This is a genomic window from Streptomyces sp. NPDC057950 (assembly GCF_042887295.1).
In the GTDB taxonomy this organism is placed as follows: Bacteria; Actinomycetota; Actinomycetes; order Streptomycetales; family Streptomycetaceae; genus Streptomyces; species Streptomyces kaempferi.
Genome location: NZ_JBHVPP010000006.1, coordinates 55,818 through 171,160, shown reverse-complemented (window position 1 = coordinate 171,160; position 115,343 = coordinate 55,818). Strand labels below are relative to the sequence as shown.

Below are 115,343 nucleotides of genomic sequence, written 5' to 3'. Positions count from 1 at the left end.
ACGCGGCCGCGGTCACCGCGTCCGGCGCGATGCCGGTGATCCCGCACTCGTCGCGTTCGGCGCCGATGACCCCGATGACCGCGGTGCCGTGGTTGCGCCAGGCGAGGTCCGACAGCGGGGTGCCGACGACGACACCGGTGAGCTTCGCCGCCAGGTCCTCGTGGCCGAGCTGCCAGGCCCCCTCCACGTCGATCACCGTCACGCCCCGGCCCGTGCCGCCCGGCCGCTGCCAGGCCCAGTACGCGTCGATGCCCTCGGGCGCCGGTCGGAGATAGCCCTGGCGGCTGGTGAAGTCCGGCGTGACCGGCGCGCCCTCCTTCACCCGCCGGCCGCCGTCGGCACCCTCCGCGGTGTGTCCGGCGGGCCCCGCCGAGGCGGGAACGGCGCCGGGCTTCACGTACGCCGTGTCGATCCCGGGCAGCGCGGCGATCCGTGAGCGCAGTTCCTGGGCGCGGTTACCGCCGCCGCGCAGCCGGTGGAAGAGCGTGAGGTCGGGGCTGATGTCGCCGCCCGCCGCGGCGGCCTGCCGTAGTCGCTCCTCGCTGCCGAACAGCGGCTCCAGTGCGAGGTGTTCGTCGCTGAGGAACATGTTGACGGCCGAGACGTCCGCGCCCACCGCCGAGTGGACGCCCTCGGGGCGGGCGCGCAGCCGTGCCTCGGGGCGGGCGACGACGATCAGCTCCTCTTCCGCCCCTCGATAGGTGAATCCCGCTCCGTCCGGCCCTGGCCCGGTCGTTCCCGGGCCCTTCGCCGGCTCTCCCTGGTCGGTCATCGCGTGCCGCTCCCTTCGGTCCCCGCGGGCGCGCTGTCGGGTGTCCGCGGTGGTGCCGCTCGGTCCGTGCGGGTGCTGTGTCGCGGGACGACGCGGTGTCACTCCCCGTCCCGGGGCCACGCCTTCGGGGCACAACCTGGCACGCCCACGGCGACTCGTCCACCCCGCCTTCGCGAACCACGTTTGAAAACAAGTTGAATGGGGAAACCTGTGCAATCCGTCCTGAAAGAGATGTCACGCAGGAATCAGGCCAAAGGCTGCGGAGAGTGGGTCATGGGGCGGGCGGGCAGGGGTGGTTGGCGCCGAACGGCGTGACCACCACCGCGCCACCCGGACGGGACCCGCGTGCCGTGCGGCGCGTCGCACGCCCTCCTCGGCACGGTGCCGGACGTGCGGCGGGGCGGCGCGCCGTGTGCGCACCGCCCCGCCCGCGTGAATCGCCCGTCCGAACCGCCCGCTCGACCCGGCCGCCCGCTCAGTCCTCCGACGAGTCCTCGTCCTCGGCGCCGCTGCCGCTGCCGGTGTCCGGCTTCGGGGGCTTGGGCGGCTTCGGGCGCGCGCCCGGGTTGTCCCGCAGATAGGACGGGCTGTCACTGCCGTCGGCCGTGGCGTGGCCGCCGGGAGCCGGGCCCGCCGGACCCCCGCCGTCCCGTCGCCGCAGATACCGCTCGAACTCGCGAGCGATGGCCTCGCCCGACGCCTCCGGCAGTTCGGCGGTGTCCCGGGCCTCCTCCAGTGTCTGCACGTACTCGGCGACCTCGCTGTCCTCGGCGGCCAGCTGGTCGACGCCCAGTTGCCAGGCCCGCGCGTCCTCGGGCAGCTCACCCAGCGGAATCCGCAGGTCGATGAGGTCCTCCAGGCGGTTGAGGAGGGCGAGCGTCGCCTTCGGGTTCGGCGGCTGCGAGACGTAGTGCGGTACGGCCGCCCACAGCGACACCGCCGGTACACCCGCGTGCGTGCACGCCTCCTGGAGGATGCCGACGATGCCCGTGGGGCCCTCGTACTTCGTCTCCTCCAGGTCCATCGTGCGGGCCAGGTCGGAATCGGAGGTGACCCCGCTGACCGGCACCGGACGGGTGTGCGGGGTGTCGCCGAGCAGCGCGCCCAGGATCACCACCAGCTCCACACCCAGCTCGTGCGCGAAGCCGAGCAGCTCGTTGCAGAACGAGCGCCACCGCATCGACGGCTCGATGCCCCTCACCAGCACGAGATCGCGCGGCTTCTCGCCGCCGACCCGGACCACCGACAGACGCGTGGTCGGCCAGGTGATCTTGCGCACGCCGCCGTCCAGCCACACCGTGGGGCGGTTCACCTGGAAGTCGTAGTAGTCCTCGGCGTCGAGTGCCGCGAAGACCTCGCCCTTCCACTCCCTGTCCAGGTGCGCGACCGCGGCGGAGGCGGCGTCGCCGGCATCGTTCCAGCCTTCGAACGCGGCCACCATGACTGGGTCGATCAGCTCGGGAACCCCCTCCAGCTCGATCACCCAGCGCCTCCTTCCGACGTGCCCTCGCGTACGTCCCAACCTTACGGCGTGCCGAGGGTGCCTCCGCAGCCCCCTTGCACAGGGGAGTGAACGGATCACTGCCCCGTTCCTCCCCCTGAAACACCCTCCAGTCATCCGAGCTGTTCTTGGTCAACCTCACCGGCGACCTGGGGGCATCGCCCCGTGGGCGGGTGATACGTCCGATGACCGCGGGAGTGGTGTGTACGACGCCCGGACGCTGTCCGCCGGCTGCCGGACCCGTACGCCCCGGACCTGTGGAAAAGGGCGCCCGGGGCCCGCGGGACGTCGGCGCCCGGGGCCTGCGGGAAAGGACGGGCAGGGATGCGCCCCCGCCGCCGGCCGGTCCGGCGGCGGACTCCGCGTGGCGGCGGACTCCGCGCGGCGGACGGTCAGAGTGTGCTGCGCAGCCACTGCTCCACGCTCGCGATGTGCACCGTCGCCCAGGAGCGGGCCGCCTCCGCGTCACGGTCGCGCAGCGCGGTCAGGATGGCCCGGTGCTCGTGGAGGGTGCGGCTGACCGCGTCCTCCTGGGTCAGACCGCGCCAGACCCGCGCCCGGGTGGTGGGCCCGGAGAGGCCGTCCAGCAGGGAGCACAGGACCGAGTTCCCGGAGGTCTGCACGATTCCCCGGTGGAACTCGAGGTCGCAGGCGACGAGTTCCTCCACCGAGGGCGCGGTGCCGAGCGCGTCCAGTTGGGAGGCCAGCGCGTCCAGTTGCCGTTCGCTGATCCTGGAGGCGGCCATCGCGGTCGCCGCGGGCTCCAGGATGCGGCGCACGGCGAGGAATTCCAGCACCGTGTCGTCACGGTGGAAGTCGACGACGAAACTCAGCGCCTCGAGGAGGAGCTGGGGATCCAGGCTGGTCACGTACGTGCCGTCGCCCTGGCGCACGTCCAGGATGCGGATCAGCGAGAGCGCCCGCACCGCCTCCCGCAGGGAGTTGCGGGAGAGCCCGAGATCCGCGGCGAGCTCGCTCTCCTTGGGAAGCCGGTCGCCGGGGCCCAGCGTGCCGGAGACGATCATGCCCTTGATCTTCTCGATCGCCTCGTCGGTGACTGCCATGGCGGACCCCCCTGTCGCTCCGGATGTCTCTCAGACCTCCGATGTCTCAGGCCATTATGTGGGGTCGGAGCGTGGTCCGGACACGGAATCCCTGGCCGGATCGGGCGAGCGCCCCCGGATCGAGGGCCCCGAGGACGGCGGTGCGACCCCTCATGCCTGTGAACGTGGGCGGGGCACCGGGGGGCTGACGGCGGTTCACCCGTGATCAGGCCCACAGTGGAGTGGCACTCCGTGCCGTGGCCCGCGGAGGGGGCGGCTCCCCCCGTGGGAGCCGCCCCCTCCGCGTGGTGCGAACCTCTGGTCCAACCGCTGGTGCTGTGCGTGGGACCGGTGTGTCCGGTCTACTTCTTGTCGAGCACGTCCTGCACCTTGGCGCGGACCTCGTCCGTGGCGAGACCGCGGATCGTCAGCGTCGTACGGCGGCGCAGCACGTCGTCCGCCGTCTCGGCCCACTCGTGGTCCCGGGCCCACACGACCTGCGCCCAGATCTCGGGGGCGTCCGGGTGGACGCGCTCGCCGAGTGCCGCGTCCTCGTTCGCCAGGCGCGCGATGTCGAAGGCCAGCGAGCCGTAGTGCGTCGCGAGGTGCCGGGCGGTGTCGGCGCCCATGCGCGGGCCGGGTGCCGGGCCGTCGACGAGCAGCCGGTGGGCGACCGCGCGCGGGTTGGCGACACCGGGCAGCGGCAGCTTCTTCGGCAGCGCGGAGATCGGCTCGAAGTCCTCGCCCAGCGGGTGGCCCGGCAGCGACTCCAGCTTCTTCATGACCGTACGGCCGATGTGCCGGAACGTGGTCCACTTGCCGCCCGCGACCGAGAGCATGCCGGCACGGCCTTCGGTGACGACCGTCTCGCGCTTCGCCTTCGAGGTGTCGCCGGGGCCGCCGGGCAGCACCCGCAGACCGGCGAAGGAGTACGTGATCAGATCGCGGGAGAGCTGCTGGTCGCGGATGGAGAACGCCGCCTCGTCGAGGATCTGGGCTATGTCCTTCTCGTTGACCGCGACCTCGCCCGGGTCCCCCTCGTACTCCTCGTCGGTGGTGCCGAGCAGCAGCATGTCCTCCCAGGGGAGGGCGAAGGTGATGCGGTACTTGTCGATCGGGGTCGCGAGCGCGGCCTTCCAGGGGGAGGTGCGCTTGAGGACCAGGTGCGCGCCCTTGGACAGGCGGATGGACGGTGCGGCGTGCGCGTCCTCCATCCGGCGCAGGTGGTCGACCCAGGGGCCGGTGGCGTTGAGGACGAGGCGCGCGTCGACGCCGAACTCGGCACCGTCCGTGCGGTCCTTCAGCTCCGCTCCCGTGACCCGGCCCCGGGTGAAGCGCAGAGCGGTCACCTCGGCGTGGTTGAGGACGACCGCGCCCGACTCGACGGCGGCGCGGACGGTCATCAGGGCCATCCGGGAGTCGTTCATCTGGTCGTCGCCGTACACCGCGACGGCCTTCAGGTTGTCCGTGCGCAGCTCCGGCACGTCCTGCGCCGCCTTCGACGGGCTGAGCAGGTGCCCCACGCCGTCACCGAACGCGGAGAGCGCCGAGTACGCGAACACACCGGCTCCGAGCTTCGCCGCGCCGTGCGGCCCGCCCTTGTACACGGGGAGGTAGAACGTGAGCGGGTTCGCCAGGTGGGGGGCCACCTGGCGGGAGACCGCACGGCGCTCGAAGTGGTTCTCCGCCACCAGCTTCACCGCGCCGGTCTGCAGGTAGCGCAGACCGCCGTGGAGAAGCTTGGAGGAGGCGGAGGAGGTGGCGCCGGCGAAGTCACCGGCGTCGACCAGGGCCACCCGCAGACCGGACTGCGCGGCGTGCCAGGCGGTGGAGATGCCCAGGATGCCGCCGCCGATCACGAGAAGGTCGTACGTCGCCTTGGAGAGTTGCTCCCGGGTCTCGGCCCGGCTCGGGTTCGAGCCGGAGGACGGGTGCGTACCGAGGGCAGGCACGGACTGCAGGGTGGACTGGCTGGTCATTGCGGGTTCTTACTCCTCGTCAGTTCTCGTCTTCGATCCAGCCCATGGTCCGCTCGACGGCCTTGAGCCAGCTCTTGTACTCACGGTCGCGGATGTCCGCGTCCATGTTGGGGGTCCACTCCGCGGCCCGGCGCCAGTTGGCGCGCAGGTCCTCGGTGTTGGACCAGAAGCCGACGGCGAGGCCGGCGGCGTAGGCGGCACCGAGGCAGGTGGTCTCGGCGACCATCGGGCGCACCACGGGGGCGTCCAGGAAGTCGGCGAGGGTCTGCATCAGCAGGTTGTTGGAGGTCATGCCGCCGTCGACCTTGAGGGCCGTGAGCTCGACGCCGGAGTCCTTGGTCATGGCGTCGGTGATCTCGCGGGTCTGCCAGGCGGTGGCCTCCAGGACGGCGCGCGCGATGTGCGCCTTGGTGACGTACCGGGTCAGGCCGGCGATCACACCGCGGGCGTCGGAGCGCCAGTAGGGGGCGAACAGACCGGAGAAGGCCGGTACGAAGTAGGCGCCGCCGTTGTCCTCGACCGACGACGCGAGGGTCTCGATCTCGGCGGCGGACTTGATCAGGCCCATCTGGTCGCGCATCCACTGCACCAGCGAACCGGTGACGGCGATGGAGCCCTCGAGGGCGTACACCGGAGCCTGGTCACCGATGCGGTAGCCGACGGTGGTCAGCAGACCCGAGTACGAGTTGATGATCTTGTCGCCGGTGTTCATCAGCATGAACGTGCCGGTGCCGTAGGTGGACTTGGCCTCACCCTCGGAGAAGCAGGTCTGGCCGAACAGGGCCGCCTGCTGGTCGCCGAGCGCGGAGGCGACCGGGATGCCGCCGAGCAGCTCGCCGAGCGGGCCTCCGGTGACCTCGCCGTAGACCTCGGCGGAGGAGCGGATCTCGGGGAGCATCGCCAGCGGGACGCCGATGGACTCGGCGATCTTCTCGTCCCACTCCAGGGTGTGCAGGTTCATCAGCATGGTGCGGGAGGCGTTGGTGACGTCGGTCACGTGGCGGCCGCCGTCGACACCGCCCGTCAGGTTCCAGATGACCCAGGTGTCCATCGTGCCGAAGAGGATGTCTCCGGCCTCGGCGCGCTCGCGCAGGCCCTCGACGTTGTCGAGCAGCCAGCGGGCCTTGGGGCCGGCGAAGTACGACGCGAGCGGCAGGCCGGTCTCGCGGCGGAAGCGGTCCTGGCCGACGTTGCGGCCGAGCTCCCTGCAGAGCGCGTCGGTGCGGGTGTCCTGCCAGACGATGGCGTTGTGGACGGGCTCACCGGTGTTCTTGTCCCACAGCAGCGTGGTCTCACGCTGGTTGGTGATGCCGATCGCCTTGATGTCGTCGCGGGTGATGCCGGCCTTCTCGATGGCCCCGGCGACGACCTCCTGGACGTTGGTCCAGATCTCGGTGGCGTCGTGCTCGACCCAGCCCGGCTTCGGGAAGATCTGCTCGTGCTCCTTCTGGTCGACGGAGACGATGCGGCCGTCGCGGTCGAAGACGATGCAGCGGGACGAGGTGGTGCCCTGGTCGATCGCGGCGATGAAGGGGCCGGCGGTGTGTGCGTCGGTCACGGTGTGCTCCTGAAGGTTCCGAATGGAAGGGCGGTGTCTACGTGTTTACGTCGCGCGGCTCTGGAGGTGCGGTAAGCGGTGCTTCGGGCGTGCCTCGAGGTGTTCGGCTCTTCGGCGGTGCTCCTGGGCGGTGTTCCCGAGCGGTGCTTCGGCGATGCTCCTAAGCGAAGGCGACGTTGTAGAGGCCTGCGGCGATCGCGCCGCCGATCAGCGGACCGACGACCGGGACCCAGGCGTAGCTCCAGTCGGAACCACCCTTGTTCGGCAGGGGGAGCAGGGCGTGCACGATGCGCGGACCGAGGTCACGGGCCGGGTTGATCGCGTAGCCGGTGGGGCCACCGAGGGAGAGACCGATCGACACGACCACGAGGGCGGTGATCAGCGCGCCCAGGGGGCCGAGGCCGTTGCCCTTGTCGTTCAGACCCTGGGTGAGGACCGCCAGCACCAGCACGACGGTGCCGATGATCTCCGTGGCGAGGTTCTGCACCGCGTTGCGGATCTCGGGGCCGGTGGAGAAGATGCCGAGCACCGGGCCGGCGGCCGGCTCCTCGGCCTCGACGGCCTTGGTGGCACGCTGCTCGTCGGTGCCGACGATCTCGGGGTCGGTCAGGTGAACCCGGAACTGCCCGTAGTACACGACCCAGACCAGCGTGGCACCGATCATGGCGCCCAGCAACTGGCCGCCCCAGTACACCGGCAGGTTGTTCCAGCCGCCGTCCTTGATGGTGAGCGCCAGCGTCACGGCCGGGTTCAGGTGCGCGCCGGACAGCGGCGCGGAGGTGTAGACGGCCGTGAGGACCGCGAAACCCCACCCGAAGGCGATGGCGAGCCAGCCGGCGTTACGGGCCTTCGAGGCCTTCAGCGTGACGGCGGCGCAGACGCCACCACCGAGCAGGATGAGTATGGCGGTACCTATGGTCTCGCCGATGAAGATGTCGGAGCTGGACACCCGCGACTCCTTTGTCCTTCGTCCAGGAAGCCGAACCCCGGGTCCCTCCGGTGGTTCGCGCCCTCGGGGGTGAGGGCGATGACGGCCGCTGGCACTGCCACACCCTAACGCTTTTGCCGTCAGGTGTTCGACAATGTCGACCGATGGACGGGAGTCTTGCTCCGGTGTTACCAGCTCGTCAAGGGTTCCGTTATCGAAAACACGATCGTTATTGATTGCTGTGAGCTATCGATCTTCTGGCGGGAGCGCATCGCACGCGAACGGGTACGTCGTGTGTGCGCCGGGCGTGTTCAGCGGGGGTGCGGGGCGTGATCCGCGGGGATGCCGGGCGTGTTCCGCAGGGGGGCGGGGGTGCGTTCCCCGTGCGGCCGGGCACGGGGAACGCGGGGACGCGCGCGAACACGCGAAAGGCCGGTACGTCGGCGACGTACCGGCCTGATGAGGGGGGATCGCGCGGGCAGGCCGCGGGCGCGCGCCCCCGGACACGCGAGCCGGCCGCGCGCGGGCGTCCGCGCGCCGCCGCCCGCGGGCGTCAGAACCGCCCGGCTCCCAGGTCCCGCGACACCGCGCGGGCGCAGTCCCGCACCGCCGCGATCAGCTCGGGGCGCAGCTCCCCGTCCTTGCAGACCCGTTCCACGGCCCCGGTGATGCCCACCGCGCCGACCGGCATGCTCCGCCGGTTGTGGATCGGGGCCGCGACCGAGGCGACGCCCGTCCAGGTCTCCTCGACGTCGTCCGCGTACCCGCGGGCCCGGGTCAGGTCGAGAACCCCCTCGAACTGCTCCAGCGCGCTGACCGTCCGGGCCGTGAACTCGTTGCGCTCGGCCTCCAGGACCTCGCTGTGCGCCACCGGGTCGTACGCCGACAGGACCTTGCCCAGCGCCGTGGAGTGCAGCGGCTGCATGGCCCCGACCTCCAGCACCTGGCGGCTGTCGTCGGGCCGGAACACGTGGTGCACGATCAGCACCCCCTGTTGGTGCAGGACCCCCAGGTAGACGCTCTCCCCGCTGGAACGGGCCAGGTCGTCGGTCCACACCAGCGCCCGCGCCCGCAGTTCGTGCACGTCCAGATAGGTGGTCCCGAGGCGCAGCAGTTCGGCGCCGAGCTGGTAGCGCCCGGACACGGTGTCCTGTTCGACGAAGCCCTCCTGCTGGAGGGTGCGCAGTATGCCGTGAGCCGTGCCTTTGGCCAGGCCCAGCGACGAGGCGATGTCGGACAGGCCGAGCTGTCGCTCGCCGCCCGCGAGCAGGCGCAGCATCGCCGCCGCCCGTTCGAGCGACTGGATGTTCCGTGCCATCGCCGTGCTGCCTCCGTTCCCCTTGGGCCGTTGGCGGGCCCCTGCGCTGCCGCCGTTCGGCAATGTCGAACACTACCGTTCGCCGACGAGCTCTCGCTAATAGGTGGTCGCAAGATGTCCCGTCTGTCTTAACACCCCCGTCGCCTCCGCCACGCGCGTCCGTCCTCTGGACGCCGCCGACCCTCCGGTGGTGCTCCGGGCTACCCTGACGGCGTGCGCCTTCCATGGGAAGCGCAAAGCCGACAGCCGTCGCACTCCAGGGAGCACCTTCATGGCTTCGTTGCCGAACCCGTCCCCTTCGTCCGAGCTCGCCGAGAACCGGACCCGTATCGCCGCACTGCGCGAGGCCCTCGCAGGCCGTGTCGTGGTGGCCGACGGCGCGATGGGCACGATGCTGCAGGCGCAGGATCCGACGCTGGAGGACTTCGAGAACCTCGAAGGCTGCAACGAGATCCTGAACCTCACCCGGCCCGACATCGTCCGTTCGGTCCACGAGGCCTATTTCGATGTGGGCGTCGACTGCGTCGAGACGAACACCTTCGGGGCGAACCACTCGGCCATGGCCGAGTACGACATCGCCGACCGTGTCCTCGAACTGTCCGAGGCGGGAGCCCGGATCGCCCGCGAGGTCGCGGACGACTTCACCTCCCGTGACGGCCGCCGGCGCTGGGTCCTCGGCTCCATCGGCCCCGGCACCAAGCTGCCGACCCTCGGTCACGTCGCCTACGGCACACTGCGCGACGGCTTCCAGGCCAACGCCGAGGGACTGATCGCCGGCGGCGCCGACGCCCTGATCGTCGAGACCACCCAGGACCTGCTGCAGACCAAGGCATCCCTGCTGGGCGCCCGCCGCGCCATGGAGGCACTCGGACTCGACCTCCCGCTGCTGTGCTCGATGGCGTTCGAGACGACCGGCACCATGCTGCTGGGCTCCGAGATCGGCGCCGCGCTCACCGCGCTGGAGCCGCTCGGCATCGACATGATCGGCCTGAACTGCTCGACCGGCCCCGCCGAGATGAGCGAACACCTGCGTTATCTCACCCGGCACTCCCGCATCCCGCTGCTCTGTATGCCGAACGCGGGCCTGCCGGTCCTGACCAAGGACGGCGCGCACTTCCCGCTCGGCCCCGAGGGCCTCGTCGACGCGCAGGAGAACTTCGTCCGCGACTACGGCCTGTCCCTGGTCGGCGGCTGCTGCGGTACGACGCCCGAGCACCTGCGCCGGCTCGTCGAGCGGGTACGGGGGGTCGAGCCCACCGAACGTCACCCGCAGCCCGAACCCGGCGCCGCGTCGCTCTACCAGACCGTGCCGTTCCGCCAGGACACTGCGTACATGGCGATCGGCGAGCGCACCAACGCCAACGGTTCGAAGAAGTTCCGTGAGGCGATGCTGGCGGCCCGCTGGGACGACTGCGTGGAGATGGCCCGCGACCAGATCCGCGAGGGCGCCCACATGCTCGACCTCTGCGTCGACTACGTCGGCCGGGACGGCGTCGCGGACATGGAGGAGCTCGCCGGACGCTTCGCCACCGCCTCGACGCTGCCCATCGTCCTCGACTCGACCGAGGTCGAGGTCATCCGCGCGGGCCTGGAGAAGCTCGGCGGCCGGGCCGTCATCAACTCCGTCAACTACGAGGACGGCGACGGCCCCGAGTCGCGCTTCGCGAAGGTGACCGGGCTGGCCCGGGAGCACGGCGCCGCGCTGATCGCGCTGACCATCGACGAGGAGGGCCAGGCCCGCACCGTCGAGACCAAGGTCGCCATCGCCGAACGGCTGATCGAGGACCTGACGGCGAACTGGGGCATCCACGAGTCGGACATCCTCATCGACACCCTGACCTTCACCATCTGCACCGGTCAGGAGGAGTCCCGGAAGGACGGCATCGCGACGATCGAGGCGATCCGCGAGCTGAAGCGGCGCCGCCCGGACGTCCAGACCACGCTGGGCCTGTCGAACATCTCCTTCGGCCTCAACCCGGCGGCCCGCGTCCTGCTCAACTCGGTCTTCCTCGACGAGTGCGTCAAGGCCGGCCTCGACTCCGCGATCGTGCACGCGAGCAAGATCCTGCCCATCGCGCGTTTCGACGAGGAGCAGGTCACCACGGCTCTCGACCTCATTTACGACCGGCGCGCCGAGGGATACGACCCGCTGCAGAAGCTGATGGCGCTGTTCGAGGGCGCCACCACCAAGTCGCTGAAGGCGGGCAGGGCCGAGGAACTCGCCGCGCTGCCCCTGGACGAACGGCTCAAGCGGCGCATCATCGACGGCGAGAAGAACGGCCTGGAGGACGACCTCGCCGAGGCGCTCCAGGACCGCCCCGCCCTCGACATCGTCAACGAGACGCTCCTCGACGGCATGAAGGTGGTCGGCGAACTGTTCGGCTCCGGCCAGATGCAGCTGCCGTTCGTGCTCCAGTCCGCCGAGGTCATGAAGGCCGCGGTGGCCTACCTCGAACCGCACATGGAGAAGTCGGACTCCGAGGGCAAGGGCACCATCGTCCTGGCCACCGTGCGCGGAGACGTCCACGACATCGGCAAGAACCTCGTCGACATCATCCTGTCCAACAACGGCTACAACGTCGTCAACCTCGGCATCAAGCAGCCGGTCTCCGCGATCCTGGACGCCGCCGAGGAGCACCGGGCCGACGTGATCGGGATGTCCGGCCTGCTGGTCAAGTCCACGGTGATCATGAAGGAGAACCTGGAGGAGCTCAACCAGCGCGGGCTGTCCGCCGACTACCCGGTCATCCTCGGCGGCGCGGCCCTGACCAGGGCGTACGTCGAACAGGACCTGTACGAGATCTACGAGGGTGAGGTCCGCTACGCCCGCGACGCGTTCGAGGGCCTGCGCCTGATGGACGCGCTGATCGGGGTCAAGCGGGGCGTGCCCGGGGCCGTGCTGCCCGAACTGAAGCAGCGCCGGGTGCGGGCGGCCGCCGCGCAGACCGTGGTCGAGGAGCGCCCGGAGGAGGGGCACATCCGCTCCGACGTCGCCGTCGACAACCCCGTGCCCACTCCGCCGTTCTGGGGCACCCGCGTCATCAAGGGAATCCAGCTCAAGGAGTACGCGTCCTGGCTGGACGAGGGCGCGCTGTTCAAGGGCCAGTGGGGTCTGAAGCAGGCCCGTACGGGCGAGGGACCGACGTACGAGGACCTCGTCGAGACGGAGGGCCGGCCGCGGCTGCGCGGTCTGCTGGACAAGCTGCAGACCGACAACCTGCTCGAAGCGGCCGTCGTCTACGGCTACTTCCCGTGCGTGTCCAAGGACGACGACCTGATCCTGCTGGACGAGCAGGGCAACGAGCGCACCCGGTTCACCTTCCCGCGCCAGCGCCGCGGACGGCGGCTGTGCCTGGCCGACTTCTTCCGGCCCGAGGAGTCCGGTGAGACGGATGTCGTCGGCCTCCAGGTCGTCACCGTCGGCTCCAGGATCGGCGAGGAGACCGCCAAGCTCTTCGAGTCCAACTCCTACCGCGACTACCTCGAACTGCACGGCCTGTCCGTGCAGTTGGCTGAGGCGCTCGCCGAGTACTGGCACGCCCGCGTCCGTTCGGAGCTCGGCTTCGCGGGGGAGGACCCGGCGGTCGTCGAGGACATGTTCGCCCTCAAGTACCGGGGCGCCCGCTTCTCCCTCGGCTACGGCGCCTGCCCCGACCTGGAGGACCGCGCGAAGATCGCCGAACTCCTGGAGCCCGAGCGCATCGGCGTACACCTCTCGGAGGAGTTCCAGCTGCACCCCGAGCAGTCCACGGACGCCATCGTGATCCACCACCCGGAGGCGAAGTACTTCAACGCGCGCTGAGGCGTGTTGCGTGATTCCCGCCCGCCCCGTGCCGCGACAGGCGGCGTCCGCCCCGGTCGCGCGAACGCCCCCGCCGCGGCACCAGGGGTCCCTTCGTGCCCTCCCGTCCGGAGGTGATCGCCGGACGGCCCAGGGCCGTGTCACGCGTCGCGCGGGTGTCGAGAGGCACTCTGGCCACGGGAGACGTACACTGGTCGGTCCACCGCAGGCCGGTCGCCCCTCGCTCTCCGAAGGGTGACCGGCCTGATCGTCCCCCCAAGGAGGTGCGCCAGGATGACCAGCACGGTCCCCGCGCTCGGTACCCGTACGGCCGAAGGCTCCGCACTGCAAGCCGTACTCCTCGACATGGACGGCACCCTGGTGGACACCGAGGGCTTCTGGTGGGACGTCGAGGTCGAGATCTTCAGGACCCTCGGGCACGCCCTCGACGAATCCTGGCGCCAGGTGGTCGTCGGCGGCCCCATGACCCGCAGCGCCAACTTCCTGATCGAGGCCACCGGCGCCGACATCACCTTCGACGAGCTCTCGGTGCTGCTGAACGACGGCTTCGAGCGCCGTATCGGCGTGGCCCTGCCGCTGATGCCGGGCGCGACCCGGCTCCTCGCGGAGCTCGCGGCGCACGAGGTTCCCACCGCACTGGTCTCCGCCTCGCACCGGCGCATCATCGACCGGATCCTGGCCTCGCTCGGACCCCAGTACTTCGCGCTGACCGTCGCGGGCGACGAGGTGGAGCGGACGAAGCCGTTCCCCGACCCGTATCTGCTGGCCGCCGCCGGTCTCGGCGTGGATCCGGCCAGATGCGCGGTCATCGAGGACACCGCCACCGGCGTCGCGGCCGCCGAGGCCGCGGGCTGCCAGGTGGTCGCCGTACCCTCGGTCGCGCCCATCGCCCCCGCCGCCCGCCGCACGGTCGTGACCTCGCTGGAAGAGGTCGACCTGGCCTTTCTGCGCGGCCTGATGACGGAAATGCGCTAGCCGTTCACCCAGCGTGCGTATCCGAAAGATCGGATTGCCGTGGCGTATCCAGGGGTAGGCGGAACGGAGCCGTCGCGGGTAATTCGACCCATGGGCGGATGGCCGAATTCCGGTACGTCCGGGCCAAGTTGACCATGTGATGTTCGTCACGTGGCAGAGGGTCGACAGAGCGCTCGCTGTGTGCCGTTGTCCCCTTTTCGGGGGTGATCGGGACGTCCTTGTGTCCCGATTGGTGGAACGCTGCACGAATCCTTCCGCTGTCGGGTTATCGGTGCGTCCACGCCCGGTTTCGCAGCGTGATGGGAACTCAACTCCGGTCTCTGTGAGCTGCCCTGGCGGTGCGGACTAATGTCATCGCGAGAACCTCGCCATAACCCCCGTGACTCGCCCGCACCACCCCTGTATGGCGTGTACATGGACACGACAGCTCTGGAGAAACTCGAGCATGAACCGCAAGACTTTGGTGCTGCCGGCCGTTGTGGGTCTGCTCGCCCCGGTGCTCGCCGCGTGTGGCGGTTCCGACAGCGGGGGCAACAGCGGTGATGTGATCGTCATCGGCACCACGGACGGGTTCACCGCATCGAAGGATGCCCCGGCTCCTTTTGACCCGGCGTACGCGTACGACGTCGGTACCTGGAACGTCCTGCGTCAGACGGTGCAGACGCTGATGGTCCAGCCCCGCGGTGACGGCGATCCCCAGCCCGAGGCTGCCGAGAGCTGCGGTTTCACCGACTCCGGCAACGAGCGCTACGCGTGCAAGCTGCGTGAGGGCCTGAAGTTCGCGAGCGGTGACCCGATCACCGCCAAGGACGTGAAGTTCTCGATCGACCGCGCGATGGCGATCAAGGCCGACAGCGGTGTGTTCGCGCTGCTGTCCACCGTCGACACGGTCGAGGCGCAGGGCGACCGCGAGGTGATCTTCCACCTCAAGAGCGCGGACGCGACCTTCCCGTTCAAGCTGTCGACCCCGGTCGCCGGCATCGTGAACCCCAAGGACTACGACAAGGGCAAGCTGCGCGACGGGTTCCAGGTCGACGGCTCCGGCCCGTACACCCTTGAGGCCGATGTCAAGAACGACGCGGCGGTCAAGATGGTCTTCACCAAGAACCCGAACTACAAGGGTCTGCTGAAGCCGAAGAACGACAAGGTCGAGATGCGGTCCTTCGCCAGCGCGGACGCCATGGGCGCCGCCCTCGGCAAGGGCGACATCGACCTGATGACCCGTTCGATGTCGCCGGAGCAGATCAAGAAGCTCGGCAACCTCGGCACGGACGGCAACATCGACCTCGTCGAGATGCCCGGTCTCGAGATCCGCTACCTCGGCTTCAACACCGACGACCCGTCGGTGAAGAACAAGGCCGTCCGCCAGGCGATGGCCGAGGTCATCAACCGCGGCGATCTGGTCTCCAAGGTGTACGGCTCGCAGGCCGAGCCGCTGTACTCGCTCGTCCCGGCCACCATCACCGGCCACTCGAACTCGTTCTTCAACAAGTACGGCGACCCGAGCGTGGCCAGGGCCACCACGACGCTGTCCAAGGCGGCCATCACCACGCCGGTGAAGCTCACCCTGCACTACACGACCGACCACTACGGTACGGCCACCAAGCAGGAGTTCGAGGTGCTGAAGCAGCAGCTCAACGCCTCCGGCCTGTTCCAGGTCGACGTCAAGGGCACGCCCTGGGAGACGTTCCGCCCGGCCGAGCAGAAGGGCAAGTACCAGGTCTACGGCATGGGCTGGTTCCCCGACTTCCCGGACGCCGACAACTACCTGGCGCCGTTCCTCGACAAGGACAACACCCTCGGTTCCCCGTACGTGAACACCAGGATCCGCGGCACGCTGATCCCGGACTCGCGTCGCGAGGCCGACCGTCTCACCGCGTCGAAGAGCCTTACGGAGATACAGAACATAGTGGCCGATGAGGTGCCGATCCTGCCGCTGTGGCAGGGTAAGCAGTACATCGCCGCGCGGGACGACATCACGGGTGCCGAATGGGCCCTCAACTCCTCCTCGACGCTCCAGCTGTGGGAGCTCGGTCGCGGCGTGGGCGGCTGACCGGTCCTCCAGGAGCGTCCGGCCGCCCCGGACCGGCGTCCGCCGGACCGGCGCTCCAGAGAACCAATGACAAGGCACCTCCTCGTGAACATGCGCAACCAATGGCCAGTCCTGTCCGTCGCGACGGGGCTGGCCATCGGCCTGCTCGCAGGCTGCGGCTCGGAAACGGGCGGCACCGGGAGCACCGGCTCCTCCGTCGTGATCGGGATGTCCGACGACGTCCTGGCCACCGACCCGGCGTCCGGGTACGACTCCGGGTCCTGGCTGTTGTTCAACAACGTCTTCCAGTCGCTGCTGAGCTTCTCCAACGGCGCCACGGAGCCGTCGCCCGAAGCCGCCAAGGAGTGCTCGTTCTCGGGCACCGGGACCACGGTCTACACCTGCACCCTCAGGGACGGCCTGAAGTTCAGCAACGGCGACCCGCTCACCTCGAAGGACGTCAAGTTCTCCTTCGACCGCATGCTGAACATCGCGGACCCCGCCGGTCCCGCGGTCATGTTCCCCATGCTCGACTCCGTGCGGGCCCCGGACGCCAGGACGGTGGTCTTCAAGCTCAAGTACGCCGACGCCACCTTCCCTAGCAAGATAGCCTCCGGCGCCGGCTCGATCGTCGACCACCGGCAGTACGCCGGGAACGGGCTGCGCGCGGACCACCAGGCGGTCGGCTCGGGCCCGTACAAGCTGGACTCCTTCGACAAGGACCAGGCCGTCTTCTCGGTCAACGACAGCTACCGGGGCACCGCCAAGGTGAAGAACTCCGGTGTCACGCTGAGGTTCTTCCACGGCGCCCAGAACGCCCTGCGGACAGCGGTGCTCGACCACCGGGTCGACGTCGCCTACCGGGGTCTGGCCGCCGACAGCATCGCGGACATCACCAACGACACCTCCACCGGCAGCGGCGTCAGCGTCGTCGAGGGCAACAGCGCCGAGGTGCAGCACCTGGTCTTCAACATGCACGACCCGGTGGCCGGCAAGCTCGGCGTGCGCAAGGCCATCGCCTATCTGCTCGACCGGGTGGCCCTCGTCGACGAGGTCTACCAGGGCACGGCGACACCGCTCTACTCGATCATCCCGGCCGGGATCACGGGCCACGACACGGCCTTCTTCGACACCTACGGTGGCCGCCCGTCGAAGGAGAAGGCCGCGGCGGCGCTCAAGGACGAGGGCATCACCGGCAAGGTCGCCCTGACGCTCTGGTCGACCCCGTCGCGCTACGGCCCCGCCACCGACCAGGAGTTCAGGGCGATCGCCCAGCAGCTCAACGCCAGCGGGCTGTTCCACGCGACCGTGAAGTCCGTCGCCTACGGCCGGTACGAGAAGGACGTCGCCCGCGGCAAGTACGGCGTCTACGTGAAGGGCTGGGTGCCCGACTACCCGGACCCCGACAACTTCACGGCCCCCTTCTTCGGCAAGGGCAACGTGCTGCAGAACAACTACACCAACAGCACCGTCACCGGTCGTCTCATCCCGAAGACGGCCGCCCAGAGCAACCGCTCCTCCACCGATGCCGAGTACGGCAAGATCCAGGACATCGTGGCCGAGCAGCTCCCGGTCATCCCCGTCTGGCAGGCCAAGCAGTACGCGGTCGTGCGGGACAACGTCTACGGCGTGGAGAACTGCCTCGACAGCTCTACCGTGTTCCGGTTCTGGGAGATCAGCAAGGACTGAGCACGCCCGTGCACACTCGCCCGTACACGACCGTGGGCGCCTTCCTCCAGGACGTACTGGGAGGAAGGCGCCCACGGTCGTGCCACCGGCGGGGTCACTGCGCGCCGGGTCGCACCAACCCGCTCTCGTACGCGTACACCGCGGCCTGCACCCGGTCGCGCAGACCCAGCTTGGTGAGGACGTGGCCCACATGCGTCTTGACGGTGGTCTCGCTGACGAACAGGTCGGCGGCGATCTCCGCGTTCGACAGACCGCGCGCCACCAGCTTCAGCACCTCCACCTCGCGCTCGGTGAGGGTGTGCAGGGTGTCGGGCACCGGCTCGTCGCCGGACGGCAGATGACCCGCGTACTTGTCCAGGAGCCGGCGTGTGATGCTCGGGGCGAGCATCGCCTCGCCCGCGGCGACCACCCTGATCGCCTGCACCAGCTCGTTGGCCGGAGCGTCCTTCAGGAGGAAACCACTGGCGCCGGCCCGCAGCGCCTCCACCACGTACTCGTCGAGGTCGAAGGTCGTCAGGACGAGCACCTTGGCCGGGCCGTCCCGCCCCGGGCCGGTGATCTGCCGGGTCGCCTCCACCCCGTCCATCCGTGGCATGCGGATGTCCATCAGAACCACATCGGGCTGCAGGGCACGCACCTGATCCAGTGCCTGGAGACCGTCACCGGCCTCGCCGACGACCGCCAGATCCTGCTCGGCCTCCAGAATCATCCGGAAGCCGGTGCGCAGCAGCGGCTGGTCGTCGACCAGTAGGACGCGGATGGCCACGTAAGTCTCCTTCGCTAGTCCGGCCCCATTCTGCCCTGCTCGGTACCGCCCGACTCGGGCGCCCTGACCGGGAGTGGATACGGCGGGGGAGTACCGCCGAATTCCGGACACACCGCCTGGTGGTCGCACCAGCCGCAGAGTTTGGTGGGACGCGGCCGCCAGTCACCCGTCTCGGTGGCCTCACGGATCGCCTCCCACAGCGCGAGCAGCTTGCGCTCGACCCGCTCCAGGTCCGCGATCGCCGGGTCGTACGTCAGTACGTCGCCGCTGCCGAGGTAGACGAGCTGGAGACGGCGCGGGACCACTTGCTTCAGCCGCCACACCACCAGGGCGTAGAACTTCATCTGGAACAGCGCGCCCTCGGCGTACTCGGGCCGGGGGGCCTTGCCCGTCTTGTAGTCGACGATCCTGACCTCGCCCGTCGGCGCCACGTCGACGCGGTCGATGATGCCGCGCAGCTTCAGCCCCGAGTCGAGCCGGGCCTCGATGAACAGCTCGCGCTCGGCGGGCTCGAGCCGGGTCGGGTCCTCCAGGCTGAACCAGCGCTCCACCAGCCGTTCCGCCTCGCCGAGCCAACGCGTCAGCCGCTCACCCTCTGGGTCGTCGGCGAACAGCTCCACGACCTCGGGCCGGGTCTCGCGCAGCCGGTCCCACTGGCCGGGGATGAGGGACTTGGCACGCGGGGCCGTCCGCTCCGTCGCCGGGGAGTCGAAGAGCCGCTCCAGCACCGCGTGCACCAGCGTGCCCCGGGTGGCCGCCTCGCTCGGCTTCTCGGGGAGCTTGTCGATCACCCGGAACCGGTAGAGCAGCGGGCACTGCATGAAGTCGCTGGCGCGCGAGGGCGACAGCGACGCCGGCGGCACGGCCGTGACAGCCGCGGTCGGCTCGGGCGGGACGGCGCCCTCGGTGCTGGTCTCCATGTCCCAAGACCTTACGGCCCGCCACTGACAGTGAGTGCACGCGAGGGACTGGTGCGACGGCACGGAAAACAGAGGGGGTGCCGGGGCGGAACGTGTCGCGACCGACGCATACCATCGACCACAGACCCTGCTTCGCATGATCGGGAGCGGGAGACGCTTCGAACGAGGGGACATCGTGGACGAGAGCGGCGGGAGCGGGCAGCCGCGATCCGGCACCGACGAAGCGACCGAGCGCCACGAGGGGTCCCAGACCCCCGCCGGGCCGGCCGCGGACGCCACGCGACCCGGACCGGACCGGGACGAGCGCCCCACGGGGCAGCCGCCCGCCGACCCGAACACCCCCGCCCCCGACCCGACCCGCGCGCACCCTGGGCCCACCGGCGGACCCGGGCCGCACGGCACCTCCGACTACGGGCCCGGGGCGCAGGACTCCTCCACGAGCCGGCCCGAGCCGCACGAGACCTCCGCGAACGGATCCGGGACCGAGGGTGACGCGCCTGACGCGACCACATCCCCCACCGCTCCCTCCACCGCTCCCGCTCCCCCCACCGCTCCCGCTCCCTCCACCGCTCCCGCTCCCTCCACCGCTCCCGCTCCCTCCACCGCTTCCCCCACCGCTCCCGCTCCCGCGACGCACCACGGCCCCGCGGGCGAGGCGGACCCCGCGGCCGCGTCCCCGCCCCCGGCGTCCCACGAACCCGACCGGCCCACCGGCACGGACACCACCGCACACCACCGCACCCTCGCCCAGTCCGGTACCGGGACCGGTACCGGTACGGACGCCGACGGTGGTCGCGGGCAGAAGCCCCCGCGCCGCCGCAGGGAGCCCGGTGGCGGACTGCTGATGGGACGTCCGTTCGGCGTACCTGTCTACGTGGCGCCCAGCTGGTTCCTCGTCGCCGCGCTGATCACCTGGGTGTTCGGCGGCCAGCTCGACCGCGTGCTGCCCGAACTCGGCGCCCTGCGCTACCTCGTCTCCCTCTTCTTCGCGGTCGCCTTCTACGCCTCCGTGCTGGTCCACGAGCTGGCCCACACGGTCGCCGCCCTGCGCTTCAAACTGCCGGTGCGCCGGATCCAGCTGCAGTTCTTCGGCGGGGTGTCCGAGATCGAGAAGGAGGCCGAGACCCCGGGCCGGGAGTTCGTGCTGTCCTTCGTCGGACCGCTGCTCTCGCTGGTCCTCTCCGGCCTCTTCTACCTCGCCATGCTCGCCGTCGAGCCCGGCACGGTCCCCGGTGTCCTGCTCGCCGGCCTGATGATCTCCAACCTGATCGTGGCCGCCTTCAACCTGCTCCCCGGCCTTCCCCTGGACGGCGGCCGGATGCTCCGCGCCGTCGTCTGGAAGATCACCGGCAGGCCGATGAGCGGCACCGTCGCGGCGGCCTGGGTCGGCCGCGCGCTCGCCGTCTCCGTCCTGATCGGCCTGCCCCTGCTCACCCAGTCCGGAGCGCTCGGCGAAACCCAGGACAACATCGGCGGCATGGACACGGTCACCGACGCCCTGCTGGCCGCGATCCTCGCCGCCATCATCTGGACCGGCGCCGGCAACAGCCTGCGCATGGCCCGTCTGCGCGAACACCTGCCCGAACTGCGGGCCCGCTCGCTCACCCGGCGAGCGGTCCCGGTCGAGACCAGCACCCCTCTCTCCGAGGCGCTGCGCCGCGCCAACGACGCGGGCGCCCGCGCCCTGGTCGTCGTCGACGCCAACGGCGAGCCCCTCTCCCTGGTGCGCGAGGCCGCCATCGTCGGCGTACCGGAGCACCGCCGCCCCTGGGTGGCCGTCAGCGGCCTGGCCCAGGACATCACCGACGGCATGCGCGTCTCCGCGGAGCTCGCGGGCGAGCCACTCCTCGACGTCCTGCGCGCGAACCCCGCGACCGAGTACCTGGTGGTGGAGGACTCGGGCGAGATCTACGGGGTCCTCTCGGCGGCGGACGTCGAGCGCGCCTTCGTCAAGGCGATGGCCAGGCCCTCCTGAACGGGCCCCATCGGCCATGGTCGGCGCCCCGCGCGGGGACCGGTAGGCTGTTCACATGTCCGAACCGACCGGTGCCGCCCGCAGGCGCGGGCCCTTCAAGGTCGGGGACCAGGTTCAGCTGACCGACCCCAAGGGCCGCCACTACACGTTCACGCTCGAGGCCGGGAAGAATTTCCACACCCACAAGGGTTCCTTCCCGCACGACGAGCTGATCGGTGCTCCCGAGGGCAGCGTTGTCCGCACCACGGGGAACGTCGCCTATCTCGCGCTGCGCCCCCTGCTCCCCGACTACGTCCTGTCCATGCCCCGCGGTGCCGCCGTGGTCTACCCCAAGGACGCGGGGCAGATCCTGGCCTTCGCGGACATCTTCCCCGGCGCACGCGTCGTGGAGGCGGGCGTCGGCTCCGGCTCGCTCAGCAGCTTCCTGCTGCGTGCCATCGGCGACCAGGGCATGCTGCACTCCTACGAGCGCCGCGAGGACTTCGCCGAGATCGCCCAGCAGAACGTGGAGCGCTATTTCGGCGGCCCGCACCCCGCCTGGCAGCTCACCGTGGGCGACCTCCAGGACAACCTGAGCGACACCGAGGTCGACCGCGTCATCCTCGACATGCTCGCCCCCTGGGAGTGCCTGGAGGCCGTCTCCAAGGCGCTCGTCCCCGGCGGCATCCTGTGCTGCTACGTGGCGACGACCACCCAGCTCGCGCGGACCGTCGAGTCCATCCGCGAGATCGGCTCCTTCAACGAGCCGACCGCCTGGGAGTCGATGATCCGCAACTGGCACATCGAGGGACTCGCCGTCCGCCCGGACCACCGGATGATCGGTCACACCGGCTTCCTGCTCACCGCCCGCCGCCTCGCGGACGGCGTCGAGCCGCCCATGCGCCGGCGCCGCCCCGCCAAGGGCGCCTACGGCGAGGACTACTCCGGTCCCAACGCCGACGGCGGCGCCGCCCGCTGATCCGGCCGGCGTCCCCGCCGCGCGCGTACCCAACGCTGCACCCCTGTGGCCGAGTTCCCGGAGACACCCGGGGACCCGGCCACAGGGCTTTTCGCAACTGGGGCAGGGCGCGATTCTGTTGACGCGCCGCCAGAAGTCCGGACCCCGCCGTTCCGCCCGACTGTGACGTGTGGCACCATGCTGGCCACTCCACCCCCACACCGGCACAGCCCTCCCAGGAGACGCTCCCAGTGCAGCAATCCGTCGTCCCGGAACTGGCACACACGCACACCCGTCCCATCCACTGGCTGGCGACGGCCACCGCCGTGGCCGGCGTCGTCGCCCTGTCCTCGGTCGTCCAGCCCGGATCGGCCACGGCGGCCCAGCCCGGCCCGGGGGCGAAGGCCGCTCCGGCCGCGATCGCGCCCCCGGACCCCGCGGCCGTCACCTTCCCGGTCGATTGCGGGCCCACCGAGGTCGTCGTGCAGAAGAAGGCTTCGGGAGACCTCGACGGCGACGGCAGCCCGGAGACGGTCGCCGTGGTCCGCTGCGACGCGGGCTCCGGCACCCCGCCCAACGGTGTCTATGTCCTCACCCAGGGCGGGGCGGCGAAGAAACCCCGGATCGTCGCCACCCTGGTCGACCCGAAGGACCGGCTGAGCGTCACGGGCTTCGCCGTACGTGACGGCGCCGTCACCGCGACCCTGCTCGGCTACTCGTCGGCCGACGTGCCGAGTTGCTGTCCGGACGTGAAGGACCGGGCCAAGTGGCAGTGGAAGAACGGAGCGTTCATCCGCTCGACGCCTTCCGACGCCCAGAGCATATGAGAAGAATGTGAGAAAAGAGACAATCCGTCACGTGGAGTGGCTTCCGGATCACTCCGCGTCGGGTCCGTAGACCTCGACCCTGTCCGAAACCCGACGTACGTGGATGCAGTCGCCCGGGCACTCCTTGGCCGAGTCGGTCACGTCACGCAGAAGCGTCAGCGGTACGGGCGTTGTCGCCCCCGGGGCCTGCAGCAGCTCGTCGTCGGCGCTCTTCACGTAGGCCAGGCCGTCGATGTCCAGCTCGAAGACCTCCGGCGCGTACTGGGCGCAGATCCCGTCTCCGGTGCAGAGATCCTGGTCGATCCATACCTCGAGCGCCTCGCCGTGTGTTCCGGCCTCCTGCTGCACGGTCATTTCTCCTGCCGTTTCCTGCGTCGGGCGGTCCGAAGACTGGGGAATCGGGCCAGCTCTGACGGGTGTTGAACACTTTGAGCCTACCTCCGTCGGCTTCCCAATCATGTTGGGTGGGTATTCCCCTGGCGTGAGGGAGAGCGCAAGGGTGAAGATCGGACACACCTCGACAGTCTTTGTGATCTAGGGGTTTCAATCGACACCCACCCAGGTAGGGTCTGGAAGCGTCCAGCTCCCCTTGGAGGAGGTGAGGACCGTGGCAGCCCACGACGACGACATGAACCGCGGCATCCGCCCGGGACGAGGGTCCGATGACCCTGCCGGGCAGGTTGCCTACCTTGAGCAGGAGATCGCCGTCCTGCGACGCAAGCTCGCCGACTCTCCGCGGCACACGAGGATTCTCGAAGAGCGGATCGTAGAGCTGCAGACCAACCTGGCCGGCGTGTCCGCGCAGAACGAGCGGCTCGCCAACACGCTCCGTGAGGCCCGCGACCAGATCGTGGCCCTCAAGGAAGAGGTCGACCGGCTCGCGCAGCCGCCGGCGGGCTTCGGTGTCTTCCTCGTGGCGAACGAGGACGGCACGGCGGACATCTTCACCGGGGGCCGCAAGCTCCGGGTGAACGTCAGCCCCAGCGTGGAGCTCGAAGAGCTCAGGCGCGGCCAGGAAGTGATGCTCAACGAAGCCCTCAACGTGGTCGAGGCCATGGAGTACGAGAGCGTCGGCGACATCGTCACCCTCAAGGAGATCCTGGAGGACGGCGAGCGCGCCCTCGTGGTGGGGCACACCGACGAGGAACGGGTGGTACGGCTCGCCGAGCCGCTGCTGGACGTCACCATCCGTCCCGGCGACGCCCTGCTTCTCGAACCCCGTTCCGGCTATGTCTACGAGGTCGTTCCCAAGAGCGAGGTCGAGGAGCTCGTCCTCGAAGAGGTCCCGGACATCGGCTACGAGCAGATCGGCGGCCTGGGGAACCAGATCGAAATGATCCGCGACGCGGTCGAGCTCCCGTACCTCTACCCCGACCTCTTCAAGGAGCACGAACTGCGGCCGCCCAAGGGTGTGCTGCTCTACGGGCCCCCCGGATGCGGCAAGACGCTCATCGCCAAGGCCGTCGCCAACTCGCTGGCCAAGAAGGTCGCCGAGGTCACCGGCCAGGCCACCGGCAAGAGCTTCTTCCTCAACATCAAGGGCCCCGAGCTCCTGAACAAGTACGTCGGCGAGACCGAGCGGCAGATCCGGCTCGTCTTCCAGCGTGCTCGTGAGAAGGCCAGCGAGGGCACCCCCGTCATCGTCTTCTTCGACGAGATGGAGTCCCTCTTCCGCACCCGTGGATCGGGCGTCAGCTCGGACGTGGAGAACACCATCGTCCCCCAGCTGCTCGCCGAGATCGACGGCGTGGAGGGCCTGGAGAACGTGGTCGTGATCGGTGCCTCGAACCGTGAGGACATGATCGACCCCGCGATCCTGCGCCCCGGGCGACTCGACGTGAAGATCAAGATCGAGCGCCCGGACGCCGAGGCCGCCAAGGACATCTTCGCGAAGTACCTCACCCAGCGCCTTCCGCTGCACTCCGACGACCTCGGAGAGCACGGCGGGGACCGGGCGGCCACCGTCCACGGAATGATCCAGACCGCCGTGGAGCAGATGTACGCCGAATCCGAGGAGAACCGCTTCCTCGAGGTCACCTACGCCAACGGCGACAAGGAAGTCCTGTACTTCAAGGACTTCAATTCCGGCGCCATGATCGAGAACATCGTGGGCCGCGCCAAGAAGGCGGCCATCAAGGCATTCCTCGAACAGAACCAGAAGGGTCTGCGGGTCTCCCACCTCCTCCAGGCGTGCGTGGACGAGTTCAAGGAGAACGAGGACCTGCCGAACACCACGAACCCGGACGACTGGGCCCGGATCTCCGGAAAGAAGGGCGAGCGGATCGTTTACATCCGTACGCTCGTCACCGGAAAGCAGGGCGCGGACACCGGACGCTCCATCGACACGGTGGCCAACACCGGTCAGTACCTGTAAAAGCCAGGGCGGCTGCGGGTGCCCTCCACGGGTACCCGCAGCCGACTGCTTTCCCGGGCGTGGCTGGAGCACAGCAATGACGCAAATGATCTCCCCACCAGCGCAGAGGCGTTCTAGGCTCTTTCGTACCGCCGAGTCGCGCGTTGCGGGGACGGGCACCGCACACGCACCGGAGCACCAGCGGTACTTGAGCAGCGCCCCCGACCGAGGGCGCTGCCGGGCAAGGAGGGCCGCATGACCGTACGGCGAGTAATGGGCATCGAGACGGAGTACGGGATCTCCGTCGCCGGCCACCCCAACGCCAATGCCATGCTCACCTCGTCCCAGATCGTCAACGCGTACGCGGCGGCGATGCACCGGGCGCGCCGCGCCCGCTGGGACTTCGAGGAGGAGAACCCGCTGCGGGACGCGCGAGGCTTCGACCTCGCCCGCGAGGCCGCCGACTCCAGCCAGCTCACCGACGAGGACATCGGCCTGGCCAATGTCATCCTCACCAACGGCGCACGGCTGTACGTGGACCACGCGCACCCGGAGTACAGCTCTCCCGAGGTCACCAACCCGTGGGACGCGGTCCTGTGGGACAAGGCCGGCGAGCGCATCATGGCGGAGGCCGCGGAACGGGCGGCCCAGCTCCCCGGCGCCCAGCCGATCCACCTCTACAAGAACAACACCGACAACAAGGGCGCCTCGTACGGCACGCACGAGAACTACCTGATGAAGCGGGAGACCCCCTTCTCGGACATCGTGCGCCACCTCACGCCGTTCTTCGTGTCCCGTCAGGTCGTCACCGGAGCGGGCCGCGTAGGCATCGGCCAGGACGGCCACGAGCACGGCTTCCAGCTCAGTCAGCGGGCCGACTACTTCGAGGTCGAGGTGGGCCTGGAGACCACGCTGAAGCGCCCCATCATCAACACCCGTGACGAGCCGCACGCGGACGCCGAGAAGTACCGCAGGCTGCACGTGATCATCGGCGACGCGAACCTGTCGGAGATCTCGACCTATCTGAAGCTGGGCACGACCGCGCTGGTCCTGTCCATGATCGAGGACGGTTTCATCGCCGTCGACCTGGCGGTGGACCAGCCGGTGCGCACGCTGCACCAGGTCTCGCACGACCCGACCCTGAAGCGGCTCGTCACGCTGCGCAGCGGACGCACGCTGACCGCGGTACAGCTCCAGATGGAGTACTTCGAGCTGTCGCGCAAATACGTGGAGGAGCGGTTGGGGGCGGACGCCGACGACCAGACCAAGGACGTACTGGTCCGCTGGGAGGACACCCTGAACCGTCTGGAGAACGATCCGATGAGCCTGGCCGGCGAGCTCGACTGGGTCGCCAAGCGGGAGCTCATGGAGGGCTACCGGCGCCGGGACGACCTCGACTGGGACGCCGCCCGGCTGCACCTGGTCGACCTCCAGTACGCCGACGTACGCGCCGAGAAGGGCCTCTACAACCGTCTGGCCGCCCGCGGCAAGATGAAGCGCCTGCTGGACGAGTCGGACGTCGAGCGGGCCCGGACGAAGCCGCCGGAGGACACCCGCGCGTACTTCCGCGGCCGGTGTCTCGAACAGTACGCGGACGACGTGGCGGCGGCCTCCTGGGACTCGGTGATCTTCGATCTGCCCGGCAGGGACTCGCTGCAGCGCGTTCCAACCCTGGAGCCGCTTCGCGGAACGCGTAATCACGTCAAGGAGCTCCTCGATCGCTGTCGCACGGCGGAAGACCTGGTCAAGGTCCTCTCGGGCGGCTGAGCGCGCCGTACGGGGTCCTGGGGGCCCGTACGGCGCATCGGGGTGGAAAAGGGCGACGCCCGGGAATCATGGAGGTGGCCCCCGGACGTTGTGGCAACTGCGGGGCCGATGTCGGACCCTGCTTGTAGGGTCTGATCAAGAACGTCGAACCGAGCGGGGTGAGGGTTATGGCGACCAAGGACACCGGCGGCGGACAGCAGAAGGCGACGCATTCCACCGAGGAGGTCGAGGAGCAGGCGCAGGACGCGCAGGCGACGGACGACCTCAAGGAACGCCAGGAGAAGCTGTCGGACGACGTCGACTCCGTACTGGACGAGATCGACGATGTCCTCGAGGAGAACGCGGAGGACTTCGTGCGAAGTTTCGTCCAGAAGGGCGGCGAGTAACCTTCGGATCGAAGGTTACGGGGGCTTTCGGCTCGGCGAACGAAGACGATGTGAAGTGCTGCGTGCGGTGCGGCGAGCACAAGCCGTACGCAGCCTTCGTTCGCAGGCGGTCCGGTCCGGGCGGTCGAGCCGTGTACCGGGTGGCACCTCAGAGCGACGGCCTCGCACGGGCTGTCCACGCGACGCAGGACGTGTCGAGCCGCTGAGGGGCGCGCAGGCCTCCCGCGGTGCCGGCACGGCATGACCGAAGCCGCGCGTGACGAGATGGTGGCCCCTCAAAAGGGGCCCCGCGTGATCTGTTCGAAAGCTCCCGCAGTTCACGTGGATCACTGCCACGAGACGGGTAGGGTCCGTGGCGTACTGTGCTTCAACTGCAATTCGGCCATCGGCAAGTTGGGAGATGATCCCGACGCTGTTCGTCGGGCTGCCGCCTACTTGGAAGGATCCCCGTGGAAGCCAACACTCGTAGCACCGGGCGTCTACCGGCTGCCTTCCTGACGCCCGGGTCGTCGTCCTTCATGGACTTCCTGTCCGAGCACCAGCCGGAGATGCTCCCGGGCAGGCGGCAGCTGCCGCCCGTACAGGGCGTGATCGAGGCGCCGCACGGCACGACCATCGTGGCCGTCACCTTTCCCGGCGGGGTCGTCCTCGCCGGCGACCGGCGGGCCACCATGGGCAACATGATCGCCCAGCGCGACATCGAGAAGGTCTTCCCGGCCGACGAGTACTCGGCGGTGGGCATCGCCGGTACGGCGGGCCTGGCCGTCGAGATGGTCAAGCTGTTCCAGCTGGAGCTTGAGCACTTCGAGAAGGTCGAGGGTGCCACGCTCTCCCTGGAGGGCAAGGCCAACCGCCTCTCCACCATGATCCGTTCCAACCTCGGCATGGCCATGCAGGGCCTCGCCGTGGTCCCCCTCTTCGCGGGCTACGACGTGGACCGCGAGAAGGGCCGCATCTTCTCCTACGACGTCACCGGCGGCCGCTCCGAGGAGCACGGTTACGCCGCCACCGGCTCCGGCTCGATCTTCGCGCGCGGTGCCATGAAGAAGCTCTACAGCAAGGACCTGACCGAACAGCAGGCCACCACCCTGGTCATCCAGGCGCTGTACGACGCGGCCGACGACGACTCGGCGACGGGCGGTCCCGACGTCGCCCGCCGGATCTACCCGATCGTCACCGTGATCACCGAAGAGGGATTCCGCCGTCTCACCGAGGAGGAGTCCTCGGAGATCGCCCGCGCGATCCTCGAGCGGCGCCTGGAGCAGCCGGACGGCCCGCGGGCCGCGCTGCTCTGAGTCCGGCCTCTTTACCCAGGTGACCCTGTGACTTCGACAGAAAGGGACGGATAACCGGTGTCGACGCCGTTCTATGTCTCACCCCAGCAGGCCATGGCCGACCGTGCGGAGTACGCCCGCAAGGGCATCGCCCGCGGTCGCAGCCTCGTCGTGCTGCAGTACGCCGACGGCATCGTGTTCGTCGGCGAGAACCCGTCCCGCGCGCTGCACAAGTTCAGCGAGATCTACGACCGGATCGGCTTCGCGGCCGCCGGCAAGTACAACGAGTACGAGAACCTGCGGATCGGCGGTGTGCGCTACGCCGATCTGCGCGGTTACACGTACGACCGTGACGACGTGACCGCGCGCGGTCTGGCCAACGTGTACGCCCAGACGTTGGGCACGATCTTCTCCAGCGCGGCCGAGAAGCCGTACGAGGTGGAGCTCGTGGTCGCCGAGGTGGGGGAGACCCCCGACGGGGACCAGATCTACCGGCTGCCGCACGACGGATCGATCGTGGACGAGCACGGGTCGGTCGCGGTCGGCGGCAACGCGGAGCAGATCAGCAGCTATCTGGACCAGCGCCACCAGGACGGCATGTCGCTCGCCGAGGCGCTGAAGCTGGCCGTGCAGTCGCTCTCGCGTGAGCCGAACGGCGGCGAGCGGGAGATTCCCGCCGAGCGCCTGGAGGTGGCGATCCTGGACCGCACGCGCCCGCAGCAGCGCAAGTTCAAGCGCATCGTCGGGCGCCAGCTGGCCCGCCTGCTGGAGGAGGGTGGCGCCTCCACCGCCACCGAGGCCGAGGATCCCGAAGACGACGAGTGACCCCGCTCGCGCCCCGCGCACCGGTCGTCCGGTGGGCGGGGCGCAGCCGTGTCCGGGCGGCCTCGGGCCGTCGAAGGGGCCTTCCACGGTGCCGCGGAGCGCGTCGGACCACCGGGATCGCCCAGAACCCGGACACCCCCCCCGTGAACGGGTGATTCGCAGCCGGGCGGCGCACCCGGCCGGAGGCCCGCGGGGGCCCTGCGCGAAGGGCGGAGACGGCCTAGCGGGGCGGCGCCGTGGAGCCCCGTACGACCAGTTGGACCGGGATGTCCCCCTCCGGCGGTGTGCGGCCGTCCAGGACGGCGAGGAGGGCCTCCATGCCCCGTTCCCCGAACAGCTCGGCGTCCAGGTGGACCGTGGTCAGCTCGGGGTCGATGGCACGGGCGAGGGCCAGGTCGTCGAGACCCGTGACGGAGAGGTCGTCGGGGACCCGCAGGCCGAGGCGGCGAGCCGCCTTGTAGGCGCCGGCCGCGAGGTTGTCGTCGTCGCAGACCAGGGCCGTGGGCCGGGGCCCTGGCGCGGACAGGGCCGTCTCGGCGGCGGCACGGGAGGACTCGATGGAGATCGGGGCGCGGGCCGTGCGCAGCCGCGTACCCGGGACGCCGTCCAGCCGGGCGGCCAGTTCGCGGGCGCGCACCTCGAAGGTCCAGGAGGCGATGTCCGCCCCCAGGTGCAGGAAGTGACGGTGCCCGAGGGCCAGGAGGTGGTCCGCCACCTGGCGCACGCCGTCCCTGATGTCGAGGTTGACGGTGGCCGCGCCCAGGCTGCCCGCCGGGTCGCTGTCCAGCATCACGAGGGGCAGCTGATCGCCCCGGATCGCCGTGAGGGCGTCCGCGGCCATGGAGGAGGCGATGACGCCGTCCAGGGCCGCCCGTGCGGAGCCGAACGGGTCACGGGCGGGGCCGATGCCCTCGGGCGAGGGATAGAGGACCACACCGAAGCCATGGGCGGAGGCCACCCGCGCCGCGCCGGTGTAGACGCCCGCGAAGAACTCCGTGGTGAGCGCCGGGACCACCAGGAGGACCGTGCGGGTGCGGCCGAGGCGGAGGTTGCGGGCGGCCAGGTTCGGGCGGTAGCCGAGCTCCCGGGCGGCCTCCCGGACGCGGTCCGCCGTCGCCTCGGAGACCCGGCCGCGCCACTTCTCGCCCAGCACGAGGGAGACCGCGGCCTGGGAGACCCCCGCGGCCTGGGCGACGTCCCGGCTCGTGGGGCGCGTGCTGGCTCGTGCCACCGGCGACCTGCTCCTTCGTCTGGACTCGCGGCCTGGGCACATGGTACGTATGAAGGGGGAAGTTATACGTAACACTGACAGCTTGGGGTCGCCTCGGGCGCTCGGCGGAGAAGGCGGGAACATGGCCGCGGGATACCTGGAGATCCTCAGGGCGAGGCATGCCGCCCGGCTGCTGGCCGGCACGCTCACCGGGCGGCTGCCGAACGCGACCGCCGCCATCGCGGTCGTCCTGTTCATCCGGGCCGAGGGCGGCACGTACGGTCTGGCCGGGGCGCTCGCCGCCGTGTACGGGGTGGCCAACGCCGTGGGGCAGCCGCTGCTCGGGCGGCTCGTGGACCTCTACGGGCAGCCGCGCGTCCAGTTGCCCGCCGCGCTGGTCTCGGCCCTCGGCATGGCCGTCTTCGCCCTCTCGGGCACCGACCCGCTGCCCGTCGCCTACGCCGCCATGGTGGTCGCCGGACTCTTCACGCCGCCCCTGGAAGGCGGCCTGCGAGCCCTGTGGCCGTCCGTGCTGCGCCGTGAGGACCAGGTGCACACCGCGTACGCGATGGACGCCGTGGCCCAGGAAGTCATGTTCACCGTCGGACCCCTGCTGGTGACGCTGTTCGTGTCGCTCTGGTCCGCGCAGGCCGCGCTGCTGATCCTGAACGGCATCGGGGTGCTGGGCGCCCTCTGGGTGGTCGTCTCGCCGCCCTCGCGCGCGTGGCGCTCGGCGCCGCGCGAGGCGCACTGGCTCGGCGCGCTGCGCTCACCGGGGCTGCTGGCCCTGCTCGGCGCGTTCCTGTTCGTGGGGAACGCGCTCGGCTCGATCACGGTCGCCGCCGTGTCGTACGCCGACGACCACGGCGGGGACGCGGTGTACGGCTGGCTGATGGCGGCCCTCGGCCTCGGCGCGCTCGTCGGCGGCACGGTGTACGGGGCGCGGCAGTGGAGCGGCACGCCCGAGCGGCGACTGCGCGTGCTGGTGGCGTTCTTGGCGGTGTGTTACCTGCCGCTCCTCCTGATGCCGGGAGCGGTCGCCATGACGGCCCTCACAGCCCTCGCCGGTGTGTTCCTGGCACCCTGCATCGCCTGCGCGTTCATCATCGTGGACCGGCATGCGCCGAAGGGCACCGTCACCGAGGCGTTCTCCTGGCTTGTGACCACGTTCACCGTGGGCGCGTCGGTCGGGACGGGCCTCGCGGGCCCGGTCGTGGAGTGGGGCGGGGCCGTGTGGGGCTTCGCCGTTCCGGGCGCCGCGGGAGCCGCCGCGCTGGTGGTTCTGCTGGCCACGGGGCGGGTCCTCGCAGCTACCGGGGACGGTGCGGTAGTTGCGGTCTCATCGGAAAATGATCCAAACCGTGCCGTCGAACCCCGTTTCAGCTCGGGGGATCGGGCGTAATGTTCAGTCATGGACCGCCGCATTTTCGGGCTGGAGAACGAGTACGGCGTCACGTGTACGTTCAGGGGACAGCGGCGCCTGTCTCCCGACGAGGTGGCGCGGTACCTCTTCCGCCGTGTCGTGTCATGGGGCCGCAGCAGCAATGTCTTTCTGCGGAACGGTGCCCGCCTCTATCTCGACGTGGGATCACATCCGGAATACGCGACACCCGAATGTGACAACGTGACGGAACTCGTCACCCACGACAAAGCCGGCGAGCGCATTCTCGAAGGACTCCTGGTGGACGCAGAACGACGCCTGCACGAGGAAGGAATCGCGGGCGACGTCTACCTGTTCAAGAACAACACCGACTCGGCCGGCAACTCGTACGGGTGCCACGAGAACTACCTGGTGGCTCGCCACGGGGAGTTCTCCCGACTCGCGGACATCCTCATCCCGTTCCTGGTCACGCGGCAGCTGCTGTGCGGCGCCGGCAAGGTGCTGCAGACCCCGCGCGGCGCCGTGTACTGCGTCAGCCAGCGTGCCGAGCACATCTGGGAGGGCGTCAGCTCCGCGACGACCCGCTCCCGGCCCATCATCAACACCCGCGACGAACCGCACGCCGACGCCGAGCGCTACCGCCGGCTGCACGTCATCGTCGGGGACTCGAACATGTCCGAGACGACCATGCTCCTGAAGGTCGGCGCCACCGACCTGGTACTGCGCATGATCGAGGCCGGCACGGTGATGCGCGACCTCACCCTGGAGAACCCGATCCGGGCGATCCGCGAGGTGAGCCACGACATCACGGGCCGCCGCAAGGTGCGGCTGGCCAGTGGCCGTGAGGCATCCGCCCTCGAGGTGCAGCGCGAGTACTACGAGAAGGCCGTGGACTTCTGCGAGCGCCGCGGCATCCGCACAGGGACCGTCGAACAGGTCCTCGAACTGTGGGGCCGTGTGCTCGACTCGATCGAGGCGGAGGACCTCGACCGGATCGGTACCGAGATCGACTGGGTAATGAAGTACAAGCTCATCGAGCGGTACCGGGCCAAGCACAACATGACGATGTCGCACCCGAGGGTCGCTCAGATAGACCTCGCCTACCACGACATCCACCGTCGTCGTGGCCTGTACTACCTGCTGGAGAGGAAGGGACAAGCCACCAGGATCTGCAATGACTTGAAGATCTTCGAGGGCAAGTCCGTGCCGCCCCAGACCACTCGGGCGCGGCTGCGCGGTGACTTCATCCGGCGTGCACAGGAGCAGCGCCGCGATTTCACCGTCGACTGGGTCCACCTCAAGCTCAACGACCAGGCACAGCGCACCGTGTTGTGCAAGGACCCGTTCCGTTCGGTCGACGACCGGGTGGAGAAGCTGATCGCCGGAATGTGAGCCGGGTGTTCCGCGAGTGACGCGGAACGCAACGCGGGGCGCCGTACGTTTTCCGTACGGCGCCCTTCTCACGTCGTAGAGTTGCGCGCACGCCATCAACCAAGATCGATCGATACGAGGCCCCCACCGTGCGCCGACGCTCACTTCTCCTCGCCGTACCCGCAGGACTGGTCACTCTCGCCGGATGCGGTGACGACAACAAGTCGGAGAAGGCCAAGTCCAGCAGCAGCCCGTCGCCTTCGGCGTCCGCCTCGTCGGCGCCGCCGCCGAAGATCGTCGACGGTCCGCTGCCCGCCATCACGGCCGGGACGAAGTTCGGTGAGAAGCCGACCGTGGCCAAGGGGAGCGGCGCCCCGTCGAAGGACCTGGCGGTCAGGACGGTCATCGCGGGCAACGGCGCGACGGTCGCGGAGAACGACTACATCCAGGCCAGCTACCTCGGCCAGGTCTGGGACACCGCGAAGGTCTTCGACAACTCCTACGACCGCAAGACGTCGCTGGTCATCCAGCTCGCGCAGGGCGGCATCATCGACGGCTGGCGCTACGGCCTGGTGGGCAAGAAGGTCGGCAGCCGCGTCGAGATGGCCATCCCGCCGACCTGGGGCTACGGCACGCGCGGCAACACGCAGGCGGGCATCAAGGGCACCGACACGCTGGTGTTCGTCGTCGACATCGAGAACACCTTCAACGCGAAGAGCTCCGCCAAGGGCAAGGACGTCGCGCAGAACGACAAGGCGCTCCCGAAGGTCGGCACGAACACCGACGGCAAGGCCCCCTCCATCGACGTGCCGAAGGCGAAGGCCCCCACGAAGCTCGTGGCGGACTACGTCATCGAGGGCGACGGCGAGGAGGTCAAGGCGGACAGCAGCGTCCTGGTGCAGTACAAGGGCGTCCTGTGGGACGGCGGCAAGGAGTTCGACTCCACGTACAGCCGCGGTCAGCTGACGTCGTTCTCGCTCCAGCAGGTCGTCAAGGGGTGGGGTCAGGGCCTGACGGGCAAGAAGGTCGGCAGCCGTGTCCTCATCGTCGTCCCGCCGGCCCTGGGCTACGGCGACAACCCGCCGAGCGGCAGCGGCATCAACAAGGACTCCACGCTGGTCTTCACGGTCGACATCCTGGCGAAGATGTGAGGCCGTCAGGGATGTGAGACTGTCGGTGGTGCCTCAAGGGCACCACGCGAACCCACGCGAACAAGCAGGAGCGAGAGACGTGAGCATCGAGAAGCCCGAGATCGACTTCCCGGGTGGCGAGCCCCCGGCGGACCTCGAGATCAAGGAGATCTGGGAGGGCGACGGCCAGGTCGCCAAGGCCGGAGACTTCGTCAAGGTCCACTATGTGGGCGTGGCCTTCTCCACCGGCGAGGAGTTCGACGCCTCCTGGAACCGCGGCAACCCGCTGGAGTTCCAGCTCGGCGTCGGCCAGGTCATCAGCGGCTGGGACCAGGGCGTGCAGGGCATGAAGGTCGGCGGCCGCCGCCAGCTGACCATCCCGGCGCACCTCGCTTACGGGGACCGCGGCGCCGGTGGCCGGATCGCCCCCGGCGAGACGCTGATCTTCGTCTGCGACCTGGTCGCGGTCTGACCTCGGTCCGGGGGGCCCACGGCTCCCCGGTTCCCGGGACCGGTCGTCCGGTCCCGCGGGAGCGCCACGGGACCGGACGATCGCGGAGCGCTGTTCCCGGTTCGGCGACCGGGAAATCGGCGACTCCGGTCCGATCATCGGGAAGGTCGCACCCTGGTCCGATCTTCGTACACCGCGTGATCGGGATTCGACCGGATTCGATCACCTGGGGCCCATGCCTGTCCGGGCATGGGCCCTCGGCTTTTGCCACGACACTTCGGAGCGGTACGGTCATCGGTCGGAAGCACCATAGGGAAGGGCGTCGATGGCCATTGCCAAGGCCGAGCGGCTGATGAACCTGGCGCTGTGTCTGCTCGGGACACGGCGGCCGCTCAGCAAGCGCGAACTGCGCGATTCCATCGAGGCCTATGTGGAGGCGTTCAGGCCGGGCAGGGGGGCCGCCTCGTCCGACGACTCCTTCAACCGGATGTTCGAACGCGACAAGGACGACCTGCGCGAGCTCGGCCTGGTCATCGAGACAGTGGAGAACCTGGACGGCGAGGTGGGCTACCTCGCCCGCCGCGACAGCAACCGCCTGCCGGCCATCACCCTCGACGCCGAGGAGGCCGCCGCCCTCGGTCTCGCCGCCAAGGTCTGGCAGCAGGCGCGACTGGCCGGCGCGGCGAGCGGCGCCCTGCAGAAACTGCGTGCCGCGGGCCTGCCCGAGGACGTGGACCCGTACGAGGCCCACGGCGCCCTGGAACCGCACATCCCCGTGCACGAGGCCGCCTTCGAGCCGCTGATGCTGGCCTGCCGCGACCGCCGCCCGGTCGTCTTCGACTACCGCAAGGCGACGGCCGCGCACCCCGAGACCCGGCAGGTCGAGCCCTGGGCCCTGGAGTGCTGGCGCGGCCACTGGTACCTGGCGGGATGGGACCGCGACCGCGGGGCCGAGCGCGTCTTCCGGCTCTCACGGATCACCGGCAAGGTCCGCGCGCGGGCCGGCCGGTACACGGCCGAGGTGCCCGACGTCGTCACCGTGCGGGAGACGGTCGCGGGCTGGGCGGGCGAGATCGCCGACCGCTCCGCGCGGATCCGGCTGCGCAGCGGCTCCGGCTACCCGCTGCGGGCCAAGGCCGTCTCGGTCCGGGAGCGGGGAGACGGCTGGGACGAGCTGGAGATTCCGTACGGGCACGGCCTGGAGGCGTGGCTCGTCGAGTTCGGGCCCGATGTCGTGGTCCTGGAACCCGCCGAGCTGCGGGCCGACGTGGTGGACCGGCTGCGCGCCGTGGCCAAGGGCTGAGGGGGAACGTAGGAAAGTGGCAGGAAAACCGGCCAGGCCCACGAACGCGATCGACCAGACCCGGCGGATGCTCTCCCTGGTGACCTATCTGCGGGAGCGCCCCGGCGCGCGCGTCGGTGACGTCGCACGGGCCTTCGGGATCACCGAGGACGAGCTGATCTCCGACCTCGACGTGCTCCCGCTGTGCGGGACGAGTTTCCGCGGCGGCGACCTGCTCGACATCGACACCGACGGCGACCGCATCTGGTGGCACAACCCGGACGACGTCGCGGCGCCGCTCCGTATCGCCGCCGACGAGGCGACCGCGCTGCTGGTGGCCGCCCGCGCGGTCTCCACGCTGCCCGGATTGCGGGAGGGTGACCGGCAGGCGCTGCTGCGCGCCACCGCGAAGGTGGAGGCCGCCTCCGGAGAGGCGGCGGGCGCCAGCTCCCGGCTCTCGGTGACCTTCGAGTCCGAGGGCGGGGTCTTCGCGGACGTCGACCGGGCGATCTCCGAGCGTCGGCGGCTGTGGATCCGCTACTACTCGCCCTCGCGCGACGAGCTCACCGAGCGCGAGATCGACCCGATCCGCCTGGTCAGCGTCGGGCACACCTACGTGGAGGCATGGTGCCGCCGCTCCGAGGCGCGCCGCACCTTCCGGCTCGACCGGGTCGCCGAGATCCGCATCCTCGACGAGCCGTCCGCGCCGCCGGAGGTCGAGCTGAGGGACCTGTCCGAGGGGCTGGTGCAGCCCGCCGCAGAGGATCCCGAGGTGGTGATCGAGGTCGGACCGGGCGGGCGCTGGGTCGCGGAGTACTACCCGCACGACAGCGCGGATGAACTGCCGGACGGCGGGCTGCGTATCACTCTGCGGACCCCCGACCCCACGTCGCTGCGGCGGCTGGCTCTGCGCCTCGGCCGTGACGGCCGGATCGTGTCGCCGCCGGAGCTGGCGGACAGCGCGCGACAGGCGGCCCGTGAGGCCCTGGCGGCCTACGACGGGTTCGACGGCGGCGGTGACGGAGTCCAGGACCGACCGTTCGACAGGCAGGAGCAGGGGCTTTGACCACGTCGGCGATGTCTGGTGGGTCGGAGAAGGCCGGTGTCACGGAGCGGGCCGGGAGGCCCGAGAGAGCCGGGGGAGCGGTGAAGGCCGGTGCGTCCCCCGGCGCCGCCGAGATGACGGTGGTCGGCGCGTTCGCCGGGATGCGCAGAGTGGCCGACGTGCTGTTCAGGGCCGGCTGCCCCGACTGCCGGGCCCGGCTGGAGCTCCGGGCGAACGCCCTGATGCTGGCGATCGGCGCCTCGAGCCGGACCACCTTCTACTCCTTCACCTGCACCGAGTGCGGCGCCGCCGTCCGCAAGCCCGCGGGCGAGCGGATCGTCGAGCTCCTCACCGGAGGCGGGGTGCGGACGCTGCGCCTGCACTCGACGCTCTAGGCTCGCCCCATGTTCTGGCCGATGTGTGCGATCGCTGTGGGATTTCTGGGAATGGCCGTTCTCGGCGTACTCGCCGTCCGGGTCTTCCTGGAGGCGGAGCGCCTGGGACGGCAGGTGACGGACTCCGCACGCCGAATCAACAGGGCGGCCGACGACCTGGAGCGGGCGACGGTCGGGGCCGCGCGCTCCGTGGACGGCCTGTGACCTCGCCGGAGTCCTGGTAAGAGTCGTCCCAGGGTTGCGCAATGCGTCACTCCGGCCTGTCAACTTGCCAGTGCGGGCAGGTACGCTTCTGATCGCGGCCCGAAGAACGAGGCGCGGGTCGCGACCGGGAGTACGCACAGGGATTGCCGCGCGTTCACCCCTGAGCGTTACGATCGCTGTCAACACGACGACCGGACACATGTCCGACCGATCGGGCAGTACCCCGCCCCTGCAGCCTCGGTGAGAAGGTAAAGACTTATGTTCGGAAGGCTCGGAGCTCCCGAGATCATTCTCATCCTCGTCGTCATCATCCTGCTGTTCGGCGCGAAGAAGCTTCCGGACATGGCGCGCTCCCTCGGCAAGTCCGCTCGCATTCTGAAGAGCGAGGCCAAGGCCATGAAGGACGAGGGCAGCAACCCCGCCCCGGCCGGCCCGCCCAGCACCGACGAGCAGACCCCGGCCCAGCGCACCATCCAGGCCGCGCCCGGCGACGTGACCAGCGCCCGTCCGGTCAGCGAGCCCACGGACACGACCAAGCGCTGATGCAGGGCCGGACCTCTCCGGCCCGCCGCACGAGATGAGGACGTGGGTTGCTCAACTCTGCCCGCAAGAAGGAGAAGGACCCCGAGGGACGGATGCCCCTCGCGGAGCACCTTCGTGAGCTCCGCAACCGGCTCGCGAAGGCCGTTCTGGCCATCGTCGTCGTCACCGTCGTGGCCGCCTTCTACTACAAGAACATCATCGAGTTCTTCACGAACCCGATTCTGGACGCGGTGGGCTGCCAGTCCACCCTGTCGGAGCTCGCGCAGCAGCGGAGCGGCACCTGCGCCCGCATCGTGCTGAACGGCCTGCTGACGCCGTTCACGCTCGCGCTCAAGGTCTCGCTGATGGCCGGTGTGATCTTCGCGTCGCCGATCTGGCTCTACCAGCTGTGGGCCTTCATCGTTCCCGGCCTGCACCGGCACGAGAAGAAGTACGCGCTGGCGTTCGTGGGCACGGGCGTCCCGCTGTTCCTGGGCGGCGCCTTCTTCGCGTACAAGACGCTGCCGACGATGGCGACGGTCCTCCTCGGCTTCTCGCCCGCGGACCTCGACAACCAGCTGCCACTGGACGACCTGCTCGACCTCATCGTCCGGATGGTGCTCGTCTTCGGGCTCTCCTTCGAGCTTCCCCTGCTGCTGGTCATGCTGAACCTGACGGGAGTGCTCACCGGTCGGCGCATGCTCGGCTGGTGGCGCGGCATGATCATGGGCATCACGGTCTTCGCGGCCGTGGCCACGCCCAGCACCGACCCGCTGACCATGCTGGCGCTGGCCGGGCCGATCTGGGTGCTGTACTTCATGGCGACCGCCTTCTCGCTGCTGAACGACCGGCGCAAGCGCCGCCGCGAGGCCGAGGGCCCCGACGACGACGAGGCTTCCGAGCTGGACCTCACGCCCGAGGACATCGGGGAGGTCGAGACGGTGTCGGCAGGCGGGGCGCTGCCCGGGCAGACGACCCCGGACCGGGTCAACGGTTATGACGACGTGACCTGACAAGGAGCGAAGATCTCGTAGGGTCAGGGCCGTGACCAGCGAGATCACCCTCTTCGTCAACCCCACCGCAGGGCGCGGCCGGGGCGCCCGCGCGGCGCAGCCGGCCGCTTCCGCTCTGCGGGCGGCGGGATTCTCCGTACGGACGGTTCTCGGCGAGAACGCCGCCGACGCCCTGAGCCGCGCGCGCGAGGCGGTCAAGGGCGGCACGGGCGCCCTGATAGCCGTCGGCGGCGACGGCATGGCACATCTGGCCCTGCAGGCCGTCGCCGGGACCCGCACCCCGCTCGGCCTGGTCGCCGCCGGCACCGGGAACGACTTCGCGCGCGCCCTGGGCCTGCCCCTCGGTGATCCGGCGGCCGCGGGGCGTCAGATCGCCGAGTCCCTCAAGGGCGCCCGGCTGCGGGACGTGGACCTGGGCCGGGTGAACGGCACCTGGTTCGGCACCGTCCTCGCCTCCGGCTTCGACTCCCGGGTCAACGACCGCGGCAACCGCATGCGCCGGCCCTCCGGACGCGTCAAGTACGACCTGGCGATGCTCGCCGAGCTGGCGGCCTTCCGGCCGGTCCGGTACCGGATGACCCTGGACGACGGCGGGACCCGCGAGATCGAGGCGACTCTCGTCGCGGTCGGCAACGGCTCGTCGTACGGCGGCGGCATGAAGATCTGCGCGGACGCCGACCTCGGCGACGGACTGTTCGACATCACGGTCGTCGGGCCGTGCACCCGCAGGACGCTGCTCAGGGTGTTCCCGAAGGTGTACCGGGGCACCCATCTCTCCCATCCCGTGGTGAGCGTGCACCGGGCGGCCCGGATCGAGCTCGTCGCCGACGGCCTCACCGGGTACGCGGACGGCGAGCCGCTGGGGCCGCTGCCGCTCACGGCGCGGTGCGTGCCGGGTGCGGTGCGGGTGGCGATTCCCTGAGCTGCGGGGATCCAGGGCCTCACCGGTACGGATCCGGATATTGATCGTCCTGTTGTCAGTGGCTGCCGGTAGTCTCGGAAGCACGATGACAGAGGACCTCTCACCGGCCGAGCGGTACGCGGCAGCACGGAAGCGCGCTGTCGAGCAGGCCACCGCGCTCGCCTCCTTCCGCGAGATGTACGACTTCGGCCTCGACCCCTTCCAGATCGAGGCATGCAAGGCGCTCGAGGCGGGCAAGGGTGTGCTCGTGGCCGCGCCCACCGGCTCGGGCAAGACGATCGTCGGCGAGTTCGCCGTCCACCTGGCCCTCCAGCAGGGCAAGAAGTGCTTCTACACCACGCCGATCAAGGCGCTGTCGAACCAGAAGTACGCCGACCTCTCCCGCCGTTACGGCGCGGACAAGGTCGGTCTCCTCACCGGGGACAACAGCGTCAACTCCGACGCCCCGGTGGTCGTCATGACCACCGAGGTGCTGCGCAACATGCTGTACGCGGGTTCGCAGACCCTTCTCGGCCTCGGCCACGTGGTGATGGACGAGGTGCATTACCTCTCCGACCGCTTCCGCGGCGCCGTGTGGGAAGAAGTGATCATCCATCTTCCCGAGTCGGTCACCCTCGTCTCGCTCTCGGCGACCGTGTCGAACGCGGAGGAGTTCGGGGACTGGCTGGACACCGTGCGCGGTGACACCGAGGTGATCGTCTCCGAGCACCGGCCGGTACCGCTGTTCCAGCACGTGCTCGCCGGACGCCGGATGTACGACCTCTTCGAGGAGGGTGAGGGCCACAAGAAGGCGGTCAACCCCGACCTCACGCGGCTGGCCCGCATGGAGGCGAGCCGTCCGTCGTACCAGGACCGTCGGCGCGGGCGCGCCATGCGCGAGGCCGACCGGGAGCGCGAGCGCCGGCAGCGCTCGCGGATCTGGACGCCGGGCCGCCCCGAGGTCATCGAACGGCTCGACGCCGAGGGCCTGCTGCCCGCCATCACCTTCATCTTCAGCCGCGCCGCCTGCGAGGCCGCCGTCCAGCAGTGCATGTACGCGGGACTCCGCCTCAACGACGAGGAGGCGCGGGTGAAGGTGCGCGAGATCGTCGAGAGGCGCACCGATTCCATCCCGCCCGAGGACCTGCACGTCCTCGGTTACTACGAGTGGCTGGAAGGTCTCGAGCGGGGCATCGCGGCCCACCACGCCGGCATGCTGCCGACGTTCAAGGAGGTCGTCGAGGAGCTCTTCGTACGCGGCCTGGTGAAGGCCGTGTTCGCCACCGAGACCCTCGCGCTCGGTATCAACATGCCCGCCCGCTCGGTGGTGCTGGAGAAGCTCGTCAAGTGGAACGGCGAACAGCACGCCGACATCACTCCCGGTGAGTACACCCAGCTGACCGGCCGGGCGGGGCGCCGCGGCATCGACGTCGAGGGCCATGCCGTCGTGCTGTGGCAGCGCGGCTTCAGCCCCGACCACCTGGCCGGACTCGCGGGCACCCGCACCTACCCGCTGCGTTCCAGCTTCAAGCCGTCGTACAACATGGCGGTGAACCTGGTCGAGCAGTTCGGGCGGCACCGCTCGCGCGAACTGTTGGAGACCTCCTTCGCGCAGTTCCAGGCCGACAAGTCGGTCGTCGGCATCTCCCGCCAGGTGCAGCGCAACGAGGAGGGACTCGAGGGTTACAAGGAGTCCATGACCTGCCACCTCGGGGACTTCGAGGAGTACGCGGGGCTGCGGCGCGAGCTCAAGGACCGCGAGACCGACCTCGCCAAGCAGGGCGTGGCGCAGCGTCGCGCGGAGGCGGCCGTCGCACTGGAGAAGCTCAAGCCGGGGGACATCATCCACGTCCCGACCGGCAAGTTCGCCGGTCTGGCGCTGGTGCTGGACCCCGGTCTGCCCGCGGGCCGGTCCAACGGACACCGCGGTTTCGAGCAGCACGACGGCCCCCGTCCGCTGGTGCTCACCGCCGAGCGCCAGGTCAAGCGGCTGGCCTCGATGGACTTCCCGGTGCCGGTGGAGGCGCTGGAGCGGATGCGCATCCCGAAGTCCTTCAACCCGCGTTCCCCGCAGTCCCGTCGCGACCTCGCGTCCGCCCTGCGCACCAAGGCCGGGCACATCGTCCCCGACCGGCTGCGCAAGAAGCGTTCCGAGGCCGCCGACGACCGCGAGATCGCCCGGCTGCGCACGGCGATCCGCGCCCACCCCTGCCATGGGTGCAACGACCGCGAGGACCACGCCCGTTGGGCCGAGCGCTACCACCGGCTGCTGCGCGACACCTCGCAGCTGGAGCGCCGCATCGAAGGCCGGACGAACACCATCGCCCGCACTTTCGACCGCATCGTCGCCCTGCTCACCGAGCTGGACTACCTGCGCGGCGACGAGGCCACCGAACACGGCAGGCGGCTGGCCCGCCTGTACGGCGAACTCGACCTGCTGGCCAGCGAATGTCTGCGGGCCGGTGTCTGGGAGGGGTTGAACCCGGCCGAACTCGCCGCGTGTGTCTCGGCGTTGGTCTACGAGTCGCGGGTCGGGGACGACGCGATGGCGCCGAAGCTGCCCTCCGGCAAGGCCAAGGCCGCGCTGGGCGAGATGGTCCGCATCTGGGGCCGTCTGGACGCCCTCGAGGAGGACTTCCGGATCACCCAGTCCGAGGGCGTGGGCCAGCGCGAGCCGGATCTCGGCTTCGCCTGGGCGGCCTACGAGTGGGCTTCCGGCAAGGGCCTCGACGAGGTGCTGCGCGAGGCGGAGATGCCGGCCGGCGACTTCGTCCGCTGGTGCAAGCAGGTCATCGACGTGCTGGGCCAGATCTCGGCCGCCGCGCCCGTCTCCGGCGGAGAGGGCTCGACGGTCGCGAAGAACGCGCGCAAGGCGGTCGACGGGCTGCTGCGCGGGGTGGTCGCCTACTCGTCGGTGGGCTGAGCCGGCCCGTTCCCTCGTGGTGCGCCGTCCCGACGCAGGGGCGGCGCACCTCCGCACTCCGGCACTCCGGTGCGGCACTCACTCCGGTGCGTCGCCGGTGTCCTTCCGGTACGCGGATGCGCGGGTACGCCGGTCACCCGGACCGCGGTGTCAGCGGCTCAGCCGCGCGCCCGCAGGTAGCCGCGCCAGCCGCCGTACTCCGTGATGTCCTCGGCGCCCTCGAGCGCGCGGGGCTCGCACAGGAAGCCGGGCACGTGGGTGCCGTCGGCCAGTTCGACCCGGCCGAGCGCCATCGGACTGGGCAGTTCGGCGAGCAGGCGACCGAGGCCCTCGGCGGGAAGCCGCCACACCTCCGCCTCGACGGCGGCCCCGCCCGCGCCGGTGCGGACCAGACCCGGCTTGGGAGGTGTGGTGGTCAGGGCGTACAGCCGGTAGGCGGCCGCCGTCGCCGTCGTACGCTCCCACTCGGCGCCCAGGGCGAGGAGCTGCGGGTTCAGGGGCTGGTCCGACAGGTGCGCGCCGACCACGGCGACCCGTGTCCGAGGCCGGAGCAGGGCGGCGATCCGGGCCAGGCGCTCGTCGGTGAACGCGGGGCCGATCAGCATGACGCCGAAGGGCAGCCCGTCCACGGTGCCCGCCGGGACGGCGACCGCGGCGAGGTCGAAGAGGTTCGTGGAGTTGGTGAAACGCCCCAGGCGGGCGTTGGCGCCCAGCGGGTCGGTCGCGACCTCCGCGAGCGTGGGGTGACCCGGCGCGGTCGGCAGCAGCAGGGCGTCCGCGTCGCCGAGCCCGGCGAGGGCCCGCGTACGCAGTGCGTCCAGCCGTTCTTGGTCGGCGAAGAGACGGTGGGCCGGGATGTCCCGGGCGCGCGTGATGATCCCCGCGACGGTCGGGTCGAGACCCGCGCCCCCCTCGCTGAGCACCTTGTCGACGAAGCTTCCCACCGCGGTGTAGCGCTCGGCGACGAACGCGCCCTCGTAGAGCATCGCCCCCGCCTCGGTGAACGGGGTGAGATCGAGTGGTCGCAGCTCGGCCCCCGCCGCGACGAGCTGCGCCACGGCGGCCTCGTACGCCCGCGCCCAGCCCGCGTCCAGTTCGCCGAGCTGTGCCGTCGGGGGGACGGCGACTCGCCAGGGACCGGGGGCGCGCTGGGGGAGCGCCGGCAGCGCGCGTCCGGACGGGCGGGTCAGGTGCGCGAGGGCCTGTTCGGCCTCCGGGAGGGTACGGGCGAAGACGGTCACGCAGTCCAGGGAGGCGCACGCCGGGACGACGCCGGTGGTCGGGACCAGGCCGCGGGTCGGCTTGAGGCCCACGATGCCGTTGAAGGCGGCGGGAACACGGCCGGAACCGGCCGTGTCGGTGCCGAGGGCGAGGTCGACCAGGCCCAGAGCCACCGCCACGGCCGATCCGGAGCTGGAGCCACCACTGGCGCGGGCCGGGTCGAGGGCCCCGCGCACCGCGCCGTACGGGGAACGGGTACCGACCAGGCCGGTCGCGAACTGATCCAGGTTCGTGCTGCCCAGGACGAGCGCGCCGGCCGCTCGCAGGCGGGCGACCGCGGGGGCGTCCTCCTCCGGGGTGTACGCGTACGCCGGGCAGCCCGCGGTGGTCGGCAGGCCCGCCACGTCGATGTTGCCCTTCACGGCGAGGAGCCGGCCGGCGAGGGGGAGGTGTTCGCCCGCGGCGACGCGGGCGTCGAGAGCCGCGGCTTCCTTCTCGACCGCTGCTCTGGGGCGCAGGTCGATCCAGATCTCGGGGCGGTCGACCGCGTCGACGCGGGCGTAGGCCGACTGCACTCGGGCGAGGGCGGTCATGGAGTGCTCCTTGTTCGTCTGGAGTCAGCCGGATTTCAGCGGGGTGGGGAGAAGTTCACCAGGCTTCGCAGGGCGCGATCCGATGGGTGAGGGGTGACGGGTGGCGGGTGGCGGGTGCCCACCGGATCGCCCCCGGGCCTCACCCGTGCGGTCAGGTGGCGGGCGCCAGGACCACCAGTGGCGTGCCCGCTTCCACCTGGGCGCCCGGCCTGGCGAGGACCTGCCGCACGACTCCGTCCGCCGGGGCGGCCACCCTGGACTCCATCTTCATCGCCTCCAGCGCCAGCAGGGGCTGGCCGGCGGTGACACGGTCGCCCGGCTCGACGTTCACCTGCCACACGGACGCGGCGAACTCGGCCTCGACGAGCCGGCCGCCGGCCGGGACGGTCACCTCGACGGCTGCGGGCGCGGGCGCGGTTGCGGCGTCCGCGCGGGCGAACTCGCCCGCCGCCTCCCAGGCGTCCCGCTCCGCGCCGAACGCGACGCCCTGCCGCGCCCGGAACCGCGCGATCGACTCGGCGTGACCGTCGAGGAACTCCTGGTAGGCCGCGAGGGAGAACTCGCCCTCCTCCATCCGGGGCACGAACCGACCCGAGACGATGTCGGCGCGCAGACCGAGGAGTTCGTCGGGCTCCACGGCGTACCACTTGATGCGGTCGAAGAAGCGCAGCAGCCAGGGTGAGCCCGGCTCGAAGGCACCGCGCTGCTGCCACCCCGACCACACCTGGGTGGTCCGGCCCACGAACTGGTAGCCGCCGGGGCCCTCCATGCCGTAGACGCAGAGGTAGGCGCCGCCGATGCCGACGGAGTTCTCGGCGGTCCAGGTGCGGGCCGGGTTGTACTTGGTGGTGACCAGTCGGTGACGGGGGTCCAGCGGAGTCGCGACCGGCGCGCCCAGGTACACGTCGCCCAGGCCCAGTACGAGGTATTCGGCGTCGAAGACGGTGCGGTACACGTCGTCCACCGAGTCCAGGCCGTTCACCCGGCGGATGAACTCGATGTTCCACGGGCACCAGGGCGCGTCGTCGCGGACCCCCGCCATGTACCGGTCGATGGCCTCGCGGGTCGCCGGGTCGTCCCAGGACAGCGGGAGGTGCACGGTACGGGAGGGGACCACGAGCCGGTCGGTGGGCGGGAGCGCGCGGACCGTCTCCCGCACGGCGGCGAGCAGGGCGCGCTGCGGGAGTCTGCGTGGATCCGTCTGGATCTGAAGGGAGCGGATACCGGGGGTGAGGTCGGTGACGCCGTCGAGGTCCGCCGCGGCCACCGCCTCCATCAGCGCGTGGACCCGCATGCGCAGCGCCAGGTCCAGCTGCATGGGCCCGAACTCGACCAGCAGGTTGTCGTCGCCGCTGCGACGGAACGTCACGTCGCCGTCCCTGGCCAGGACCCCGCCGTCCACGACGGCGGCCCGCGCCGAGCCGTCGTCGGCGAGCGGCGCGAAGCGCACGGTGTCGCCGGGGCGGAGCTGGCCGAGCTTCCAGCGCTCCGCGCTGACGACCGTCGCGGGACAGACGAAGCCGCCGAGCGAGGGGCCGTCCGGGCCGAGCAGCACCGGCATGTCGCCGGTGTAGTCGACGGCACCCACCGAGTACGGCGTGTCGTGGATGTTGGAGGGGTGCAGGCCCGCCTCGCCGCCGTCGGTACGCGCCCAGCGGGGCTTGGGGCCGACCAGCCGTACGCCGGTGCGCGCCGAGTTGAAGTGGACCTTCCAGTCGGCCGCGTAGAAGGCGTGGACGTCGTCCTCGGTGAAGAACTCCGGTGCGGCGTGCGGGCCTTCGAGCGCGCCGACCCGCCAGGCGGACGTGAACACGGGCCGGGCGGCGGGCGGTACGGGTGCCGACGCGGCGGTGACCGATCCGCCGTGCAGCACGTCCCCCGTGCGCAGTGCCCGGCCGCCGTGCCCGCCGAACCTGCCCAGGGTGAAGGTGGCGGCGCTGCCGAGGAACGCGGGGACGTCCAGGCCCCCGCCGGCGAACAGGACGTAGGTGCGCAGGCCGTGTCCGCCGGGTGCGCCGACGTCCAGCACCCCTCCCGCGGGCACCGTCACCGGCTCCCACTGGGCGATCGCCGTGCCGTCCACGGTGACCGGCGCCGGGGCGCCGGTGACGCAGACCGTGACGGCGTGCGTGAAGCGCAGGGCCGGCCCCCGCAGGGTGCACTCCAGACCGGGCGCGCCCTCCTCGTTGCCGAGGGCGCGGTTGCCCAGCCGGAAGGACAGGTCGTCCATCGGTCCGCACGGCGGCACGCCCACCTGCCAGTAGCCGGTGCGGCCCGGCCAGTCCTGGACCGTGGTGAGCGTGCCGCCGGAGACCACTTCGACGCGGGCCGTGGGATCGGTGACCCCGGCCAGCGTCGCCGTCGAGTGCGCGGCCCGCCGGAAGGACGGGTCGGCGAGCGCGGCCCGCACCAGCCCCAGGTTCGTCTCGACGCCGTCGACCCGGGTCCTGGCCAGCGCCTCGTCCAGCCGCTCCAGGGCGTGCGCGCGGTCCGGGCCGTACGCGACGATCTTCGCGAGCATGGGGTCGTACGCGGTGGTCACCTCGGTGCCCGTCTCCACCCAGCCGTCCACCCGGACGCCGCCGGGGAATTCGACCCTTGTCAGCAGTCCCGCGCTCGGCCGGTGCTCGCGCGAGGGGTCCTCGGCGTACAGCCGGGCCTCCACGGCGTGACCGCGCGGCGCCCCCGGGTCCCGCACGACCTCCGACTCACCGCGCGCGAGCCGCAGCATCCAGGCGACGAGGTCGACCCCGTAGATCTCCTCGGTGACCGGATGCTCCACCTGGAGACGGGTGTTGACCTCCAGGAAGTACGCCTCCTCGCGCGCGGCGTCGTACACGAACTCGACCGTGCCGGCCGAGCGGTACCCGACACTCGCGCACAGGTCACGTGCGCGGGAGGCGAGACGGGCCCGCACGTGCGCCGGGAGCCCGGGGGCCGGGGCCTCCTCCACGACCTTCTGGTTGCGGCGCTGGAGGGAGCAGTCCCGGTCGCCGAAGGTGACGACGCGGCCCCGGCCGTCGCCGAAGACCTGCACCTCGACATGGCGGGCGTGCTCCACCAGGCGCTCCAGGAAGACCCCGGCGGAGGCGAAGGACGTGGCGGCGACGCGCTGCACGCGCTCCCACGCCTCGGCCAGTTCACCCGCGGAGCGGCAGGCGGCCATACCGATGCCGCCCCCGCCGCCGGTGGCCTTGAGCATCACGGGGTAGCCGATGCCCTCGGCCGCCTCCAGAGCCTCCGGGAGGCCGGGCAGCAGCTCCGTGCCCGGGGCCGGCGGCACACCGGCCGCGCGGGCCGCCGCCCGCGCGGTGTGCTTCGCCCCGAACAGCTCCAGCTGCCGGGGCGTCGGTCCCACGAAGACGATCCCGGCGTCCTCGCAGCGCCGTGCGAAGGCCGCGTCCTCGGAAAGGAAGCCGTAGCCGGGGTGGATCGCCCCGGCGCCGGTGTCCTTGGCCGCCTTCAGGACCAGGTCGGCGTCGAGGTACGAGTCCTTCGCGGGGGCCGGGCCCAGCCGGACGGCCTCGTCGGCGAGCCGGACGTGCGCTGCCGAGCGGTCGGGGTCGGAGTACACCGCGACCGTGCGGAGGCCGAGTTCGCGCGCGGTGCGCATGATCCGGACCGCGATCTCACCCCGGTTGGCGACCAGCAGCGTGTCGAAGCTCATTGCGCCGTCCCTACGCTCATCCGCACGGCGGTCGGTTCGAAGCCGTTGCAGGGGTTGTTGATCTGGGGGCAGTTGGAGACCAGGACGAGGACATCGCGTGCGGCGCGCAGGGTCAGGGCGAGGCCCGGGGATGAGAGGCCGTCGACGATGCCGAGCGTGCCGTCCTTCTCGACCGGCACGTTCATGTACCAGTTGATGTTCGAGACGAGGTCGCGCTTGTCGAGGCCGTGCCGGGCGCCCCGCGCGAGGAAGTTGTCCACGCAGGCGTGCTGCGACCAGGTGTGGTGGCCGTACCGCAGTGTGTTCGACTCCTTCGAGCACGCGCCGCCGACCGTGTCGTGCCGGCCGACGTCGTCGGACACCACGGTCATCAGGGGCGTGTGCTCGTTGGACATCAGCACGCTGCCGGCCGTCAGGAAGATGTTGCCCCGCGCCTGGATCGTGTCGGGCGCGCTGTAGCGGACGGACGGGTCGTGGGCGTCGTACGCGAGGAAGTCGACGGCCTGGTTGCCGTGGAGGTCGGTGATGGTGAGTGTGCCGCCCGCGCGGATGACGGACGACCAGGCGGCGCGTGCGGGAACCACCGTCGTGGCGGCGCTCGTGCCCGTGGTCATGCGAGCCCCCTCGCGGCCAGGAACTCGACGGTGTTCAGGAAGGCGCGGCGGCCCTCGGGCGTCGCCTCCCACAACGGGTCGCCCGGCTTCGTCGCCACCGACCGCCAGGCGAGCACCTCGAGGGCGGTGCTGGTGTAGGCGGGGCGCGGGTCGACCGGGTGCGGCACGTTCACGAGCAGGACGGTGACGTCCTGCTCGGCGCGCAACGTCACACTGCCGCCAGGACCCGCCGAACCGGTGAAGTCCAGGGAGCCGTCGTCGCCTATCACCACGCCCTGGAAGAAGGAGAGCGAGGGCGGCAGATCACGTGGTCCGAGGCCGTTCTTGGCGGCGGCCAGCTTGAACAGCTCGCGTCCCGCGGGGGAGGCGGACTGCGGCGCGCCGTCCCCGTAGCGCTGTGTGTTGCGTACGAGCGTGGAGGTGCCGCACAGCGCGTCGTGCCGCCCGGAGGTGTCGGCGGTGAGCGAGGCGAGCACGCGGCCCTGGTCGGAGAGGAGCAACCGCCCCTCGCCCAGGTACGCGTTCCACTGGACCTTGACCGTGTCGGCCACGTTCAGGCGTTCCCAGGGGCGGTCGGCGGCGTACAGGAGGAGGTGGGCGCAGGCGTCGCCGCTCAGGTCGGTCAGCCTGAGTTCCGTGCCGCGGGCCAGCACCCGGTGCGTGTAGTTGCCGCCCGCCACGGTCTCCGCCCACACCAGGTGGCCCGCCTCGCAGGGGGGCGCGGGCCAGGAGCTCGCCGGAACGACGGGCATGGCCTCGGCGCGGGTGCCCTCCTGGGCGTGGGCGTGATCGCGTGCTCCGTGCGTGGTCGCTGTAGCCATCGCGGTTCCTCCGGCTCCGGGTGATTTCTGTCGCCCGACAGAAATTAGGAGCGCCGGGGTTCGACGCCGTGTCCCGCGCGTTGCCGTCCGGTTACCGATCCCTCACCCGTGCCCGCGGCGCGGCAGAGGCCGGTGCCGACGCGGCTGGTCACGCTGCTTCGAGGACTCCTCCGGGGCGCGATCGGCCACCTGCGTCGTGTGCGAGGATCGAACGCATGGGAGCCGGTGGCGGACGACGGGTGGGCCGGCCGCGTGCGACGCGGCGGCCGGACAGCGGCCTGTCGCCGCGCGAGGAACTGCTCGACGCGGCGGCCGAGTTGTTCACGACACGCGGGTACGCGGCGACGACCACCCGGGCCGTCGCCGAGCGGGCGGGGATGCGCCAGGCGTCCATGTACCACTACGTCTCCGGCAAGGAGGAGCTGCTCGCCGAGCTCCTGGAGTCCACGGTCACACCCTCGCTGGCCTTCGCCCGGCAGCTCCTGGCGGACGACGCGGCCGCGCCCGAGGGCCGGTTGTGGGAGCTCTGCCGGACCGACGTGGAACTGCTCTGCGCCGGCCCGCACAACCTCGGCGGGCTGTACCTGCTGCCCGAGGTACGCGCCGAGCGCTTCGCGGGCTTCCATGCCGTGCGGGCGGAACTCAAGGACACCTACCGGCAGTTGCTGGCAGCGACGGCCGCGGGCGGGGCTCTCGCCAAGAGTGAGCTCGATCTGCGGACGGATCTCTTGTTCGGCCTCATCGAAGGGGTGATCCTCGTGCACCGCTCCGAGCCGGACCGGCCCGTGTCCGCGTTCGCCGAGGCCACCGCCGACGCGGCGCTGCGGATCGCCGGAATCTGACGAACCGCCCGGTGGGGGAGGGGTTTCCGGCTGCCCGTGCCCTGTTGCTCAGAGTGTTCGAGTGAAGCCTGAGCGTACAAAAAAGCTGAGGGTACTCCTGTCGCGCGGGCGATTTCAGGCGCTTGCCGAATATGACACGGCGATGATCCGGTCGGACTAAGCTCGCCCGCAGCGCACCGAGTTGAGATGTAATCGTGCGCTTGTTCCCAAAAGTTCCGAAGATTCAGTTTGACCACGCAGTTTCCCCCACGAACTCCCCCCGACCCCCCCGCCGATCTGTCTCAGAGGGCATACATGGTGAGTGTTCAATCGCCTCCCGGTGGCCGTGAACTTCCCTACGCGCGCGTCCTGTTGCCGCCGGCCATACTGATGGCAGCGGTGACCGGGACCGCCGTCGCCGTGGTGGCGAGCCCGGCCAGGACCGCCGTCGGCTGGTGCGGCGCCATCGCGACGCTGCTGGTCGTCGCCGTCGCGGCGGAAGCCGTGCGCCGCGGCCGCCACGCCCGTGACCTGCGCGCCGAACTCGCCCGCAGCACCGCGTACTTCGAACAGCGCATCGCCGCCCACGACCAGGAGTTCGTGCGCCTGCGCACAGAGGTCCTGCCGATCGCGCTCCGCCGTATGCGGGGCGGCGTCAACCCCGAGAACGTGGCCCGCACCTTCGGCCAAGGCGCGGGCGACCCGTGCGAACTCACCGCCGTGCAGCGGGATCTGCTCGGCGCCGTACTCAAGGTCGTGGACGACGAGGACCTGCTGCGCGACTCCTCCCAGCGCTCCTTCGTCAACATCGCCCGGCGCGTCCAGGCGATCGTCCACCAGCAGAACAAGGAACTCCGCGAGATGGAGGAGGACCACGGGCGCAACCCCGAGGTCTTCGACGACCTGCTGCGCATCGACCACGGCACCGCGCTGATCGGCCGCCTCGCCGACTCCATCGCCGTGCTCGGCGGCGGCCGTCCGGGGCGCAACTGGCCCGAGCCCGTCCCGCTGTTCAGCGTGATGCGCGGCGCCATGTCCCGGATCCTGGAGTACCGCCGCATCGAGCTGCACTCGATCGCCGACGTCAACGTCAACGGCATCCACGTCGAACCGGTCATCCACGCCGTCGCCGAACTGCTCGACAACGCGACCCGCTACTCGCCGCCGACCACCAAGGTGCACCTCACCGCCCTCGTCGTGCAGACCGGCGTCGCCATCGAGATCGAGGACTCCGGCGTCAGCTTCAGCGACGAGGCCCGCGGAAAGATCGAGGAACTGCTCCGGCAGGCCGCGGCCGGCGTCGACCTCAACATCCTCGGCGAGGCCCCCCGGCTCGGCATGGCAGTCGTCGGGCGGCTCTCGAAGATGTACGACATGAAGATCTCGCTCCGCCAGTCCGCGTACGGCGGCGTCCGCGCCGTCATCGTCGTGCCGAGCAACATGCTCACCAAGGACCCCGCCCCCGGTCTCGCGCACGGCATCGGCGTGAACGCGGTGCCGACGATGGACACCGACGGAGTCGAGGGCCCCAAGCGCAAGCCGAAGAAGCGACGTCCGACCACCGGACCCCGTATCCCGTCGCCGCACGACGGCTCCCAGGACGACGACGCCCCGCTGGTCACCGAGTGGACGGCGGGCGGTCTGCCGCAGCGGCGCAGCAGGGTCAAGGTCCCGCTCAGCCAGCGGATCGCGGAGGCACGGGCCGCCGAGCTGGCCGCCGAGGCCGCGGCCGCCGCGGCGCCCTGGGAGGCCGCGCCCGCCCCCAAGGAGGATGAGCCCCCGCCGGGCCTGTGGGTCGAGGCGTTCATGGAGGGCCTCAAGGGCGACCCGGACCCGACCGCATTCACCCGTAGCCATCAGCCGGCCCCTGCCGAGGCCGACGACGAGGGGGACCTCAAGTGATCCAGCAGCGAGGCAACTTCGACTGGATGCTCAAAGATCTCGCCGACGGCGTCCCGGGCATCCAGCAGATCGTGGTGCTCTCCGCCGACGGGCTGCGCATCGCCCGCTACGGCGGCGACCCCGACGCCGCCGACCGCGTCGCCGCCGCCTGCGCGGGACTCCAGAGCCTGGCCGGAGCCGTCGCGGGCGAGATCCCCCGCAGCGACGGCACGATGCGGATGGTCATCATCGAGATCAACGGCGGCTACTTCTACCTCATGTCCGCCGGGGCCAACGCCTATCTCGCGGTGCTCGCCAACCAGACCGCGGAGCCCGGCCTGATGAGCAACCGCATGCGCGACCTCGTCGCACGGATCGGCGCGCATCTCACCAGCCCGCCGCGCCGCAACGGGCAGACCGTATGACTCCTCCGCAACGCCGCCGGCGCCACCCCACCGCGGAGCCCCGGGAAGTCCCCCAGGGAGGCCCGCCGCACGAGGGGGCTTCCCCGGAGGGGACCCTCCAGGAGGGCCAGGAACAGGACCCCAAGATCCCTGGGCGCCTGTATGTGCTCACCGGCGGGGGCGAGGGCGGCGACCGGGCCGACCTCGACCTGGTCACCCTGATCGTGGCGCGCGCCGACCCTCCGACGCCCACCACGCAGCCCGAGCAGTCGGTGCTGCTGCGGCTGTGCAAGGCCCCTCTGTCCGTGGCCGAGCTCTCGGCCTATCTCAATCTGCCGTTCAGCGTGGTGACCGTCCTGCTCACCGAGCTGCTGACGGCCGAACTGGTACAGGCGCGCGCCCCGATCGTCCGCTCGGCGCTCCCCGACCGTTCCCTCCTCGAAGCGGTGATGCATGGACTTCAAAAGCTCTGACACGATCACCGGCCCGCGCGCCGAGGACCACCTGCCGCACACGGCGACCGCCGCGGTGAAGATCGTGATCGTGGGCGGTTTCGGGGTCGGCAAGACGACCATGGTGGGTGCCGTCAGCGAGATCAAGCCGCTGACCACCGAGGAGACCATGACGCAGGCCGGCATCGGCATCGACGACAACTACGGCTCCGAGACCAAGACGGCCACCACCGTGGCCATGGACTTCGGCCGGATCAGCATCACCGAACAACTGGTGCTGTACCTCTTCGGCACCCCCGGCCAGGAGCGCTTCTGGTTCCTGTGGAACGGCCTCTTCGAGGGCGCGCTCGGCGCGGTCGTGCTGATCGACACCCGCCGTCTGGAAGTCAGCTTCGACGTGATCGGCCGCCTGGAGGAACGCGGCGTGCCGTTCGTCGTCGCCATAAACGACTTCCCGGACGCGCCCAGCTATCCGATCGAGGACCTGCGCACCGCGCTCGACCTCGCCGAGGAGATCCCGATCGTGAAGTGCGACGCGCGCCGCCGGGCCTCCAGCCGTGACGTCCTGATGACGCTGATGCGCTTCCTGCACTCGCTGGCGATGTCCTCCTCGCGGGCCTGACGCCCGCCGGTGGCCGCGAGCCGCCACCCGCCCCATTGCCACCCCCCACTGCCACCCCCAAGAAACCGGACCCACTTCAGCTTCGGAGCGATCATCGTGACGCCTGAACCCCACTCACCGGCCGGTACGGACGACCTCGCCCTCGACCCGCCGCCGGGCTGCCCCGCCCACGGCCGAGGTCCCGGCGGGCTCCACCGGCTCTACGGCCCCGAGGCGGAGGACCTGGGAGCCCTGTACGAGGAGCTCCGCGACGAGCACGGCGCGGTCGCCCCCGTGCTGCTCCACCACGACGTGCCGATCTGGGTGGTGCTCGGCCACGCGGAGAACCTGCACATGGTGAGCACGCCCACCCACTTCTCCCGGGACAGCCGGCTGTGGACCGCCGTCAAGGACGGCACGGCCGGCCCCGAACACCCGCTCGCGCCGCACATCGCGTGGCAGCCCATCTGCTCCCACGCCGAGGGCGACGAGCACCTGCGGCTGCGCGGCGCGGTCATGGGTGCCATGTCGACCATCAACCACCGCACCATCCGCCGGCACATCAACCGGGCGACCCAGATCCTGGTCAACCGCTTCTGCGAGAAGGGCCGGGCGGATCTGGTCGGACAGTTCGCCGAGCACCTCCCGATGGCCGTGCTCTGCCAGATCCTCGGTATGCCCGGCGAGTACGACGACCGTCTCGTGCAGGCCACCCGCGACCTGCTCAAGGGCACCGAGACCGCGATCGCCAGCAACGAGTACGTCATGAACATCCTGATCCGGCACACCGCCCGCCGCCGTGACCAGCCGGGGGACGACTTCACCGGCCATCTCATCAACCACCCGGCCGGACTCACCGACGACGAGGTCGCCCAGCACCTGCGCCTGGTGCTGCTGGCCGCCTACGAGGCCACGGCCAACCTGCTCGCCAACGTGTTGCGCGTGGTGCTCATCGACCCGCGTTTCCGCGCCCGGTTGAACGGCGGACAGATGACGGTCCCCGAGGCGGTCGAGCAGTCGCTGTGGGACGAGCCGCCGTTCAGCGCCGTCCTCGGGTACTTCGCCAAGCAGGACACCGAGCTGGGCGGCCGGACCATCCGCCGGGGCGACGGCCTGATCCTCGGCATCGCGCCGGGCAACATCGACCCGAGGGTGCGGCCCGACCTCAAGGCCGACATGATGGGCAACCGGTCGCACCTGGCCTTCGGCGGCGGACCCCACGAGTGTCCGGGGCAGGACATCGGCCGTGCCATCGCCGACGTCGGGGTCGAGGCGCTGCTGATTCGACTGCCCGACGTCGAACTCGAGGGTGACGAGGACGAGTTGCGCTGGCGCTCGTCGATGTCGTCGCGGCACCTGGTGGAGCTCCCGGTCTACTTCGAGCCGCAGCCGCCGGAGGAGGTCGAGGACGTGCCGACCGCTTGGCCGGTCCCACCGCAGCGGCAGCCCTGGCAGATCGGCACCGACCGGTCGGTGGCGTCCGCGCCGCGGCGCGAGCCGTCCCTGCCGATGTCGACGCCCGCGCCGATGGTGACGCCACCAGCGCCGGCACAGGCCCCCGTACCCGTGCCCGTCCGCCCCGCCGGGGCCTGGCAGCGCTTCCTGGCCTGGTGGCGCGGTTACTGAACGGCGCGGGCGGGCCGGGGCTCCGGCTACCGCGCCCAGTCGTCGTGCGCGGACCAGGCATGGAGCTCCCGCCCGCTGACGAACCGGTGTGCCCGCCCCGTGACCGGATCGGTGAACTCCAGCTTTCGCGCCAGCAGTTGGAGCGGACGCCGGAAGTCACCGGCGGGCACGGGGCCGGTCACCACCGGATAGAGCGGGTCTCCGAGGATGGGGACGCCCAGCGTGTTCATGTGCACCCGTAGCTGATGGGTCTGCCCGGTGCGCGGCACCAGCCGGTAGCGGCCCAACCCGTCACGCCTGTCGCGGAGTTCGACCCGGCTCACGGCGTTCGGTTCGCCCGCCACCTCCCGCGCGGCCATCACCCCGCGCTCCTTCACGATCCGGCTGCGGACCGTGCGCGGCAGCGTGAGCCCCGCGTCGTACGGGGCCACCGCCTCGTACTCCTTGGTGACGAGCCGGTCCCGGAACAACGACTGGTAGGCGCCACGCTCCTCGGGCCGCACGGTGAACAGCACGAGCCCGGCGGTGAGCCGGTCGAGGCGGTGCGCGGCGCCCAGTGCCGGGATGTCCAGCTCGCGCCGCAGCCGCGCGAGCACGGTCTCCGCGACATGGCTGCCGCGCGGTGTGGTGGCGAGGAAGTGGGGTTTGTCGGCCACCACGACATGGGCGTCGCGGTACACGACGTCGACGGCGAACGGCACCCGCTCCTCGTCGGGCAGCTCCCGGTGGAACCACACGAACATCCCCGGCTCGTACGCCGTGCCGGGTTCCACCGGCCGTCCGTCCGCGCGCACCATCAGTCCGTCGGCGAGCATCGTGTCGATCACCCCGGCCCCCGCCGCGAGCCGCTGCGTCAGGTACTCCCGCACCGTGGCCCACTCCCCGGCCTGCGGCAGTCTGACGCGCACGGGGTCGACGCCGTCGCGCTGCGGCAGGGGGGAGGGCGGGATCCTGGGCTTGCGTCTCACCCGCTCAAGCCTACGGGGGCGCGCCCCTCCCGGATGCGCGAGGCGGCTGCCGGGTCGGTCGCTCCGGGCTCAGGTGTACGAGGCCGGGGCCGCCCCCGGAGCCTGCCCCTCCGCCACCGTCGTCCGGGCCCGGTACGCCCGGTAGGCCGCACCCGCGAGCAGCGTCGACCCCAGGAACAGCACGGTGAACCACTGGAAGTACCAGTGCCCGCCCGCCGGGTCGTACACCGCGGCGCGCGGCCAGGCGAGGTCGACGCTCATGACCAGACCGTAGAGGAGGGCGATCGCGTTGACGGGGACGCCCCAGCGGCCCAGCGAGAAGAGCGGGGCGCCCGTCTCGTCGGTCCCGCCGGCGGTGAACTCGCCGCGCAGCCGGCGCACCAGCATCGGTCCGGTCACCATCGCGTACGCCAGGTACAGCATCACGATGCAGGTGGTGCCGATCGCGAGAAAGGCCTCCGGGGAGGCGAAGTCGAGCAGCAGCAGGGCGGCGGCGAGGACACCGACGGTGAGCGCGGGCACGCTCGGCATGCCGGTGCGCGGGTCGACCCTCGCGAGCCGGTGGGAGAAGGGGAGCCGGCCGTCCCTGGCCATCGAGAAGAGCATGCGGCAGGCGGCCGTCTGGATCGCCAGTGTCGCCACCGCGACGGCCACCACCACGTCGGCGAGCAGCGCCCGGCCCACCCCGTCCCCGAGGCTGCTGGTCAGCACGTAGCTCAGGCCGTCCACGCCCAGGTGACCGTCGGTGAGGCTGGGTGCGGCCAGCAGTCCGCCCAGCACGATCAGTCCGCCGAGCAGACCGGCCGCGCCGAGCGCGGTGAGGATCGTGCGGGGCGCGGTGCGCCGCGGGTGGTGCGTCTCCTCGCTCATCTCGCCCGCGCTGTCGAAGCCGATCATCACGTAGGCGGCTGTGAAGGAGCCCACCATCAGCGCCCCGAACAGGCCCGATCCGCCTCCACCGGTGTGGAAGGTGATGCCGGGGGAGCGCTCGGAGTGGGTGAACAGCAGGACGATGATCAGAACGGCGCCGATGATCTCGGCGGTGACGCCGACGCGGTTGATCACCGACATCACCCGGTTGTCCACGACGTTCACCAGCGTGGTCAGGACCAGCAGGACGACACCGAGGACCGCCGCGTTCGCCGCGCCGTCGGGGCTGGTGGGCGCCGGATCGTCGCCCACCAGCTGGAAGCCGGACCAGATCGCGGGCAGCACCATCTGCAGGGCGAGGGCGGCCGCCGCGACCACCACGATCTGTCCGATCACCATGATCCAGCCGGCGAACCAGCCGAAGGAGGGGTTCGACAGTCGTGAGGACCACTGGTAGATCGCGCCCGAGAGCGGGTACCGCGCGGCCAGTTCGGCGAAGCAGGCGGCTACCGTCAGCTGGCCCACCAGGACGGCCGGCCAGGTCCAGAAGAAGACCGGGCCGCCGAACGCGTACCCGAAGGCGAAGAACTGGAAGACGGTCGTCAGCACCGAGATGAAGGAGAAACCGGCGGCGAACGAGGCGTAGCGGCCGAGGCTGCGCCGCAGTTCCTGGCGGTAGCCGAACGGGGTGAGCGAGCCGTCGTCGGGGGACCGGGGCGGATCGGGGCGTACGTCGGAGGGGGCGGTGGTGGTCACGGTGGCACCTGCCTTCGGCGCGGAATTCTGTCGGGTGACAGAAATTAGGGAGGCCCTGTTTCGCTCGCGTGTCGCGACCGTGTCCGCGTCGAGCCGAAGTGCTCACGCCCCTGTCCCGGGTCCGGGACGCGCACAGCCGATGGGGGGCGGGACCGCCGGTCTCGCCGGTGACGGGGATCCGTTCACCCGCTCACCACGCGCTGTCCGGAGGGGACCGGCGCTCTCCCCGTGCGGGTCGCGGGCGGCGGTACGGGCCGTGTGCGCGGTGCCGGACGCGCACAGGCCCCGGGCACCCTCAAGGGGCCGCCCCGGCCTGGCGTGTGACGTGACGTCAACTCGCGCCGCTCGTGCGGCGGTCCGTGTCCCAGCCGATCACGCTGATTCGGCCACCGTTCCGACTGCGCCTGCCCGGCGGCCTCTTCGGGAGGGCGGCACCCTCCGACCGGCCCGGCCGGACGTGAGGAACGTGGCACCGTCCGCAGGGCCCGGCCGGACGCGGCGCGTCGCCGGTTTCGACCCGCTCGGCCGGGCGGGCGCGGCGAGGGCGAGCGCGGCGAGGGCGTGCGGCGATGTCCGGGCACCCCGACCGGGTTGCCGTGCACGGCCGTTCGGGCGGGCGCCCGCGCGGGCCGTCGCGGCGGTGCGGCCGCCGATCCGTATGTTCAGGTCGACCGGCGCTCCGAGGAACCCGGCCCGGGGAGGTTCAGGAGGCGGCCGCCGAGGGTGCCTCCTGCTCCGCCTCCACCTGCGCGTTCCATTCCCGCTTGGCCGCCTGCCAGCCGTCCTCGTTGTGCCCCAGCCGCCAGTAGCCGGAGATCGACAGATCCTCGCGCGGGATCTCCCGCTCCACCCGCAGCAGCCGGCGCAGCTCCTTCACGAAGGCCGCCTCGCCGTGCACGAACGCCTGCATCCGGCCCGCCGGGAAGTCGAGCGCGCGCACGGCCTCCACCAGGGCCTCGCCGACGGGCCGGTCCCCGCGGTGCAGCCACACCACGTCCACGTCGGAGTCGATCTTCTGCTCCTCGTCGCGGCCCGAGACCTCCAGGAAGGCGTGGGCCACGGCCCCGGCCGGCAGCGACTCCAGGGCGGCGGCGATCGCGGGCAGCGCGCTCTCGTCACCGGCGAGCAGATGCCAGTCGGCGCTCGCGTCGGGCGCGTACGCACCGCCGGGGCCCATGAACCGTACGGTCTCGCCCGGTTGGACGCGGGCCGCCCACGGGCCGGCCAGGCCCTCGGCGCCGTGGACCACGAAGTCGAGTGTCAGCTCGCGCAGTTCGGGATCCCAGGCCCGCACGGTGTACGTCCGGGTCACGGGCCACTGCTCGCGCGGGAACTCCTCGCGGATCCGCTCCAGGTCGAACGGCTCGGGATAGGTGACGCCCTCCGCGGCGAAGAGCAACTTCACGTAATGGTCGGTACAGGTGCCCGCGGTGAACTCGGCGAGGCCCTCGCCGCCCAGGACGACGCGCTGCATATGGGGAGTGAGCCGTTCGGTCCGCACGACGCGCGCGGAGTGGGGCTTCCTGGGCCTGCGTGCCGGACGCTCTGCCATGACGGCCTCCTCGTTCAAAGACTTAGGCTCCCCTAAGTTAGCATCTCCGTCCCGGTCGACACCCTTCGCGAGGACGGACTTCGTGCTCCTGCCACCGGTATTCGAGTACCCCCGTGGTGAGGCTCGAGCCTCCCTCCAAACAGTGACGATGCCCTCACCCGGAGATCCCGTTCCCGTCGGCGAGAACGATGCTTCTCAGGCGGAGGACGACGCTTCTCAGGTGCCGAGCGTGGTGAGCAGGCGCTGCAGCGAGCCGCCCAGGCCCCAGCGGGCCGCGAGCGCGTCCAGGGCGGCCGGGTCGCGCGGGGTGTGCGGCAGCGCCGTGTCGACGTCGGGCAGCGGGACGTCACCGGCGACCCGTACGACCTCGGGAGCCAGGGCGACATAGGGCCGGGACTCGTCGAGCCGCCTGCGCTGAGAGGGCGTCAGCGCGGACTTCGGGTCGTCCACGGCGGTCATGATGCCCGCCAGGTCGCCGAAGGCGTCGAGCAGCTTGGCCGCCGTCTTCTCGCCGATCCCGGGCACCCCCGGAAGGCCGTCGCTCGGGTCGCCGCGCAGCAGCGCCAGGTCCGCGTATCCCGAGCCGTCGACCCCGTACTTCTCGCGCAGCCACGTCTCGTCGGTGAGCTGGAGGGTGCCGACGCCCTTGAGGGGATACAGGACGCGTACCCCCCGCTCGTCGTCGACGAGTTGGTAGAGGTCGCGGTCGCCGGTGACGATGTCGACCGGGCCGGCGGCCCGCCCGGTGAAGGTGCCGATCACGTCGTCCGCCTCGTACCCCTCCACTCCCACGCGTGCGATGCCCAGCGCGTCCAGGACGTCCTCGATGACGGGCACCTGCGGGGAGAGCGTGTCCGGCACCTCCTCCTCGTCCGGGCCGGTCTCGGTCTCCACGGCCACCCGGTGCGCCTTGTACGAGGGGATCAGGTCGACCCGCCACTGCGGGCGCCAGTCCGCGTCCATGCAGGCCACCAGGTCGTCCGGGTGGTGGTCCTTGACCAGGCGGTCGATGAAGTCGAGCAGCCCGCGCACGGCGTTCACGGGCGTGCCGTCCGGGGCCCTCACCGAGTCGGGGACCCCGAAGTAGGCCCGGAAGTAGAGGGAGGCGGTGTCGAGCAGCATCAGGCGTCTGGTCACGCCTCGCATCATGCCGTACGCCACTGACAGTGACCTGGACCACTCTCGTGTTTGCTCCGTGTAAGCGAGGGCAGGCGCGGCATCGGGAAGCGCCCGGTTGCTCATTCAACCGATCACGGCCATCACGGCGATCGCACCGATCCGACCCGTCGCACCGATCAGACCGATCGAGGCGTCCGAACGAGAGGCACACGTGTCATCCAGGCTTGAGGCCGAGCACCTGTACAAGGTGTTCGGGAGACGACCGGAAGAGGCGGTGGAGCGACTCCGCCGGGGAACCGACCGGGAGGAGCTGCGCGCCGACGGCACCACCGCCGCGGTGATCGACGCGTCCTTCACGGTCGACCCGGGCCAGATCTTCGTCGTCATGGGCCTGTCCGGATCGGGAAAGTCCACGCTGTTGCGCATGCTCAACGGGCTTCTGGAACCGACCGCGGGACAGGTGCGCTTCGACGGTGAGGACCTCACCGCGCTCAGCGCCCGCGACCTGCGCGAGGTCCGCTCGAAGAAGATCAGCATGGTCTTCCAGCACTTCGCGCTCTTCCCGCACCGCAGTGTTCTGGAGAACGCTGCGTACGGCCTGGAGGTCCAGGGCGTACCGGCCGCCGAGCGCAGGAAGCGCGCCACCGAGGCCCTGGAGCTGGCCGGGCTCGCGGGCTGGGAGAAGTCCTGGCCCGACGAGCTGTCCGGCGGGATGCAGCAGCGCGTCGGCCTCGCCCGCGCGCTCGCCACGGACGCCGATCTGCTGCTGATGGACGAGTCGTTCAGCGCGCTCGACCCGCTGATCCGCCGTGACATGCAGGACCAGCTCATCGAGCTCCAGAAGAAGCTCAAGAAGACCATCGTGTTCATCACCCACGACCTCAACGAGGCCATGCGGCTCGGCGACCGGATCGCCGTCATGCGCGACGGCCGCATCGTCCAGATCGGCAGCGCCGAGGACATCCTCGTGCGCCCCGCCGACGACTACGTCGCCTCCTTCACCCAGGACGTCGACCGCTCGCGGGTGCTGACGGCGGGCGCCGTCATGGACACCGACGTACGCGGCGACGAGGCCGACTGCGACTGCGAGACAGCGCTGCCCGACACCTCGTTCGTGGATCTGTGCGCGATCAGCACGCGCCTCACGCACCCGGTCGCCGTCCTCGACGCCCAGGGCGAACTGGTCGGCGTCGTGCCGCGCCGCCGGCTCGTCGCCTTCCTCGGCGACGAACAGGACGAACCCGGCCGCTGTCCGCAGCCGCGGACCGAGGTGGTGACGGCCGATGCCTAGGATTCCCTTCGGTGACTGGGTCAACGACGTCGTCGACTGGCTGCTGAACCACATGGCGTGGCTCTTCGACTTCCTCAAGACCGTCTTCTCGGGCACCTACGACGGCATCAACGCCGTCCTCCAGGCCCCGCAGCCACTCCTGCTCGCGGGCATCTTCGCGGTGATCGCGTTCTGGCTGCGCGGCACCTCCGCGGGTGTCCTCACCTTCGTGGGATTCGCCTTCATCGACTCCCTCGAACTGTGGGAGGACGCGATGGTGACCCTCTCGCTCGTCCTCGTGGCGACACTGATCGCGCTCGTCGTCTCCGTCCCCGTGGGCATCTGGGCCGCGCGCTCCGACCGGGTCAGCGGCATCGTCCGCCCGGTCCTCGACTTCATGCAGACCCTGCCCGCGATGATCTACCTCATCCCGGCGATCCTGTTCTTCGGCACCGGCGCCCCCGCCGGCATCGTGGCCACCCTGATCTTCGCGCTGGCGCCCGGCGTCCGAATGACCGAACTGGGCATCCGGCAGGTCGACAAGGAACTCGTCGAAGCCGCCGACGCGTTCGGCACCACCCCCCGCGACACCCTGCTGCGCATCCAGCTGCCGCTGGCCCTGCCCACCGTCATGGCGGGCGTCAACCAGGTCATCATGCTGGGTCTGTCCATGGCCGCCATCGCGGGCATGGTCGGCACCGGCGGCCTCGGCGGCGACGTGAACGAGGCCATCGGCCAGCTGAACGTAGGGCTCGGCTCCGAGGCGGGCGTCGCCATCGTCATCCTGGCGATCTACCTCGACCGGATGACCGGCGCCCTCGGCACCCAGGTATCCCCGCTCGGCCGCCGCGCGGCCGCCAAGCTGCGCGCCGCGCAGGGCCTGCGGATCTGGTCCTACCGGCCCCGTCCCGCCGTCGCGGTGGTGGGAGTCGTCGTCCTCGCGCTGGTCGCGGGTGGCATGGGCGTCTTCGGCGGTACGAACTCGACGTCCACCGCGGCCGACGGCGAGAACGTCGGCCAGGGCAAGAAGATCAGCATCGGCTACATCCCGTGGGACGAGGGCGTCGCCTCCACCTTCCTGTGGAAGGAGATCCTGGAGGAGCGCGGCTACCAGGTCGACGTCAAGCAGTTCGACGCCGGCCCGCTGTACACCTCGCTCGCCCAGGGCGACATCGACTTCGAGACCGACTCCTGGCTGCCGACCACGCACGCGCAGTACTGGAAGAAGTACGGCAAGCAGCTCGACGACCTGGGCTCCTGGTACGGCCCGACGTCCCTTGAGCTGTCGGTGCCCGCCTACATGAAGGGCATCGACTCCCTGGCGGACCTCAAGGGCAAGGCCGGCACCTTCGGCGGCAGGATCACCGGAATCGAGTCCAGCGCCGGGATGATGGGCCTGCTCAAGAGCAAGGTGCTCAAGGCGTACGGGCTCGACAAGGAGTACAAGGTCGTCGACAGCTCCACGCCGGCGATGCTGGCCGAGCTGAAGCGCTCGTACGCGGCGAAGAAGCCGATCGTCGCCACGCTCTGGTCGCCGCACTGGGCCTACAGCGACTACAAGCTGAAGAAGCTCAAGGACCCGAAGGGCGCCTGGGGCAGTGGCGACGGCGTGCACACGCTGTCCCGCAAGGGCTTCGCGCAGGACAACCCGGTCGTCGGCAAGTGGCTGAAGAACTTCAAGATGACCGAGAAGCAGCTGACCGACCTCGAGGCCGAGATCAACAAGGTCGGCAAGGGCAAGCAGCAGGACGCCGTGCGCGCCTGGCTGAAGAAGAACCCCGGCGTCGTCGACAAGCTGGCCCCGGCAGGGAAGGCGTCCGCCGCCCCGGCCGAGGCGAAGCGCCCGGTGGACGTCGCCTGGTTCCCCTGGGACGAGGACGTCGCCGTCACCTACCTCTGGAAGAACGTGCTGGCACGGCGCGGCTACCAGCTGAACCTCAAGCAGATGGACGTCGGCCCCGTCTACACGGGACTGGCCTCCGGAGACCTCGACCTCAACTTCGACGCCTGGCTGCCCTACGCCCAGTCGAACTACTGGGACCAGCACAAGAACGACCTGAAGGACCTGGGCACCTGGTACGCGCCGACCTCACTGGAGATCGCCGTGCCCTCCTACGTGAAGGGCGTCAAGTCCCTCGCGGACCTGAAGGGCAGGGCCGGCACCTTCGACGGGAAGATCATCGGCATCGAGCCCGGCACCGGTGAGATGAACCTGCTCAAGAAGAAGGTGCTCCCGGGCTACGGCCTGGACAAGGAGTACAAGGTCGTCGACGGCTCCACGCCCGCCATGCTGGCCGAGCTGAAGCGCGCGTACGCCAAGAAGCAGCCCGTCGCCGTCGTCCTGTGGTCCCCGCACTGGGCCTACAGCGAGTACAAGCTCACCAAGCTCGCGGACGACGAGAAGACCTTCGGTGAGGGCAACACGATCCGGACCATCTCCAGCGAGAAGTTCCCGGAGCAGTACCCGCAACTCGCCCGGTGGATCAAGAACTTCAAGATGAGCGAGGGTGAACTCGGCTCCCTGGAGAGCGAGATCAAGCAGCGCGGCCAGGGACACGAGGAGGACGCCGTCGCGGCCTGGCTGAAGGGACACCCGGACGTGGCGGACCGGATGGCGCCGCAGTAGCCCGACCGGACCCGGCCCACCCCTCGCTCCGTCCGTCGCCTGCCGCACGGCCCTCGGTGACGGTCGATTGCGCGCCGCGGCCGCCGGCCCGTGGGTCGGCGCGGCCGCACTTGCCGCGCCCCGCCGCCGGTGGACGGGCAGGACGGGTATGTCGACGCGTACGCACCGGATCCGGACAACCACGACGCCGTCCGCGGCCGGCCCGGCCCCGGAACCCCGGCCGGCCCGGAGGCGGCGTACGGCCGTGACGCGTCCCGCAGCCCCTCGCGCCGCGCGGAGGGCGCACCTCACCTCACCGCACCTCACCGTCCCGCGCGACGGCACGGCCGAGCTGACCGGCCACGACCGTGCACGGTGCGACACCGGGCGCCAACTCCGCGTAGCGCGCGCTGACTTCACATCCCGGTGCGGTCCGCCGCCGGCGGCCGGACCGTGGCCCGGAGTCCTGGGGGCGCGCGGTGGCGGAGACGACCGGCACCGTCCTCGGAACACCGCTGCGGGCAGCCGACCTTGACATAGGGTCAGCAGTGTGACCCGGGGCAACTCGGGCAGGACGTCCGGCCCTCCTGGTCAGCCCTTTCGTCCGGAGGGCGGCCACGGTGCCGGGAGAGACGGGGCAACTCGGCTGTTGGCGCGAATTGTGGCCCTCGCCCTCCCCTGGCATGACAGCGATATGACGGCCGCATGAAACGGTTTGCCGAACATGCGTAGGGTGCAAACAACTCTTCAGGGGCAAGGGGCCCGAGGCGTGGACCGAAGCAGTGGACCGACGACGCGTGGGAGGGAGCCGGAGCGATGGGCGACCACAAAGAACAACCCCTTCGGGTGGGCGCGGCCGTCCGGCGGCGGCGCCGGGCGCTGGAGCTCACCCTCGCCGTCGTGGCCGCGCGCAGCGGCCTGTCGGTCCCGTTCCTCAGCCAGGTGGAGAACGAGCGGGCCAGGCCGAGCCGTAGCTCCCTGGAGAGGGTCGCCGACGCACTGGGCACCACGGCCGTCGAGTTGCTCGCCGCGGCCGACCCGGCGTGCAGCGTCGACGTCGTGCGCGCCGACGACGGTGCCGACTGCGCTTCCGAAGCCCGCACGCGCCCCCTGGTGCGCGGTCACCACCAGTTGCACGCCACGGAGTTCGTCGGTGACCACGAGGAGGGTCGCGAACTCCAGCACCGCAACGACAAGTTGATGTACGTCGCCGACGGCGCCGTCGAGGTCGAGGCCGAGGGCCGCGCGCACCGTCTGGGGCGCGGCGACACGCTGTACCTCACGGGCGGAGTCCGCCATCGGTGGCGGGCCACCGTGCCGGACACCCGGGTGATCGTGGTCGAGGTCGCCGACCACATCGAGGCGGTGGAGGAGCGCCACGGCTTCGGCAGACGCTGACCCTTCCGCACGGATCCGGGCCGGGTGGCACTGCGATACTGATGCCATGTCCGGGACCTCCCGTCGCGTCCTCGAGATCGCCGCGGTCACCTCGCCCCCGTTGATCACGACAGCGGGGACGCGCCCATGACCGGGAGGACGAGCACCGGCGTACCACGGGTCGTGTCGCTCGTGCCCTCGCTCACCGAGGCCGTCGCGGTCACCGTCCCCGGCGCCCTGGCCGGTGCGACGGACTGGTGCAGCCATCCGCCGGACCTCGACGTCGTCCGGGTCGGGGGCACCAAGAACCCCCGGGTCGAGCGGATCGTAGGGATCGGCCCCGACCTGGTGGTGGCCAACGAGGAGGAGAACCGCGGCCCCGATCTGGACGCCCTGCGCGCGGCGGGGATCGAGGTGCTGGTCACGGAGGTCAGGGACGTGCCGGCGGCCCTCCGGGAACTCGACCGGGTGCTGACGGCGTGCGGGGCGCGGACCCGGCCCCGCTGGCTCGACGAGGCGGAGTCGGCATGGGCCGGACTGCCCGACCCGGAGCACCCAACGGCCGCGATCGTGCCGATCTGGCGGCGCCCCTGGATGGTCCTCGGCCGCGACACCTTCGCCGGGGACGTCCTGGCGCGCCTGGGCGTCGACAACGTGTACGCGGGGCACGAGGACCGCTATCCCCGTATCCCTCTCGCCGAGCTCCGCGCGGCTGCCCCGGAGCTGGTGGTGCTGCCCGACGAGCCGTACCGCTTCACCGCCGACGACGGACCCGAAGCCTTCGGCGACGTGCCCTGCGCACTCGTCGACGGACGACACCTGACCTGGTACGGACCGTCGCTGGCGCGGGCGCCGGGGGTGCTCGGCGGGGCGCTGCGAGCAGGGCCCGCACAAGCCCGACGCCGACCCTGAGGCGCGCTGATGCCGGAACCTCGGCTCGGGAAACTCAGGTGACGCGACATGGCGCCCCCGCGGAGTCGGCGCGCCGGTGGACGCCGAGGCGGGGGCGGGACGGCCACCTTCGGCCCAGGTGGGCGGGCGGGCGAACGCGGCGGCCCGGGTTCACAGCCGCACGATGACCAGGGCGGTGTCGTCGGTGGCGTCCCCGGGTGGGATCAGGTCGGTGAGCACGGCGTCGGCGAGGGTTTCGGGGTCGTCCGCCCGGTGGCGGGCCAGGGATCCGGCGAGCCGCGCGAGACCCCTGTCGATGTCCTCGCCCCGCCGTTCGATCAGACCGTCGGTGTACAGCACGAGGACGGCGCCCTCGCGGAAGGCCGTGACGGCCTGGGTCCGGGGGCCGTGTTCAGGACGGGCGGCCAGGGGCGGGTCGGTGGCCTGGTCCAGGAACTCGACGGTCCCGTCCGTGCGCAGGAGCGCTGGTGGGGGATGGCCGGCGCTGCTGTAGGTGATGGAGTGGTTGTCCCAGTCGACGAATGCGGTGGCCACGGTGGTGTTCTCGGCGCCGTCGACGGTGCGGGCGTACAGCCCGAGGACTTCCAGGGCGCGGGCGGGGCCTTCGGGGACGAGGGAGGCCGCGGTGAGGGCGCTGCGCAGTTGTCCCATGACACCGGCCGCGTACAGACCGTGACCGACGACGTCGCCGACGGCCACGGCGATGCGGTCGCCGGGCAGGTCGACCAGGTCGTACCAGTCACCGGCCACATTCAGCGCTTCGGCGGCGGGCCGGTAGCGAACGGCCGCCGGGTGCCTGCCGACCGGGGGAGGAGCGGGCAGCATGGCTTCTTGCAGGGTCAGAGCGACTTCACGGGCGCGGATGAGCTCGGTGACGTCCTCCAGCCGCTGCAGCAGCAGCGTCATGCGCCCATCGGGTCCGAACACGGGAACGTTGGTCACGTTGAAATACCGCTCGTGCCACACCCCGGGCTGCTCGTCGTCCTCCATGTCGTAGCGCTGCAGTGCCACGACGCTGCGCTCGCCCGTGTCCACGGCCCGCCGCAGCGAGGCCAGAACCTTGAGCAGGAGAGGCTCGGCGGCGTCGTTGTCGGGCGGCTCCTCGGGAAGGAAGCGACCGACCACTTGCTCGCGCGGGAGGCCCCGCAGGCGCAGGAACTCCGCGTTGGCGTCCGCGCAGATCAGCTGCGGCGTCACCAGCGCCACCGCTCCGGGAAGCGCCTGGAACACCGCCGCGTAGTCGACCGCCGGTTCTGCCATGATTTTCCTGCTCACCGAGGCGCTGTCTGCCTCTTCACGATACGAGCAGGGAGTCACAGCCCGCACCATGAGGTCGCGGCGGTCCCTCGCTGACGCCGACAGATCAGAGGCGACCCGCGGACTAGTGTCGTCTTCCCGGATCGCGTCCGCCTGAGCTCAGGGGGTGCCACCCGCGGTGTTCGGCGACGGCCACCGGACCGCGTCGGAGACCGGGGTCGCCGGTGAGCCGGTGAGCCGGGGGACGACGTCGGTGACCGAGGAGATCTCGCCCTTCTCGATCGCTTGGTACCAGGAGATCCAGGTCTCGATCTGTTCCCCGCTCATGCCCTGCCGCCAGCGCCGCGAGAAGGCGTCCTCAAGGGTCTCCGGTTCGAAACGGTAGGGCCGGCCGGTGGCCGTGGCGATCCGGGTGACCGCTTCGTGGAGGGTCAGTGCCTCGGGCCCGGTGATCTCCAGGATCGCGCCGTCGTACTCGGAACGGGGACCCTCGTCGAGGGTGACGGCGGTGATCACGTCGGCGATGTCCTCGTGGGTGGTGAAGGCGGCCCGGCCGGTGGGCGCGGGGCCGCTGACGACGAATTCCTTGTCGGCGAGGGAGGCCGGTGTCGACGTGTAGAAGCCCGCCCGGAGCACCGTGTGGCGGATCCCGGCTCCGGCCAGGAACCGTTCGGTCAGCCACTGGTCGCGGGCGTTCAGATAGGTGGCGGTGGGCGAGGCGCCGACGAGGGACACGTACAGGACCCGGTCGACGCCGACCGCGATGGCGGCCTCGACCGCGGTGGCGTGTTCCTCCAGCCGGCGTCCCGTGCGGTGTCCGGAGACCAGGATGAGGGTCGAGGCGCCCTCCAGCGCCTCGCGCATCGCCGAGGCGTCGCCGTAGGCGGCGGGACCGCGTCGCCGTGCGCCGGGCAGTTCGGGCATCCGGTCGGGGCTGCGTCCGACGAGGAGTTGGGGGACGCCACGGCCGGCGAGGCGGACCGCGATCCGGCTGCCCAGTGCCCCGGTCACTCCGGTGACGGCCACCGTGGCGTAGCGCGTGTCAGACATGATTTTCCCTTGTGCTCACGTCGTCGTCCTCACGTCGTCCTCGTCGTCGCGGGCCGCTGGGACGACCGCTCGGGGCACTTCCTCGGCGACGCCGCCGTGCGCGGGACGGATCGCCCCGTAGAGAACGGAGTTGACGGTCGCCCGCAGCAGATCGGTCGCTGTCCAGTGGAGCTCGCGCGGCAACTGTGAAGTGACCAGCCGTTCCAATGCGCCTCGGGTGATCTCACCCAGCAGTTCGGGCGGCGCCGACAGGAGCCCTCGCAGGTGTGCCTCCCGGAACAGCTCGTCGAGCCGCCTGTAGACCACCGCGTCCATGCGCTGCCGCACGTCGTGGCGCAGCATCGCATCGCCCCGTCCCGTCGCGAGCTGAGCCGCGCCGATCCGTTCGAGTTCACCGCCTGCCGCGATCAGGAACTGCTCGACCCGCGCGTCGAACGGCTGTGCCTCCGCCTCCTCGACCGCCCGCAGTCTGCTCTCCACCGCCGCGAACTTCCGGTCCAGTACCTCGGCCAGCAGGGTGCGCTTGTCGGGAAAGTGCCGGTAGATGGTCTTCTTGCTCATCCCGAGCTCGCGCGCGAGGTCGTCCATGCTCACCCCCGCGAAACCCGAGGCGAAGAACAGTCGCCCAGCCGCTTCCGCGATCACGTCGGCACGCCGCCGATCCCGATCGGAAACTTCTGAGCCTCGTTGGGTTTCCATGGTTTCCCAGGTTGGGCTTCCGTCCTCGCGCTGTCAAGGCACGCCGACGTGGGCCGGCAGCCCGTCAGGAAACGCATGTCCTGCGCACGATGGAGGCCGGGGCGAGGGCCGGGAGGTCACTTGCGTGTGGGCGCCGCGAGCAGCGCCCCGCTGACCACGCCCTGGAGGGTGCGGACGGCGGCCACGGCGAAGGCGGCGACCAGGAGCGCGTACAGGGCGACGGCGAGCCGGTCGAAGGTGAGGAGACCCGTGTGCCGGGCCAGCGACTCGGCGCCGGTGACGCAGGTCCCCACCGGGAAGGTGAACGCCCACCACGTCATCGAGAACCCCATGCCCCGGCGGCGGGCCCGTGCCACCATCGCGGCCGCCAGTCCGAGCCACAGCAGCGCGAAGCCCATGACGGGGACCCCGTAGAGCACCGCCAGGAGGGCGAAGCCCTGGTCGTACGGGGCCGGTACGACCCCCGGCGCGAAGTCGGCGAACTTGCCGGTGGCGGTCGTGGACTGGCCGAGCGGACCGAGGACGAGGAACAGCGTGGGGGTGAGGGCGAGCGGCAGCGGCCCTCCGGTGAGGAGCCGGGCGAAGATCACCGGCAGCATCACGAAGGTGGCCAGCAGGCTGAGCCCGAAGAGCGCGAAGCAGCCGAGGAGCAGGGCCTCGCGGGCCTGCCCCGGCGGGAGGTGCGGGACCAGCAGCGGTCCGACGGCGGCGGAGACCATGGGCGCGACGAGGGGGAGCAGCCAGACGGGAGTGGCCTGGTCGGGCCGGATGCGGTGGTGCACGATCATCAGGTACGGGACGGCCAGGGCGGCGGCGAGGGCGGTCACCGTCCCCACTCCGAACAGCACGGCGTCCACGAGGACCGCGGCGGGTGTGCCGATCCAGTCCCGGCCGACGACGAGCGTGGCGCCGCCCACCGCCAGCAGAGCCATCGCGAGGCAGCCGTAGAAGGGGGCCATGGCCTGGTCGAGGAGGTGGGCGCGGGCCTGGTCGCGATGGTGCGTCCAGTGCAGGGCGCGGGCGCCGAGCAGGGTGACGAGCAGGACGGCCGAGAGCGCCCAGACGACGAGGCAGAAGGTCCGCAGACCCGGGAAGGTGCCGGGGAGGCCGGCTCCCGCGGTGGCCACGATCGCCGTGCCCATGACCGAGGCGTACCAGTTCGGGCCGAGATGGCGGACGGCGACGGCGCGCGGACGCCGGGTTCCGGCGGCGGCGAGCGGGAGGACGGAATGGGCTGCGGTGACCATGGCTCCACGGTCCCGTCGGTACGGGTTCCCCGCCAGGGAGTACGGGTCTATGGGGGCATAAGCTGGATTTATGGGTGCGAGCGCTGAGGAACCGGCCGGCGACAGGGCGGCGCGGGCCGGTGAGCCGGTCAGGGGCCGGGGCGCCGGTGAGCCCGCCGCGGCCGGGATCGCGCACCGGGTGCCCGATCTCGGGGCGCTGGAGCTGCTGCTCGCGGTGGCCCGGCTCGGGAGCCTCGGACGGGCCGCGCGGGAGCTGGGGATCACGCAGCCCGCGGCCAGCAGCCGGATCCGCTCGATGGAACGGCAGTTGGGCGTGGCGCTCGTCGACCGCTCGCCACGGGGTTCGCGTCTCACGGACGCAGGCGCGCTGGTCACGGACTGGGCGCGGCGGGTCGTGGAGGCGGCCGAGGCGTTCGACGCGGGGGCACAGGCGCTGCGGGACCGGCGCGACTCGCGGCTGCGGGTGGCGGCGAGCATGACGATCGCCGAGTACCTGCTGCCGGGCTGGCTGATCGCGCTGCGCGGGCAGCGCCCGGACACGGCGGTCTCCCTGCTCGCGGGCAATTCCACCGTCGTCGCGGAACGCCTCCTCACGGGCGAGGCGGACCTGGGTTTCGTGGAGGGGCTCTCGGTTCCCGCCGGGCTGGATTCGACGGTCATCGCGCACGACCGGCTGATCGTGGTGACGGCTCCGGGACACCCGTGGGCACGGCGCCGGGCGCCGCTGGAGGGCCCGGAGCTCGCGGCGACCCCGTTGATCCTTCGGGAGGAGGGCTCGGGTACGCGCCAGGTGCTCGACGCGGCGCTGGGGGGTCTGGCCAGGCCCCTGATCGAGCTGTCCTCGACGACCGCGGTCAAGGCCGCCGCGGTGAGCGGCGCGGGCCCCGCCGTCCTGAGCGAACTGGCCCTCGGTGAGGAACTCTCCACGCACCGTCTGGTGAGTGTCCCGCTCTCCGGTGTCGAGCTCCGCCGGGCCCTGCGGGCGGTCTGGCCCACGGGCCACCGCCCCACGGGCCCGGCACGCGACCTGCTGTCGCTGACGCGCGGGGTGTAGCACCCGGCTACCGCGTGGGGCCGCCGGCGGGGTGCGGAGTGGGGGCGGACGCGCGCGCCGGACGGTGCCGCTACGTGGACGCCACCGACCCCGGGCGGTCCGGGGAGTCGGGTTCGCGGGAGCGTCCGTACGGCGGTGGCTCGGGGCGGGGCTCGCTCCGGTGTGCCGGTGCGGCGGTGGCTCGGGGTGGGGCTCGCTCCGGTGTGCCGGTGCGGCGGTGGCTCGGGGTGGGGCTCGCTCCGGTGTGCCGGTGCGGCGGTGGCTCGGGGTGGGGCTCGCACGGGTGTGCCGGTGCGGCGGTGGCTCGGGGTGGGGCTCGCACGGGTGTGCCGGTGCGGCGGTGGCTCGGGTCGGGGCTCGCACGGGTGTGCCGGTGCGGCGGTGGCTCGGGTCGGGCTCGCACCAGTGCGCCCGTTCGGCGGTGGCTCAGGACGCGGCTCGCACCAGTGCGCGTACGACCCGGAGGTCCTCACCCATCTCCGGGTGCCACTGGACGCCCAGCACCCAGTCGGGGCGGGGGAGTTCGACCGCCTCGACCGTGCCGTCCGCGGCGTGCGCCGACGCAGTCAGGCCCTGGCCGAGACGCTCCACCGCCTGGTGGTGGTACGTCGGCACGGCGCAGGACTCCGGCGCGATCTCCGCGTACAGCGTGCCCGGCACGGGTGTCACGTCGTGCCGGCCGAAGACCCCGACGTCCTTCACATGGCCCTCGATGTGCTGGACCAGTGTGCCGCCGAGGGCGACGTTCAGGAGCTGCATGCCGCGGCAGATGCCCAGGAGCGGGGTTCCGGCGTCCAGCGCGGCCCGGATCAGGGCGAGTTCCCAGGCGTCGCGCCGGGGAGCCGGCGGACCCGTCCGCGGGGAGCGCTCGGCGTCGTAGTGGACCGGGTCGACGTCCGGGCCGCCCGCGACCACGAGCGCGTCGAGACGCGCGACCGCCGAGGCCGCCAGCGAGGGATCGTCCGGCGGCAGCAGCGCGGCGAGGCCCCCGGACCGCTGGACCAGCCGCGGATAGCCGGCCGGCAGCAGCACGGCCTCCAGTTCCCACACGCCCCAGCGCGCCCCGGACTCCAGATACGTGCTCACGCCGATCAGCGGTCTGCTGCCCACTCTGCGCTCCCTCTCGGATCCAATGGAACGGAATCATGCCTTTGGCAGGATGCTCTCACCCCGCGGAGCGGGCGGCCGGGCATCACGCGACCGGCGCTCACGCCAGGAAGCCCCGTAGCAGCGCGGCCGTTCCCGCGCAGTGCTCGCGCGTCATCTCCCGCGCCCCGTCCGCGTCCCCGTCGAGCACCGCCTCGACCAGCGCGGTGTGCTGACGCTGGGAATGCTCCAGGTTCCTCACCAGCAGCGGGATGCAGTCGAGCAGGTCGTTGACGGACGCGCGGACGGCCGCGTACTGGGCCGTCAGCGACGGGGAGCCGGCCAGCTCCGCGAGCGTGAGATGGAGCATCGTGTCCAGGCGCCGGTAGTCGGCGAGCGGCGCGTCGTGGGTGCGGGCGAGCGCCTCGCGCAGCCTGCCGGCCCGCTCGTCGTCGAGCCCGTGCGCGGCGCAGAGTCCGGCCGCCCCCACCTCCAGCACCTCCCGGAAGCGCAGCACGTCCTCGATGTCGACCCCGGCGATCCGGCGCCGCAGTTCGTCCTGGCCGGGTGCCGTGTCCTTCGGCCGGACGAACGTGCCGCCGTACCGGCCGCGCCGCGACTCGACGAGACCCTGGTCCTGCAGCACCTTCAGCACCTCGCGCAGGGTCACCCGGCTGATCCCGAGCCGCTCCGCCAGCTCCCGTTCGGAGGGCAGCCGTTCGCCGCCGGGCACCAGGCCGAGCCGGACCACCTGGAGGATCTGCTCCAGCGCCTCCTCGAAGCCGTTGCCCGCCCGCACCGGGCGCAGCACCGGCGCCAGCCCGTCCCCCGCGCTTCCCGGACCACGGTCAGGACCCGCCTGCGTCATCTGGTCGTGCCCCCTTCCCAAGCAATGGTATGCGGCAATACCTTATGGCTCTCGGCTGACCCAAGGAGGCTTTTCCGGTGGCAGACCGCACACCCCCGCTCACTGTCGAGGAACTGCGCGCCCTCGTCGCGGGCGGCGAGATCGACACCGTCGTCCTGGCCTTCCCCGACATGCAGGGACGCCTCCAGGGCAAGCGGTTCGCCGCGCGCTTCTTCCTGGAGGAGGTCCTCGAACACGGCACCGAGGGCTGCAACTACCTCCTCGCCGTCGACACCGAGATGAACACCGTCGACGGCTACGCCATGTCCTCGTGGGAGCGGGGCTACGGTGACTTCGCCATGCACCCCGACCCCGGCACCCTGCGCCGCGTCCCCTGGAACGCGGGGACCGCCCTGATCGTCGCCGACCTGGCCTGGAACGACGGTTCGCCGGTGGTGGCGGCCCCCCGCCAGATCCTGCGCCGCCAGCTCGACCGGCTCGCCGAACGGGGCCTGACCGCCCAGGTCGGCACCGAACTTGAGTTCATCGTCTTCAAGGACACCTACGAGCAGGCCTGGGACGCGCGCTACCGGGGCCTCACCCCGGCGAACCAGTACAACATCGACTACTCGGTGCTGGGGACCGGACGCATCGAGCCGCTGCTGCGCCGCATCCGCAACGAGATGCAGGCCGCGGGCCTCACCGTCGAGTCCGCCAAGGGCGAGTGCAACCCGGGCCAGCACGAGATCGCCTTCAAGTACGACGAGGCCCTCGTCACCTGCGACCAGCACGCCGTCTACAAGACGGGCGCCAAGGAGATCGCCTCGCAGGAGGGCGTCTCGCTCACCTTCATGGCGAAGTACGACGAGCGCGAGGGCAACTCCTGCCACATCCACCTCTCGCTCGCGGACGCCGACGGGACGAACGTGATGGCGGGCTCCGCCGAGGACCCCGGCGGCATGTCCGAGACCATGCGCCGGTTCCTCGCCGGACAGCTCGCCGCGCTCAGGGACTTCTCCCTCCTCTACGCGCCCAACATCAACTCGTACAAGCGCTTCCAGCCCGGCTCCTTCGCGCCGACCGCCGTCGCCTGGGGGTACGACAACCGCACCTGCTCGCTGCGTGTCGTCGGGCACGGCCGCTCGATGCGCTTCGAGAACCGGCTGCCCGGCGGTGACGTCAACCCGCACCTGGCCGTCGCCGGGCTCGTCGCGGCCGGCCTGTACGGCATCGAGCACAAGCTCGAACTGCCCGAGCCGTGCACGGGGAACGCGTACACCTCGGCGTACGAGCACGTGCCGGCCACCCTGCGCGAGGCCGCCGAGCTCTGGGAGAACAGTCCCATCGCGCGGGCCGCCTTCGGTGACGAGGTGGTCGCGCACTACCGCAACATGGCACGCGTCGAGCTGGAGGCATTCGACGCCGCGGTGACCGACTGGGAGCTGCGCCGCTCCTTCGAACGCATGTGAGGTCCTTCTTGTCGCACGAGTCGCACGAGTCGCAACTCCCCGCCGTCCATGAGCTCCACGTGCTCGACCCGGCCACCGAGGAGGTCGTCGCCACCGTCCCGGCCGCCACCGCGGCCGATGTGGACGCCGCCGTCCTGCGGGCGAGCAGGGCGCAGCTCCGGTGGGCCGCGCTGGCACCCGGCGACCGGGCCCGGCTTCTGCGCCGGTTCGCCGTCGTCGTCGACGAACACCGTGAGGAACTCGCCCGGCTGGAGGTCCGCGAGGCCGGGCACACCCTCGGCAACGCCCGCTGGGAGGCGGGCAACGTCCGCGATCTGCTCGACTACGCGGCCGGGGGAGTGGAACGGCTGACCGGCCGTCAGATCCCGGTCCCGGGCGGCCTCGACATCACCCTCCTCGAACCCCTCGGGGTCGTGGGCGTCATCGCGCCCTGGAACTTCCCGATGCCGATCGCGGCCTGGGGCACCGCCCCAGCGCTCGCGGCCGGCAACGCGGTCGTTCTCAAGCCCGCCGAGACGACCCCCCTGACCGCACTGCGGCTGGCCGAACTCGCCCTGGAAGCGGGTCTCCCGGAGCACCTCCTGCAGGTGCTCCCCGGAGCGGGCCCCGTCGCGGGCAACGCGCTGGTCGAACACCCAGGCGTCGCGAAGATCGTCTTCACTGGGTCCACGAGCGTGGGCAAACAAGTGTTGGCGAAGGGCGCGGCCCTCCTCAAACGCGTCACCCTGGAACTCGGCGGCAAGAGCCCCAACATCGTCTTCGCCGACGCCGACATCGAGGCCGCCGCGGCCGCCGCTCCCATGTCCTTCCTCGACAACTCCGGCCAGGACTGCTGCGCCCGCACCCGCATCCTCGTCCAGCGCTCCGTCTACGAACGCTTCCTCGGGCTCCTCGCCCCGGCGATCGAGGCCGTCGTCGTGGGCGACCCGTCCGACGAGACCACGCAGATGGGCCCGCTGATCTCGAGGGCGCAACTGGAGCGCGTCCGGTCGTACGTCCCCGCCGGCCTCCCCGGTATCCGCGGCAAGGCCCCCGAAGGCCCCGGCTTCTGGTTCCCGCCCACCGTCCTGACCGACGTCGAGCCGGACGCGCCGGTGGCCGTCGAGGAGGTCTTCGGCCCGGTCGCCGTGGTCCTGCCCTTCGAGGACGAGGCGGACGCGGTCCGGCTCGCCAACGCCACCGACTACGGCCTCGCCGGCTCCGTCTGGACCCGTGACGTCGGGCGGGCACTACGCGTCTCGGGAGCCGTCCGGGCCGGCAACCTCTCCGTCAACTCCCACTCCAGCGTCCGCTACTGGACCCCCTTCGGCGGCTTCAAGCAGTCGGGGATCGGCCGCGAGCTCGGCCCGGACGCGCTCACCGCCTTCACCGAAACCAAGAACGTCTTCATCAGCACGGAGGGCCCCGCACAGTGACCGAAGCCACCGCAGGTACCGAGGCCACCACAGGTACCGGAGCGACCGAAGCCACCGCAGGGAACATCTGCCGCCGCCTGGTCGGCCGTACCGCCGTCATCACCGGCGCGGCCAGCGGCATCGGACTCGCCACCGCCCGCCGGCTCGCCTCCGAGGGCGCCCACGTCGTCTGCGCGGACGTCGACGAGGTGCGCGGCAAGGCCGCCGCCGACGAGGTCGGCGGAATCTTCGTCAAGGTCGACGTCACCGACCCCGAGCAGGTCGAGGCGCTCTTCAAGGCGGCGCACGACACCTACGGCTCGGTCGACATCGCCTTCAACAACGCGGGCATCTCGCCGCCCGACGACGACTCCATCCTGGACACCGGCCTGGAGGCGTGGAAGCGCGTCCAGGAGGTCAACCTCACCTCCGTCTACCTCTGCTGCAAGGCCGCGATCCCCTACATGCGCCGCCAGGGCAGGGGCTCCATCATCAACACGGCGTCCTTCGTGGCCCGGATGGGAGCGGCGACCTCCCAGATCTCGTACACCGCCTCCAAGGGCGGCGTACTGGCCATGTCCCGCGAGCTGGGTGTGCAGTTCGCCCGCGAAGGCATCCGGGTCAACGCCCTGTGCCCCGGACCGGTCAACACCCCGCTCCTCCAGGAGCTGTTCGCCAAGGACCCCGAGCGCGCCGCACGCCGTCTCGTCCACATCCCGGTCGGCCGGTTCGCCGAGGCCGAGGAGATCGCCGCGGCGGTCGCCTTCCTCGCCAGCGACGACTCCTCCTTCGTGAACGCCTCCGACTTCCTGGTGGACGGAGGGATCTCGGGCGCGTACGTCACGCCCCTGTAGACCACGCCGGTGTATGCACGACCCATGCGATTCCGATCCGTCCGTGCCGCGCTCGTATGGGCCCTGGTCGCGGCCGCCACCCCGGCGGCCGCGGCCCCCGTCCCCGCCGGGCCCCGCCCCGACTGCCCGCGGCTCTCGGGGAGCTGGTACGGCGACAACCGCGCCCGCCTGCAACGTCTGATCGACACGCGGGGCACCTGCTCCGGGAGCGGGGACACCCCCGTCGCCGCGTTCGACTGGGACAACACGGTCACCAAGAACGACGTCACCGACGCCACCCTCGGCTGGATCCTGCGGCACGACGGGATCCTGCGCCCGGCGAGCTGGAGGGACACCAGCGAGTGGCTCACCGGCGCGGCCGACCGGGCCCTGACCCGCGCCTGCGGCACCGCCACCCCCGTGGGCTCTCCCCTCCCCACCTCGGCCGCCCCCCGCTGCGCCGACGAGATCCTGGAGATCCGGGAGAGCGGGCGGACCATGAGCGGCGCCGCCGCCTTCGCCGGGGACTGGAACCGCAGGCGCACCGTCCCCCAGTACGCCTGGGTGCCCCAGCTCCTCGCCGGCCACACCGTCGCCGAGCTGACCTCCTACGCCCGCCGTGCCCGTACCGAGGCCCTGGCCGCGCCCGTCGGCTCGACCCGCGCCGTGGGCACGCACACCCTCCCGGCGTACGTCCGGTACTACACCCGGCAGCGTGACCTGATCCGTACGCTCCAACGGGCCGGATTCGACGTCTACATCGTCTCGGCGGGCTCCGAACCGGTCACCGAGGTCTGGTCGCGCGGCGTCGGCGTCGACGCACGGCACACGATCGCCATCCGGTCGGTCCTCGACCGGCACGGGCGGATCACCCCCTGGAACCAGGGCTGCGGCGGCGTACCGGCGACCCGGGGCGAGGTCATCCCCTACATCGACGGCAAGCGCTGCTGGATCAACCAGGAGATCTACGGTGTCCACGGCGCCGGGGCCTGGCAGCGGCAGGGCCCGCGCCACCGCGTCGCACTCGCGGCCGGTGACGCCGACACCGACGTCACGTTCGTCGGGGACGCGACCGGTGCCCACCTCGTGCTCAACCGCAACAAGAGCGAACTCATGTGCCGGGCCTACGACGACGCCGACGGCCGCTGGCTGATCAACCCCATGTTCATCGAGCCGCTGCCGCGCAGGCCGCAGCCGTACCCGTGCTCGACGAGCGCCTACAACGCGACCGACGGCGGCAGGGAACCCGTCCGGAGGGGCGACGGTTCGGTCGTACCCGACCAGAAGGACACCGTCCACTGAGCACCATGTACTGATGTTCGGAGTGCGTCCTAGAGTGCCGGGATGAGCATGACGCCCCCGCCCGGCTGGTATCACGACCCGTCGTACCCGCTCGTCGAGCGCTGGTGGGACGGCACCGCGTGGACCGATCACCGCAGGCAACCCGGGACCCTCCCGGTGTCCCTCGCCCCACCGGAACCGGCCGGCCAGGGCCCCGGCCGGGCCAGGGCCGTGGCACTCGTCGCCGCCGGAACCGCCGGGGTCGTCCTGGTCGCCGCGATCGTCACGGGCGTCTTCGTCCTCGGCCGGAACGACGGCGGCGGAGGGGGCGCCGCGGCGGCACGCACCACACCGTCCGGCACGCCCTCCACACCTTCGGCCGCGCTCTCCCCCACCGGCGCCTCCTCCACCGCGCCGCGCTCCGCCGCACCGAGCTCCGGCGCCCCGTCCGTCGTCCTGGACGAGCTCAACGGCATTACGCTGCCGCTGCCCGGGGGCTGGGTCGCACCCAGCGACGTAGCCGAGGACGACGTCGTGATGACCACCCCCGGAACGTACGACTGCCCCGGCGACCCCGGCCTGTGCCGCCACGGCAGGGTCTCCTCGCGTACCGTCACGGCGAACGCCGAACGCTCCCCGAAGGCACTCGCCGAGCAGGACATCGAGGACGCCGCGAACAGCGTCTACGACCGTGACGTCCTCGGCGGCCACCCCTACCGCGGCATCACGTCCCACCGGCTGCTGAAGGCGGGCTCCGTCGCCGTCGCGGGCCGCGCCGGGTACCTGGTGCGCTGGCGGGTCAGGACCGGGGTGGGACCGGGCGGATACGTCGAGTCGCTGGCGTTCGCCTCCAGCGTGGGCTCGGAGTCTCCCGTCATCGTCCGCTTCGCCTTCGACGCCGGCGCGGAAGGACCGCCGCTCGCCGACATGGACCGCATCACCGAGGGGATCCGGCCGACGGGCGACACGGACGCCGGCGGGGGAGTGGGCAGCAGCATCGGCCCCTCCCGGTAGCGGCCCCGCGCCGCGCGCCTCAAGTGGCCCCGCGCCGCGCGCCTCAAGCTGCCCCGCGCCGCGCGCCTCAGAGGAAGGTCCGGCCCTCTCCGCGGTACGTCGGGACGGTCGCCGTCACCTCGTCACCCTCCACCAGGTGGAGCGCCTCGAACCGCTCGCACAGCTCCCCGGCCTTGGCGTGCCGGAACCACACCTTGTCACCGATGAGCAGGTCGTCCGCGGGGGAGCCGAGCAGCGGGGTCTGCACCTCGCCCGGCCCCTCCTGGGGGTCGTACCGCAGCCCTTCCGGAAGACAGGGGACCGGGAGCCGGTCGGCGCCCGGCGCCCCCGAGGCCGGATAGCCGCCGCCGAGCACCGTGACGACGCCGACGCCCGGACGGCGCACGACGGGCTGCGCGAAGAGCGCGGCGGGACGTCCGCTGAAGGACGTGTAGTTGTCGAACAGCCGGGGGACGTAGAGCCCGGAGCCGGCCGCGATCTCGGTCACCGCGTCCTCGGCGGCCGTCTGCTGCACACTGCCGGTGCCCCCGCCGTTGACGAACTCCAGGCCGGGCGCCACCGCCCGCACCGCGCGGACGACCTCGGCGCGCCGCCGCGTGAGCTCCTTGCGGGCGGTGGCCTGCATGAGCCTGACGGCGCGCGAGCGGAAGGGCCGCCCCGCGACGGAGTCGCCGACGCCCGCGATGTGGCCCTCGTACGCCATGATCCCCACCAGCTCGAAGCCGGGCCGGGCGGCGACGGTCCGCGCCATCTCCGCGACCTGCTCGGGCGAGTGCAGCGGCGAGCGCAGCGCCCCGACCCGGACCCGGCCGCCGAGCAGCTTGAGCGAGGTGTCCAACTCCAGGCAGACCCGCACGGTTTCGGTGCCGCCCCGACGGGCCTCGTCGATGAGGCGGAGCTGGGCGGGGTCGTCGACCATGACGGTGACGGCGGCGGCGAGCTTGGGATCACCGGTCAGCTCCGCGTACCCCGCTGTGTCCACCGACGGATAGGCGAGCAGGACGTCGTCGAAACCGGAGCGGGCCAGCCAGATCGACTCGGCGAGGGTGAAGGACATGATGCCCGCGAAGCCGTCCCGGGCGAGGACGCGTTCGAGCAGGGCGCGGCAGCGCACGGACTTGCTGGCGACCCGGATCGGCTTTCCGCCGGCCCTGCGGACGAGGTCGTCCGCGTTCGCGTCGAAGGCCTCCAGGTCCACGATCGCGAGGGGAGCGTCGAGGTGAGCGGTGGCCCGGTCGTAGCGGGCCCGGTCTGCGGCGCGGGCAGTCATGACCGAAGCCTGCCAGACTCGATTACCGCAGGGTAGGGGGACGTTCCGGGCAGATGCCCCGGGGTCTCGGACTGGTTCCCTCCAGGCCCACGTCAACCCGTAGAGTGACGCGAACGAGGGGCGAACGACCTTGTCCGGGCGGCGCCTGCCCGGGATGACGGTCCGTCGGTGCGGGTATGCGTGTCCCGTGACGGATGAGTCGCCGGGGTGGTCCCTTACGTACAGGTGGACGGCCCGGCGGACTCCGGGCCGGATCGGTTGCCCGGGCACGAGGAAACGGGGGGTGCATGAGCACGGAAGCGCGTCGCGCCTCCATCCCGCCGCGCCCGGCCGTTCCACCCCGCCCGGAACAGCCGCCCGCTACGGGCCGGTCCTCCGAGGGGGACCGCACTCCCGCGGGGACGGGGTCCTCCGCGTGGACGGGGTCCTCCGAAGGGACAGTGACGGACGAAGGCACAGTGCCGCACCGAGAGGCGGGGTCCCGCGCGGTCGAAGGCACCGCGGCGCATCGCCCGCCGGCCGCCCCGGCGTCCCGTCCGGAGAGGTCGTCCGGGCCGGGTGACGCGGGGTTCTTCCGACGCACGCCCCGAGACCGCCGCCCCGAGCACGACCCCGAGAGCTCCGCGCGCCCCGAGAGCCCCGGGAGCGGGGACACCGGGCCGTCCCGTCCGCCGTGGTCGCCGGAGCAGGGTGACGCGGGGTCCTTCCGGCCGGGGACTCCGTCCCGTGCGGTAACCCCGTCCGAGAACCCGGTAACCCCCTCCGAAAACCCGGGAACCCCGTCCGAGAACCGCGGTGGGCTCCCGCCCGGCTCGCAGCGGTCGCCGGAGCGAGGTGACGCGGGGTTCTTCCGGCCCGCGCGGCCGGGACGTTCCGAGCGTGCCTCCGGGAGCCAGGACGCCGCCCCGTTCCGGACCGAGCGGTTCCCGGAGCGGGCGGACACGGCGCCGCCCCGGCCGGCGACGCCCCCTCCTCCCGTGGCGGCCGACGTGCGCGGGGACGCGGGACCCGGCCGTCGGGTGGCCCCGCACGGGTCCGGGACCTCTCCCGCCGGAGGGGAAACGATGCCGCGGCCTCCGGCGGCCCCGCCGTGGTCCGAGCGGTCCCCCGAGACGGGGCCCGTCGTGCCGCCCCGCCCCGATCACCCTCCCACGGGCGCCACTTGGCGACCCCGTCCGGTGGAACCCGTCGGCGGTGAGCCCTGGTCGCTGCCCAGCCCCGGGGAACCGCCCCGGGCGACCGTCCCGCGCCCCGGCGGAGAGCCCCGGGGGCAGGCGCCGGGCGGCTCCGCCGTAGACAAGGCGCCCGACGTCGGTCGGACGCCGGCGTCCGCCGTCTCCGAGGACACCGGCCCGCACGCGGACGGCGGATCCCCCGTGCCGTCACGCCCCTTCCGGCCTTTCCCGGAGACGAAACCCTCCTCGGCGACCCCGGAATCCGCTGGGTCCTCCCCGGCGGAGACCTCGACCGCGTCAGCGTCCGCGCCGAGCGTCCCCCGTACCCCCGAACCGCCGCGCGCCCCGGCCCCGCACCACGAGACGGCCCACCCGCGTGTCCCCGGCCGCCGTACCGCTCCCACGAGCCCGCCCCCGCCCCCGGCCTCCGCCCGTTTCCCCGACGCGCCCCCCGCCACGCGGCGGTCCGGTGTGCCCGACGACGGGACCAAGGAGACGACCGGGCGGCCGCGGCCCGACCCGGGGGATGTGCCCGCCGAACCCCCCACCTCCGCGGGCCCCGCTCCGGGCACCGGACGCCCCTACGTGTCGTTCGCGGAACCCGAGACCGACAACGGCTTCGACTCCTTCGGCTCCTTCGACTCCTTCGACACCTATGACCCCCTCGACCAGGCCACCACGCGCTTGCGCACCGTCCCCGCCCGTACCCGCCCCCGGCTCGTCGCGGCCGCGGCCTGTCTCGTGCTCGGCCTCGGGCTCATCGGCGGTGCGGTGACCGGGAGTTGGCTCACCGGGGACAGCGCGGGCGCGGACGGCGCGCTCAGCTCGTTCGCCGCGGCAGGCGGCCTGTGGCACAGCGTGCCCGTGGACCAGCTCTTCCCGCCCACCGTCGACGGCCAGGGCGCCGGACCGGGCGGCGCCGACCGCACCTGGACCCGTGTCGCCGTCGCCCCGGACAGCGGTTGCGCCGACGCCTTCGACCCGCTCCTGCGCCAGGTCCTGGCCCCGGTCGGCTGCCTGCGGCTGCTGCGCGCCACCTACACCGACGTGACGCACAGTCAGATCACCACCGTGGGAATGCTGTTCACCGACGCGGACGCGGCGGCCATGACCTCTCTGAAGGCCCGCTTCCGGCAGCAGGGACTCGACCGGCGCACCGACCTGATGCCCCGTCCGTACGCCGTCGAGGGCACCGTCGCCGCCGGGTTCGGCGACGCCCAGCGCGCGTCCTGGACGGTGTCCGTCCTCACCGACGCCCCCGTCGTCGTCTACGCCGTCTCCGGCTTCGCCGACGGACGTGTCGTCACCGCCCCGCAGCCCGCCGCGGACGCCGTGAAGCCCGGTGTGACGACGGCCCCGGCCCAGGCCGGTCTCGGCAACGACGCGCAGGGCCTCGCCGACCGTGTCGAGCGAAGCCTGCGCAGCACCGTCGGCCCGGCCTCGGAGAAGCCGTCATGACCCGCATCCCCACCCGCCGGGCCGCACTCCTCGGTGTCCTGCTGGCCGCGTCCCTCACGCTGTCCCCGGCCACCACGGCGTACGCCGACGGCATACGGGCCCAGCAGTGGGCCCTCGACGCCATGCACACACAGCAGGCATGGCGCACGACGAAGGGCAGCGGCATCACCGTCGCGGTCCTCGACACGGGCGTCGACGACCAGCACCCCGACCTGGTCGGCAACATCCTCCCCGGCAAGGACATGGTCGGCTTCGGAGCGCACCGCGGGGAGCGCGCCTGGGCCCGGCACGGCACCGCCATGGCGGGGATCATCGCGGGCCACGGACACGGCGCGGGCAGGGGCGACGGCGTCCTCGGCATCGCCCCCGAGGCGAAGATCCTCCCCGTCCGCGTCATCCTCGAGGACGGCGACTCCTCCCGTACGAGAGCACGCAGCACCCGCGGCAACGCCCTCGCCGAGGGCATCCGCTGGGCCGCCGACCACGGCGCCGACGTCATCAACCTCTCCCTCGGCGACGACTCCAAGTCCGCGCACCCCGAGCCCACCGAGGACGCGGCCGTCCAGTATGCCCTGAAGAAGGGCGCCGTCGTGGTCGCCTCGGCGGGCAACGGCGGTGAGAAGGGCGACCACATCTCCTACCCGGCGGCCTACCCGGGCGTGATCGCCGCCGCGGCCGTCGACCGGTACGGCACCCACGCCTCGTTCTCCACCCGCCGCTGGTACGCCACCGTCAGCGCTCCCGGTGTCGACGTCGTCATCGCCGACCCGGACGACAGGTACTACGAGGGCTGGGGCACCAGCGCCGCCTCCGCCTTCGTCTCCGGCGCGGTCGCGCTCGTCAAGGCCGCCCACCCGGGCCTGTCCCCGGCGCAGATCAAGAAGCTCCTGGAGGACACCGCCCGCAACGCTCCCAGCGGCGGCCGTGACGACTCCCGCGGCTTCGGCTTCATCGACCCGGCGGCCGCCATCCGGGCGGCCGGGCGGCTCAAGGGGGAGGACCTGCACGCGGCGGCTTACGGCAGGAAGTACTTCGGCGCGGGCCCCGACGCACCCCGGGAGGACCACGATGCCTCCGGCTGGGTGGGCCCGGTCGCGGGCGGCGCCGGCGTGGTCCTGCTGGCCGCGGCGGTGCTGCTGTGGAGAAGCCGCGGGACCGGGGCGCCGCTCCGGGGACCGGGGCGCCGCTCCAGGGGCTGAGGCACCCCTCCGGGGAGAGCGCCGCTCCGCGGACTCAGGTGGCGGAGAACGCGGAGACCGCCGCCCGCGCCGCCGCCTCCACCAGCGAGATCCCCCGCGCCTTGGTCGCGTTGCCGTCGGACAGGGCCGCCACCAGATAGTCGTGGCCGCCGGCGGTGATCCGCCCGATGCTGTTGACGTCCCACAGCCCGGTCGTGCTGCGCGGCAGCCACCCGTTCTTCAGGGCCCACCCGGAGCCGTCGGCCGCGGCCGAGACCCCCCACCGCTGGTCGGCGGCGATCTCGCCCATGAGCCCCTGGAGATACGTCCGCGAGGCCCCGGTGAGCTGCGAGTCGTCCCCGAACACCTGCTGGAGCAGGGTCAGTTGGTCGGCGGCCGTGGTCCGGGTCAGCCCCCACAGCGCGCCGTCCCCGCCTTCGGTGCCGTGCAGGCCGAAGCGGTCGTTCGCCGCGTCGAGACCGTCCGCCCGCCCGATGGCGTCCCACAGGGCGGACGCGGACGCGTTGTCACTGTTCGCGATCATCGCGGTGGCGTACGTCCTCTCCTGAGCCGTCAGGCGCCGGTCCGCGTCCTGCGCCTGGAGCAACAGCGTCGCCAGGATGTCGACCTTGACGATGCTCGCGGTGCCGAAGCTTCCGCCGCCGTACGCGGCGCTCCCACCGGAGTCCAGGCCGAGCACCGCGACCGACACCCTGGCGCCGGGCGCCACGGTCACGGCCCGCATCCCCTTGGCGAGCAGCGCGGCGCGGTCCACCGAGGGCTCCGTGACGGGTTCCACCGATGTCTCCCCGCTGGTCGGTTCCGATGCCGCCGGCGCCGCGCCGGACGCCGCCGAGGAGGAGGATACGAGGCCACCGCCGTCGTGCGCCTGTGCCTTCACGTAGACGGTCCCGGCCGCCGTACCGCCCACGAGCACGGCGGAGGCGACCGCAGCGCAGAGGAGGGTCCTGTGTCCGGAGGGGCGGGTGCGCCGCCGACGAGCTCGGTGAGGGGCCATCCGGCGATGCTCGGCGTCCCGGCTGTGCGCGGCGTCGGCCGAGCGTGAAAGCCGTGTCAGCGAGAGCTGAGAATCGGGTGAGAGCCGTCACCACCGGGTTTCCGGGGCCGCACCAGCGCGGCGGCATCCCCCCGATAGGGTCGGGGACCGTGGCGAACAAGAACATTCCCGACTCCGGCTTCCCCGACGACGACGGCTCCGCCGATCCCCGGCTGAGCGCGGCGCTCGCGGCCTGGGCCGAGGACCGCACCGCCGTCGGGCAGGTCCTGGAGGCGCTCGAGGGCGCCCGGCTGCTGGTGCCCGTCGTGGCCGTCCTCGGCGAGGTGGAGGAGGACGAGGACGGACTGCGTCACGAGAAGACCAGCGACATGGCGGTGCCGACCCTGAGGGCCGGAGGCCGTACGGCCCTGCCCGCCTTCACGTCCACCGGGACGCTGGCCCGCTGGGACCCCGCGGCGCGCCCGGTCGCCGTACCCCTGCACCAGGCACTGCGGGCCGCGGCGCACGAGAAGGCCGACACGGTCGTGCTCGATCTGGCCGGCCCCGTCACCTTCGAGCTGACCGGCTCCGCGCTGCTGGCCCTCGCCGAGGGGCGCACGACGGCTGACCCGCTCGCCGATCCCGCCGTGGTGGAGGCGGTACGCGCCGCGGTGGCCGCCGAGCCCGCCGTCGTGCGCGCCCACCTCGGCCCCGGCCGCGCGGACGGCACGCTCGCGCTCGTCCTGGACGCGTCCGCGACACCCGCCGAGGCCGCCCACGCGGTCGCGGGGCGGCTCGCCGCCGACGAGACGCTGAGGGCCCGCCTGGTGCGCGGTCTCGACCTGGCACTGCTGCCGGCCGGGACGACGCCACCGGGCGAGCCCTTGTACGTACGTTCGTAGGGACTAGCCGTAGACGGGGCCCGTGTACTTCTCGCCCGGACCCTGGCCGGGCTCGTCCGGGACGATGGACGCCTCGCGGAACGCCAGCTGGAGCGACTTCAGGCCGTCGCGCAGCGGGGACGCGTGGAAGGAGCTGATCTCGGTGGCGCTCGCGTCGAGCAGCCCGGCCAGCGCGTGGATCAGCTTGCGGGCCTCGTCGAGGTCCTTGTACTTGTCGCCCTCCTCGGTCAGACCGAGCTTCACGGCGGCGGCGCTCATCAGGTTGACCGCGACCGTCACGAGGACCTCGACCGCGGGGACCTCGGCGATGTCGCGGGTCATGCTGTCGAAGTCGGGGTTCTGGGGAGGGGTGTCACTCATGCCCCACACGATAGGTCCCGGGCGGTTCCCGGCCCCAGTTGGCCTCGGTTAGCCGATATCGGCCCAAGCTGCTAACCTTGTGTAACGACCGGCCGAACATGTAAGTGCTCGGCCCACAAGTGGAGGCTCCGATCTCCCACCTGACTGTCCTCCGGGACGGCAGGTCACCCGGTCAGACGGCCACCACCGTTCCGTACGGACGGTGGAGTCGTCCGAAAGTGCGCCCCGCGGTTGACCGCGGCGGTGCTCCGGTAATTCATGGAGCCCCGCCTGTGTCCCGTCCGGGGCATTTTTCATGTGCCGCGGCGGTTGGTCCATTGTCATCAGAGACATACGCGGCTGTCCGCCAGACCGCCGTGTGGTGCTACCGAGGAGGATCCATCAGCACCGAGCCCCGCATCAACGACCGGATTCGCGTTCCCGAAGTGCGACTTGTCGGTCCCAGCGGCGAGCAGGTCGGGATTGTTCCGCTTGCCAAGGCCCTGGAGCTTGCGCAGGAGTACGACCTCGACCTGGTCGAGGTGGCGGCGAGCGCACGCCCGCCGGTCTGCAAGCTCATGGACTACGGGAAGTTCAAGTACGAGTCGGCCATGAAGGCCCGTGAGGCGCGCAAGAACCAGGCGCACACGGTCATCAAGGAAATGAAGCTCCGGCCGAAGATCGACCCGCACGACTACGACACCAAAAAGGGTCACGTCGTCCGGTTCCTCAAGCAGGGCGACAAGGTCAAGATCACGATCATGTTCCGCGGTCGCGAGCAGTCCCGGCCGGAGCTCGGCTACCGACTGCTCCAGCGTCTGGCTTCGGACGTCGAGGACCTCGGGTTCGTCGAGTCGAACCCGAAGCAGGACGGCCGAAACATGATCATGGTTCTCGGTCCGCACAAGAAGAAGACCGAGGCGATGGCCGAGGCCCGTGAGGCCCAGGCGGCTCGCAAGGCCGAGGCGAAGGCCAACCCCGGTCGCTCGCAGAACGCCGCCGACGGTGAGATCGACGACATCGAGGGCGAGACCACCGAGGGCGAGATCGCCGAAGGTGAGATCACCGAGGCCGAGACCGCCGAGGCTCCGGCCGAGGCTTCCGCCGAGGCCTGATCCCAGGGCGAAGGCTCCGGGGAGTCCGGGACGAGAGTCCGGGACCTCCCGGGAGACGAGTCAGGGGATGCCAACCGATACACACATGACGTTCCATCGTGCCCGGTTTCGCGACCGGGCACCGGAACGCCACTGACGAGGAGAGAACGGCGCTATGCCGAAGAACAAGTCGCACAGCGGTGCCAGCAAGCGCTTCAAGATCACCGGCTCCGGCAAGGTGCTCCGTGAGCGCGCCGGCAAGCGCCACCTGCTCGAGCACAAGTCGTCCCGTCTGACGCGGCGCCTGACAGGCAACGCCGAGATGGCCCCGGGCGACGCCAAGAAGATCAAGAAGCTTCTCGGCAAGTGACGTACCGGCGCCTCGCCGCCGTACGTCAGGACCGGGACCCAATCGAATTCGGGCCGTGTGACCACCACCGCGGCCCCGCTACAAGGAGTTAACAAGTGGCACGCGTCAAGCGGGCAGTCAACGCCCACAAGAAGCGCCGGGCGATCCTCGAAGCCGCCAGCGGTTACCGGGGTCAGCGTTCGCGTCTGTACCGCAAGGCCAAGGAGCAGGTCACCCACTCCCTGGTCTACAACTACAACGACCGCAAGAAGCGCAAGGGCGACTTCCGTCAGCTGTGGATCCAGCGCATCAACGCCGCTGCCCGCGCCAACGGCATCACCTACAACCGCTTCATCCAGGGTCTGAAGGCCGCGAACATCGAGGTCGACCGCAAGATCCTGGCGGAGCTGGCCGTGAACGACGCCGGCGCGTTCGCCGCGCTCGTCGAGGTCGCGCAGAAGGCGCTGCCCTCGGACGTCAACGCGCCGAAGGCCGCGTGACGCTCGTACTGGCCTGAGCCGGACGTACCTGTGGACCCGCTTGCCTCACGGCTTGCGGGTCCCTGTGCGTTCGCGCTCCGCGGGTTCGGCTGCGGAGACGTGCCGTCCGCCCCACGGGGTGCCCTCGGTTCTCCGACGGCCGTGGTTCGGTGCGCGGTTCCTCGGCGCGTGGATCCTCGATACGGGGCTCCTGCGCACGCGGTTCCATGCACGCGGCTCTTGGGTACGCGGTTCCATGCACGCGGCTCTTGGGTACGCGAACCCGCACCGGGACCGGCCAGAGGGACCCGCCACCGGGACCGGCCACAGGCAGCGGCCCGCGCGGCCGGGACCCAAGGCCGCGTGGGTGGATGCCGGGTCGCCCGTCGTCCGGTCGTCCGGTCACCGCGCCGCCGGGCCACCCGTCCGCCCGCACCGGTGCCGGCCGCGGCCTGTCCCCCCCCGGGGCCCGCGGGCCCGCAGCACGGACCGTCGTTCCACCCTTCGCAGACCCCCTGAGGTGACCCCATGCCCGCCGCCCCCGTCGAGCTGATCTCCCCGCGGTCGCCCCGCGTATCCGCCGCGCGGCGGCTGGCCCGGCGGAACTTCCGGGGCAAGGAGCGGCTGTTCCTCGCCGAGGGCCCGCAGGCGGTGCGCGAGGCGGCGGCGCACCGCGCCGACGCGGCCCCCACGCTCGTCGAACTGTTCGCCACCCCCGAAGCCGCGGAGCGCTACGCCGACATCGTCGGGAGCGCCCGTGAGGCCGGCGCCCGTGTGCACCTCGCCGACGAGGACGTGATCGCCGACATCTCGACGACCGTCACCCCTCAGGGCCTCGTCGGCATCTGCCGGTTCCTCGACACCCCGTTCGAGGAGATCCTCGCGGCGCGGCCCAGGCTCGTCGCCGTCCTCGCCCACGTCCGCGACCCGGGGAACGCCGGCACCGTGCTGCGGTGCGCGGACGCCGCGGGTGCCGAGGCCGTCGTCCTCACCGACGCCTCCGTCGACCTGTACAACCCCAAGGCCGTACGGGCCTCCGTGGGGTCCCTGTTCCACCTGCCCGTCGCCGTCGGCGTCCCCGTCGAGGACGCCGTACGGGGTCTGAAGGCCGCCGGTGTGCGGATCCTCGCCGCGGACGGCGCGGGGCAGGACGACCTCGACGACGAGCTGGACCAGGGGACCATGGGCGGGCCCACCGCCTGGGTGTTCGGCAACGAGGCGTGGGGGCTCCCGGAGGAGACGCGCGCGCTGGCCGACGCCGTCGTGCGCGTTCCCATCCACGGAAAGGCCGAGAGTCTGAACCTGGCGACCGCCGCCGCCGTATGTCTCTACGCGTCCGCCCGTGCACAGCGTGCCTCCGGAGGGTGCCGCTCCGTCACTGACGGCTAGTAGGGTGACGGGCTCGGGGGACCTCCCCCAAGCTCTCGGCTTCGCTCGAGCAGGGAGGTGCCCCACCGCCAGACGAGAGGTGGGATACGGGGATGGGTGTCGGCACGAGCGGTGCGAACAGCGCACTGCGCGCACGGGACGTGCGCGACACGCCCGCGCCCCGGGGCGAGGAGCAACTCGGAGCCGACCTAGGTGTCGATCCCGACGACCTGCCCGACGGACTCGTCGTCGCCGACGAGCACGGCCGGGTGATCGCCTTCAACGCCGCCGCCGCGCGCATCACCGCGGTCCCCGCCGCCGAGGCCCTCGGACGACAGCTGGACGCGGCCCTCCCGCTCGAGGACCTCGAAGGCCGCCGATGGTGGCAGCTGACCGACCCCTACGGCGGGCTCGCGATCCGCGTCGGCCAGCCCGAACGCAACCTGCTGCTGCCCGGCGGCCGCGAGGTCCTGGTCTGCGCGCGGTACGTCCGGGGCCGGCCCACCGGGCCCGTCCGCCGGGTCGTCGTCTCGCTGCGCGACACCGAGGCCCGTCGCCGCACCGAGCGCAGCCACGCCGAACTGATCGCCACGGTCGCCCACGAACTCCGCTCCCCGCTCACCTCCGTCAAGGGCTTCACGGCCACGCTGCTCGCCAAGTGGGAACGCTTCACCGACGACCAGAAGAAGCTGATGCTGGAGACGGTGGACGCGGACGCCGACCGGGTCACCCGCCTCATCGCCGAACTGCTCGACATCTCCCGCATCGACTCCGGGCGTCTCGAAGTGCGCCGCCAGCCCGTCGACATAGGCGCGGCCGTCGGCCGCCACATCCAGGCCTACGTCACCTCGGGCCAGCCCGCCGACCGTTTCCTGCTGCGCATCGAACAGCCGCTGCCCCCGCTGTGGGCCGACCCGGACAAGATCGACCAGGTGCTCAGCAACCTGCTGGAAAATGCGGTGCGCCACGGCGAGGGAACCGTCACCATCGACATCACGCCCTCGGCGTCCCCGCGGGAGCGGGGAGACGACGCGACGGCGGCAACCGCCGCGAGCGCCGCACACGCCGCCACCTCGGTGACCGTGAGCGACGAGGGCACCGGCATCCCGGAGGAATCCATGAACCGCGTCTTCACCCGCTTCTGGCGGGGCAGCAAGCGCGGCGGCACGGGTCTCGGGCTGTACATCGTCAAGGGAATCGTCGAAGCCCACGGCGGGACGATCACGGTCGGCCGCGCCCCCGGCGGCGGCGCCGAGTTCCGATTTACGTTGCCCGTGAGCACCCCGGCGTATCTGCTGTAACGCCGACGAGGGCCCACGGGCGCACACACAGGGGAGCCCCGGCCGGGACGCGCAGTCCGGCGCGGCCTCCCACCCCCGTTAGACTCGGCCTTTGGCACCTTTGCGTCCCCGTTTCATGTTTCAGGGACGATGCGCGTCCTCCGAGTCGAGACGAGTCGAGACGAGTCGGGACGGGGACCATCCGCCAGCCAACCGGAAGCACGGGAAGAGATGTCGGCACCGAATAAGTCGTACGACCCTGTAGAGGTCGAGGCCTTGAAACCGGAAGAGATCGAGCGCATGCGGGACGAGGCGCTCGCCGCCTTCGCCGCCGCCGGTGACCTCGACGCGCTCCAGGAGGCCAAGGTCGCCCACACCGGCGGCACCTCACCGCTGGCCCTCGCCAACCGCGAGATCGGCGCCCTGCCCCCGCACGCCAAGGCCGCCGCCGGCAAGCTCGTCGGCCAGGCCCGCGGCGCTGTGAACAAGGCCCTCGCCGCCCGCCAGACCGAGCTGGAGGCCGAGCGCGACACCCGGGTACTGGTCGAGGAGGCGGTGGACGTCACGCTGCCGTACGACCGGGTACCGGCCGGAGCGCGCCACCCTCTGACCACACTGTCGGAGCGTATCGAGGACGTCTTCGTGGCCATGGGCTACGAGGTCGCCGAGGGCCCCGAGGTCGAGGCGGAGTGGTTCAACTTCGACGCCCTGAACATCGGCCCGGACCACCCGGCGCGCGGTATGCAGGACACCTTCTTCGTGAAGGGCCCCAAGGGCCACGAAGAGGAGTCGAACATCGTGCTGCGCACCCACACCTCGCCGGTGCAGATCCGCTCGATGCTCGACCGCGAGCCCCCGGTCTACGTGATCTGTCCGGGCCGCGTGTACCGCTCGGACGAGCTGGACGCCACGCACACCCCCGTCTTCACCCAGGTCGAGCTGCTGGCCATCGACGAGGGCCTGACCATGGCCGATCTCAAGGGCACCCTCGACCACATGGTCCAGTCGCTCTTCGGCCCGGACATGAAGACCCGGCTGCGCCCGAACTTCTTCCCGTTCACCGAACCGTCCGCCGAGATGGACATGGTGTGCTACGTCTGCCGCGGGGACTCCGTCGGCAACCCCGACCGGCCCTGCCGCACCTGCTCCTCCGAAGGCTGGATCGAGCTCGGCGGCTGCGGCATGGTCAACCCCCGCGTGCTGGTCGCCGCGGGCGTCGACCCCGAGAAGTACAGCGGATTCGCTTTCGGGTTCGGCATCGAGCGGATGCTGATGTTCCGCCACAACGTCGAAGACATGCGAGACATGGTCGAGGGTGACGTCCGGTTCACCCGGCCGTTCGGGATGGAGATCTGATGCGGGTCCCGCTTTCTTGGCTGCGGGAGTACGTCGACCTGCCGGCGACGGAGACCGGGCGCGACGTCCAGGCCAAGCTCATCTCTTCGGGTCTCGAGGTCGAGACCGTCGAGCAGCTCGGCGCGGGCCTCAAGGGCCCCCTCGTCGTCGGCGAGGTGCTGACCATCGAGGAGCTGGAGGGCTTCAAGAAGCCCATCCGGTTCTGCACCGTCGACGTCGGCACCGCCAACGGCACCGGTGAGCCCCAGGAGATCGTCTGCGGCGCCCGCAACTTCGCCGTCGGCGACAAGGTCGTCGTGGTCCTGCCGGGCGCCGTCCTGCCCGGCGACTTCGCGATCGCCGCGCGCAAGACGTACGGCCGGACCTCGCACGGCATGATCTGCTCCGGTGACGAGCTGGGCATGGGCGACGACGGCAGTGGCGGCATCATCGTCCTGCCGCCCGAGCACGAGGTCGGCAGCGACGCCGTCGAGCTCCTGGAGCTGGTCGACGAGGTCCTGGACATCGCCGTCACCGCCAACCGCGGCGACTGCCTGTCGATGCGCGGCGTCGCCCGCGAGACCGCCATCGCGTACGGGCTGCCGCTGCGCGACCCGGCGCTGCTCGACGTACCGGCCCCGAACGCGTTCGGCTACCCGGTGCGGGTCTCCGAGCCGCTCGGCTGCGACCGCTTCACCGCGCGCACCGTGACCGGGCTGTCCTCCGAGGCACGCTCCCCGATCTGGCTGCGGCGCCGGCTGCAGAAGGCCGGGATGCGTCCCGTCTCGCTCGCCGTCGACGTCACCAACTACGTGATGCTGGAGCTCGGCCAGCCTCTGCACGCCTACGACCGCTCCCTCATCCAGGGGACGATCGGCGTGCGCAGGGCGGAGCAGGGCGAGCGCCTCACCACGCTGGACGGCACCAAGCGGGTCCTCGACGCCGAGGACCTGGTGATCACCGACGACCGCGGGCCCATCGGCCTGGCGGGCGTCATGGGCGGTGCCGACACGGAGATCGCCGACCACGAGGACACCACGCGTGCCACCAGCGACGTCGTGATCGAGGCCGCGCACTTCGACCCGGTCTCCATCGCCCGCACCGCACGCCGTCACAAGCTGGCCTCCGAGGCGTCCAAGCGCTTCGAGCGGGGCGTCGACCCGCAGGCATCCTCCGCCGCCGCGCAGCGCACCGTCGACCTGCTGGTCCTCCTGGCCGGCGGCAGCGCCGAGGCCGGGGTCACCGAGGTCATCACGCCGTCCGCGCCGCACACCATCACCGCCCCGGCGAACCACCCGGACAAGGTGGCCGGTGTCGCCTACGGCCGCGAGACCGTCGTACGCCGCCTCCAGCAGGTCGGCTGCGACGTCTACGGGCAGGACGAACTGATCGTCACCGTGCCGTCCTGGCGGCCCGACCTGGTGGCGCCGAACGACCTGGCCGAAGAGGTCATCCGCCTGGAGGGCTACGAGAACCTGCCCTCCACGCTGCCGCGACCCCCCGCCGGCCGCGGTCTGACCGAGCGCCAGCGGCTGCACCGCAGGGTCGGCCGCGCGCTGGCCGGGGCCGGACTCGTCGAGACGCTGAACTACCCGTTCCTCAGCGAGGACGTCTTCGACCAGCTCGGTCTGGCCGCGGACGACCCGAACCGGCGGGTGGTCACACTCGTCAACCCGCTGTCGGACGAGGAGCCGGCGCTCCGTACGACGCTGCTGCCGGGCCTGCTCGGCGCGCTGCGCCGCAACGACGGCCGCGGTTCGCACGACCTGGCGCTGTTCGAGACCGGACTGGTCTTCCACCCCGGTGGGGAGCAGCGCATCGCGTCCCGGCTCCCGGTGGACCGGCGTCCCACGGACGAGGAGATCGCGGCGCTCACCGCCACCCTCCCCGCCCAGCCCCGGCACGTCGCGGTCGTCCTCACGGGCGCCCGCGAGCAGGCCGGCTGGTGGGGCAAGGGCCGCCCGGCCGACTGGGCCGACGCGGTGGAGGCGGCACGGACCGTCGCGCGTGAGGCGGGCGCCGAGCTCGTCGTCCGCGCGGGCCGGTACGGGCCGTGGCACCCGGGCCGCTGCGCCGAGCTGGCTGTCGTGCTCGACGGCGCGGAGCAGGTCATCGGTCACGCGGGTGAGCTGCACCCGCGCGTGCTGAAGGCGCTGAACCTGCCCGGACGCACCTGTGCGATGGAGCTCGACCTCGACCGTCTGGAGGAGGCCGGCGCCGGAGCACTGCAGGCGCCGCGGATCTCCGGGTTCCCGGTCGCCACGCAGGACGTCGCCCTGGTCGTCGACCAAGGCGTTCCGCACGCGGAGGTGGAGGCGGCGCTGCGGGAAGGCGCCGGCGGCCTCCTGGAGTCCATCCGGCTGTTCGACGTCTACGAGAGCGAGCAGCTCGGCGAGGGCAAGAAGTCCCTGGCCTACGCGCTGCGCTTCCGCGCGGCCGACCGGACCCTGACCGTCGACGAGGCGTCGGCGGCCCGTGACGCGGCGGTGGCCCTCGCGGGTGAGCGGGCCGGGGCGGTGCTGCGCGGGTAGCTCCGCGGTTGGAACAGGGGGACTGCGGGTCCTCGGCCGGCCGCGGCTCGTCCGTGGCCGGCCGCGCGGTTCCCCGCGCCCCTTCCGGAGCGCGGGGAACCGCGCGATCGGCCACGACCCACTCGGCCACGACCCACTCGGCCACGACCCACTCGGCCACGACCCACTCGGCCACGACCCACTCGGCCACGACCCACTCGGCCACGACCCACCCGCACCCGACCCGGAAGTGCCGCTCCCGTCACTCACCTCACCTGCATAAATGCATGCGGCCGGGGATGTCTCACTCGTTCGGGTGGGAAGTTCGGGTGATGTGTCCCGATGGGACCATGCGGTCGACAGAATCGGACCGGTCTCACGGAGGCCGTCTGCGCTGTCGGGCCTATTGGGGGGCCATCGGCATGATCCGTATCAAGGCTGGGGCCCCCGGCAGGGCGCGGCTCCGGACACCCGTGCGAGAACAGGATCGGACGGGCGTCGGCCCGCACGGTGACCTCGAGCGGTCGATCCGGCGGGCCGACCGGTCGCCCCTGCGGCGGGCGCTGAGTCTGGGGCTGCCCACCGTCTGGGGCGCGATCGCGATCACGTACAGGATGACCTGTCCGCTGGGCCAGCAGGACGGACTGGGGCCCCGGCTGGTCTCCAGCGCCGTCTTCCTCGTGGTGGGAACGGGGCTGATACTCCACGTCAGGGGGACGCTCCTGCGAGAGCTCCGACAGGTCCGCGAGGTCGCGGGCGCCGCCCAGGACGTGCTGCTGCGCCCGCTGCCCCCGCGCATCGACGGGCTGAACGTCGCCGCGGCCCAGCTCTCCGCGGCCCGTGGCGCGAACATCGGCGGTGATCTCTACGAGGTCATCGCCACCGAGTACGGGGTACGGATCGTCATGGGTGACGTCCGCGGGCACGGCCTCGGCGCGCTCGGGACCGTCGCCGCCGTCCTCGGCAGCTTCCGCGAGGCGGTCCACGACGAGCCCTCGCTCGGGCGCGTGCTCGGACGGCTGGAGCGCGCCCTGGCCCGGCATCTGCGGGAGCGGGCGAAGGCCGAGCACCCCGCGGCGGGCCCGGACCCCGAGAGCCCGGTCGCCGAGGAGTTCGTCACCGTACTGCTGCTGGAGATCCGCCGGGACGGCGAGTTGTACGCGCTGAACTGCGGTCACCCCTGGCCGTATCGGCTGCCCGGCCACGCCGCACCGGCGGCCTGCCACGGCCGTGTCGAGCGGCTTTCGGCCGGCGAACCCCTGCCGCCGCTCGGGCCGTTCCCGCTCCCGGCGGAGCTGCCCCTCGTGCACTGCGGTCACCTGCTGCCGGGCGAGGCGCTGTTCCTGCACACCGACGGCGTGGAGGACGCGCGTGACGGCCACGGCCGGTTCTTCCCGCTGCCGAGCGCGCTGACCGAGGCCGTCCGGATCCGGCCCGCGGCGCCCCAGTTCGTCCTGCACACCGTTCTGAAGGGGCTGCTGCGCCACACGCGCGGCAGACCCGCCGACGACGCGGCCGTCCTGGTCCTGCGCAACGACCGTCCCCGCGCCTCGGTGCAACAGGACCGTCCCGTGGCCCAACGCGTGCCGCACTAGCGGGGTTTGCGGGGACCGCGACCGTGACCAGCCACGAAGCGCGCGCGGCCGACGGGCCGTCACCCCGGCGCGGTACAGCCGACAGAGCCGTCCGCCCCGCCACGGAGTGTCGGGCAGGCGGCTGGGCGGACGGCGCGGTGGCGGGCCGCCGTACTGTACGAGGGGGAGCCGGCGGCCCGGCCGGCCTCTTACGAGGCATTTCAGTCAACCGGCCCGGAACGCTCCGCGACAGCGCGCGCACGGCACGGATACGGGCATTCCGTTCACACCCCGTGTGAAGGGGGCCGTACTACTGTGTCGGCACCGTCCGCACTGCCGACGCCGACGGCACCGAGCCACCCGGGGGGCCTCATGCAGCCCAACACTCTCCTCGACGCCATTCTCGACGAGGCCGGCATCTCGCACGCGGGACTGGCGGCCCATGTCAACCAGGCGGGGAGGGCACGCGGTCTCGCCCTCAGGTACGAACACACGGCCGTGGCACGGTGGTTGAAGGGCCAGCGCCCGCGCGGCCAGGTACCCGACCTGATCTGTGAAGTGCTCGCGGCACGCCTGCACCGGCCCGTGACGCTCGACGACATCGGACTCGGCGTACCGGGCGAGCCGTCCGTTCCGCACGGCACGTCCCTCTCCGGCTTCGTCGAAAGGGCCACCGCCCTGTGGCGCTCCGACGAACAGCAGCGCCCGCACATCCTCGGCGCACCGGCCGTCACCGGCACGCCCGCCGTGATGCCCGTGTGGGAATGGGAGAACCCGCCCGAGGACGTGGACGTCTCGCGGGGCGGACGCCATCACGTGAGCATGGCCGACATCGAGATGCTGCGCTCGGCCCGCGCGCACTACGAGCAGATGTACCGCAAGGCCGGCGGCGTCGCGACCCGCACCCGGATCGTCGGCTTCCTCAACGCCGAGACCGCGCCCCTGCTGCGCGGCAGCTACACCGACGCCACCGGCCGCCAACTGCACCGTGCGACGGGCGGCCTGGTCGCCGTCGCCGGAATCTGCGCCTACGACTCCGACGCGCACGGGCTCGCCCAGCGCTACTTCCACCAGGCGCTGCGGCTGGCCAAGGCCAGCGGGGACCGGGGGCTCGGCGCCTACGTCATAGCGCTGCTGGTCAACCAGTCGCTGTTCATGCGCGAGTACCGGCAGTCCGTCGCCTTCGCGGAGGCCGCGCTGCGCGCCGCCGGACGCCAGATCACCCCCGCGCTCGCCTCCGACCTCTACGCGATGCAGGCCAAGGCGTACGCCCACCTCGGCGACGGCAGCAGCGCGTTGTCCTGCATCCGGCGTGCCGAGCAGGCCGCCGAGCGCATCCGAAGGGGTTACGAGCCGGACGAGACCGGCTATGTCCAGCCCGGCCTGGTCAACGTACAAGTGGCGGAGGCGCTGCTCAGCCTCGGTGACCTGGTGGCCGCGGCCGCGCACGCCGCCGCGGCCGTGGACACCCCGGCGCACGACCGGGGGAGGGTGCACCGGCTCGCCATGCTGAGCCAGATCGAGCTGCGCCAGGGCAATGCCGACAAGGCGGTGGCCACCGCCGTCCAGATGGCCGAGCAGGCGCGCGGAATGGAGTCCCAGCGGCTGCGGGACAGACTGCGCGCGGTGCGGGAACACCTGGTGCGCAGCGGCTGCGCGGGCACGGCCGAGGCGGCCGAACTCATCGACGGAGCACTGCGCGTACCGCTCTAGACCACCGGGCCCGCCCCCGCACCGTGCGCCGCTGTGCGCCTGCTGTCAGGCCGCTTCTGCTGCGATATTGCCATCTACTCAGCGGAAGGTGGCAGAACCGTGCAGTGGACGAAACTGAACGAACAAACTGTGTACGCAAATCGCTGGTTCAGGGTCAATCTCGCAGATGTCGCGTTGCCGGACGGCCGGCATCTCGATCACTTCCTGATACGGCTGCGGCCCGTGGCCGTGGCCACCGTGGTGAACGACGCCAACGAGGTGCTGCTCCTGTGGCGGCACCGGTTCATCACCGACAGCTGGGGGTGGGAACTCGCGGCGGGCGTCGTCGAGGACGGCGAGGACATCGCCGTCGCGGCGGCCCGTGAACTGGAGGAGGAGACCGGCTGGCGACCGGGGCCTCTGCGCCATCTGATGAGCGTCGAGCCCTCCAACGGGCTCACCGACGCCCGGCACCACATCTTCTGGGCCGACGAAGGCGCGTACATCGGACACCCCGTGGACGACTTCGAGTCCGACCGTCGGGAATGGGTTCCCCTCAAGCTCGTCCCCGACATGGTCGCCCGCGGCGAGGTCCCGGCCGCCAACATGGCTGCCGCGCTGCTCCTCCTGCACCACCTCAGGCTCGGGCAGGACTCCTTGCCCTGATCGATCCCCGCGACACGACCTAGTGGCCCAGGGCCTGCCAGACCGCCACGGCGAGCGCGCCCACAGCCGTGATGGCCGCGACCGCGGGCAGTGGCCAGCGGGTGTGTTCCATCGCGACGACGCGTGTGCTCAGGTCGTCCACGTCCTTGGCGGTCTGTTCGGCGCGGTGACTGAGCAGGGTCAGTCCTCCCTCGACGCGGGCCTGCGCCACGTCGAGTCTGCGGCGTAACTCTGCGAGTTCTCCATGGACCACGGGATGCTCCGGGTCGGCGGTCACGTGTCCGCTCCTTTCCGTAGTCGTCACATCCCTTGCATGTGCACGGAAAGTCAACTCGCCTGGTGGGTACGTGGGGAGCGTGTGCGAGCGGCATATGCGGGCCCGGCGCGCACACGGCGTGTGAATGGCGTGGGCCCGGCACCACAACGGGTGCCGGGCCCACGCGCGCACCGGGAACAAGAACGTCCGGGTGAGCGATGCGCACCTCGACGCGGACGGCCGGGGCATCGACACCCTGGCCTCGCACCACTGCTGCGCATCCGGCGTGCCGCCCCGCGTGCCGACGGCCTGCCGTGCGGAGGAACGGCTACTCGCACGGATCCTCGTCCGCGTGCCGCGCCGCCTTCTTCACGGCCACTTCCACGTCGTGCCGACTCTCCCCGGACGTGGCCGCGTGCTCGGCGATCGCCGCCTGTACCCGGTCGGACGCGTGTCGCCAGATCCGCCATTGGTCCTCGTACTCCGCTCCGGAGAGGCCGGCGAGCTTGGCGCGCTCTTCCTCGGCGGTGCGCTCCAGCGGGATCAGGCGTTCGATGTCTGTCACGGGGACGGAGCTTAGGACGGACGGCCGTGAGCCCCCGCCGCGGCGCGCGGGAGGTGATCCCGGTTCCGCGCACGGCGGCCTCGCTCCGTTCGGCGAGGCTGAGGCCGTGTGCGCGGGAGGTGAGTTCCAGGGAGGTGGGTCCGAGGGAGTCGCGTGGGTTGCGGTCGGAACCTCCTCACAACTCCCTTTCCCCTGTGGCGAGTTGCCGAAGGCCGCTCCCCGGACGGTGGGGGAGCGGCCTTCGGTGTGTCATGAGGGGGCTCGCGGCGAGGGTGTTCGCGCGGGTCAGGCGTAGGTGTAGAAGCCCGAGCCGGACTTCCGGCCGAGCCGGCCCGCGTCGACCATGCGCTGGAGCAGCGGGGGCGCGGCGTACAGCGGCTCCTTGTACTCCTCGTACATCGAGTACGCGACCGAGGCCACCGTGTCCAGGCCGATCAGGTCGGAGAGCTTGAGCGGCCCCATCGGGTGGGCGCAGCCCATCTCCATGCCGTTGTCGATGTCCTCACGGCTGGCGATGCCCGACTCGAACATCCGGATCGCGGAGAGCAGATACGGGATCAGCAGCGCGTTGACCACGAAGCCCGAGCGGTCCTGGGCGCGGATCGCGTGCTTGCCGAGGGCCTTCTCGGCGAACAGCTGCGCCCGGCCGAGGGTGCCCTCGGAGGTGGTCAGTGCCGGAATGAGCTCGACGAGCTGCTGCACCGGCGCCGGGTTGAAGAAGTGGATCCCGACGACCTGGTCGGGACGCGAGGTGGCGACGGCGAGCCGGACCAATGGAATCGAGGAGGTGTTCGAAGCAAGGATCGCGTCCTGCCGGGTCACCACCTGGTCGAGCACCTGGAAGATCTCGGTCTTCACCTGCTCGTTCTCGACGACGGCCTCGATCACCAGGTCCCGGTCGGCGAACTCGCCGAGGTCGGTGGTGAAGCTCAGCCGGTCCTGGGTGGCCGCGAGCTCGTCGGCGGAGATCTTCCCGCGCTCGGCCGCCTTGGAGAGGGAGTTGAACAGCCGGGTGCGGCCGATCTCCAGGGCCTCGCCCGTGGTCTCGGCGACCTTGACGTCGAGACCCGCACGGGCGCACACCTCGGCGATGCCCGCTCCCATCTGGCCGCAGCCCACCACTCCGACGCGTTCGATGTCGGTCACATCGTCCCCTTCGCTGATCCACGGGCCTCGCAGGTCCCCCGTTGTCCGGTGCCTGCTCCGATCGTGCACGTTACTCCGAAGTATCGATGATCGATCGCCCGGGGCGGGCATGCTGGGCGACGACGGGACGATCCGTGACCGGGCGGGTCCACAGGGTAAGAGGAGTGTGCGCGGATGGGGCTGCTGTCACGGCGGACGTTCACGGTGGCCACGGCGACGGCGCTCACGGGACCGGTCGCCACGGGCGACTCGGTGGCGAGACCCGTCACAGGGGCCACCCCCGGCCCGCCCGGCCGGCGCCGCGCCCCCGCGGAGCTGCGCGGCATGTGGCTGACGACCGTTCTGAACCGCGACTGGCCCTCGCGGGCCGGGCTCTCCCCGGACCGGCAGCGTGCCGAACTTCTCGGGCACCTCGACACCGCGGTCCGCCGCCGTCTCAACGCCGTGATCTTCCAGGTGCGCCCCGCGGCCGACGCCCTGTGGCCCTCGGCGTACGAGCCGTGGTCGCAGTACCTCACCGGAGTCCAGGGCCGGGACCCCGGCTGGGACCCGCTCGGCACCGCGGTCAGCGAGGCCCACGCGCGGGGTCTGGAACTGCACGCCTGGTTCAACCCGTACCGGATCGCCACGCACACCGACCCGGGCAGGCTGGCGGCGAACCATCCGGCGCGTACGCACCCCGGCTGGGTCGTCCGGTACGGCGGGAAGATGTACTACAACCCCGGACTGCCGGCCGTGCGGACTTTCGTGCAGGACGCGATGCTCGACGCGGTGCGCAAGTACCCGGTCGACGCGGTGCACTGGGACGACTACTTCTATCCGTACCCGGTCGCGGGACAGGTCTTCGACGACGCCGCGGCGTACGCGGCGCACGGCGCGGGCTTCGCGGACCGGGCCGCGTGGCGGCGCGACAACATCGACCGACTGGTGCGGGAGATGGGCACCCGCGTCCGGCAGATCCGCCCCGGCACGCGCTTCGGCATCAGCCCGTTCGGAGTGTGGCGCAACGCCGCGAGCGACCCGCTCGGCTCGGACACCCGGGCCGGCGTGCAGACGTACGACGATCTGCACGCCGACACCAGGAAGTGGGTCCGTGAACACTGGATCGACTACATCTGCCCGCAGGTCTACTGGAATCTCGGCTTCGCGGCCGCCGACTACGCGAAGCTCGTCCCCTGGTGGGCGGCCGTCACCAAGGGCACCGGCGTGCGGCTGTACGTGGGCGAGGCGCTCTACAAGGCCGGGGACCCGGCGCAGCCCGCGGCCTGGCAGGACCCGGCCGAACTCTCCCGGCATCTCACCTTCGCGCGGACGTACCCCCAGGTGGGCGGCCACGTCTACTTCTCCGCCAAGGGAGTCGGCTCCGATCCCCTCGGCGCGATGACGCGGGTCGTCGCCGACCACTACGGGCAGCCTGCGGCTCCCGCGCGGTGAACCACCGCACGGGTGCCGCCGGCCGTCGCGGCGGGACTACCGCATCGGGTCCTTGTGCCGGATCTCGGAGTCGGGGCCGGGTGAGCAGACCGCCTCGTGCCCGTCCGGGAACCGGACGCGATACGGGGGAGTCCCTTCCTTGCCCATGACCTGGGTGATCTCCGCGACCTTGTCGTGCTGTCCGACAACCCTGCCGTGCTGCACGAGCTGGTCGCCCTCGGTTGCGCGCATCTGAGGTCTCCCTCGCCAGTTGCGGGAGTGGTGGACCGTGGCCGTGAGCCCACGGCTGGTGGTGCCGGTCGGTCCCGGCACCGGTGTGCTGCTCAGCCCCGCGCTCGCTGGGTGAGGGCGATGCAGACCAGCACGGCCGCCGCCGTCAGGGGCGCGGCCGGTGTGAGCCGCTCGCCGAGGAGCAGTACCGACCACACCAGTGTGAGCAGCGGCTGGGCGAGCTGCAACTGGCTGGCCTTCGGAACCCCGATCGCCGCCATGCCGCGGTACCAGACGACCAGCCCCAGGAACTGCGACCCGACCGCCACCCACAGCAGCCCCGCCACACTGTGCGCCGACAGCCGCGCGGGCTCGTACGACAGGGCCACCAGCGCGCCCGGCAGCGAGAGCGGCAGACACAGGACCAGTGCCCAGCCGATCACCTGCCAACCGGGCATCGACCGGGCCAGCCGGCCGCCCTCGGTGTAGCCCGCCGCGCAGATCAGCAGCGCGCCGAACAGACAGGCGTCCGCCCTGGTCAGCGCTCCACCGCTCTGCTGCACGGTGAACGCGATCACGGCGGCCGCGCCCGCCAGCGCGGCGCCCCAGAACAGCCGGGAGGGCCGCGCGCCGGTGCGCAGCGACGAGAACAGCGCCGTCGTCAGCGGCAGCAGGCCGACGACCACGGCCGCGTGCGCGGTGGAGGACGTCCGCAGCGCGAGCGTCGTCAGCAACGGGAAGCCCAGCACGACGCCCGCGGCGACCACGGCGAGGCCCGTCCGGTACTCCCGCGCCGGTACGGGCACCCGCAGCGCCAGCAGACAGCCGCCCGCGACGACGGCCGCGAGGGCGCTGCGCACCGCCACCAGGGACCAGGGGCCGAAGCCCTCCAGGCCCCAGGCGGTGGCGGGGAAGGTGAGGGAGAAGGCGGTGACGCCGAGGGCCGCCTGGAGGGTTCCGGAGCGTCGGGAGGCCCGGGTGTCCACCTCGGGGGCGGCGACCGCTATCTCCGACCTCTGGATAGCGCTACTCTGTGCTCTCATGCAACAGAGTAGCAGCGTGGCGGAACTGGCGGAGAAGCTGCGGCAGGAAGTCAACCGCTACTCAACCGGTGGAAAGCTGCCGTCGAGCAGAGCACTCGTGGAGCGGTTCAGGGTGAGCCCGGTGACCGTGTCGCGAGCGCTGGCACAGCTCGCCGCCGAGGGTCTGGTGGTCACCAGGCCCGGCGCCGGCGCCTTCCGGGCACGACCCCGGACCCCCGCCGCACCGGCCGGGGACACCTCCTGGCAGGAGGTCGCGCTGAGCGCGGACGCCGCGGCCGAAGCCGTTCCGCGCACGGTGGACGCCTCCGGAGTCCTGGCCACGCTGGCCGCCCCGCCCGTCGGCGTCATCGAGTTCAACGGTGGCTACCTGCACCCCTCGCTCCAGCCCGAGCGGGCCATGGGCGCGGCCCTGTCCCGGGCGGGCCGCCGCCCCGGCGCCTGGTCCCGGCCCCCGGTGGAGGGGCTCGCGGAGCTGCGCGAGTGGTTCGCTCGCGGGATCGGCGGCGCGATCACCGCCGCGGAGGTGCTCGTCACGGCGGGCGGCCAGTCGGCGCTCACCACCGCCCTGCGCGCGCTCGCCCCGCCCGGCGCACCGGTCCTCGTCGAGTCACCCACCTACCCGGGCATGCTGGCCATCGCCCGCGCGGCCGGACTGCGCCCGGTGCCGGTGCCGATGGACCCCGACGGGGTGAAGCCGGACCTGCTCGCCGACGCCTTCAGAGCCACCGGCGCCCGGGTCTTCGTCTGCCAGCCGCTGTTCCAGAACCCCACCGGCGCCGTGCTCGCCCCGGAGCGCCGGGGCGCGGTGCTGCGGATCGCGCGCGAGGCGGGCGCGTTCGTGGTCGAGGACGACTTCGTACGACGTCTCGTGCACGAGGACGCGGGCCCGCTGCCGCGCCCGCTGGCCGCCGAGGACCCCGACGGTGTCGTGGTGCACGTCGGTTCCCTGACCAAGGCGACCTCGCCCAGCTTCCGGGTCGGCGTGCTGGCCGCGCGCGGACCGGTCCTGGAACGGCTGCGCGCCATCCAGGTCGTCGAGACCTTCTTCGTACCGCGTCCGCTTCAGGAGGCCGCGCTCGAACTCGTCGGGTCACCGGCCTGGCCCCGTCATCTGCGGTCCGTCTCCGCCGAGTTGAGGAACCGGCGGGACACCATGACCGCCGCGCTGCGGCTGCGGCTCCCCGAACTCGCCCTGCCGCACGTCCCGTACGGCGGATACCACCTGTGGCTCCGGCTGCCCGACGGCACCGACGAGTCCGCCCTGGCCGCCGCGGCCCTGCGGGCGGGCGTGGCCGTCACCCCCGGCCGCCCCTACTTCAGCGCCGAACCCCCGGCCGCCCACCTCCGCCTGAGTTTCGCGGCGGTCGCCTGCACGGAGGAGATCACGGAGGGCGTACGACGGCTGCGCACCGCCCGGGACGAGACGCCGCGCTGACCTGTGCCGCCGGGGGCGGGACGCCGCGCTGACCTGTGCCGGCGGGGGCGGGACGCCGCGCCGACCTGTGTTGCCGTGCCGGGACGCCGCGCCGACCTGTGTTGCCGTGCCGGGACGCCGCGCCGACCTGTGTTGCCGTGCCGGGACGCCACGCTTAGCCCGGGGCCGCCGGGGGCGACACCCCGCGCTCGGCCAGGGGCCGCCCCCGACGACGTGCCGCGCGCCCTGCCCCCGCTCCTCGCGCGGGAACGAAAACCGCTCGACCCCGCCGCCCCGGCCTGCGAACCTCCCCGCATGACCGAACCACAACAGCTCCCCGGCGGCTACGAGATCTCCGCCGACCCGGCCCGCATCGACGTCGCCCGCGTGCACCACTGGCTCTCCACGGACGCGTACTGGGCCCTGGGCCTTTCCCGCGAGAAGCAGGAACGCGCGATCGCCGGCTCACTCAACTTCGGGGTGTACGACGGCCCGTCGGGCGAGCAGGTGGCGTACGCCCGAGTGGTCACCGACCGGGCGACCTTCGCCTGGCTCTGCGACGTCTACGTCGCCCCGTCCGTCCGCGGCAAGGGGCTGGGCTCCGCCCTGGTGGCAGCCGTCCGCGACCACCTCGAACCCTTCGGCCTGCGCCGGGTCCTGCTCGCCACGCACGACGCGCACGGCGTCTACGAGAAGCTCGGCTTCAGACCGCTGGACCGCCCTGACCGGTGGATGGCACTCGTACCGCGGTAAGCCCGCGAACACCCTGCGTAGCCCCCCTTGACCTGCGGAGTCCCGCGCTCCACGATCTGCCCATGCATCTTCGGGTCACGTTCGTCGCTGCCGCGCGCAGCTCGTCGCTGCTCGCGGAGCGCTTCGAGGACGACCGGCCGCTGGACCAGGCCGGCTGGGAGGAGGTGCAGCGCGCCGCCCCCGAACTGGTGCCGCTGGCGGCGGCCGAGCTGCGCTACTGCTCACCGACCCCGCGCAGCCGTGCCACCGGTGACGCGCTCGGCTACGCGCCGCTGGTCCAACCCGCGCTGCGCGACTGCGACATGGGCCGCTGGCGCGGGTTCACCCTGGGCGAGGCGATGGCCCGCGAGCCGTCGGCCGTGGACGCCTGGCTCGCCGACCCACGCTCCGCCCCGCACGGCGGCGAGTCCCTGATGTCCTTCATCTCCCGTGTTGGCGGCTGGCTCGACACCCGCCCGGCGGACGACGGCGGCCGGATCATCGCGGTCGCGGAACCCTCCGTGGTGCGGGCCGCGCTCGTCTACGCGCTGCGGGCCCAGCCGACGACGTACTGGAACATCGACGTGCGCCCCCTTTCGACGATGACCCTCGCCGGGCACAACGGCCGCTGGAACCTGCGCCTCGAGGCGTCGGCACAGCGTGGCTAGTGCCGCGGCACCGGCGGGTCCGTCCGTCTTCTCGGCGGCGTTCTCAGCGTGTCCGCGTGTACGCGGTGGTGAGGAGCAGGTCCTTGGCGGGCCCGCCCACCCGCCACCGCGTGCGCCAGCGGTCCGCGTCGGACACCGTGAACTCGCCCCGGTAGAGGTCCGCCGCGCACGGGTGGTCGGCGACGTGCCGGCCGGTGGTCAGGTCCAGGTCGTGGAAGGGGCGGCCGTCGGAGAACCGGACGTCCGCGGTGCCCGCGCGCTGTCCCGGCAGGAACCACAGAGTGCGCTCCGCGGGCCTGGACGTGCCCTGCCAGGTGAAGAGGCCGGACTCGTGATGGAGCAGCCCGTCGCCGCCGTCGTCGAGCGGTGAGAACGCGGTCGTCCCGGTGAAACCGCCCTCCGCGCCGCTCGCGCGGTCCCGTACCGAACGCTCCACCCGCCAGCTCCCGGTCAGGTACGCCAGGACGTCGGCCACCGGCCAGAACTCACTCATGGGCTCAGGACTGCCGGCGGGGCTTGCCCCGCCGACCGTTCTTGGCGCCGCCGCCGGATCCGCCGCGAGAGCCCTTGCCGCCCGTCCGGCCGCCCGCCGTGCCGCCTGCCCTGCCACCCACGGGCTTCTTCCGCCCGCCACCGGCCTCGGGGCGCTTGCTCCTGCCCGCGGCCGAACCCGAACCCGATGCCGAACCCGAAGCGGGCGCCGACGTCTGCGAGCGTCCTCGTGAGCTGTTGACGGTCCGGCCCCGGACGATCCCGATGAAGTCCTCCACCAGCTCGGTGGTCGCCTCCTCGGGCCAGGACAGCGCGACGCGCGACTCGGGGGCGTCCGTGAGCGGCCGGTAGGTGAGGTCCTTGCGGTGGTGCAGGCGCGCGAGCGACTGGGGCACGACGAGCAGCCCGACGCCCGCCGCCACGAGCTCGACGGCGTCCTCCGTGGTGGCGGGACGCTCGAACGCGGGCCGGCCCGGCGGCCGCTCCCAGCCGAGGGTGTCGTCGAGCGGGTGCAGGACGATGTCGTCGGCCAGATCCTCGGCGCTCACCTCGTCGACCGCCGCCACGACGTGATCCCTGGGGACCACGACGACCGTCGTCTCGGTGTAGAGCGGGATCGCGCTGAGGTCCTCGCGGTCGACCGGCAACCGTACGAATCCGGCGTCGGCGCCACGGTCCCGGAGCACGTCGAACGCCTCGGCGGCGGACACCGCGACGAGGGTCAGGGGGACGTCGGGCAGCCGCTCGTTCCAGATCCGCACCCACTTCGTGGGCGTCACTCCCGGGACATAGGCGAGCCGGAACGAAGGAGGTACTTCCGAGCCTGTCACCTCGCCAGGTTATCGGTCGTGGTCGGAGGTCGCGCACACGCTCGATACCCTTGACACCATGACGTCGCACCAGACCACCCAGACCATGAAGCCCGCCACCGCGGCGAAGAAGCTGGGTGTGTACCTCGAAGCCACCCCCGCCGAGTTCCAGGAGGGCGTCGTCTCGCGCGCCGAGCTGAACGCGCTGCAGACCGACCCGCCCGCGTGGCTGCAGGAACTGCGACGCAACGGCCCGCACCCCCGGCCCGTGGTCGCCGCGCGGCTGGGGATCTCCATCGCCGGGCTCGCGCGCGGCGGGGTCACCGAGCCCCTCACCACGGAGCAGATCGACGCGCTGAAGCAGGACGACCCCGGGTGGCTGCGCCGGGAGCGCGCCACCCAGGCCGAGGTCCGCAAGGAGGAGGAGCGCATCAAGGAGCGGAACGCGCAGCGCGCGGCCCAGCCCCGCGACTGACGCTCCTGACCTCAGCCACCTCCCGAGCCCCGCTTCCCGCCTCCCTGTCTTCGTTCCCCGGACAGGGAACCACCAGGCCACCCGTGCCGCGGCCTACGCTGTGCGCATGGGTGGGACCGCGTGGCGGATGACCGTACAGAGCCCCGCGCGCGTCCGATGACCGCCGATCCGGGGTCCGCCGACGCTGCCGAACTCCACGCGCACGTCGCGCACCGCGCACCTCGCATACGCCGCCGACCTGTGACCCGCGTCGTGGTCCCCCCATGACCTCGTTGCATAAACGTGCATGGAAACGTATAGTCATGCCATCTAGGAGGAGGGTTCCATGGCGGTACGCGCAGCAGTGGCGGGAGCGAGTGGGTACGCGGGCGGCGAGGCGCTGCGCCTGCTCCTGGCGCACCCCGAGATCGAGATCGGCGCCCTGACCGGCGACTCCAACGCGGGCCGGCGCCTCGGCGCGCTCCAGCCGCATCTGCTGCCGCTCGCCGACCGCGTCCTGGAGCGGACGACCGCCGAAGTACTGGCCGGGCACGACGTCGTGTTCCTCGCCCTGCCCCACGGGCAGTCCGCGGCCGTCGCCGAGCAGCTCGGACCGGACGTCCTCGTCGTCGACATGGGCGCCGACTTCCGGCTCGTGAACCCGGCCGACTGGGAGCGGTTCTACGGCTCGCCGCACGCCGGCACCTGGCCCTACGGCCTTCCCGAACTGCCGGGTGGCCGCGCCGCGCTGGAGGGGTCCAAGCGCATCGCGGTACCCGGCTGCTATCCCACGGCCGTCTCCCTCGCGCTCTTCCCGGCCTACGCGGCCGGACTCGCCGAGCCCGAGGCCGTGATCGTCGCCGCCTCCGGGACCTCCGGCGCGGGCAAGGCCGCCAAGCCCCATCTGCTCGGCAGCGAGGTCATGGGCTCCATGTCCCCGTACGGCGTCGGCGGCGGCCACCGGCACACCCCCGAGATGATCCAGAACCTGAGCGCAGCCGCGGGCGAACCCGTCGCCGTCTCCTTCACCCCGACCCTCGCCCCGATGCCCCGCGGCATCCTCGCCACGTGCAGCGCCCGGGCCAGGGCCGGGGTCACCGCCGAGTCCGTACGGGCCGCGTACGAGAAGGCGCTCGCGGACGAGCCGTTCGTCCACCTGCTGCCCGCGGGGCAGTGGCCCGCCACCGCGTCCGTCTACGGTTCCAACGCTGTTCAGATCCAGGTCGCACACGACGAAGCCACGCACCGCATCATCGCGATCAGCGCCGTCGACAACCTGACCAAGGGCACGGCCGGCGGGGCCGTCCAGAGCATGAACATCGCCCTCGGGCTCCCCGAGGAGCTGGGTCTCACCACGATCGGAGTGGCACCGTGAGCGTCACCGCCGCCAAGGGCTTCACCGCCTCCGGCATCGCCGCAGGCATCAAGGGGAACGGCAACCCGGACCTGGCCCTCGTGGTCAACAACGGGCCCCGTCTGGCCGCCGCGGGCGTCTTCACCTCCAACCGCGTGAAGGCCGCGCCGGTGCTGTGGTCCGAGCAGGTCCTCAAGGGCGGTCAGGTCTCCGCCGTCGTCCTCAACTCCGGCGGCGCCAACGCCTGTACGGGCCCCAAGGGCTTCCAGGACACCCACGCCACCGCGGAGAAGGCCGCCGCGGTGCTGGACCTCGACGCCGGCGAGGTCGCGGTGGCCTCCACCGGGCTCATCGGCGTCCTCCTGCCCATGGACAAACTGCTGGCCGGCGTGGAGACGGCCGCGGCCCAGCTCGGCCCGCACGGCGGCGAGAAGGCCGCCATCGCCATCAAGACCACCGACACCGTGCACAAGACGTCGGTGCGCACCGGCGACGGCTGGACCGTGGGCGGCATGGCCAAGGGCGCGGGCATGCTCGCACCGGGCCTCGCCACCATGCTCGTCGTCCTCACCACGGACGCGGACGTGGACACCGCGACCCTCGACAGCGCCCTGCGCGCCGCCACCCGCACCACCTTCGACCGGGTCGACTCCGACGGCTGCATGTCGACCAACGACACCGTGCTGCTGCTCGCCTCCGGCGCCTCGGAGGTCACCCCCGACCCGGCGGAGTTCGCCGAGGCGGTGCGAGCGGTCTGCGACGACCTCGGACAGCAGCTCATCCGGGACGCCGAGGGCGCCAGCAAGGACATCAAGGTCGAGGTCGTGGGCGCCGCGACCGAGGAGGACGCCGTCGAGGTGGGGCGTTCCATCGCCCGCAACAACCTCCTCAAGTGCGCGATCCACGGTGAGGACCCCAACTGGGGACGCGTCCTGTCCGCCATCGGCACCACCGGGGCCGCCTTCGAGCCGGACCAGCTGAACGTCGCCATCAACGGCGTGTGGGTCTGCAAGAACGGCGGCGTCGGCGAGGACCGCGAACTCGTCGACATGCGCTACCGCGAGGTCCACATCGTCGCCGACCTCGCCGCGGGCGCCGCCACCGCGACCATCTGGACCAACGACCTCACCGCCGACTACGTCCACGAGAACAGCGCCTACTCCTCATGAGCCATATGACGCGGAAGCACACCGCACTCCCCAAGGCCCAGATCCTCATCGAGGCGCTGCCCTGGCTGACCCGCCACCGCGGCAAGACCGTCGTCATCAAGTTCGGCGGCAACGCCATGATCGACGAGGAACTGAAGGCCGCCTTCGCGCAGGACGTCGTCTTCCTGCACCACGCGGGGCTCAAGCCCGTCGTCGTGCACGGCGGCGGCCCGCAGATCAGCGCACAGCTCGACCGGCACGGCATCGTCAGCGAGTTCAAGGCGGGCCTCAGGGTGACCACCGAGGACGCCATGGACGTCGTACGGATGGTGCTGGCCGGACAGGTCCAGCGCGAGCTCGTCGGACTGCTCAACCAGCACGGACCCCTCGCCGTCGGCATGACCGGCGAGGACGCGCACACCATCACCGCCACCAAGCATCTGCCCGAGATCGACGGCGAACTGGTCGACATCGGCCGGGTCGGCGAGATCACCGCCATCGACACGGGTGCCATCGAGGCGCTGCTCGTCGACGGCCGGATCCCGGTCGTCTCCTCGATCGCCCGCTCCCAGGACGACGGACATGTCTACAACGTCAATGCTGATACGGCGGCTGCGGCACTCGCTGCGGCACTTGGCGCCGAAACCCTCATGGTCCTCACGGACGTCGAGGGCCTCTACGAGGACTGGCCCCACAGCGACGAGGTGATCAGCCGGCTGACCGCCTCCGAACTGGAGAAGCTGCTGCCCGAACTGGCCAGCGGCATGGTGCCGAAGATGCGGGGCTGTCTGCACGCCGTGCGCAACGGCGTCACCACGGCCCGCGTCATCGACGGCCGGGTCCAGCACTCGATCCTGCTGGAGATCTTCACCGACGAGGGGATCGGCACGATGGTCGTGCCGGACGCGCAGGAGGGGGACGCCGTATGACCGCCAACCAGGAACTGACCCAGCGGTGGCAGGGCGCGCTCATGGACAACTACGGCACCCCGCGGCTGCCCCTGGTCCGAGGCGCGGGCACCCGGCTGTGGGACGCGGACGGGAACGAGTACCTCGACTTCGTCGGCGGGATCGCGGTCAACGCGCTCGGCCACGCCCACCCGGCGATCGTCGAGGCCGTCAGCACGCAGATCGCCTCGCTCGGCCATGTCTCCAACCTCTTCGTCGCCGAGCCGCCCGTCGCGCTCGCCGAACGGCTGCTCCAGCTCTTCGGCCGCGACGGCAGGGTGTACTTCTGCAACTCGGGCGCCGAGGCCAACGAGGGCGCCTTCAAGATCGGTCGGCTGACCGGCCGCGGCCACATGGTGGCCACCCAGGGCGGTTTCCACGGCCGGACCATGGGCGCCCTCGCGCTCACCGGCCAGCCCGGCAAGCGGGAGCCCTTCCTGCCGCTGCCCGGTGACGTCACCCACGTTCCGTACGGCGACGCCCAGGCGCTGGCCGCGGCCGTCACCGACGACACGGCGCTCGTCGTCATCGAGCCGATCCAGGGCGAGAACGGTGTGGTCGTGCCACCGGCCGGCTACCTGAAGGCGGCCCGCGCGATCACCGCCGCCACCGGTTCGCTGCTGGTCCTCGACGAGGTGCAGACCGGAATCGGTCGCACCGGCCACTGGTTCGAGTACCAGGCGCACGAGGGCGTCCTGCCGGACATCGTCACGCTCGCCAAGGGCCTCGGCGGCGGACTGCCCCTTGGTGCGACCGTCGCGTTCGGCCGGGCCGCCGGCTTGCTGGGACCCGGCGGGCACGGGACGACCTTCGGCGGCAACCCGGTCGTCTGCGCCGCCGGACTCGCCGTTCTCGACACCATCGCGTCCGAGGGGCTCCTCGAGAACGTGAAGCGTACGAGCGCACGGCTGCGGGACGGGATCGAGTCACTCGGGCACCCGCTGGTCGACCACGTCCGGGGCGCCGGACTGCTCCTGGGTATCGTGCTCACCGAGCCGCTCGCGCCCCAGGTGCAGCAGGCGGCTCAGGACGCCGGTCTCCTGGTGAACGCGCCCGCCCCCGATGTCGTACGGCTGATGCCCCCGCTGAACCTGAGCGACGACGAGGTGGACGTCCTGCTCGGAGCCCTTCCCGGCGTCCTCGACGCAGTCAACGGGGATGGATCCTGAGAAATGGGACGACGACGATGAGTCAGGCGCAGGACCACGAGCATGCCGGGCCTGCCGTGCCGCAGACCCGTACCGCACGCCACCGCCGGATCGTGGACATTCTCAACCGGCAACCGGTGCGCTCGCAGAGCCAGTTGGCGAAGCTCCTCGCCGACGACGGGCTGAACGTCACCCAGGCGACGCTCTCCCGGGACCTGGACGAGCTGAACGCGGTGAAGATCCGCAACAACGACGGCGACCTCATCTACGCGGTACCGAGCGAGGGCGGCTTCCGCACCCCGCGCGTGCCCCTGGGGGAGTCGGCGAAGGAGGAGCGGATGCGCCGGCTCTCCTCGGAACTGCTGATCTCCGCGGAGGCGTCCGCGAACCTCGTGGTCCTGCGCACCCCTCCGGGGGCCGCGCAGTTCCTCGCCTCGGCGATCGACCAGGCGGAGCTGCACGACATCCTCGGGACGATCGCCGGCGACGACACACTGTTGCTGATCAGCCGGGACGCGACGGGTGGGCAGGCGCTGGCCGACCATCTGCTGCGGCTGGCGCAGAACGACCACTGAGGAGTACGGGCGGGGCGGGGCAACCCCCATCGGGGTGCCCCGCCCCGCCCGTATGTCCGTCGGCCGCGGGCCGCACGGGCCGGCCGCGCAGCTCCCCGCGTCGCTGACGGGGCCGCTCCGGTCATCCCAGACGCTGGGCGAGACCACCGGTGCACCGCACCTCGTCGCCCGCCGTGATGAGGAGGGCCTCGATGTCCGGAAGGGACTCCAGCCAGCTCAGGGCCTCCCGGGAACCCATCGCGAAGGCGGCCGTCGCCCAGGCGTCCACCCAGGTCAGGCGAGGACCCACCACGGTCACGGCGACCAGGTCGGTGACCGCGGAGCGGCCGGTGCTCGGGTCGACGATGTGGGCGCCGCGCTCGGCGGTCCCGGAGGTGGCCACCGCCAGCTCGTCCACACCGGCGGCGGAGACCACGGCCGCGAGCCCACCGGGACGCAGCGGATCCGAGACGCCGACCCGCCAGGG

Annotated in this window: 99 protein-coding genes and 1 pseudogene (2 of these 100 cut by a window edge); 64 read left to right on the top strand and 36 right to left on the bottom strand. The window is 71.6% G+C overall.

The window, feature by feature from the left end:
* The 7 genes from ACFVTC_RS13090 to ACFVTC_RS13060 form a co-directional block, all read right to left on the bottom strand.
* Nucleotides 1-772: the 5' end (the start) of a S8 family peptidase gene (locus tag ACFVTC_RS13090; RefSeq protein WP_390126648.1), read on the bottom strand. It extends 977 nt beyond the left edge of the window; 772 of the gene's 1,749 nt are visible here — the first part of the coding sequence; it begins with the start codon at nt 770-772; its stop codon lies off the left edge, out of view.
* A gap of 475 nt (nt 773-1,247) precedes the next feature.
* Nucleotides 1,248-2,255, bottom strand: a complete 1,008-nt coding sequence (locus ACFVTC_RS13085; RefSeq protein WP_390126647.1) for a PAC2 family protein — start codon at nt 2,253-2,255, stop codon at nt 1,248-1,250.
* Nucleotides 2,256-2,665: 410 nt separating this feature from the next.
* Nucleotides 2,666-3,337, bottom strand: coding sequence for a FadR/GntR family transcriptional regulator (locus tag ACFVTC_RS13080; RefSeq protein ID WP_390126646.1), 672 nt, complete (start codon nt 3,335-3,337; stop codon nt 2,666-2,668).
* Nucleotides 3,338-3,678: 341 nt separating this feature from the next.
* Entirely contained in the window at nt 3,679-5,295 is a 1,617-nt protein-coding gene (locus ACFVTC_RS13075; protein ID WP_390126645.1) for an FAD-dependent oxidoreductase, read from the bottom strand.
* Between the two features lie 19 nt (nt 5,296-5,314).
* Nucleotides 5,315-6,853 (bottom strand): glycerol kinase GlpK, encoded by a 1,539-nt coding sequence (gene glpK / locus ACFVTC_RS13070; RefSeq protein WP_153291511.1) that lies wholly within the window; start codon nt 6,851-6,853, stop codon nt 5,315-5,317.
* A 160-nt stretch (nt 6,854-7,013) separates the two neighbouring features.
* On the bottom strand, nt 7,014-7,802 hold the full coding sequence (locus ACFVTC_RS13065) for an MIP/aquaporin family protein (protein ID WP_390126644.1): 789 nt from the start codon (nt 7,800-7,802) through the stop codon (nt 7,014-7,016).
* A 532-nt stretch (nt 7,803-8,334) separates the two neighbouring features.
* A complete protein-coding gene (locus tag ACFVTC_RS13060; protein ID WP_390126643.1) occupies nt 8,335-9,099 on the bottom strand; it encodes an IclR family transcriptional regulator in 765 nt (254 codons plus the stop codon).
* 271 nt (nt 9,100-9,370) lie between these two features.
* Between ACFVTC_RS13060 and metH the strand changes: the two genes are divergently transcribed.
* The 4 genes from metH to ACFVTC_RS13040 all read left to right on the top strand — a co-directional run bounded on the left by metH (nt 9,371) and on the right by ACFVTC_RS13040 (nt 17,597).
* Nucleotides 9,371-12,901, top strand: a complete 3,531-nt coding sequence (gene metH, locus ACFVTC_RS13055; RefSeq protein ID WP_390126642.1) for a methionine synthase — start codon at nt 9,371-9,373, stop codon at nt 12,899-12,901.
* 273 nt (nt 12,902-13,174) lie between these two features.
* Nucleotides 13,175-13,876 carry an HAD family hydrolase gene (locus ACFVTC_RS13050; protein WP_390126640.1) on the top strand — a complete coding sequence of 234 codons (702 nt, stop codon included), beginning with the start codon at nt 13,175-13,177 and terminating at the stop codon, nt 13,874-13,876.
* Nucleotides 13,877-14,321: 445 nt separating this feature from the next.
* A complete protein-coding gene (locus ACFVTC_RS13045) occupies nt 14,322-15,929 on the top strand; it encodes an ABC transporter substrate-binding protein (RefSeq protein WP_390126639.1) in 1,608 nt (535 codons plus the stop codon).
* An 84-nt stretch (nt 15,930-16,013) separates the two neighbouring features.
* Nucleotides 16,014-17,597 (top strand): ABC transporter substrate-binding protein, encoded by a 1,584-nt coding sequence (locus ACFVTC_RS13040; protein ID WP_390126638.1) that lies wholly within the window; start codon nt 16,014-16,016, stop codon nt 17,595-17,597.
* A 94-nt stretch (nt 17,598-17,691) separates the two neighbouring features.
* Here the strand turns inward: ACFVTC_RS13040 and ACFVTC_RS13035 are convergent, their stop codons facing one another.
* Nucleotides 17,692-18,363, bottom strand: a complete 672-nt coding sequence (locus tag ACFVTC_RS13035; RefSeq protein WP_010988071.1) for a response regulator transcription factor — start codon at nt 18,361-18,363, stop codon at nt 17,692-17,694.
* A 14-nt stretch (nt 18,364-18,377) separates the two neighbouring features.
* Complete coding sequence (locus tag ACFVTC_RS13030) at nt 18,378-19,283, bottom strand: RecB family exonuclease (RefSeq protein WP_390126637.1); 906 nt, start codon at nt 19,281-19,283, stop codon at nt 18,378-18,380.
* Between the two features lie 136 nt (nt 19,284-19,419).
* Here ACFVTC_RS13030 and ACFVTC_RS13025 point away from each other — a divergent pair, with 136 nt between their 5' ends.
* The 3 genes from ACFVTC_RS13025 to ACFVTC_RS13015 all read left to right on the top strand — a co-directional run bounded on the left by ACFVTC_RS13025 (nt 19,420) and on the right by ACFVTC_RS13015 (nt 23,022).
* Entirely contained in the window at nt 19,420-21,258 is a 1,839-nt protein-coding gene (locus ACFVTC_RS13025) for a site-2 protease family protein (protein WP_390126636.1), read from the top strand.
* Nucleotides 21,259-21,313: 55 nt separating this feature from the next.
* Nucleotides 21,314-22,216: a tRNA (adenine-N1)-methyltransferase gene (locus ACFVTC_RS13020; protein WP_390126635.1), complete on the top strand. Its 903-nt coding sequence runs from the start codon at nt 21,314-21,316 to the stop codon at nt 22,214-22,216.
* Nucleotides 22,217-22,446: 230 nt separating this feature from the next.
* The gene (locus tag ACFVTC_RS13015; protein WP_390126634.1) at nt 22,447-23,022 is read left to right on the top strand and encodes a hypothetical protein; all 576 of its coding nucleotides are present in this window, start codon (nt 22,447-22,449) and stop codon (nt 23,020-23,022) included.
* A 48-nt stretch (nt 23,023-23,070) separates the two neighbouring features.
* On the opposite strand, the gene ACFVTC_RS13010 is transcribed toward ACFVTC_RS13015, so the two are convergent.
* Nucleotides 23,071-23,376, bottom strand: a complete 306-nt coding sequence (locus tag ACFVTC_RS13010) for a ferredoxin (RefSeq protein WP_390126633.1) — start codon at nt 23,374-23,376, stop codon at nt 23,071-23,073.
* Between the two features lie 253 nt (nt 23,377-23,629).
* Here ACFVTC_RS13010 and arc point away from each other — a divergent pair, with 253 nt between their 5' ends.
* From arc to prcA, 6 genes are all read left to right on the top strand, one after another.
* Nucleotides 23,630-25,396, top strand: coding sequence for a proteasome ATPase (gene arc / locus ACFVTC_RS13005; protein WP_168527291.1), 1,767 nt, complete (start codon nt 23,630-23,632; stop codon nt 25,394-25,396).
* A 234-nt stretch (nt 25,397-25,630) separates the two neighbouring features.
* Complete coding sequence (dop, locus tag ACFVTC_RS13000) at nt 25,631-27,142, top strand: depupylase/deamidase Dop (RefSeq protein WP_348772389.1); 1,512 nt, start codon at nt 25,631-25,633, stop codon at nt 27,140-27,142.
* A gap of 167 nt (nt 27,143-27,309) precedes the next feature.
* On the top strand, nt 27,310-27,528 hold the full coding sequence (locus tag ACFVTC_RS12995) for a ubiquitin-like protein Pup (RefSeq protein WP_390126631.1): 219 nt from the start codon (nt 27,310-27,312) through the stop codon (nt 27,526-27,528).
* Between the two features lie 240 nt (nt 27,529-27,768).
* On the top strand, nt 27,769-28,026 hold the full coding sequence (locus ACFVTC_RS12990; RefSeq protein ID WP_390126630.1) for an endonuclease VII domain-containing protein: 258 nt from the start codon (nt 27,769-27,771) through the stop codon (nt 28,024-28,026).
* Nucleotides 27,978-28,823 carry a proteasome subunit beta gene (gene prcB, locus ACFVTC_RS12985; RefSeq protein WP_390126629.1) on the top strand — a complete coding sequence of 282 codons (846 nt, stop codon included), beginning with the start codon at nt 27,978-27,980 and terminating at the stop codon, nt 28,821-28,823. The genes ACFVTC_RS12990 and prcB overlap by 49 nt, the downstream gene beginning before the upstream one ends.
* 57 nt (nt 28,824-28,880) lie before the next feature.
* The gene (gene prcA / locus ACFVTC_RS12980; protein ID WP_148007692.1) at nt 28,881-29,627 is read left to right on the top strand and encodes a proteasome subunit alpha; all 747 of its coding nucleotides are present in this window, start codon (nt 28,881-28,883) and stop codon (nt 29,625-29,627) included.
* Between the two features lie 220 nt (nt 29,628-29,847).
* Here prcA and ACFVTC_RS12975 read toward each other — a convergent pair whose 3' ends face one another.
* The gene (locus ACFVTC_RS12975; RefSeq protein ID WP_390126628.1) at nt 29,848-30,858 is read right to left on the bottom strand and encodes a LacI family DNA-binding transcriptional regulator; all 1,011 of its coding nucleotides are present in this window, start codon (nt 30,856-30,858) and stop codon (nt 29,848-29,850) included.
* Between the two features lie 121 nt (nt 30,859-30,979).
* On the opposite strand from ACFVTC_RS12975, the gene ACFVTC_RS12970 reads away from it, so the two are divergent.
* The 12 genes from ACFVTC_RS12970 (at nt 30,980) to ACFVTC_RS12915 (ending at nt 43,455) form a co-directional block, all read left to right on the top strand.
* A complete protein-coding gene (locus ACFVTC_RS12970) occupies nt 30,980-32,239 on the top strand; it encodes an MFS transporter (RefSeq protein WP_168527288.1) in 1,260 nt (419 codons plus the stop codon).
* Between the two features lie 9 nt (nt 32,240-32,248).
* Nucleotides 32,249-33,610, top strand: a complete 1,362-nt coding sequence (pafA, locus tag ACFVTC_RS12965; protein WP_390126627.1) for a Pup--protein ligase — start codon at nt 32,249-32,251, stop codon at nt 33,608-33,610.
* Nucleotides 33,611-33,738: 128 nt separating this feature from the next.
* Nucleotides 33,739-34,740: an FKBP-type peptidyl-prolyl cis-trans isomerase gene (locus ACFVTC_RS12960; protein ID WP_390126626.1), complete on the top strand. Its 1,002-nt coding sequence runs from the start codon at nt 33,739-33,741 to the stop codon at nt 34,738-34,740.
* 79 nt (nt 34,741-34,819) lie between these two features.
* Complete coding sequence (locus ACFVTC_RS12955) at nt 34,820-35,191, top strand: FKBP-type peptidyl-prolyl cis-trans isomerase (protein ID WP_168527286.1); 372 nt, start codon at nt 34,820-34,822, stop codon at nt 35,189-35,191.
* A 304-nt stretch (nt 35,192-35,495) separates the two neighbouring features.
* Nucleotides 35,496-36,473 (top strand): WYL domain-containing protein, encoded by a 978-nt coding sequence (locus ACFVTC_RS12950; RefSeq protein ID WP_329286533.1) that lies wholly within the window; start codon nt 35,496-35,498, stop codon nt 36,471-36,473.
* 16 nt (nt 36,474-36,489) lie between these two features.
* Nucleotides 36,490-37,518, top strand: coding sequence for a helix-turn-helix transcriptional regulator (locus tag ACFVTC_RS12945; RefSeq protein ID WP_390126624.1), 1,029 nt, complete (start codon nt 36,490-36,492; stop codon nt 37,516-37,518).
* A 113-nt stretch (nt 37,519-37,631) separates the two neighbouring features.
* The gene (locus ACFVTC_RS12940; protein WP_390126790.1) at nt 37,632-37,892 is read left to right on the top strand and encodes a hypothetical protein; all 261 of its coding nucleotides are present in this window, start codon (nt 37,632-37,634) and stop codon (nt 37,890-37,892) included.
* A gap of 9 nt (nt 37,893-37,901) precedes the next feature.
* A complete protein-coding gene (locus ACFVTC_RS12935; protein WP_168527283.1) occupies nt 37,902-38,096 on the top strand; it encodes a hypothetical protein in 195 nt (64 codons plus the stop codon).
* A gap of 258 nt (nt 38,097-38,354) precedes the next feature.
* Complete coding sequence (tatA, locus tag ACFVTC_RS12930; protein WP_168527282.1) at nt 38,355-38,639, top strand: Sec-independent protein translocase subunit TatA; 285 nt, start codon at nt 38,355-38,357, stop codon at nt 38,637-38,639.
* Between the two features lie 47 nt (nt 38,640-38,686).
* Nucleotides 38,687-39,631, top strand: coding sequence for a twin-arginine translocase subunit TatC (gene tatC / locus ACFVTC_RS12925; RefSeq protein ID WP_390126623.1), 945 nt, complete (start codon nt 38,687-38,689; stop codon nt 39,629-39,631).
* Nucleotides 39,632-39,662: 31 nt separating this feature from the next.
* Nucleotides 39,663-40,553 (top strand): diacylglycerol kinase, encoded by an 891-nt coding sequence (locus ACFVTC_RS12920; protein WP_390126622.1) that lies wholly within the window; start codon nt 39,663-39,665, stop codon nt 40,551-40,553.
* Between the two features lie 40 nt (nt 40,554-40,593).
* Complete coding sequence (locus ACFVTC_RS12915) at nt 40,594-43,455, top strand: DEAD/DEAH box helicase (RefSeq protein WP_390126620.1); 2,862 nt, start codon at nt 40,594-40,596, stop codon at nt 43,453-43,455.
* 158 nt (nt 43,456-43,613) lie between these two features.
* On the opposite strand, the pseudogene atzF reads toward ACFVTC_RS12915, so the two are convergent.
* From atzF to ACFVTC_RS12895, 4 genes and pseudogenes are all read right to left on the bottom strand, one after another.
* Nucleotides 43,614-45,272: pseudogene (atzF, locus tag ACFVTC_RS12910) on the bottom strand (allophanate hydrolase); the annotation flags it as partial.
* 148 nt (nt 45,273-45,420) lie between these two features.
* Nucleotides 45,421-48,936, bottom strand: coding sequence for a 5-oxoprolinase/urea amidolyase family protein (locus ACFVTC_RS12905; RefSeq protein ID WP_390126619.1), 3,516 nt, complete (start codon nt 48,934-48,936; stop codon nt 45,421-45,423).
* Nucleotides 48,933-49,550 (bottom strand): urea amidolyase associated protein UAAP2, encoded by a 618-nt coding sequence (locus tag ACFVTC_RS12900; protein WP_390126618.1) that lies wholly within the window; start codon nt 49,548-49,550, stop codon nt 48,933-48,935. The genes ACFVTC_RS12905 and ACFVTC_RS12900 overlap by 4 nt, the downstream gene beginning before the upstream one ends.
* Nucleotides 49,547-50,371, bottom strand: a complete 825-nt coding sequence (locus ACFVTC_RS12895) for an urea amidolyase associated protein UAAP1 (protein ID WP_390126617.1) — start codon at nt 50,369-50,371, stop codon at nt 49,547-49,549. The genes ACFVTC_RS12900 and ACFVTC_RS12895 overlap by 4 nt, the downstream gene beginning before the upstream one ends.
* A 215-nt stretch (nt 50,372-50,586) precedes the next feature.
* On the opposite strand from ACFVTC_RS12895, the gene ACFVTC_RS12890 reads away from it, so the two are divergent.
* The 6 genes from ACFVTC_RS12890 (at nt 50,587) to ACFVTC_RS12865 (ending at nt 56,156) form a co-directional block, all read left to right on the top strand.
* Complete coding sequence (locus ACFVTC_RS12890) at nt 50,587-51,213, top strand: TetR/AcrR family transcriptional regulator (RefSeq protein ID WP_390126616.1); 627 nt, start codon at nt 50,587-50,589, stop codon at nt 51,211-51,213.
* Between the two features lie 294 nt (nt 51,214-51,507).
* Nucleotides 51,508-53,094 carry a sensor histidine kinase gene (locus ACFVTC_RS12885; protein WP_390126615.1) on the top strand — a complete coding sequence of 529 codons (1,587 nt, stop codon included), beginning with the start codon at nt 51,508-51,510 and terminating at the stop codon, nt 53,092-53,094.
* Nucleotides 53,091-53,498 (top strand): roadblock/LC7 domain-containing protein, encoded by a 408-nt coding sequence (locus ACFVTC_RS12880; RefSeq protein WP_148007708.1) that lies wholly within the window; start codon nt 53,091-53,093, stop codon nt 53,496-53,498. The genes ACFVTC_RS12885 and ACFVTC_RS12880 overlap by 4 nt, the downstream gene beginning before the upstream one ends.
* Nucleotides 53,495-53,950: a DUF742 domain-containing protein gene (locus tag ACFVTC_RS12875; protein WP_390126613.1), complete on the top strand. Its 456-nt coding sequence runs from the start codon at nt 53,495-53,497 to the stop codon at nt 53,948-53,950. The genes ACFVTC_RS12880 and ACFVTC_RS12875 overlap by 4 nt, the downstream gene beginning before the upstream one ends.
* Nucleotides 53,931-54,551 (top strand): ATP/GTP-binding protein, encoded by a 621-nt coding sequence (locus ACFVTC_RS12870; protein WP_266697876.1) that lies wholly within the window; start codon nt 53,931-53,933, stop codon nt 54,549-54,551. The genes ACFVTC_RS12875 and ACFVTC_RS12870 overlap by 20 nt, the downstream gene beginning before the upstream one ends.
* Nucleotides 54,552-54,647: 96 nt before the next feature.
* Nucleotides 54,648-56,156 carry a cytochrome P450 gene (locus ACFVTC_RS12865; RefSeq protein ID WP_390126612.1) on the top strand — a complete coding sequence of 503 codons (1,509 nt, stop codon included), beginning with the start codon at nt 54,648-54,650 and terminating at the stop codon, nt 56,154-56,156.
* Between the two features lie 26 nt (nt 56,157-56,182).
* Here the strand turns inward: ACFVTC_RS12865 and ACFVTC_RS12860 are convergent, their stop codons facing one another.
* The 4 genes from ACFVTC_RS12860 to ACFVTC_RS12845 form a co-directional block, all read right to left on the bottom strand.
* Nucleotides 56,183-57,124 (bottom strand): RluA family pseudouridine synthase, encoded by a 942-nt coding sequence (locus ACFVTC_RS12860; RefSeq protein ID WP_390126611.1) that lies wholly within the window; start codon nt 57,122-57,124, stop codon nt 56,183-56,185.
* 69 nt (nt 57,125-57,193) lie between these two features.
* The gene (locus tag ACFVTC_RS12855; protein WP_390126610.1) at nt 57,194-58,750 is read right to left on the bottom strand and encodes an amino acid permease; all 1,557 of its coding nucleotides are present in this window, start codon (nt 58,748-58,750) and stop codon (nt 57,194-57,196) included.
* 703 nt (nt 58,751-59,453) lie between these two features.
* Complete coding sequence (locus ACFVTC_RS12850; RefSeq protein ID WP_390126609.1) at nt 59,454-60,302, bottom strand: siderophore-interacting protein; 849 nt, start codon at nt 60,300-60,302, stop codon at nt 59,454-59,456.
* 216 nt (nt 60,303-60,518) lie between these two features.
* Nucleotides 60,519-61,448, bottom strand: a complete 930-nt coding sequence (locus ACFVTC_RS12845; protein ID WP_390126789.1) for a 5'-3' exonuclease H3TH domain-containing protein — start codon at nt 61,446-61,448, stop codon at nt 60,519-60,521.
* 184 nt (nt 61,449-61,632) lie between these two features.
* On the opposite strand from ACFVTC_RS12845, the gene ACFVTC_RS12840 reads away from it, so the two are divergent.
* The 4 genes from ACFVTC_RS12840 (at nt 61,633) to ACFVTC_RS12825 (ending at nt 67,585) form a co-directional block, all read left to right on the top strand.
* Nucleotides 61,633-62,712: a glycine betaine/L-proline ABC transporter ATP-binding protein gene (locus tag ACFVTC_RS12840; protein ID WP_390126608.1), complete on the top strand. Its 1,080-nt coding sequence runs from the start codon at nt 61,633-61,635 to the stop codon at nt 62,710-62,712.
* Nucleotides 62,705-65,317 (top strand): ABC transporter permease/substrate binding protein, encoded by a 2,613-nt coding sequence (locus ACFVTC_RS12835; protein WP_390126607.1) that lies wholly within the window; start codon nt 62,705-62,707, stop codon nt 65,315-65,317. The genes ACFVTC_RS12840 and ACFVTC_RS12835 overlap by 8 nt, the downstream gene beginning before the upstream one ends.
* Before the next feature lie 795 nt (nt 65,318-66,112).
* Nucleotides 66,113-66,694, top strand: coding sequence for a helix-turn-helix domain-containing protein (locus tag ACFVTC_RS12830; RefSeq protein ID WP_390126606.1), 582 nt, complete (start codon nt 66,113-66,115; stop codon nt 66,692-66,694).
* A 126-nt stretch (nt 66,695-66,820) separates the two neighbouring features.
* Nucleotides 66,821-67,585 carry a helical backbone metal receptor gene (locus ACFVTC_RS12825; protein WP_390126604.1) on the top strand — a complete coding sequence of 255 codons (765 nt, stop codon included), beginning with the start codon at nt 66,821-66,823 and terminating at the stop codon, nt 67,583-67,585.
* Between the two features lie 150 nt (nt 67,586-67,735).
* On the opposite strand, the gene ACFVTC_RS12820 is transcribed toward ACFVTC_RS12825, so the two are convergent.
* From ACFVTC_RS12820 to ACFVTC_RS12805, 4 genes are all read right to left on the bottom strand, one after another.
* Entirely contained in the window at nt 67,736-68,845 is a 1,110-nt protein-coding gene (locus tag ACFVTC_RS12820; protein WP_390126603.1) for a PP2C family protein-serine/threonine phosphatase, read from the bottom strand.
* A gap of 156 nt (nt 68,846-69,001) precedes the next feature.
* Nucleotides 69,002-69,892, bottom strand: coding sequence for an NAD(P)H-binding protein (locus ACFVTC_RS12815; RefSeq protein ID WP_390126602.1), 891 nt, complete (start codon nt 69,890-69,892; stop codon nt 69,002-69,004).
* 15 nt (nt 69,893-69,907) lie between these two features.
* The gene (locus tag ACFVTC_RS12810; protein WP_390126601.1) at nt 69,908-70,537 is read right to left on the bottom strand and encodes a TetR/AcrR family transcriptional regulator; all 630 of its coding nucleotides are present in this window, start codon (nt 70,535-70,537) and stop codon (nt 69,908-69,910) included.
* Nucleotides 70,538-70,707: 170 nt separating this feature from the next.
* Nucleotides 70,708-71,838 carry a TDT family transporter gene (locus tag ACFVTC_RS12805; RefSeq protein ID WP_390126600.1) on the bottom strand — a complete coding sequence of 377 codons (1,131 nt, stop codon included), beginning with the start codon at nt 71,836-71,838 and terminating at the stop codon, nt 70,708-70,710.
* Nucleotides 71,839-71,908: 70 nt separating this feature from the next.
* On the opposite strand from ACFVTC_RS12805, the gene ACFVTC_RS12800 reads away from it, so the two are divergent.
* The gene (locus ACFVTC_RS12800) at nt 71,909-72,892 is read left to right on the top strand and encodes a LysR family transcriptional regulator (RefSeq protein WP_390126599.1); all 984 of its coding nucleotides are present in this window, start codon (nt 71,909-71,911) and stop codon (nt 72,890-72,892) included.
* A gap of 426 nt (nt 72,893-73,318) precedes the next feature.
* On the opposite strand, the gene ACFVTC_RS12795 is transcribed toward ACFVTC_RS12800, so the two are convergent.
* Entirely contained in the window at nt 73,319-74,002 is a 684-nt protein-coding gene (locus tag ACFVTC_RS12795; RefSeq protein WP_390126598.1) for a gamma-glutamyl-gamma-aminobutyrate hydrolase family protein, read from the bottom strand.
* Between the two features lie 97 nt (nt 74,003-74,099).
* Nucleotides 74,100-74,846, bottom strand: coding sequence for a FadR/GntR family transcriptional regulator (locus ACFVTC_RS12790; protein WP_390126597.1), 747 nt, complete (start codon nt 74,844-74,846; stop codon nt 74,100-74,102).
* Nucleotides 74,847-74,923: 77 nt separating this feature from the next.
* Here ACFVTC_RS12790 and ACFVTC_RS12785 point away from each other — a divergent pair, with 77 nt between their 5' ends.
* The 5 genes from ACFVTC_RS12785 to ACFVTC_RS12765 all read left to right on the top strand — a co-directional run bounded on the left by ACFVTC_RS12785 (nt 74,924) and on the right by ACFVTC_RS12765 (nt 80,816).
* Complete coding sequence (locus ACFVTC_RS12785) at nt 74,924-76,294, top strand: glutamine synthetase family protein (RefSeq protein WP_390126596.1); 1,371 nt, start codon at nt 74,924-74,926, stop codon at nt 76,292-76,294.
* 8 nt (nt 76,295-76,302) lie between these two features.
* Entirely contained in the window at nt 76,303-77,709 is a 1,407-nt protein-coding gene (locus tag ACFVTC_RS12780) for an aldehyde dehydrogenase family protein (RefSeq protein WP_390126595.1), read from the top strand.
* A gap of 65 nt (nt 77,710-77,774) precedes the next feature.
* Nucleotides 77,775-78,542 carry a 3-oxoacyl-ACP reductase gene (locus ACFVTC_RS12775; RefSeq protein WP_390126788.1) on the top strand — a complete coding sequence of 256 codons (768 nt, stop codon included), beginning with the start codon at nt 77,775-77,777 and terminating at the stop codon, nt 78,540-78,542.
* Nucleotides 78,543-78,566: 24 nt separating this feature from the next.
* The gene (locus ACFVTC_RS12770; protein ID WP_390126594.1) at nt 78,567-79,823 is read left to right on the top strand and encodes a haloacid dehalogenase-like hydrolase; all 1,257 of its coding nucleotides are present in this window, start codon (nt 78,567-78,569) and stop codon (nt 79,821-79,823) included.
* 42 nt (nt 79,824-79,865) lie between these two features.
* The gene (locus ACFVTC_RS12765; protein ID WP_390126593.1) at nt 79,866-80,816 is read left to right on the top strand and encodes a DUF2510 domain-containing protein; all 951 of its coding nucleotides are present in this window, start codon (nt 79,866-79,868) and stop codon (nt 80,814-80,816) included.
* A gap of 67 nt (nt 80,817-80,883) precedes the next feature.
* Here ACFVTC_RS12765 and ACFVTC_RS12760 read toward each other — a convergent pair whose 3' ends face one another.
* Nucleotides 80,884-82,086, bottom strand: coding sequence for an amino acid deaminase/aldolase (locus ACFVTC_RS12760; RefSeq protein ID WP_390126592.1), 1,203 nt, complete (start codon nt 82,084-82,086; stop codon nt 80,884-80,886).
* 1,646 nt (nt 82,087-83,732) lie between these two features.
* Here ACFVTC_RS12760 and ACFVTC_RS12755 point away from each other — a divergent pair.
* Both ACFVTC_RS12755 and mycP read left to right on the top strand, forming a co-directional pair.
* On the top strand, nt 83,733-84,719 hold the full coding sequence (locus ACFVTC_RS12755) for a hypothetical protein (protein ID WP_390126591.1): 987 nt from the start codon (nt 83,733-83,735) through the stop codon (nt 84,717-84,719).
* The gene (gene mycP, locus ACFVTC_RS12750) at nt 84,716-85,918 is read left to right on the top strand and encodes a type VII secretion-associated serine protease mycosin (RefSeq protein ID WP_390126590.1); all 1,203 of its coding nucleotides are present in this window, start codon (nt 84,716-84,718) and stop codon (nt 85,916-85,918) included. The genes ACFVTC_RS12755 and mycP overlap by 4 nt, the downstream gene beginning before the upstream one ends.
* Before the next feature lie 34 nt (nt 85,919-85,952).
* On the opposite strand, the gene ACFVTC_RS12745 is transcribed toward mycP, so the two are convergent.
* Nucleotides 85,953-86,915 (bottom strand): serine hydrolase, encoded by a 963-nt coding sequence (locus ACFVTC_RS12745; RefSeq protein WP_390126589.1) that lies wholly within the window; start codon nt 86,913-86,915, stop codon nt 85,953-85,955.
* Nucleotides 86,916-87,064: 149 nt separating this feature from the next.
* Between ACFVTC_RS12745 and ACFVTC_RS12740 the strand changes: the two genes are divergently transcribed.
* Nucleotides 87,065-87,796, top strand: coding sequence for an SseB family protein (locus tag ACFVTC_RS12740; protein WP_390126588.1), 732 nt, complete (start codon nt 87,065-87,067; stop codon nt 87,794-87,796).
* A gap of 3 nt (nt 87,797-87,799) precedes the next feature.
* Here ACFVTC_RS12740 and ACFVTC_RS12735 read toward each other — a convergent pair whose 3' ends face one another.
* Nucleotides 87,800-88,156 carry a DUF1844 domain-containing protein gene (locus ACFVTC_RS12735; protein WP_390126587.1) on the bottom strand — a complete coding sequence of 119 codons (357 nt, stop codon included), beginning with the start codon at nt 88,154-88,156 and terminating at the stop codon, nt 87,800-87,802.
* 356 nt (nt 88,157-88,512) lie between these two features.
* On the opposite strand from ACFVTC_RS12735, the gene infC reads away from it, so the two are divergent.
* The 10 genes from infC (at nt 88,513) to ACFVTC_RS12685 (ending at nt 100,482) form a co-directional block, all read left to right on the top strand.
* The gene (gene infC, locus ACFVTC_RS12730; protein WP_390126787.1) at nt 88,513-89,250 is read left to right on the top strand and encodes a translation initiation factor IF-3; all 738 of its coding nucleotides are present in this window, start codon (nt 88,513-88,515) and stop codon (nt 89,248-89,250) included.
* Between the two features lie 154 nt (nt 89,251-89,404).
* Nucleotides 89,405-89,599: a 50S ribosomal protein L35 gene (gene rpmI / locus ACFVTC_RS12725; protein WP_003947156.1), complete on the top strand. Its 195-nt coding sequence runs from the start codon at nt 89,405-89,407 to the stop codon at nt 89,597-89,599.
* Nucleotides 89,600-89,694: 95 nt separating this feature from the next.
* Nucleotides 89,695-90,078 (top strand): 50S ribosomal protein L20, encoded by a 384-nt coding sequence (rplT, locus tag ACFVTC_RS12720; RefSeq protein ID WP_054236131.1) that lies wholly within the window; start codon nt 89,695-89,697, stop codon nt 90,076-90,078.
* A 507-nt stretch (nt 90,079-90,585) separates the two neighbouring features.
* Nucleotides 90,586-91,446 carry a TrmH family RNA methyltransferase gene (locus ACFVTC_RS12715; RefSeq protein WP_390126586.1) on the top strand — a complete coding sequence of 287 codons (861 nt, stop codon included), beginning with the start codon at nt 90,586-90,588 and terminating at the stop codon, nt 91,444-91,446.
* Between the two features lie 92 nt (nt 91,447-91,538).
* Nucleotides 91,539-92,726 (top strand): ATP-binding protein, encoded by a 1,188-nt coding sequence (locus ACFVTC_RS12710; protein WP_390126585.1) that lies wholly within the window; start codon nt 91,539-91,541, stop codon nt 92,724-92,726.
* Between the two features lie 210 nt (nt 92,727-92,936).
* Entirely contained in the window at nt 92,937-94,061 is a 1,125-nt protein-coding gene (pheS, locus tag ACFVTC_RS12705; RefSeq protein WP_390126584.1) for a phenylalanine--tRNA ligase subunit alpha, read from the top strand.
* Entirely contained in the window at nt 94,061-96,571 is a 2,511-nt protein-coding gene (gene pheT / locus ACFVTC_RS12700; protein WP_390126582.1) for a phenylalanine--tRNA ligase subunit beta, read from the top strand. Before pheS ends, pheT begins: the two co-directional genes overlap by 1 nt.
* Before the next feature lie 593 nt (nt 96,572-97,164).
* Nucleotides 97,165-98,145, top strand: coding sequence for a PP2C family protein-serine/threonine phosphatase (locus tag ACFVTC_RS12695; RefSeq protein ID WP_390126786.1), 981 nt, complete (start codon nt 97,165-97,167; stop codon nt 98,143-98,145).
* Nucleotides 98,146-98,496: 351 nt separating this feature from the next.
* Nucleotides 98,497-99,837 carry a transcriptional regulator gene (locus tag ACFVTC_RS12690; protein WP_390126581.1) on the top strand — a complete coding sequence of 447 codons (1,341 nt, stop codon included), beginning with the start codon at nt 98,497-98,499 and terminating at the stop codon, nt 99,835-99,837.
* A gap of 99 nt (nt 99,838-99,936) precedes the next feature.
* On the top strand, nt 99,937-100,482 hold the full coding sequence (locus ACFVTC_RS12685; RefSeq protein WP_390126579.1) for an NUDIX hydrolase: 546 nt from the start codon (nt 99,937-99,939) through the stop codon (nt 100,480-100,482).
* A gap of 19 nt (nt 100,483-100,501) precedes the next feature.
* Here ACFVTC_RS12685 and ACFVTC_RS12680 read toward each other — a convergent pair whose 3' ends face one another.
* The 3 genes from ACFVTC_RS12680 to ACFVTC_RS12670 form a co-directional block, all read right to left on the bottom strand.
* Nucleotides 100,502-100,759 (bottom strand): hypothetical protein, encoded by a 258-nt coding sequence (locus tag ACFVTC_RS12680; protein WP_153291574.1) that lies wholly within the window; start codon nt 100,757-100,759, stop codon nt 100,502-100,504.
* Between the two features lie 307 nt (nt 100,760-101,066).
* Nucleotides 101,067-101,303, bottom strand: coding sequence for a hypothetical protein (locus ACFVTC_RS12675; protein WP_390126577.1), 237 nt, complete (start codon nt 101,301-101,303; stop codon nt 101,067-101,069).
* A gap of 285 nt (nt 101,304-101,588) precedes the next feature.
* Nucleotides 101,589-102,449: a 3-hydroxybutyryl-CoA dehydrogenase gene (locus ACFVTC_RS12670; protein ID WP_390126576.1), complete on the bottom strand. Its 861-nt coding sequence runs from the start codon at nt 102,447-102,449 to the stop codon at nt 101,589-101,591.
* 174 nt (nt 102,450-102,623) lie between these two features.
* Between ACFVTC_RS12670 and ACFVTC_RS12665 the strand changes: the two genes are divergently transcribed.
* Nucleotides 102,624-103,883 carry a glycoside hydrolase family 10 protein gene (locus ACFVTC_RS12665; protein WP_390126575.1) on the top strand — a complete coding sequence of 420 codons (1,260 nt, stop codon included), beginning with the start codon at nt 102,624-102,626 and terminating at the stop codon, nt 103,881-103,883.
* Nucleotides 103,884-103,919: 36 nt separating this feature from the next.
* Here ACFVTC_RS12665 and ACFVTC_RS12660 read toward each other — a convergent pair whose 3' ends face one another.
* Together ACFVTC_RS12660 and ACFVTC_RS12655 are read right to left on the bottom strand one after the other, a co-directional pair.
* Nucleotides 103,920-104,114 carry a DUF1918 domain-containing protein gene (locus ACFVTC_RS12660; RefSeq protein ID WP_168527246.1) on the bottom strand — a complete coding sequence of 65 codons (195 nt, stop codon included), beginning with the start codon at nt 104,112-104,114 and terminating at the stop codon, nt 103,920-103,922.
* A gap of 92 nt (nt 104,115-104,206) precedes the next feature.
* On the bottom strand, nt 104,207-105,136 hold the full coding sequence (locus tag ACFVTC_RS12655; RefSeq protein WP_390126574.1) for a DMT family transporter: 930 nt from the start codon (nt 105,134-105,136) through the stop codon (nt 104,207-104,209).
* Between ACFVTC_RS12655 and ACFVTC_RS12650 the strand changes: the two genes are divergently transcribed.
* The 3 genes from ACFVTC_RS12650 to ACFVTC_RS12640 all read left to right on the top strand — a co-directional run bounded on the left by ACFVTC_RS12650 (nt 105,135) and on the right by ACFVTC_RS12640 (nt 107,950).
* Nucleotides 105,135-106,571, top strand: coding sequence for a PLP-dependent aminotransferase family protein (locus tag ACFVTC_RS12650; protein WP_390126573.1), 1,437 nt, complete (start codon nt 105,135-105,137; stop codon nt 106,569-106,571). The two genes, ACFVTC_RS12655 and ACFVTC_RS12650, sit on opposite strands and share 2 nt — an antisense overlap.
* 294 nt (nt 106,572-106,865) lie before the next feature.
* A complete protein-coding gene (locus ACFVTC_RS12645) occupies nt 106,866-107,303 on the top strand; it encodes a GNAT family N-acetyltransferase (protein WP_390126572.1) in 438 nt (145 codons plus the stop codon).
* A 62-nt stretch (nt 107,304-107,365) separates the two neighbouring features.
* Complete coding sequence (locus tag ACFVTC_RS12640) at nt 107,366-107,950, top strand: histidine phosphatase family protein (RefSeq protein WP_390126571.1); 585 nt, start codon at nt 107,366-107,368, stop codon at nt 107,948-107,950.
* A 43-nt stretch (nt 107,951-107,993) separates the two neighbouring features.
* Here the strand turns inward: ACFVTC_RS12640 and ACFVTC_RS12635 are convergent, their stop codons facing one another.
* Nucleotides 107,994-108,443, bottom strand: coding sequence for a DUF6314 family protein (locus tag ACFVTC_RS12635; RefSeq protein ID WP_390126570.1), 450 nt, complete (start codon nt 108,441-108,443; stop codon nt 107,994-107,996).
* A 4-nt stretch (nt 108,444-108,447) separates the two neighbouring features.
* Nucleotides 108,448-109,272: a LysR substrate-binding domain-containing protein gene (locus ACFVTC_RS12630; protein WP_390126569.1), complete on the bottom strand. Its 825-nt coding sequence runs from the start codon at nt 109,270-109,272 to the stop codon at nt 108,448-108,450.
* Nucleotides 109,273-109,330: 58 nt separating this feature from the next.
* Between ACFVTC_RS12630 and ACFVTC_RS12625 the strand changes: the two genes are divergently transcribed.
* The 6 genes from ACFVTC_RS12625 (at nt 109,331) to ACFVTC_RS12600 (ending at nt 114,877) form a co-directional block, all read left to right on the top strand.
* Nucleotides 109,331-109,726 carry a DUF5997 family protein gene (locus ACFVTC_RS12625; RefSeq protein WP_390126567.1) on the top strand — a complete coding sequence of 132 codons (396 nt, stop codon included), beginning with the start codon at nt 109,331-109,333 and terminating at the stop codon, nt 109,724-109,726.
* Nucleotides 109,727-110,051: 325 nt separating this feature from the next.
* Entirely contained in the window at nt 110,052-111,080 is a 1,029-nt protein-coding gene (argC, locus tag ACFVTC_RS12620) for an N-acetyl-gamma-glutamyl-phosphate reductase (RefSeq protein ID WP_390126566.1), read from the top strand.
* Entirely contained in the window at nt 111,077-112,228 is a 1,152-nt protein-coding gene (gene argJ / locus ACFVTC_RS12615) for a bifunctional glutamate N-acetyltransferase/amino-acid acetyltransferase ArgJ (protein ID WP_390126565.1), read from the top strand. Before argC ends, argJ begins: the two co-directional genes overlap by 4 nt.
* Nucleotides 112,225-113,136, top strand: a complete 912-nt coding sequence (gene argB / locus ACFVTC_RS12610; RefSeq protein WP_385087116.1) for an acetylglutamate kinase — start codon at nt 112,225-112,227, stop codon at nt 113,134-113,136. The genes argJ and argB overlap by 4 nt, the downstream gene beginning before the upstream one ends.
* Nucleotides 113,133-114,323, top strand: coding sequence for an acetylornithine transaminase (locus ACFVTC_RS12605; RefSeq protein WP_390126564.1), 1,191 nt, complete (start codon nt 113,133-113,135; stop codon nt 114,321-114,323). Before argB ends, ACFVTC_RS12605 begins: the two co-directional genes overlap by 4 nt.
* 17 nt (nt 114,324-114,340) lie before the next feature.
* A complete protein-coding gene (locus ACFVTC_RS12600; RefSeq protein ID WP_356280953.1) occupies nt 114,341-114,877 on the top strand; it encodes an arginine repressor in 537 nt (178 codons plus the stop codon).
* Nucleotides 114,878-114,998: 121 nt separating this feature from the next.
* Here the strand turns inward: ACFVTC_RS12600 and ACFVTC_RS12595 are convergent, their stop codons facing one another.
* Nucleotides 114,999-115,343, bottom strand: the final stretch of a protein-coding gene (locus tag ACFVTC_RS12595; protein WP_390126785.1) for an FAD:protein FMN transferase. It continues 393 nt past the right edge of the window; only the last 345 of its 738 coding nucleotides appear in the window; the start codon falls outside the window, past its right edge; its stop codon occupies nt 114,999-115,001.

Bases quoted from the DNA above. Each gene is read 5' to 3' on its own strand.
- ACFVTC_RS12845 (WP_390126789.1), bottom strand. From the start codon at position 61,448: ATGCGAGGCGTGACCAGACGCCTGATGCTGCTCGACACCGCCTCCCTC.
- ACFVTC_RS12825 (WP_390126604.1), top strand. From the start codon at position 66,821: ATGACCGGGAGGACGAGCACCGGCGTACCACGGGTCGTGTCGCTCGTG.
- ACFVTC_RS12900 (WP_390126618.1), bottom strand. From the start codon at position 49,550: ATGACCACGGGCACGAGCGCCGCCACGACGGTGGTTCCCGCACGCGCC.
- metH (WP_390126642.1), top strand. From the start codon at position 9,371: ATGGCTTCGTTGCCGAACCCGTCCCCTTCGTCCGAGCTCGCCGAGAAC.
- ACFVTC_RS13060 (WP_390126643.1), bottom strand. From the start codon at position 9,099: ATGGCACGGAACATCCAGTCGCTCGAACGGGCGGCGGCGATGCTGCGC.
- ACFVTC_RS13080 (WP_390126646.1), bottom strand. From the start codon at position 3,337: ATGGCAGTCACCGACGAGGCGATCGAGAAGATCAAGGGCATGATCGTC.
- ACFVTC_RS12870 (WP_266697876.1), top strand. From the start codon at position 53,931: ATGGACTTCAAAAGCTCTGACACGATCACCGGCCCGCGCGCCGAGGAC.
- ACFVTC_RS13025 (WP_390126636.1), top strand. From the start codon at position 19,420: ATGATCGGGAGCGGGAGACGCTTCGAACGAGGGGACATCGTGGACGAG.
- ACFVTC_RS12745 (WP_390126589.1), bottom strand. From the start codon at position 86,915: ATGGCCCCTCACCGAGCTCGTCGGCGGCGCACCCGCCCCTCCGGACAC.
- ACFVTC_RS12660 (WP_168527246.1), bottom strand. From the start codon at position 104,114: ATGCGCGCAACCGAGGGCGACCAGCTCGTGCAGCACGGCAGGGTTGTC.
- pafA (WP_390126627.1), top strand. From the start codon at position 32,249: ATGGACCGCCGCATTTTCGGGCTGGAGAACGAGTACGGCGTCACGTGT.
- rpmI (WP_003947156.1), top strand. From the start codon at position 89,405: ATGCCGAAGAACAAGTCGCACAGCGGTGCCAGCAAGCGCTTCAAGATC.
- ACFVTC_RS12940 (WP_390126790.1), top strand. From the start codon at position 37,632: ATGACGGTGGTCGGCGCGTTCGCCGGGATGCGCAGAGTGGCCGACGTG.
- ACFVTC_RS13020 (WP_390126635.1), top strand. From the start codon at position 21,314: ATGTCCGAACCGACCGGTGCCGCCCGCAGGCGCGGGCCCTTCAAGGTC.
- ACFVTC_RS12735 (WP_390126587.1), bottom strand. From the start codon at position 88,156: ATGAGTGACACCCCTCCCCAGAACCCCGACTTCGACAGCATGACCCGC.
- ACFVTC_RS13050 (WP_390126640.1), top strand. From the start codon at position 13,175: ATGACCAGCACGGTCCCCGCGCTCGGTACCCGTACGGCCGAAGGCTCC.
- ACFVTC_RS12995 (WP_390126631.1), top strand. From the start codon at position 27,310: ATGGCGACCAAGGACACCGGCGGCGGACAGCAGAAGGCGACGCATTCC.
- ACFVTC_RS12710 (WP_390126585.1), top strand. From the start codon at position 91,539: ATGGGTGTCGGCACGAGCGGTGCGAACAGCGCACTGCGCGCACGGGAC.
- ACFVTC_RS12655 (WP_390126574.1), bottom strand. From the start codon at position 105,136: ATGAGAGCACAGAGTAGCGCTATCCAGAGGTCGGAGATAGCGGTCGCC.
- ACFVTC_RS12835 (WP_390126607.1), top strand. From the start codon at position 62,705: ATGCCTAGGATTCCCTTCGGTGACTGGGTCAACGACGTCGTCGACTGG.
- ACFVTC_RS12970 (WP_168527288.1), top strand. From the start codon at position 30,980: ATGGCCGCGGGATACCTGGAGATCCTCAGGGCGAGGCATGCCGCCCGG.
- ACFVTC_RS12805 (WP_390126600.1), bottom strand. From the start codon at position 71,838: ATGGTCACCGCAGCCCATTCCGTCCTCCCGCTCGCCGCCGCCGGAACC.
- ACFVTC_RS12760 (WP_390126592.1), bottom strand. From the start codon at position 82,086: ATGACTGCCCGCGCCGCAGACCGGGCCCGCTACGACCGGGCCACCGCT.
- ACFVTC_RS12600 (WP_356280953.1), top strand. From the start codon at position 114,341: ATGAGTCAGGCGCAGGACCACGAGCATGCCGGGCCTGCCGTGCCGCAG.
- ACFVTC_RS13030 (WP_390126637.1), bottom strand. From the start codon at position 19,283: ATGGAGACCAGCACCGAGGGCGCCGTCCCGCCCGAGCCGACCGCGGCT.
- ACFVTC_RS12950 (WP_329286533.1), top strand. From the start codon at position 35,496: ATGGCCATTGCCAAGGCCGAGCGGCTGATGAACCTGGCGCTGTGTCTG.
- ACFVTC_RS12820 (WP_390126603.1), bottom strand. From the start codon at position 68,845: ATGGCAGAACCGGCGGTCGACTACGCGGCGGTGTTCCAGGCGCTTCCC.
- ACFVTC_RS12790 (WP_390126597.1), bottom strand. From the start codon at position 74,846: ATGACGCAGGCGGGTCCTGACCGTGGTCCGGGAAGCGCGGGGGACGGG.
- ACFVTC_RS12890 (WP_390126616.1), top strand. From the start codon at position 50,587: ATGGGAGCCGGTGGCGGACGACGGGTGGGCCGGCCGCGTGCGACGCGG.
- ACFVTC_RS12640 (WP_390126571.1), top strand. From the start codon at position 107,366: ATGCATCTTCGGGTCACGTTCGTCGCTGCCGCGCGCAGCTCGTCGCTG.
- tatA (WP_168527282.1), top strand. From the start codon at position 38,355: ATGTTCGGAAGGCTCGGAGCTCCCGAGATCATTCTCATCCTCGTCGTC.
- ACFVTC_RS12895 (WP_390126617.1), bottom strand. From the start codon at position 50,371: ATGGCTACAGCGACCACGCACGGAGCACGCGATCACGCCCACGCCCAG.
- pheS (WP_390126584.1), top strand. From the start codon at position 92,937: ATGTCGGCACCGAATAAGTCGTACGACCCTGTAGAGGTCGAGGCCTTG.
- ACFVTC_RS12635 (WP_390126570.1), bottom strand. From the start codon at position 108,443: ATGAGTGAGTTCTGGCCGGTGGCCGACGTCCTGGCGTACCTGACCGGG.
- ACFVTC_RS12770 (WP_390126594.1), top strand. From the start codon at position 78,567: ATGCGATTCCGATCCGTCCGTGCCGCGCTCGTATGGGCCCTGGTCGCG.
- ACFVTC_RS12990 (WP_390126630.1), top strand. From the start codon at position 27,769: ATGACCGAAGCCGCGCGTGACGAGATGGTGGCCCCTCAAAAGGGGCCC.
- ACFVTC_RS12690 (WP_390126581.1), top strand. From the start codon at position 98,497: ATGCAGCCCAACACTCTCCTCGACGCCATTCTCGACGAGGCCGGCATC.
- ACFVTC_RS12850 (WP_390126609.1), bottom strand. From the start codon at position 60,302: ATGGCAGAGCGTCCGGCACGCAGGCCCAGGAAGCCCCACTCCGCGCGC.
- ACFVTC_RS12650 (WP_390126573.1), top strand. From the start codon at position 105,135: ATGCAACAGAGTAGCAGCGTGGCGGAACTGGCGGAGAAGCTGCGGCAG.
- mycP (WP_390126590.1), top strand. From the start codon at position 84,716: ATGACCCGCATCCCCACCCGCCGGGCCGCACTCCTCGGTGTCCTGCTG.
- ACFVTC_RS12695 (WP_390126786.1), top strand. From the start codon at position 97,165: ATGACCTGTCCGCTGGGCCAGCAGGACGGACTGGGGCCCCGGCTGGTC.
- ACFVTC_RS12665 (WP_390126575.1), top strand. From the start codon at position 102,624: ATGGGGCTGCTGTCACGGCGGACGTTCACGGTGGCCACGGCGACGGCG.
- ACFVTC_RS12625 (WP_390126567.1), top strand. From the start codon at position 109,331: ATGACGTCGCACCAGACCACCCAGACCATGAAGCCCGCCACCGCGGCG.
- ACFVTC_RS12875 (WP_390126613.1), top strand. From the start codon at position 53,495: ATGACTCCTCCGCAACGCCGCCGGCGCCACCCCACCGCGGAGCCCCGG.
- ACFVTC_RS12800 (WP_390126599.1), top strand. From the start codon at position 71,909: ATGGGTGCGAGCGCTGAGGAACCGGCCGGCGACAGGGCGGCGCGGGCC.
- ACFVTC_RS12715 (WP_390126586.1), top strand. From the start codon at position 90,586: ATGCCCGCCGCCCCCGTCGAGCTGATCTCCCCGCGGTCGCCCCGCGTA.
- pheT (WP_390126582.1), top strand. From the start codon at position 94,061: ATGCGGGTCCCGCTTTCTTGGCTGCGGGAGTACGTCGACCTGCCGGCG.
- ACFVTC_RS12935 (WP_168527283.1), top strand. From the start codon at position 37,902: ATGTTCTGGCCGATGTGTGCGATCGCTGTGGGATTTCTGGGAATGGCC.
- ACFVTC_RS12605 (WP_390126564.1), top strand. From the start codon at position 113,133: ATGACCGCCAACCAGGAACTGACCCAGCGGTGGCAGGGCGCGCTCATG.
- ACFVTC_RS12765 (WP_390126593.1), top strand. From the start codon at position 79,866: ATGAGCATGACGCCCCCGCCCGGCTGGTATCACGACCCGTCGTACCCG.
- ACFVTC_RS12885 (WP_390126615.1), top strand. From the start codon at position 51,508: ATGGTGAGTGTTCAATCGCCTCCCGGTGGCCGTGAACTTCCCTACGCG.
- argC (WP_390126566.1), top strand. From the start codon at position 110,052: ATGGCGGTACGCGCAGCAGTGGCGGGAGCGAGTGGGTACGCGGGCGGC.
- ACFVTC_RS12830 (WP_390126606.1), top strand. From the start codon at position 66,113: ATGGGCGACCACAAAGAACAACCCCTTCGGGTGGGCGCGGCCGTCCGG.
- ACFVTC_RS13045 (WP_390126639.1), top strand. From the start codon at position 14,322: ATGAACCGCAAGACTTTGGTGCTGCCGGCCGTTGTGGGTCTGCTCGCC.
- dop (WP_348772389.1), top strand. From the start codon at position 25,631: ATGACCGTACGGCGAGTAATGGGCATCGAGACGGAGTACGGGATCTCC.
- ACFVTC_RS13075 (WP_390126645.1), bottom strand. From the start codon at position 5,295: ATGACCAGCCAGTCCACCCTGCAGTCCGTGCCTGCCCTCGGTACGCAC.
- argB (WP_385087116.1), top strand. From the start codon at position 112,225: ATGAGCCATATGACGCGGAAGCACACCGCACTCCCCAAGGCCCAGATC.
- ACFVTC_RS13010 (WP_390126633.1), bottom strand. From the start codon at position 23,376: ATGACCGTGCAGCAGGAGGCCGGAACACACGGCGAGGCGCTCGAGGTA.
- ACFVTC_RS12905 (WP_390126619.1), bottom strand. From the start codon at position 48,936: ATGAGCTTCGACACGCTGCTGGTCGCCAACCGGGGTGAGATCGCGGTC.
- ACFVTC_RS12815 (WP_390126602.1), bottom strand. From the start codon at position 69,892: ATGTCTGACACGCGCTACGCCACGGTGGCCGTCACCGGAGTGACCGGG.
- ACFVTC_RS12645 (WP_390126572.1), top strand. From the start codon at position 106,866: ATGACCGAACCACAACAGCTCCCCGGCGGCTACGAGATCTCCGCCGAC.